Origin of the sequence: Luteimonas abyssi (assembly GCF_001482195.1) — a bacterium.
Classification (GTDB): Bacteria; Pseudomonadota; Gammaproteobacteria; order Xanthomonadales; family Xanthomonadaceae; genus Luteimonas; species Luteimonas abyssi.
In genome coordinates, this window is record NZ_KQ759763.1 from 304308 (window position 1) to 419650 (window position 115343).

General features: G+C 69.5%; 92 protein-coding genes, 1 pseudogene and 2 riboswitches (2 of these 95 cut by a window edge). Of the genes and pseudogenes, 44 read left to right on the forward strand and 49 right to left on the reverse strand.

What is annotated here, in order from left to right; translation table 11 throughout:
• The 3 genes from RG19_RS01145 to RG19_RS01155 all read left to right on the forward strand — a co-directional run.
• Window positions 1–413, forward strand: partial view of a class I SAM-dependent methyltransferase gene (locus tag RG19_RS01145; protein WP_058836342.1) — the 3' end only. 595 nt of this gene lie to the left of the window's left edge; only the last 413 of its 1008 coding nucleotides appear in the window; the start codon falls outside the window, past its left edge; the stop codon is at window positions 411–413.
• The gene (locus RG19_RS01150; RefSeq protein ID WP_058833653.1) at window positions 410–1117 is read left to right on the forward strand and encodes a pseudouridine synthase; all 708 of its coding nucleotides are present in this window, start codon (window positions 410–412) and stop codon (window positions 1115–1117) included. Before RG19_RS01145 ends, RG19_RS01150 begins: the two co-directional genes overlap by 4 nt.
• Window positions 1118–1224: 107 nt before the next feature.
• A complete protein-coding gene (locus RG19_RS01155; protein WP_274377955.1) occupies window positions 1225–1887 on the forward strand; it encodes an HAD family hydrolase in 663 nt (220 codons plus the stop codon).
• A gap of 112 nt (window positions 1888–1999) precedes the next feature.
• Here RG19_RS01155 and RG19_RS01160 read toward each other — a convergent pair whose 3' ends face one another.
• From RG19_RS01160 to RG19_RS01175, 4 genes are all read right to left on the reverse strand, one after another.
• A complete protein-coding gene (locus tag RG19_RS01160; protein WP_058833654.1) occupies window positions 2000–2806 on the reverse strand; it encodes an SDR family oxidoreductase in 807 nt (268 codons plus the stop codon).
• Window positions 2807–2985: 179 nt separating this feature from the next.
• Window positions 2986–3276, reverse strand: a complete 291-nt coding sequence (locus RG19_RS17980) for an ArsR/SmtB family transcription factor (protein WP_058833655.1) — start codon at window positions 3274–3276, stop codon at window positions 2986–2988.
• Window positions 3273–4292, reverse strand: a complete 1020-nt coding sequence (locus tag RG19_RS01170) for a cation diffusion facilitator family transporter (protein ID WP_082672404.1) — start codon at window positions 4290–4292, stop codon at window positions 3273–3275. Before RG19_RS01170 ends, RG19_RS17980 begins: the two co-directional genes overlap by 4 nt.
• Before the next feature lie 121 nt (window positions 4293–4413).
• Complete coding sequence (locus RG19_RS01175) at window positions 4414–4992, reverse strand: DUF1415 domain-containing protein (protein ID WP_058833656.1); 579 nt, start codon at window positions 4990–4992, stop codon at window positions 4414–4416.
• A gap of 111 nt (window positions 4993–5103) precedes the next feature.
• On the opposite strand from RG19_RS01175, the gene RG19_RS01180 reads away from it, so the two are divergent.
• The gene (locus RG19_RS01180) at window positions 5104–6045 is read left to right on the forward strand and encodes a DMT family transporter (protein WP_425599680.1); all 942 of its coding nucleotides are present in this window, start codon (window positions 5104–5106) and stop codon (window positions 6043–6045) included.
• 24 nt (window positions 6046–6069) lie between these two features.
• On the forward strand, window positions 6070–6618 hold the full coding sequence (locus tag RG19_RS01185) for a CcdC protein domain-containing protein (protein WP_058833657.1): 549 nt from the start codon (window positions 6070–6072) through the stop codon (window positions 6616–6618).
• 133 nt (window positions 6619–6751) lie between these two features.
• Here RG19_RS01185 and RG19_RS01190 read toward each other — a convergent pair whose 3' ends face one another.
• Window positions 6752–7378: an OmpW/AlkL family protein gene (locus RG19_RS01190; protein WP_058833658.1), complete on the reverse strand. Its 627-nt coding sequence runs from the start codon at window positions 7376–7378 to the stop codon at window positions 6752–6754.
• Window positions 7379–7826: 448 nt separating this feature from the next.
• Between RG19_RS01190 and aceF the strand changes: the two genes are divergently transcribed.
• Genes aceF through lpdA form a run of 3 tightly spaced genes read left to right on the forward strand, consistent with a single transcriptional unit; the run spans window position 7827 to window position 13095 of the window.
• Window positions 7827–9590 carry a dihydrolipoyllysine-residue acetyltransferase gene (gene aceF, locus RG19_RS01195; RefSeq protein ID WP_058833659.1) on the forward strand — a complete coding sequence of 588 codons (1764 nt, stop codon included), beginning with the start codon at window positions 7827–7829 and terminating at the stop codon, window positions 9588–9590.
• Between the two features lie 8 nt (window positions 9591–9598).
• A complete protein-coding gene (locus tag RG19_RS01200) occupies window positions 9599–11239 on the forward strand; it encodes a GNAT family N-acetyltransferase (protein WP_058836345.1) in 1641 nt (546 codons plus the stop codon).
• Window positions 11239–13095 (forward strand): dihydrolipoyl dehydrogenase, encoded by a 1857-nt coding sequence (lpdA, locus tag RG19_RS01205; RefSeq protein WP_058833660.1) that lies wholly within the window; start codon window positions 11239–11241, stop codon window positions 13093–13095. Before RG19_RS01200 ends, lpdA begins: the two co-directional genes overlap by 1 nt.
• A 385-nt stretch (window positions 13096–13480) precedes the next feature.
• Here lpdA and RG19_RS01210 read toward each other — a convergent pair whose 3' ends face one another.
• Window positions 13481–14440: a hypothetical protein gene (locus RG19_RS01210; RefSeq protein WP_058833661.1), complete on the reverse strand. Its 960-nt coding sequence runs from the start codon at window positions 14438–14440 to the stop codon at window positions 13481–13483.
• 645 nt (window positions 14441–15085) lie between these two features.
• Here RG19_RS01210 and RG19_RS01215 point away from each other — a divergent pair.
• From RG19_RS01215 to RG19_RS01230, 4 genes are read left to right on the forward strand one after another with little or no spacing between them, the layout of a single operon-like run.
• Window positions 15086–18232 carry a TonB-dependent receptor gene (locus RG19_RS01215; protein WP_058833662.1) on the forward strand — a complete coding sequence of 1049 codons (3147 nt, stop codon included), beginning with the start codon at window positions 15086–15088 and terminating at the stop codon, window positions 18230–18232.
• Window positions 18233–18284: 52 nt separating this feature from the next.
• On the forward strand, window positions 18285–19040 hold the full coding sequence (locus tag RG19_RS01220) for a SapC family protein (protein WP_058833663.1): 756 nt from the start codon (window positions 18285–18287) through the stop codon (window positions 19038–19040).
• A gap of 3 nt (window positions 19041–19043) precedes the next feature.
• Window positions 19044–20057 carry a cupin-like domain-containing protein gene (locus RG19_RS01225; protein WP_058833664.1) on the forward strand — a complete coding sequence of 338 codons (1014 nt, stop codon included), beginning with the start codon at window positions 19044–19046 and terminating at the stop codon, window positions 20055–20057.
• 18 nt (window positions 20058–20075) lie between these two features.
• Complete coding sequence (locus tag RG19_RS01230) at window positions 20076–21605, forward strand: tryptophan halogenase family protein (protein WP_058833665.1); 1530 nt, start codon at window positions 20076–20078, stop codon at window positions 21603–21605.
• 244 nt (window positions 21606–21849) lie between these two features.
• Here RG19_RS01230 and RG19_RS01235 read toward each other — a convergent pair whose 3' ends face one another.
• On the reverse strand, window positions 21850–22785 hold the full coding sequence (locus tag RG19_RS01235; protein ID WP_058833666.1) for a TonB-dependent receptor: 936 nt from the start codon (window positions 22783–22785) through the stop codon (window positions 21850–21852).
• Window positions 22786–23464: 679 nt separating this feature from the next.
• Here RG19_RS01235 and RG19_RS01240 point away from each other — a divergent pair.
• From RG19_RS01240 to RG19_RS01280, 9 genes are all read left to right on the forward strand, one after another.
• Window positions 23465–23830 (forward strand): hypothetical protein, encoded by a 366-nt coding sequence (locus RG19_RS01240; RefSeq protein ID WP_058833667.1) that lies wholly within the window; start codon window positions 23465–23467, stop codon window positions 23828–23830.
• A gap of 27 nt (window positions 23831–23857) precedes the next feature.
• Window positions 23858–24676 (forward strand): F0F1 ATP synthase subunit A, encoded by an 819-nt coding sequence (atpB, locus tag RG19_RS01245; protein ID WP_058833668.1) that lies wholly within the window; start codon window positions 23858–23860, stop codon window positions 24674–24676.
• A 76-nt stretch (window positions 24677–24752) separates the two neighbouring features.
• Entirely contained in the window at window positions 24753–25043 is a 291-nt protein-coding gene (gene atpE / locus RG19_RS01250; RefSeq protein ID WP_058833669.1) for a F0F1 ATP synthase subunit C, read from the forward strand.
• Window positions 25044–25149: 106 nt separating this feature from the next.
• Complete coding sequence (locus RG19_RS01255; RefSeq protein ID WP_058833670.1) at window positions 25150–25620, forward strand: F0F1 ATP synthase subunit B; 471 nt, start codon at window positions 25150–25152, stop codon at window positions 25618–25620.
• A gap of 2 nt (window positions 25621–25622) precedes the next feature.
• Window positions 25623–26150 (forward strand): F0F1 ATP synthase subunit delta, encoded by a 528-nt coding sequence (locus RG19_RS01260; protein WP_058833671.1) that lies wholly within the window; start codon window positions 25623–25625, stop codon window positions 26148–26150.
• A 96-nt stretch (window positions 26151–26246) separates the two neighbouring features.
• Window positions 26247–27797 (forward strand): F0F1 ATP synthase subunit alpha, encoded by a 1551-nt coding sequence (gene atpA, locus RG19_RS01265; protein ID WP_058833672.1) that lies wholly within the window; start codon window positions 26247–26249, stop codon window positions 27795–27797.
• Window positions 27798–27921: 124 nt separating this feature from the next.
• Window positions 27922–28785 (forward strand): F0F1 ATP synthase subunit gamma, encoded by an 864-nt coding sequence (gene atpG, locus RG19_RS01270; RefSeq protein ID WP_058833673.1) that lies wholly within the window; start codon window positions 27922–27924, stop codon window positions 28783–28785.
• Window positions 28786–28895: 110 nt separating this feature from the next.
• A complete protein-coding gene (gene atpD, locus RG19_RS01275; protein ID WP_058833674.1) occupies window positions 28896–30323 on the forward strand; it encodes a F0F1 ATP synthase subunit beta in 1428 nt (475 codons plus the stop codon).
• A 58-nt stretch (window positions 30324–30381) separates the two neighbouring features.
• On the forward strand, window positions 30382–30807 hold the full coding sequence (locus RG19_RS01280) for a F0F1 ATP synthase subunit epsilon (protein ID WP_058833675.1): 426 nt from the start codon (window positions 30382–30384) through the stop codon (window positions 30805–30807).
• A gap of 345 nt (window positions 30808–31152) precedes the next feature.
• Here RG19_RS01280 and RG19_RS01285 read toward each other — a convergent pair whose 3' ends face one another.
• Window positions 31153–31536 carry a GtrA family protein gene (locus RG19_RS01285; RefSeq protein ID WP_058833676.1) on the reverse strand — a complete coding sequence of 128 codons (384 nt, stop codon included), beginning with the start codon at window positions 31534–31536 and terminating at the stop codon, window positions 31153–31155.
• A 128-nt stretch (window positions 31537–31664) separates the two neighbouring features.
• On the opposite strand from RG19_RS01285, the gene glmU reads away from it, so the two are divergent.
• Window positions 31665–33035, forward strand: coding sequence for a bifunctional UDP-N-acetylglucosamine diphosphorylase/glucosamine-1-phosphate N-acetyltransferase GlmU (glmU, locus tag RG19_RS01290; protein ID WP_058833677.1), 1371 nt, complete (start codon window positions 31665–31667; stop codon window positions 33033–33035).
• Between the two features lie 117 nt (window positions 33036–33152).
• Here the strand turns inward: glmU and RG19_RS01295 are convergent, their stop codons facing one another.
• The 9 genes from RG19_RS01295 to RG19_RS01335 form a co-directional block, all read right to left on the reverse strand.
• Window positions 33153–34466, reverse strand: coding sequence for a sensor histidine kinase (locus tag RG19_RS01295; RefSeq protein WP_058833678.1), 1314 nt, complete (start codon window positions 34464–34466; stop codon window positions 33153–33155).
• On the reverse strand, window positions 34466–35827 hold the full coding sequence (locus RG19_RS01300) for a sigma 54-interacting transcriptional regulator (RefSeq protein ID WP_058833679.1): 1362 nt from the start codon (window positions 35825–35827) through the stop codon (window positions 34466–34468). Before RG19_RS01300 ends, RG19_RS01295 begins: the two co-directional genes overlap by 1 nt.
• Before the next feature lie 85 nt (window positions 35828–35912).
• Window positions 35913–37745, reverse strand: coding sequence for a DUF885 domain-containing protein (locus RG19_RS01305; protein ID WP_058833680.1), 1833 nt, complete (start codon window positions 37743–37745; stop codon window positions 35913–35915).
• A gap of 32 nt (window positions 37746–37777) precedes the next feature.
• Window positions 37778–39022: an FtsX-like permease family protein gene (locus tag RG19_RS01310; RefSeq protein ID WP_238376567.1), complete on the reverse strand. Its 1245-nt coding sequence runs from the start codon at window positions 39020–39022 to the stop codon at window positions 37778–37780.
• A 3-nt stretch (window positions 39023–39025) separates the two neighbouring features.
• Entirely contained in the window at window positions 39026–40354 is a 1329-nt protein-coding gene (locus tag RG19_RS01315; protein ID WP_238376568.1) for an ABC transporter permease, read from the reverse strand.
• On the reverse strand, window positions 40354–41583 hold the full coding sequence (locus tag RG19_RS01320; RefSeq protein WP_058833681.1) for an ABC transporter permease: 1230 nt from the start codon (window positions 41581–41583) through the stop codon (window positions 40354–40356). Before RG19_RS01320 ends, RG19_RS01315 begins: the two co-directional genes overlap by 1 nt.
• A gap of 48 nt (window positions 41584–41631) precedes the next feature.
• Window positions 41632–42948, reverse strand: coding sequence for an ABC transporter permease (locus tag RG19_RS01325; RefSeq protein WP_058833682.1), 1317 nt, complete (start codon window positions 42946–42948; stop codon window positions 41632–41634).
• A 10-nt stretch (window positions 42949–42958) separates the two neighbouring features.
• Window positions 42959–43678, reverse strand: a complete 720-nt coding sequence (locus tag RG19_RS01330; RefSeq protein ID WP_058833683.1) for an ABC transporter ATP-binding protein — start codon at window positions 43676–43678, stop codon at window positions 42959–42961.
• A gap of 236 nt (window positions 43679–43914) precedes the next feature.
• Window positions 43915–45210 (reverse strand): efflux RND transporter periplasmic adaptor subunit, encoded by a 1296-nt coding sequence (locus RG19_RS01335; protein ID WP_058833684.1) that lies wholly within the window; start codon window positions 45208–45210, stop codon window positions 43915–43917.
• A 182-nt stretch (window positions 45211–45392) separates the two neighbouring features.
• Between RG19_RS01335 and glmS the strand changes: the two genes are divergently transcribed.
• The 4 genes from glmS to RG19_RS01355 all read left to right on the forward strand — a co-directional run bounded on the left by glmS (window position 45393) and on the right by RG19_RS01355 (window position 52949).
• Window positions 45393–47222 (forward strand): glutamine--fructose-6-phosphate transaminase (isomerizing), encoded by a 1830-nt coding sequence (gene glmS, locus RG19_RS01340; protein ID WP_058833685.1) that lies wholly within the window; start codon window positions 45393–45395, stop codon window positions 47220–47222.
• Between the two features lie 112 nt (window positions 47223–47334).
• Complete coding sequence (locus tag RG19_RS01345; protein ID WP_058833686.1) at window positions 47335–49425, forward strand: S9 family peptidase; 2091 nt, start codon at window positions 47335–47337, stop codon at window positions 49423–49425.
• 156 nt (window positions 49426–49581) lie between these two features.
• Complete coding sequence (locus RG19_RS01350) at window positions 49582–50145, forward strand: nuclear transport factor 2 family protein (RefSeq protein ID WP_202905305.1); 564 nt, start codon at window positions 49582–49584, stop codon at window positions 50143–50145.
• A 92-nt stretch (window positions 50146–50237) separates the two neighbouring features.
• Complete coding sequence (locus RG19_RS01355; RefSeq protein ID WP_058833688.1) at window positions 50238–52949, forward strand: bifunctional acetate--CoA ligase family protein/GNAT family N-acetyltransferase; 2712 nt, start codon at window positions 50238–50240, stop codon at window positions 52947–52949.
• Between the two features lie 148 nt (window positions 52950–53097).
• On the opposite strand, the gene RG19_RS01360 is transcribed toward RG19_RS01355, so the two are convergent.
• Both RG19_RS01360 and RG19_RS01365 read right to left on the reverse strand, forming a co-directional pair.
• Window positions 53098–53277 (reverse strand): hypothetical protein, encoded by a 180-nt coding sequence (locus RG19_RS01360; RefSeq protein WP_058833689.1) that lies wholly within the window; start codon window positions 53275–53277, stop codon window positions 53098–53100.
• A complete protein-coding gene (locus RG19_RS01365; RefSeq protein ID WP_058833690.1) occupies window positions 53274–53453 on the reverse strand; it encodes a hypothetical protein in 180 nt (59 codons plus the stop codon). The genes RG19_RS01360 and RG19_RS01365 overlap by 4 nt, the downstream gene beginning before the upstream one ends.
• Window positions 53454–53621: 168 nt before the next feature.
• On the opposite strand from RG19_RS01365, the gene dinB reads away from it, so the two are divergent.
• A complete protein-coding gene (gene dinB / locus RG19_RS01370; RefSeq protein ID WP_058833691.1) occupies window positions 53622–54689 on the forward strand; it encodes a DNA polymerase IV in 1068 nt (355 codons plus the stop codon).
• A 166-nt stretch (window positions 54690–54855) separates the two neighbouring features.
• Here dinB and RG19_RS01375 read toward each other — a convergent pair whose 3' ends face one another.
• Complete coding sequence (locus tag RG19_RS01375) at window positions 54856–55155, reverse strand: DUF2218 domain-containing protein (RefSeq protein ID WP_162267039.1); 300 nt, start codon at window positions 55153–55155, stop codon at window positions 54856–54858.
• Between the two features lie 274 nt (window positions 55156–55429).
• Here RG19_RS01375 and RG19_RS01380 point away from each other — a divergent pair, with 274 nt between their 5' ends.
• Window positions 55430–56107: a phosphoglycolate phosphatase gene (locus tag RG19_RS01380; protein WP_058833693.1), complete on the forward strand. Its 678-nt coding sequence runs from the start codon at window positions 55430–55432 to the stop codon at window positions 56105–56107.
• Between the two features lie 120 nt (window positions 56108–56227).
• Here the strand turns inward: RG19_RS01380 and btuB are convergent, their stop codons facing one another.
• Both btuB and lpxL read right to left on the reverse strand, forming a co-directional pair.
• Window positions 56228–58093: a TonB-dependent vitamin B12 receptor gene (btuB, locus tag RG19_RS01385; protein WP_058833694.1), complete on the reverse strand. Its 1866-nt coding sequence runs from the start codon at window positions 58091–58093 to the stop codon at window positions 56228–56230.
• Window positions 58094–58270: 177 nt separating this feature from the next.
• A riboswitch (cobalamin riboswitch) is annotated at window positions 58271–58510 on the reverse strand.
• A gap of 91 nt (window positions 58511–58601) precedes the next feature.
• Window positions 58602–59537 carry an LpxL/LpxP family Kdo(2)-lipid IV(A) lauroyl/palmitoleoyl acyltransferase gene (gene lpxL, locus RG19_RS01390; RefSeq protein ID WP_058833695.1) on the reverse strand — a complete coding sequence of 312 codons (936 nt, stop codon included), beginning with the start codon at window positions 59535–59537 and terminating at the stop codon, window positions 58602–58604.
• Between the two features lie 180 nt (window positions 59538–59717).
• Between lpxL and waaA the strand changes: the two genes are divergently transcribed.
• Both waaA and RG19_RS17480 read left to right on the forward strand, forming a co-directional pair.
• The gene (waaA, locus tag RG19_RS01395; RefSeq protein WP_058833696.1) at window positions 59718–61040 is read left to right on the forward strand and encodes a lipid IV(A) 3-deoxy-D-manno-octulosonic acid transferase; all 1323 of its coding nucleotides are present in this window, start codon (window positions 59718–59720) and stop codon (window positions 61038–61040) included.
• 194 nt (window positions 61041–61234) lie between these two features.
• Window positions 61235–61504: a hypothetical protein gene (locus tag RG19_RS17480; protein ID WP_157515123.1), complete on the forward strand. Its 270-nt coding sequence runs from the start codon at window positions 61235–61237 to the stop codon at window positions 61502–61504.
• A 429-nt stretch (window positions 61505–61933) separates the two neighbouring features.
• On the opposite strand, the gene RG19_RS01400 is transcribed toward RG19_RS17480, so the two are convergent.
• The 14 genes from RG19_RS01400 to RG19_RS17485 form a co-directional block, all read right to left on the reverse strand.
• The gene (locus RG19_RS01400) at window positions 61934–63346 is read right to left on the reverse strand and encodes a TolC family outer membrane protein (RefSeq protein ID WP_058833697.1); all 1413 of its coding nucleotides are present in this window, start codon (window positions 63344–63346) and stop codon (window positions 61934–61936) included.
• An 85-nt stretch (window positions 63347–63431) separates the two neighbouring features.
• The gene (locus RG19_RS01405; protein ID WP_058833698.1) at window positions 63432–64094 is read right to left on the reverse strand and encodes a protein-L-isoaspartate O-methyltransferase family protein; all 663 of its coding nucleotides are present in this window, start codon (window positions 64092–64094) and stop codon (window positions 63432–63434) included.
• A gap of 112 nt (window positions 64095–64206) precedes the next feature.
• Window positions 64207–64863 (reverse strand): TetR/AcrR family transcriptional regulator, encoded by a 657-nt coding sequence (locus RG19_RS01410; protein WP_058833699.1) that lies wholly within the window; start codon window positions 64861–64863, stop codon window positions 64207–64209.
• 180 nt (window positions 64864–65043) lie between these two features.
• The gene (gene leuB / locus RG19_RS01415; protein ID WP_058833700.1) at window positions 65044–66162 is read right to left on the reverse strand and encodes a 3-isopropylmalate dehydrogenase; all 1119 of its coding nucleotides are present in this window, start codon (window positions 66160–66162) and stop codon (window positions 65044–65046) included.
• Window positions 66152–66733: a 3-isopropylmalate dehydratase small subunit gene (gene leuD, locus RG19_RS01420; RefSeq protein ID WP_058833701.1), complete on the reverse strand. Its 582-nt coding sequence runs from the start codon at window positions 66731–66733 to the stop codon at window positions 66152–66154. Before leuD ends, leuB begins: the two co-directional genes overlap by 11 nt.
• A gap of 59 nt (window positions 66734–66792) precedes the next feature.
• Complete coding sequence (gene leuC / locus RG19_RS01425) at window positions 66793–68247, reverse strand: 3-isopropylmalate dehydratase large subunit (protein ID WP_058833702.1); 1455 nt, start codon at window positions 68245–68247, stop codon at window positions 66793–66795.
• 132 nt (window positions 68248–68379) lie between these two features.
• Window positions 68380–69954 carry a 2-isopropylmalate synthase gene (locus RG19_RS01430; RefSeq protein WP_058833703.1) on the reverse strand — a complete coding sequence of 525 codons (1575 nt, stop codon included), beginning with the start codon at window positions 69952–69954 and terminating at the stop codon, window positions 68380–68382.
• Window positions 69951–71261, reverse strand: coding sequence for a threonine dehydratase (locus RG19_RS01435; protein ID WP_082672407.1), 1311 nt, complete (start codon window positions 71259–71261; stop codon window positions 69951–69953). The genes RG19_RS01430 and RG19_RS01435 overlap by 4 nt, the downstream gene beginning before the upstream one ends.
• Window positions 71261–72226, reverse strand: coding sequence for an aminotransferase class IV (locus RG19_RS01440; protein WP_082672408.1), 966 nt, complete (start codon window positions 72224–72226; stop codon window positions 71261–71263). The genes RG19_RS01435 and RG19_RS01440 overlap by 1 nt, the downstream gene beginning before the upstream one ends.
• Window positions 72217–72453, reverse strand: a complete 237-nt coding sequence (locus RG19_RS01445) for an ACT domain-containing protein (RefSeq protein WP_058833704.1) — start codon at window positions 72451–72453, stop codon at window positions 72217–72219. The genes RG19_RS01440 and RG19_RS01445 overlap by 10 nt, the downstream gene beginning before the upstream one ends.
• A complete protein-coding gene (ilvG, locus tag RG19_RS01450; protein WP_425599715.1) occupies window positions 72437–74209 on the reverse strand; it encodes an acetolactate synthase 2 catalytic subunit in 1773 nt (590 codons plus the stop codon). Before ilvG ends, RG19_RS01445 begins: the two co-directional genes overlap by 17 nt.
• Window positions 74210–74262: 53 nt before the next feature.
• Entirely contained in the window at window positions 74263–75303 is a 1041-nt protein-coding gene (gene ilvC, locus RG19_RS01455) for a ketol-acid reductoisomerase (protein ID WP_058833705.1), read from the reverse strand.
• A gap of 69 nt (window positions 75304–75372) precedes the next feature.
• Window positions 75373–77163 (reverse strand): dihydroxy-acid dehydratase, encoded by a 1791-nt coding sequence (ilvD, locus tag RG19_RS01460; protein WP_082672410.1) that lies wholly within the window; start codon window positions 77161–77163, stop codon window positions 75373–75375.
• Window positions 77164–77268: 105 nt separating this feature from the next.
• Window positions 77269–77547 (reverse strand): hypothetical protein, encoded by a 279-nt coding sequence (locus RG19_RS17485; protein WP_157515124.1) that lies wholly within the window; start codon window positions 77545–77547, stop codon window positions 77269–77271.
• 363 nt (window positions 77548–77910) lie between these two features.
• Between RG19_RS17485 and RG19_RS01465 the strand changes: the two genes are divergently transcribed.
• Both RG19_RS01465 and RG19_RS01470 read left to right on the forward strand, forming a co-directional pair.
• The gene (locus RG19_RS01465) at window positions 77911–78990 is read left to right on the forward strand and encodes a 3-deoxy-7-phosphoheptulonate synthase (RefSeq protein ID WP_058833706.1); all 1080 of its coding nucleotides are present in this window, start codon (window positions 77911–77913) and stop codon (window positions 78988–78990) included.
• Between the two features lie 231 nt (window positions 78991–79221).
• Window positions 79222–80148 (forward strand): hypothetical protein, encoded by a 927-nt coding sequence (locus tag RG19_RS01470; RefSeq protein ID WP_058833707.1) that lies wholly within the window; start codon window positions 79222–79224, stop codon window positions 80146–80148.
• A 10-nt stretch (window positions 80149–80158) separates the two neighbouring features.
• On the opposite strand, the gene thrC is transcribed toward RG19_RS01470, so the two are convergent.
• The 4 genes from thrC to RG19_RS01490 form a co-directional block, all read right to left on the reverse strand.
• Window positions 80159–81463, reverse strand: coding sequence for a threonine synthase (gene thrC / locus RG19_RS01475; RefSeq protein WP_058833708.1), 1305 nt, complete (start codon window positions 81461–81463; stop codon window positions 80159–80161).
• Entirely contained in the window at window positions 81460–82461 is a 1002-nt protein-coding gene (locus RG19_RS01480; RefSeq protein WP_058833709.1) for a homoserine kinase, read from the reverse strand. Before RG19_RS01480 ends, thrC begins: the two co-directional genes overlap by 4 nt.
• A complete protein-coding gene (gene thrA / locus RG19_RS01485) occupies window positions 82458–85010 on the reverse strand; it encodes a bifunctional aspartate kinase/homoserine dehydrogenase I (RefSeq protein ID WP_058833710.1) in 2553 nt (850 codons plus the stop codon). The genes RG19_RS01480 and thrA overlap by 4 nt, the downstream gene beginning before the upstream one ends.
• 383 nt (window positions 85011–85393) lie before the next feature.
• On the reverse strand, window positions 85394–86005 hold the full coding sequence (locus tag RG19_RS01490) for a hypothetical protein (protein WP_058833711.1): 612 nt from the start codon (window positions 86003–86005) through the stop codon (window positions 85394–85396).
• Window positions 86006–86144: 139 nt separating this feature from the next.
• A riboswitch (TPP riboswitch) is annotated at window positions 86145–86249 on the forward strand.
• Between the two features lie 79 nt (window positions 86250–86328).
• Here RG19_RS01490 and thiC point away from each other — a divergent pair.
• The 5 genes from thiC (at window position 86329) to RG19_RS01515 (ending at window position 95588) form a co-directional block, all read left to right on the forward strand.
• Window positions 86329–88218 carry a phosphomethylpyrimidine synthase ThiC gene (gene thiC, locus RG19_RS01495; protein ID WP_058833712.1) on the forward strand — a complete coding sequence of 630 codons (1890 nt, stop codon included), beginning with the start codon at window positions 86329–86331 and terminating at the stop codon, window positions 88216–88218.
• Window positions 88219–88370: 152 nt separating this feature from the next.
• The gene (locus RG19_RS01500) at window positions 88371–88967 is read left to right on the forward strand and encodes a DUF4136 domain-containing protein (protein ID WP_238376569.1); all 597 of its coding nucleotides are present in this window, start codon (window positions 88371–88373) and stop codon (window positions 88965–88967) included.
• A gap of 252 nt (window positions 88968–89219) precedes the next feature.
• Window positions 89220–91586 carry a winged helix-turn-helix domain-containing protein gene (locus tag RG19_RS01505; protein WP_058833714.1) on the forward strand — a complete coding sequence of 789 codons (2367 nt, stop codon included), beginning with the start codon at window positions 89220–89222 and terminating at the stop codon, window positions 91584–91586.
• A gap of 111 nt (window positions 91587–91697) precedes the next feature.
• Window positions 91698–92588 carry a helix-turn-helix transcriptional regulator gene (locus RG19_RS01510; protein ID WP_058833715.1) on the forward strand — a complete coding sequence of 297 codons (891 nt, stop codon included), beginning with the start codon at window positions 91698–91700 and terminating at the stop codon, window positions 92586–92588.
• A gap of 117 nt (window positions 92589–92705) precedes the next feature.
• Window positions 92706–95588, forward strand: a complete 2883-nt coding sequence (locus RG19_RS01515) for a TonB-dependent receptor (protein ID WP_058833716.1) — start codon at window positions 92706–92708, stop codon at window positions 95586–95588.
• A 345-nt stretch (window positions 95589–95933) separates the two neighbouring features.
• Here the strand turns inward: RG19_RS01515 and RG19_RS01520 are convergent, their stop codons facing one another.
• Complete coding sequence (locus RG19_RS01520; protein ID WP_058836350.1) at window positions 95934–97052, reverse strand: HDOD domain-containing protein; 1119 nt, start codon at window positions 97050–97052, stop codon at window positions 95934–95936.
• 121 nt (window positions 97053–97173) lie between these two features.
• Window positions 97174–97707, reverse strand: coding sequence for an inorganic diphosphatase (gene ppa / locus RG19_RS01525; protein ID WP_058833717.1), 534 nt, complete (start codon window positions 97705–97707; stop codon window positions 97174–97176).
• A gap of 192 nt (window positions 97708–97899) precedes the next feature.
• Between ppa and RG19_RS01530 the strand changes: the two genes are divergently transcribed.
• Window positions 97900–99435 carry a M91 family zinc metallopeptidase gene (locus tag RG19_RS01530; RefSeq protein ID WP_058833718.1) on the forward strand — a complete coding sequence of 512 codons (1536 nt, stop codon included), beginning with the start codon at window positions 97900–97902 and terminating at the stop codon, window positions 99433–99435.
• 204 nt (window positions 99436–99639) lie between these two features.
• Window positions 99640–100218 (forward strand): hypothetical protein, encoded by a 579-nt coding sequence (locus RG19_RS01535; protein WP_058833719.1) that lies wholly within the window; start codon window positions 99640–99642, stop codon window positions 100216–100218.
• A gap of 27 nt (window positions 100219–100245) precedes the next feature.
• Here RG19_RS01535 and RG19_RS01540 read toward each other — a convergent pair whose 3' ends face one another.
• The 3 genes and pseudogenes from RG19_RS01540 to RG19_RS01550 all read right to left on the reverse strand — a co-directional run bounded on the left by RG19_RS01540 (window position 100246) and on the right by RG19_RS01550 (window position 104466).
• Window positions 100246–101028 carry a murein L,D-transpeptidase catalytic domain family protein gene (locus tag RG19_RS01540; RefSeq protein ID WP_082672413.1) on the reverse strand — a complete coding sequence of 261 codons (783 nt, stop codon included), beginning with the start codon at window positions 101026–101028 and terminating at the stop codon, window positions 100246–100248.
• A gap of 83 nt (window positions 101029–101111) precedes the next feature.
• Window positions 101112–102157, reverse strand: a pseudogene (locus tag RG19_RS18100) (L,D-transpeptidase).
• Between the two features lie 281 nt (window positions 102158–102438).
• On the reverse strand, window positions 102439–104466 hold the full coding sequence (locus RG19_RS01550; protein WP_058833720.1) for a sodium-translocating pyrophosphatase: 2028 nt from the start codon (window positions 104464–104466) through the stop codon (window positions 102439–102441).
• A gap of 273 nt (window positions 104467–104739) precedes the next feature.
• On the opposite strand from RG19_RS01550, the gene RG19_RS01555 reads away from it, so the two are divergent.
• The 4 genes from RG19_RS01555 (at window position 104740) to RG19_RS01570 (ending at window position 110516) form a co-directional block, all read left to right on the forward strand.
• Window positions 104740–107199 carry a winged helix-turn-helix domain-containing protein gene (locus RG19_RS01555; protein WP_058833721.1) on the forward strand — a complete coding sequence of 820 codons (2460 nt, stop codon included), beginning with the start codon at window positions 104740–104742 and terminating at the stop codon, window positions 107197–107199.
• 56 nt (window positions 107200–107255) lie between these two features.
• The gene (gene rimK / locus RG19_RS01560) at window positions 107256–108188 is read left to right on the forward strand and encodes a 30S ribosomal protein S6--L-glutamate ligase (protein WP_058833722.1); all 933 of its coding nucleotides are present in this window, start codon (window positions 107256–107258) and stop codon (window positions 108186–108188) included.
• 293 nt (window positions 108189–108481) lie between these two features.
• Window positions 108482–109165 carry a response regulator transcription factor gene (locus tag RG19_RS01565; RefSeq protein WP_058833723.1) on the forward strand — a complete coding sequence of 228 codons (684 nt, stop codon included), beginning with the start codon at window positions 108482–108484 and terminating at the stop codon, window positions 109163–109165.
• Entirely contained in the window at window positions 109152–110516 is a 1365-nt protein-coding gene (locus RG19_RS01570) for a sensor histidine kinase (RefSeq protein WP_058833724.1), read from the forward strand. The genes RG19_RS01565 and RG19_RS01570 overlap by 14 nt, the downstream gene beginning before the upstream one ends.
• A gap of 111 nt (window positions 110517–110627) precedes the next feature.
• Here RG19_RS01570 and RG19_RS01575 read toward each other — a convergent pair whose 3' ends face one another.
• Genes RG19_RS01575 through RG19_RS01590 form a run of 4 tightly spaced genes read right to left on the reverse strand, consistent with a single transcriptional unit; the run spans window position 110628 to window position 114200 of the window.
• On the reverse strand, window positions 110628–111329 hold the full coding sequence (locus tag RG19_RS01575; protein WP_058833725.1) for an ABC-type transport auxiliary lipoprotein family protein: 702 nt from the start codon (window positions 111327–111329) through the stop codon (window positions 110628–110630).
• On the reverse strand, window positions 111326–112252 hold the full coding sequence (locus RG19_RS01580) for an MlaD family protein (protein ID WP_058833726.1): 927 nt from the start codon (window positions 112250–112252) through the stop codon (window positions 111326–111328). Before RG19_RS01580 ends, RG19_RS01575 begins: the two co-directional genes overlap by 4 nt.
• Before the next feature lie 2 nt (window positions 112253–112254).
• Complete coding sequence (locus RG19_RS01585; protein ID WP_058833727.1) at window positions 112255–113097, reverse strand: ABC transporter ATP-binding protein; 843 nt, start codon at window positions 113095–113097, stop codon at window positions 112255–112257.
• A complete protein-coding gene (locus RG19_RS01590) occupies window positions 113094–114200 on the reverse strand; it encodes an ABC transporter permease (protein WP_058833728.1) in 1107 nt (368 codons plus the stop codon). The genes RG19_RS01585 and RG19_RS01590 overlap by 4 nt, the downstream gene beginning before the upstream one ends.
• A gap of 103 nt (window positions 114201–114303) precedes the next feature.
• On the opposite strand from RG19_RS01590, the gene RG19_RS01595 reads away from it, so the two are divergent.
• Window positions 114304–115343, forward strand: partial view of a threonine/serine exporter family protein gene (locus tag RG19_RS01595; protein ID WP_058833729.1) — the 5' portion only. Its footprint extends 211 nt past the window's final position; only the first 1040 of its 1251 coding nucleotides appear in the window; the start codon lies at window positions 114304–114306; the stop codon falls past the right edge of the window.

Here is a 115343-nt window from a genome sequence, read left to right on the forward strand (position 1 = left end):
GGACCGGCGTGCTGGCGGCTGCGGTCCTACGGCGCTGCCCCCAGGTCCGTACCCTCGACCTGTACGAGGCCGACGCGCGTGCGCTGGCACTGGCCGGGCGCAACCTCGCGGCCCTGGGGACGAAGGCGTCCGTAGGGCTGCGCTGGCACGACGTCGGCGGTGGCCTGCCGCGGCGCTACGACTTCATCGTCACCAATCCGCCGTTCCACGCGCAGGGGCGTGCCTCCCGGCCCGAGCTGGGGCAGGCGTTCCTGCGCACGGCCGCCGCGGCGTTGCGTCCCGGCGGCGCGCTGTGGCTGGTGGCCAATCGGCAGTTGCCCTACGAACAGACGCTGGGTGAGGGCTTCGCGGAGGTGCGCACGGTGGCGCAACGCGACGGATTCAAGATCATCGCCGCGAGGCGTGCCGCATGAAGCTCGTGCGCCTGTTGGCGAATCTCGGCTACGGCAGCCGCAAGCAGGCAACGTCGCTGTGCCGGCAGGGCCGGGTGACCGATGCCAGCGGCGAGGTGCTGTACGCCGACGACGTGGTCGATCCGGCCGAGGTGCGCGTGGATGGCGTACCGCTGGACCCGCCGCACGGCCTCGTGCTGATGTTGCACAAGCCGGTCGGCTACACCTGTTCCACCAAGGATCCAGGGCGCGTGGTGTACGACCTGCTGCCGCCGCGCTTCCGGCTGCGCAATCCGGCGCTGTCGCCGGTCGGCCGCCTGGACCGCGACACCACCGGCCTGCTGCTGATGACCGACGACGGCACGCTGCTGCACCGGATCGTGTCGCCGAAGTCGGCATTGCCCAAGGTCTACGTGGCCACGCTGGCTCGCGATCTGCGCGGCGACGAGGCGGCGGTGTTCGCGAGTGGCGCACTGCTGCTGGAGTCCGACGACAAGCCCCTGATGCCGGCGGGGATGGAGGTGCTCGGCCCACGATGCGCGCGGCTGACCCTGCACGAAGGCCGCTACCACCAGGTGCGGCGGATGTTCGCTGCCGTCGGCAACCACGTCGAGGCCCTGCATCGCGAGCGCATCGGCGGGCTGACGCTCGCCCCCCTGGCCGAGGGCGCCTGGCGCGCACTGACGGGCGAAGATGTGGCGCGCCTGTTCGGAACCGCGACGTGACCGGGTCCGCTGGCCTTCCCGTGTCTGCGGAGCACATGCCCGAGGTGAACCGTTCACCGGCGGACGGATCGGACACGGCCGGGCCTGGTCCCGAGCCGCTCGCCGGCCTGCCCGACGCGGTGATCTTCGACATGGACGGCCTGCTGCTCGAGAGCGAGCGGGCCATCGTGGAGACCCAGCGCCAGGCGGCCGCGGCGCTGCAGGTGGCGATCGAGCCGGCCTGGTGGCTGGGCATGGTCGGCTACACCGACGCCATGTGCCGGGAGCGACTGGTCGCACTGGTCGGGAAGGTCACGGCGGACGCGCTGCTCGCGCGGAGCCAGGCCGCGTATCTGGCGATCGCCGAGGCGGGCCTGCCGCACCGGCCGGGCGTCGTCGCGTTGCTGGACTGGCTGCGCGCGGCCCAGGTGCCATGCGCGGTGGCGACGTCCACGGGGCACCCGCTGGCGGAACGCAAGCTGGCCGCCGCGGGGCTGCTCGACTACTTCGACACGGTCTGCACCAGCAGCGACGTGGCGCAGCCCAAGCCGGCGCCCGACATCTATCGCCTCGCGGCGCGTCGCCTCGGCGTGCCGCCCGCGCGTTGCCTGGCGTTGGAGGACTCGCCCACCGGTGTGCGCGCGGCACTCGCCGCGGGCATGACGGCGATCCAGGTGCCGGATCTGGTGGACCCCGATGCCGGCGTGCGCGCGCTCGGGCACCGGATCGTCGCGTCGCTCGCCGATGTGCAGGCCCTGCTGGAAGCCGCAGCCAGCGGCGCCCATCGCTGATTCCGGAACCGAGCTGTCGCGGATGCGGGTTTCGACATGACGGTCCTCGACGACCGTCTCGTCGCGTCGTGCTGCAGGAGGCGACGCGGCACGGCCTGCACGTTCCGCCGGCTCACACGTACTGCATCTTCCGGCTCATGCCGCCGTCGGCGACGAACTCCTGACCGGTCACGAAGCCCGACAGCCGGGGCGACAGCAAATGCACCGCGAGGGCGCCGATATCGTCGGGTGTCCCGACCCGCCCCGCCGGATGTTGTGCATGATCGGCGCGAGAGAGGTTGGGGCGTCGTCGTCTTGCCGGCGCGCGCCAGGCCTCGGTGGCGATCCAGCCGGGACTGATCGCGTTGACGCGGACCCGCGGACCCGCGCTCAGTGCGAGCGCGTGGGTGAAGGCCAGCAGGCCGCCCTTGGCCGCCGCGTAGGCTTCGCTGTGCGGCTCCGATTGGTGCGCGCGGGTGGAGGCGATGTTGACGATGGCGCCCCCGCCGTCGCTTTCGGACAATGCCGCCAGTGCATGCTTGCTGCAGAGAAAGGCGCCGTGCAGGCTCGACAGGCGCCGGTTCCACTCGGACCAGTCCAGGGCCGACAGCGCCGGCACGTGCGGGTCGGCGACGCCGGCGTTGTTGACCAAGCCGTCGATACGGCCGAAACGCCGTAGCGCGGCGTCGACGAAATCCGAGACGCTGCGTTCGCGTGCCACATCCAGGGTGCGGAACAGGGCATCGTCCGGACGGTCCCACTCGGACAGGCAGGCCCGCCCCGCACCAGTGTCGAGATCGCCTATCGCCACCTTGCCGCCCGCGCCCAGGATCGTCTGCGCGATGCCACGTCCCACGCCTTGCGCACCGCCGGTGACCAGGACGACGCGCCCGTCCAGCGGGCGTTGGGGCCAGGCGGCGATGTCGGGGACGAGACTCATGACGTGCACCGGAACGGACGGAGCGCCAGTCTCGCGCTCCACCGGCTAAGTGCGCGTGGAGGCGGCGTAAGCGAACTATTGCGCCGCGTGCGGGGACCCGGCGGACTTCGAGCGGCGCATCCGGTCGCGGGCCTCGGCATCGATCGCCGTGAAGGGTCGCGACGTTTCCGGGTGGTCTGTCAGTCGGTCTCGCCGGCGTGTTCGAGCATGTCGATCAACATGTCGCGGATGTGGGCGTCGGCGGTGGCGTAGAACACCTGGCGCTGACGTCGTTCCCCGCGGACCAGGCGCGCGCCGCGCAGCAGGCGCAGGTGGTGGCTCACCAGCGGTTGCGAGGCGTCGATCCGCTGTGCGATGTCGCCCACGGCGATCGGGCCGTCCAGACATGCCAGCAGCACGCGCAGGCGGGTGGGGTCGCCGAGCAGGCGATAGGTGGCGGCGATGGTGTCGAGGCGCGCGTCGTCGATCAATGCGGGTGCTCCGGCGCGTCGGGCGCACGGTCCAGCGCGCAACGAACTCCGGTGTCGTGCAGCACCTCGACCGTGGCATGGCCGATGCCGAAGCGCTCGGCAAGGGCGTGCTTCACCGCCGTCACGGTGACGCCCGGCGCAGCGTCGTCGGCCACGCCCAGTTCGAGGGTGGCGAGCACCCGGCCCGAGGTGATCGACCACACGTGTACGTGCTGCACCTCGGCCACGCCCGGAATCTCGTCGAGCAGGTATCGGCGCAGCGCGTCCACATCCAGATCGGGCGGAGCCCCCTCCATCAGGATGTGGAACGCGCCGCGCAGCAGCGCCCAGGCGCTGCGCAGGATCAGCAGGCAGACCAGTGCCGACAGGATCGGATCGATCGCCATCCATCCGGTGAAATGGATCACGACCGCCGCGACGATCGCGGCCACCGAGCCGAGCAGGTCGCCCAGCACATGCACCATCGCACCGCGGATGTTGACGTGATCGCGGTCGCCGCGATGCAGGATCCAGAACACCACGATGTTGACGAGCAGGCCGACCGTGGCGACGGCCAGCATCGGCCCGGCGAGGACTTCGCCGGGGCTGCGCAGGCGATGGAACGCCTCCCAGAAGATCCATGCCACCAGTGCGAACAGGGTCAACGCATTGATCAGGCCGGCCAGCACTTCCAGGCGCATGTAGCCGAACGTGCGGCGTGCGTCGGAGGCGCGACGGCCAATGCGGAACCCGAGCCAGGCCAGGGCGAGCGCGGCCGCATCGGTGAGCATGTGTCCGGCGTCGGCGATCAGTGCCAGCGAGCCGGAGATCAGGCCCCCGATCACCTCCACGACCATGAAGCTCGCGGTGAGGATCAGGGCGGCCAGGACGACCCGTTCGTTGCGCGCCGAGACCGAGGGCGCGTGGTCGTGGTCGTGATGCCCGTGTGCGTGATCGTGTGCATGACCGGCATGACCGGCATGACCGGCATGCGTGGCGGCGGTGCTGTCGTCGGGGGGCGGGGCGGATGCGGACATGACGATGCGGAGGCGGGACCGGGCGATTGCCCGCCATTATATATACATATGTTTATATGTTTTCCAGTGGCCCTGCGGCGGCGTCGGAGCGAAGCCGCTGGGCCGCGCCGCATGCGGTCGCCTACGACGTGACCGGTGGCTCCGGGCGGTCGTCGAACAGGCGCATCCAGCCGTCGTGGCCCAGTGTTTCCAGCGTGCGTACGTTGCGTTCGATGATGACGTCGGGGTCGGGATACGCGGCCACCGCCCGCGTCACGCTGTCCTCGCGAAGCAGGTGCAGGGTGGGGTGGGGGGACCGGTTGGTGTGGTTGGCGATGTCGTCGTCCGCGGTGCCGGCGAACCGGTAATCGGGATGGAAGCTCGCCACCTGCAGCACGCCTTCCAGGTCCAGCTCGGCCACCAGAGCTTCGGCGAGCTCGAGGAAATCGTTGTAATCGAGAAAGTCGCCCAGCACCTGCGGATGGATCAGCAGCGTGGTGTCCACGACGTCCGGCGGGGTGTCGCGCAAGCGCGCGAGTTCCTCGGCCAGGGTCTGCAGCAGCGCCTCGGGGGTGGTCGCATCGCTGAGCACGAAGCGCACCTGGTCCTTGGCCGTCACGGCCTTGGCGAACGGGCACAGGTTGAGGCCGATCACCGCGCGCTCCAGCCAGCGGCGGGTGTCGGCGACGGGGTCCCGGGGCGCGGGGGGCGTGGACGACATGGCGGGGCTCCAGAAGGCGGGGCACGATAGCGTACGCCTGCAGTGCGGAGCGGGCTCCCCACGATGCGGGGCGCAGGCCCTAAGCTATGCCGCCCGCGCCGGCCTTTCCGCATGTCCGCCGTTCCCGATCCGTCGCCGAAGCCGCAGCCTGCTGCGCCGCTGTACGACCCCCGTCGCGCGGCGATCTGGATGTTGCTGGCGGTCGCCCTGTTCGCGGTGATGGACGGCGGCATGAAGTGGCTGTCCGGCGACTACCCGCCCCTGCAGGTGGCGGCGCTGCGTGGAGCGGCCGCGCTGCCGCTGGTGTTCGCGTGGATCGCCTGGAGCGGCGCCCTGCGCGGGCTGCTGGCGGTGCGCTGGCGGTTGCACCTGCTGCGCGGCGCGCTGGGGCTGCTGATGATGTGGGGTTTCATCTACGGTCTGGCGCGGATGCCGATGACCACGGCATACGCGATCGTCTTCGTCGCGCCGCTGATGGTGACCGCACTGGCGGTGCCGCTGCTGGGAGAACGGGTCGGGCCGCGGCGCTGGGTGGCGATCGTGGTCGGCCTGCTCGGCGTGCTGGTGGTGTTGCGACCGACCGCGGACGGTGTCGCCACCTGGCCCGGTCTCGTGCTGGTGCTGGCCGCGGCGTGCTATTCCGGCGCGGCCATCACCGTGCGCCTGCTGGCCCAGCGCGACAGCGTGCAGTCGATGGTGTTCTGGTTCCTGGCGATGATCGCGGTCGGCGCCGGCTTGCTCGCACTGCCCGACTGGCAGCCCATCGCCCTGCGCGACGTCCTGCCGATCCTCGTCGTCGGCGCGTCCGGTGCGCTGGGCCAGGTGGCGCTGACCCACGCGTTCCGGCTCGGCGAGGCGTCGCAATTGGCGCCGCTGGAGTACACCGGGCTGGTGTGGGTGGTGCTGCTAGATCTCAGCGTGTGGGGCGTGCTGCCCGACGGCATGACCTGGCTGGGGGCGGCGATCATCGTCGCCAGCGGGCTGTACATGATGCGGCGGGAGCGGATCCGCGCGCACGAGCACCTCGTCGAGTCCGCCGACACGCCGCCCTGATCGCGGCGGGCGCACAGTGGCGCCATGCCGCTGCTGCTCCTGCCCCTCGCCGTGCTGCTCCTGCTGGTCGTGGCCGCGGCCTCGCCGCTGGTCCTGTGGCGTCGCCATCGCACGGGACGTGCCTGGCGCACGGCGCGCGGCTGGCACCTGTCGCTGATGGCGTGGACGTTGTTACCGGCGATTCCGATGGTGCTCGTGGGCGCGTGGCTGGCGCAGCGCTGGGTGCCCCACGCCGGGACCTGGGCCCTGTGCGGCATCGTGATCGGCAGCGTGCTCGCGTGGGTGCGCGTGGCGACGATGAAGGTTGAGCGGGGTATGGACGGCATCCGCTATGCGCCCGATCCCTGGGTGCCGCTCGGCCTGGCGCTGCTGGTGGCGGGGAAGCTGGTCTGGGTCGTGTGGGCCGCCTGGCAAGGCTGGCGCGGCGCACCTCCCGTCGACGCGTGGTGGGCCTCGCGCGTCGTGTTCTTCGGCCTGGGCGGCCTGCTGTCGGGACATGCCGTGGCGCATGCCTGGGGCGTGCGCTGGCGGTTGTCCGGGGTGCGCCGACGGCGTGTGCGTGTGGTGGGTTGAATGCCGCCGTCGCCAGAAGCATCCCGCCGAGACGGCATCCGTCTGCGAGCCACGCACATCGGCCGAGCACAGAAAAGCGGCCCCGAAGGGCCGCCTTGGTCACACTGGGATGTCGCTGCGCAGGGCGTTGCGATCAGAAGCGCGCGCCGACGCCGACGCCCACGGTCCACGGATCAAGCTTGAGATCACGCGCCACGGTCTCGCCGGTGCTGCCCAGGCGGGCATCCGAACGGGCACGCATGTAGCGCGCGTCGGCACGGGCGAACCAGGTGGGGGTGATGTTGAAGTCGATACCCACGGTGCCGATCGCGCCGCGCGGCGTGGTCAGGCCGATGTGGTCGCCGCCCGGGTTCAGGTCTTCATTGCTGATGTTGGACTCGTAGAGGCCCAGGCCCACGAACGGACGGAAGACGTTGTCGGCTTCGCCGAAGTGGTACTGACCGCTCAGTGCGATCGGCTGCTGCTCGATCGTACCGACCTTGCCTTCAGGACCGCGCACGCGGTGGTTGAAGCGATCGGCGGCACCCCAGAGCTCGACGCCCCAGTTGTCGGTGATGTGATACGAGGCGCTCAGCGTGGGCGCGGGGCCGCCGTCGATGTCGTAACCGGTCGCGGGATCGTGATGCGGCTGCAGCAGGGTGACGCCGCCGACGACGGAGAAGCGCTTGCCGGATGCGGTGTCGCCGCCGCTCTGGGCGAATGCGGGGGCCGCGGCCAGAGCGAGGGCGGATGCGAGGGTGAGAGTGCGGAGTACGGTCATGGGGGATCTCCTCGATTGCGTTTCTTGTTGTGTGTCGCGTGATGCCCCGGGGAGAGGGCGCGCACACCGTATCGAGGCGCGGGTGAACAGCAGTCTGCCCATTCGTTAAACCCGGCCGCCCGTTTTCATCTTCGCTTCAGTGGGCACCGGTATACCGCGCAACCACGCGGGTTGCGTCCCACGTGCGGCAGGCTGCGAAGGCACGGCTGCAACGCACCGATGCGCACACCGGGCGAGCGACGCCGGATGAATCCCGGCGGGATGATCCTGTGGCGGGCGCCGAACGCGCCCGGCCAGTGCCCCGGATCAAGCGCGCCTATGCCCCCGCTGCGTCCATTCGCATGCGTATGTATCAGCTGAAACGAATTTGCACAGCCGCCGCGGTTGGCGAGGGGTCCGCATGCAGACACAATAGGCGGTCTCCCCTTCACGATTTGCGGAGCGCCGCATGGCCGACCTGAAAGAAGCACGAGTCCCCGATATCGGCGGCTATGACGACGTGCCGGTGATCGAAGTGCTGGTTTCGGTCGGTGACCGTGTCGAGCAGGACCAGGGTCTGGTCACGCTGGAGTCCGACAAGGCCACGATGGAGGTTCCCGCCCCGTTCGCCGGCACGGTGAAGGAACTCAAGGTCAAGGAGGGCGACAAGGTCTCGCAGGACACCGTGGTCGCGATGATCGAAGCCGATGGCGAGGGCGGTGCCGACGCCGCATCCGCCGATGCAGATGCAGGCGACGAAGCAGCCAAGGCCACGGCCGATGCCGGCGCTGACGCCAAGGCCGACGCATCGACGCCGGCCGCATCTGCGCAGCCCGCCGAGGCGGCGTCCGATGCGAACGCGTCCTCCGGCGGTGTCCAGGACGCGCCGGTTCCGGATATCGGCGGCTACGACGACGTGCCGGTGATCGAGGTGCTGGTTTCGGTCGGTGACCGGGTCGAGAAAGACCAGGGTCTGGTCACGCTGGAATCCGACAAGGCCACGATGGAAGTCCCCGCGCCGTTCGCCGGCACGGTGAAGGAACTCAAGGTCAAGGTCGGCGACACGGTCTCGGAGGGCAGTGTGGTGGCCCGGATCGAGACCGAAGGCGGCGAGGCCGCACCGGTCGAGCGCAAGGCGCCGGCCCAGCCGGAGGCGCAGGCGCCGGCGAAATCCGACGATCCGGCCGCGGAGCCGGCGTCGCCGGGCGCGAAGCCCGACGCCATCGCCCAGGCATCGATGGAGCATCGTCCGGCGGGCCGCGGCGAACCGCCCGTGCGTTTCGAGGCCGATGCGGTGCTCCCTGACAAGGTGCCCTACGCCAGTCCCGCCGTGCGCCTGTTCGCCCGCGAGCTGGGCGTCGATCTGTTCAAGGTCAGTGGCACCGCGCGCGGCGGCCGGATCAGCCGTGAGGACGTGCAGCAGTACGTCAAGGGCGCGTTGTCGGGGGCCGCATCGAAGCCGGCCGCGGCGACGGGCGGTGGCGGCGGACTCGACCTGCTGCCTTGGCCGAAGGTGGATTTCACCAAGTTCGGCGAGATCGAGGAAAAGCCGCTCTCGCGGATCAAGAAGATCTCCGGTGCCAACCTCGCCCGCAACTGGGCGATGATCCCGCACGTCACCCAGCACGACGACGCCGACATCACCGACCTCGAAGCGCTGCGCGTGCAGCTCAACAAGGAAGAGGAAAAGAGCAAATCCGGCATCAAGCTGACCATGCTCGCCTTCCTGATCAAGGCCAGCGCCAACGCGCTGAAGAAATTCCCTGATTTCAACGCCTCGCTCGACGCCGCGGGCGAGACGCTCACGCTGAAGAAGTACTTCCACGTCGGCTTCGCCGCGGACACGCCGAACGGTCTGGTCGTGCCGGTGGTGCGCGACGTCGACAGGAAGGGCGTGCTGCAGATCGCGCAGGAGATGGGCGAACTGGCGAAGAAGGCCCGCGACGGCAAGCTCGGCCCGGCCGACATGCAGGGCGGTTGCTTCTCGATCAGCTCGCTGGGCGGGATCGGCGGGACCAGCTTCACCCCGATCGTCAACGCGCCCGAAGTCGCCATCCTGGGCGTGTCCAAATCGTCGATGAAGCCGGTCTGGGACGGCAAGCAGTTCGTGCCGCGCCTGGTCCTGCCGCTGTCGCTGTCCTACGACCATCGCGTCATCGACGGCGCCGCCGCGGCCCGCTTCACCGCTTATCTCGCCCAGGTGCTGGGCGACATGCGTCGCGTCCTGCTGTGACGTCGCGCGTGGCCGGCGACAGGCCCGGAGCGGAGGCCGAGACCGGCAATCCCCGCGAGCGCGCGCGGTTGGCCGTGCGCAACGCCACGGTCGCCGACATTCCGGCGATCGCGGCGCTGTCCGAACGCGTCTACGGCGAGGATGGCGGCTACACGCCGGAAATGCTCACCGGCCAGGTCGCGCAGTTCCCGCAGGGCGTGTTCGTGGCGGTCTACGAGGACGAGGTGGTCGGCTACTGCGCCACCTTCCGCATCGACGAGGCCAGCGCGATGCGGCCGCATCGCTGGATGGAGATCGCCGGTGGCGGCTATGCGTCGCGACATCTGGTCAACGGCGACTGGCTGTACGGGATGGAAGTCTGCGTCGACCCGCGCCACCGCGGCCTGCGTATCGGCCGCCGGCTGTACGAGGAGCGCAAGCGCCTGTGCCAGCGGCTCGGCCTGAAGGGCATCGTGTTCGGCGGGCGCCTGCCCGGATTCGGCCGGCGCGAGCGCAAGTTCGGCGGCGACGTGGCGGCCTACGTCGAGGAAGTGCGCGCAGGGCGCTTGCGCGATCGCGCGCTGAGCTTCCAGCTGCGCAACGGGTTCGAACTGCTGGGCGTGCTGCCCGGCTACCTGCCGACGGACCTCGAATCGCGCGGACACGCCGCGCACCTGGCCTGGCGCAACCCCAAGATCGACCCGCGCGCCAGTACCGCCGGCACCGCGCGCCCGCTGCCGGAATCGGTGCGCGTGGCCACGGTGCAGTACCAGCAGCGCCGGGTGACCTCGTTCGACGAGTTCGCGACCCAGGTCGAGTACTTCGTCGATATCGCCGCCGACTACCGCGCCGACTTCGTGGTGTTCCCGGAGCTGTTCACCCTGCAGCTGCTGTCGGTGGAGAACAAGCCGCTGTCGCCGGTCGATTCGCTGCTGGCGCTGACCGGCTACACCGAGCGTTTCGCGGCGATGCTCACCGAGCTGGCGGTGCGCCACAACATCAACATCATCGGCGGCTCGCATCCCACCCGCACCGGCGACGACGCGGACCCGCGCGTGCGCAACATCTGCTACGTGGCGCTGCGCGACGGCTCGCTGCACACCCGCGACAAACTGCATCCCACGCCAAACGAACGTACCTGGTGGGGCATCGGCGGCGGCGACAGCGCGCAGGCGATCATGACCGACTGCGGGCCGATCGGGATCATGATCTGCTACGACAGCGAGTTCCCCGAACTCGGCCGGCACCTGATCGACCAGGGCGCGATGATCCTGTTCGTGCCGTTCTGCACCGACACCCGCGAAGGCTACCTGCGCGTGCGCTACTGCTCGCAGGCGCGCGCGGTGGAGAACCAGTGCTACGTGGTGCTGTCGGGCAACGTCGGCAACCTGCCGGGCGTGAACAACTTCGACATCCAGTACGCGCAGAGCTGCATCCTGACGCCGTGCGACTTCCCGTTCGCGCGCGACGGCGTCGCCGCCGACACCACCCCGAACGTGGAGCAGGTGGCCTTCGCCGACCTGCGCCTCAACGACCTCACCGTGGCCCGCAACGACGGCACGGTGCAGAACCTCAACGACCGCCGTCACGACCTGTACGCGCTGCGCTGGGCGCGCCGCCCGGTCGTGCCGGCGCTCCCCCGACGCATGCAATCCCCGGAGAACACCTGATGGCCAAGACGCTCGAAGTCACCGTCCCCGATATCGGCGGGTTTTCCGATGTGCCGGTGATCGAGGTGCTGGTCGCGGTCGGCGACAGCGTCGACAAGGACCAGGGCCTGGTCACGCTGGAGTCCGACAAGGCGACGATGGAAGTGCCGGCGCCCGCCGCAGGCAAGGTCGTCGCGCTCAAGATCAAGGTAGACGACAAGGTGTCCGAGGGCGCCGTGGTCGCGGTGATCGAAGCCGAAGGCGAGGGCGAGGGCGACAATGCGGCACCTGCCGCCGAGGCGAAGCGGCAGGACGACAAGGGTGGCGACAAGGGCGCCGCCACGGCCTCCGGCGCAGCCGCGCCGAAAGACGCCGGTCCGGCGAAGCCGCCGGTGGCCGCTTCGCATCGCGCCCCGGCCGAGCCCGAAGCCGTCAAGGCCGCGCCGTCGTCGGGCCGCAAGGCCGACGTGGAATGCCGCATCGTCGTGCTCGGCTCCGGCCCCGGCGGCTACACCGCGGCTTTCCGCGCCGCCGACCTCGGCCTGGACACGGTGCTGATCGAACGCTACGACAGCCTGGGCGGCGTCTGTCTCAACGTGGGCTGCATTCCGTCCAAGGCGCTGTTGCACGCCGCCGACGTGATCGACCAGGCGCAGCACGCCAGCGACTACGGCGTGGATTTCGGCAAGCCGAAGATCGCGCTCGACAAGCTGCGCACCTACAAGGAAAAGGTGGTCGGCCAGCTCACCAAGGGTCTGGCCGGCATGGCCAAGCAGCGCAAGGTCCGCGTGGTCGCCGGCACCGGCACCTTCGTGTCGCCGCACGAGATCGAGGTGGCCGGGGCCGACGGCAAGACGCAGCTGATCAAGTTCGAGCAGTGCATCATCGCCGCAGGCTCGCAGGCGCTGAAGCTGCCGGGCTTCCCGTGGGACGATCCGCGGGTGATGGATTCCACCGACGCGCTGGAACTGGCCAACGTGCCGAAGCAGCTGCTGGTGGTGGGCGGCGGCATCATCGGCCTGGAAATGGCCACGGTCTACCGCGCGCTGGGCGCGCAGGTCACCGTGGTGGAGCTGGCCGATCAGCTGATGCCGGGTGCCGACAAGGACCTGGTGAAGCCGCTTGCGGACCGCCTCAAGAAGCAGGGCGTGTCGGTGCACCTGAAGACCAAGGTGGTCGAGGCCAAGGCCGCGAAGAAGGGGATCGACGTCTCCTTCGAGGGCGACAGCGTGCCCGGCACTACGCAGTTCGACCGTGTGCTGGTGGCCGTGGGCCGCAGCCCGAACGGCAAGAAGATCGGCGCGGACAAGGCCGGCGTGCGCGTGGGCGAGCGCGGCTTCATCGATGTCGACCGGCAGATGCGCACGAATGTCGACCACATCTTCGCCATCGGCGACATCGTCGGTCAGCCGATGCTGGCCCACAAGGCCACGCACGAAGGCAAGCTCGCGGCCGAGGTCGCCGCCGGCGAGAAGAAGGAATGGGTGGCGCGGGTCATCCCGTCGGTCGCGTACACCGATCCCGAGATCGCCTGGGTCGGCATCACCGAGACCGAGGCCAAGGCCAAGGGTCTCAAGGTCGGCGTGGGCAAGTTCCCCTGGGCCGCCAGCGGTCGTGCGATCGGGCTGGGGCGTACCGAGGGCTCGACGAAGTTGATCTTCGACGAGGCGACCCATCGCATCGTCGGCGCGGGCATCGTCGGCGTGCACGCCGGCGACCTGATCGCCGAGGCGGCGCTGGCGATCGAGATGGGCGCGGAAGTGGCGGACATCGGCCACACCATCCATCCGCACCCGACCCTCAGCGAATCGGTCGCGATGGCGGCGGAAGTGTTCGACGGCACGATCACCGATCTCTACCTGCCCAAGCGGAAGTAACCGCGCGGCTTCGCGTCGGCGTGTATGCGTTCGACGGCATGGCACACGTACGTATGCCGTGTCGTCGCGTCGTGTCCGAGGAGACGATTCCCCACGAATGATCGCCGGTGAGGTGAGCCTGCGCGACAGCCACGTGGCTGTCGCGGCGTTCGTCAGCGGCTGCACCGCGGCGATGCTCGGGTGCCGACGACGGCAGGATGAGGGGACGGACGGCTGTCGGACGGCAGACAGAAGCACGGCCCCCGAAGGGGCCGTGCGCGCGAGTCCGAGAACCGTGCCGTCAGAACAACAGCGCGATCAGGATCAGTACGGGAATCGGCAGGCCCAGCAGCCAGAGCAACAGATATTTCATGGAAGATCTCCGCGATGAGACAGGGGGTGGCGATCAGAGATCGCGCCGACGTCCGCCGAAGGTGGCGAGCAGGCTGGCGGAAAACGCGCCGATCAGCAGGGTGATGAACAGCCAGAGCGATGCGTAGGCCGCGGCCTCGCGGGCCTCGTCCGCAGCCTCGCGCGCGGCGGTCTCCGCCTCGTCGATACTGGCGCGCATGTTGGCTTCCAGTTCGGCGACACGCGCTTCGGCTTCGGTCTGGGTCATGCCCGTCCGCTCGGCGATACGCTGCGCGACGTAGCGGGCATCCTCGGCGTCCAGGGAATCGCTGCGCAGCCCGTTGACCAGGATGCGACCGATCTCGGCTCCAAGGTTCGTGTCGGCCGCCTGCGACGTCCGGCTGGAAGCGCCCGCCTGCGACGGGCCGGGCGCGGTCTCTTCCGTCGTCGGATCGGTGGCCGGTGCCTGTTGCGATGCCGCCATCGCCGGCGGGCGGAGAAGCGAATCCACCCAGTACTGCATGTCGCCTTCCGAATCCTCGGAGGCGGCAGCGCCGGCACCCGCGGCTGCGACGCCGCCCGCGGCCGTCGCCGAAGCACCCGCGACCGAGCCGGCGACGCTGGCGCCAGTGCCCAGGATCGCGCCGATCGCCGAGGTCAGGACCGCAGCAGTCAACAGTGTCGCCACGGCCCAGGCCAGGAAGCCGTGTGCGGTATCGCGGAAGTAGGTTTCGTCACCGTGGACGGAGACCCAGCGCGTGCGCAGTCGTCCTGCGAGATAACCGCCGAGCCCGGAGGCGGCGATGGAGGTGAGGGTGATCCAGGCAATGGTCGACCAGCCGAACGTTTCCCGACTGACGCCCTCGTACGACCAGGGCGATACCGACGACATGCCCAGACCCGTGCCGAGAATCAGCAGAATCAGCGACAGCGCTGCGGCAGCGGCGGCGCCCGCCAGCACGGCACCCCAGGACACGGCGCTCTGTTCGGTGACGGCGGCGCGGGATGCGTCCACGGCCGGTGTTGCGGGTGGATGTGCGGGTGTCGGGTTCATGCCGATCCTCGTTGGCTGGAATGCAGTGCGGTCGATGCTGCGCGCGCCGCCGTGAAACCGATGCGATCACATGCAGTTCGAGCACGCCGTCCGGGGCGCGGCGAGCGGCACACGCATGTTGCCGCGCGCACGGGGACGCCGGGATGACCGCAGGATCGCCCGGGTGCGCATCGGCTCCGCGCTGCGTGCGCGAGCGCCGCACCGTGCTGGATGTCGGCGGTCGGTCGGTACGCTTTGTTGCGGTGCATGGTGACAAAGCGAGCCCGGCGAGATACATCTGCGCTCGAAATGGTAGCGGTATCAGGCCGCTGGATTTTCGGGAGATACGGGTGAGCTCGAATGCAGTGCGCCGGGCAGGGGGCCGCCGGGCGTGGTGCGGGGTGACGAAGAACTTCTCGCCAGGGCCGTTTGCAGTACACGGGAAACGGACGACGCCGTCTTGAAGCGTCGTTGTTGGGGGCGACCACGATTCGTGAGTCCAGAGCACACGCGACGCTACAGAGTTCGGTGTTGCCGCTTCGCGCCACCCGCGGAGACGGGTCGTGACGTACGTGTCGGGAGCGGCGTGCTCGCGGCCGTTCCCATTCCGATGCTGAGGACGCTTCAATGAGCATGAAGTTCAGGCGTTTCAAATCGACGGCGATGTTCACCTTCGTGGGTGGCGCGCTGGTCATCAACCCGGCGTTCGCGCAGCAACCGCCGCCGCTATCGCCGGCCCCGAGCGCGGACACCCGTGCCGCGTCCCCGCCGCAGGACGCCACGACGCTGGATGCCGTCGTCGTCACCGGCATCCGCAACAGCCTCAGCCACGCGATGGACACCAAGCGCGAGGCGGCGGGCGTGGTCGATGCGATCAGTGCCGAGGACATCGGCAAGTTTCCCGACACCAATCTCGCGGAGTCGTTGCAGCGCATCACCGGCATCTCGATCGAGCGCCGGGACGGCGAAGGCGCGCAGGTCACGGCCCGCGGCTTCGGGCCGCAGTTCAACATGGTCACGCTCAACGGCCGGCAGCTGCCGGGCGCGGACGCCTTCGGCGCCGCCGGACAGGTGGCCATCGGCGGCGTGGACGGCGGCACGCGCGCCTTCAACTTCGCGCAGCTGGCTGCGGAATCCATCAGCGGGATCGAGGTCTACAAGACCAGTCAGGCGCACGTCCCGAGTGGCGGTATCGGCGCCACCATCAACATCCTCACCGACAGGCCCTTCAACCACTCGGGCATCGTCGCCAGCGCCGGCGCCAAGGTGGTGTCGGATCGCAGCCAGCTCTTCGACGACGACCTGACGCCCGAGCTGTCCGGGATCTTCAGCTACACCAACCCCGACCGGACCTTCGGCGTGGGGCTGAGCAGCAGCTACCAGAGGCGCAAGGGCGGCTCGGTACAGGCCACCGAGAACTACTGGAACGTCCAGCCGTGGACGGGCACGATGCCGGGCGATCCCGAGGTGACCAATGCGCCCGGCATCGGCGATCTCTACGCACGCCCCAACGACCTGCGCTATGCGTTCTCCGAGTTCGACCGCGAGCGCATCAACGGCCAGGCGGTGCTGCAGTTCGCGCCCACCGACAGCCTGACCCTGACGCTGGACTACACCTACTCCACCAACGAGATCACCGAGAACCGCGGCGAGCAGGGCATGTGGCTGCAGAACAGCGACTACACCCACGTCGAGTTCGACACGTCCGGCGCGGTGGCCACGCCCATCTACCTCCGCGAGATCGCCGGCACCAAGGACTTCGGCCTCGAGCAGCAGCGCAGCATGCAGAAGTACCGGCTGGGCTCGCTGGGCTTCAACGCGGTCTGGGACGTCAGCAGCGATTTCCGCCTGAGCCTGGACGCCCACAGCTCCAAGACCGAGAGCTTGCCGAACGATCCGCTCACCGGCGGCGGCTCGATCTTCATGAGCGTGGCGGGGACCAACAACTGCACGGCCGGGCCCCACTGCGGCGGCTCGTGGGTGCAGGAGCTGTTCTTCAACAACGGCCTGCCGATCGGCACCCAGACCTGGTACCCCTCCACCGCGGATGCGATCGCCGGGACCAACGGGGTCGTCAATCCAGGTTTCACGACCGGGGAGATCGGTTCCCAGGTGCTGCGCGTCAACGCGCAGACCCAGATCAGCGAGATCGACCAGGCCCGGCTGGACGGCGAATGGTTCTTCGACCAGGGGCGCTTCCAGTTCGGCGTGGATAGCAGCACCTCGAAGACCCACCGCCTGCAGGCCGCGGAGGCGTATTCGACGCTGGGCGACTGGAGCGTGGCCAATGTCGACGCCGACGTGGCGGGCGGCCTGATGGACCTGTTGCAGCCGCTCGATCTGGTCGGCCTGTTCGACGGCTACGGCATCAGCAGCTGGCCGGCCTGGCGGGGCGATGCCGGCGCGCTCGCCCTGTGGGCGCAGGGGCAGTACGGCGTCGGGCTGGGGGTGAGTCCGCAGAACGCGGCCGACAACCGGGTGGAGGAGAAGACGCGCTCCGCCTACATGCAGGTTTCGCTGGACGGCGAGCTGGGCGGTTTCACGACCAATACCCGTATCGGCGTGCGCTACGAGACCACCGATGTCGTCTCGACCTCGGTCATCGCGGTTCCCGAAGCGATCGAGTGGCAATCGAACGACGATTTCCGGATCGTGCTGTCCGACGAACTCGAGCCGTTCAGCGAGTCGAGCAGCTACAGCTACATCCTGCCCAACCTGGATTTCAGCATCGATCTCACCGACCGGATCAAGGGCCGCGCCTCGTTCGGCAAGAGCATCGCGCGCGCACCCTACGGCAATCTCTATGCAGGCCCCGGCGCGCAGCAGCCGTCGGGCTCGGTCCTCCTGGACCCGTCCAGCCGGGCCAGTGGCAACGCGCAGAATCCAGGCCTCAGGCCGCTGGAATCGGACAATCTCGACCTCGCGCTGGAATGGTACTTCGCCGAATCCAGCTATGTGTCGCTGACCTACTGGCACAAGTCGGTCAGCAATTTCGTCGGCAACACCGTGACCCAGGAATCGCTCTACGGCCTGACCGACCCGACCTCCGGTCCCGATGCCCAGGCGGCGCTGGCGTTTCTCCAGAGCGCCCAGTGCCGGGAACAGGTGGGGCCGGCCAACGCCTCGGCGTGCTCGGGCAACGACACCTCGCTGTTCACCGCACTGGCCCTGCTGCGCAACGATCCAGCCGGCCTCGGCGCGTTCGACGGCACCGGCGCCCAGGCGTTGGCGACCGAGGTCGCCTACGACCTGTACGGGCGGCCGGACGATCCGTTGTACCTGTTCAACGTCAACCGGCCGATCAACCAGAACCAGTCCAAGCTGCACGGGTGGGAACTCGGCGGGCAGTACTTCTTCGGCGACACCGGATTCGGGATCCTGGCCAACTACACGATCGTCCAGGGCGACGTCGGCTACGACGACGGTGGCGATCCCGGCATCGACCAGTTCTCCCTGACCGGGCTGAGCGATACCGCCAATGTCATGTTCATGTACGAGAAGCTCGGCTGGTCGGTGCGCCTTGCCTGGAACTGGCGCGACGAGTACCTGATCCTCGCCAACCAAGGCGCCAGCCGGAATCCCTACTACGTGGAAGCCTACGAACAATGGGATCTGAGCGTGAACTACGCGCTCGACGAGCACTGGTCGTTCGGCCTGGAGGCGATCAACCTGACCGGCGAGGACGTGCGCTGGCATGCACGCACCGATCAGCAGATCATGCGGTTGGCCAACCAGAGTCCCCGCTACATGCTGGGGGTGCGCTACAGGTTCTGAAGGGCGCATCGGTGCGGTGGACAGGTCGGGAGAGCGACAGCATGGAGAGGTGATGGCGCGTTACGAACTGCTCAACAACGTCGCGCACAAGGACCTGCGCGTCGCCACCGGCTTCGGTGCCCGGTTCGGCGACGACGTGGGCATGGTGCCGGCCTTTCCCAGCGAGTACGCCGACCTGCAGCGCGAGTACCCGATCTTCTTCCGCAAGGATCCGGACGGCCGATGGGGCTCGGTGGCGTTGCTGGGGTTCGAGCAGCGGGAGAACCTGTACCTGCGCGACGGGCGATGGAACGCCGCCTACCTGCCCGGCGCCGCGGCGAAGGGACCGTTCCTCATCGGCTTCCAGGAGCAGCGCATCGACGGCGAGTTCCGCCGCGAGCCGGTGATCCACGTCGATCTCGATCACCCGCGGGTGAGCACGCACGACGGTGAGCCGGTGTTCCTGCCGCAGGGCGGCCACAGCCCGTATCTCGACCATGTCGCCGGCGTGCTGCGCGGCATCCGCGACGGCATCGAATTCGGCGCGGCCATGTTCAGCGCCTTCGATGCGCTGGGCCTGATCCAGCCGGTGACCCTGGCCGTGGACCTGGACGATCGCCATCGGGTGGACGTCGGCGGCCTGTACGGGATCGACCGCGACGTGCTGACCGCGCTGGACGGAGCGGCGCTGGCGGAATTGAACCGGGCGGGGTACCTGGAAGGGGCGTACCTGGTCCTGGCCTCGTTGCACAACGTGCGTCGGTTGATGGCCGAGAAGCAGCGCCGCCTGCGCGAGCAGGACGCGGCGACATCGGGTGCGGACGCCTGAGCCATGCCCTCGGTCATGCGCTCGATCGATGTCCCCGACGCGGCCGCGCTGCCGCTCGATGCGCTCGTGTCCGAAGGGCAGCCGGTGTTGCTGAAGGGGGTGGCGCGCGACTGGGGACTGGTGCGCGCCGGGCAGGTCTCCACCGCCTCGGCCATGGCCTATCTGCGCGGCTTCGACACCGGCCGGCCGATCCCGTACTCGTACGGCGACGCCTCGATCCAGGGGCGACCGTTCTACACCGAGGACTTCACCGGTCTGAACGTCGAGGTCCGGCGCGGCGGGCTCGGCGAGGTCCTGGATGCGATCGCCGCCCATCTCGACGATCCGCATCCGCCGACCTACTACGTCGCGTCGTTGCCGGTGGCCGGCGCCTTGCCGGGGTTCGGCCGGGACAACGACCTGCGCCTGGCCGACCACGGTGTCCCTGCGGCGCCCGGCCTCTGGATCGGCAACCGGGTCGTGGCCTCCTGCCATTACGACGTGCCGGACAATCTGGCCGTCTGCGCGGTGGGCCGGCGGGCGTTCACCGTGTTCCCGCCCGAGCAGATCGAGAACCTCTACCCGGGACCCCTCGATCCCACACCGGGCGGTCAGGTGGTGAGCCTGGTCGACTTCGCCCGGCCCGACCATGCGCGGTATCCACGCTTCGGCGAGGCGCTGGCCCATGCGCAGACCGCGCTGCTGGCGCCGGGCGACGCGATCTTCATCCCCGGCATGTGGTGGCACCACGTGCGCAGCCTGGAACCGTTCAACGTGTTGGTCAATTACTGGTGGCGCGGTGCGCCGGCGTTCCTGCCGTCGCCGGTGTCGGCGCTCCACCACGCGCTGTGGGCAATACGCGACCTGCCCGAGCGGGAGAAGGCCGCCTGGTGCCATGTCTTCGACTACTACGTGTTCGGGCCACGCGCACAGGCGGGCGACCACATCCCCGAACAGGCGCGCGATGTGCTGGGGTCGATCGACGAGACACGGGCGCGACGGATCCGTGCCCAGTTGCTCGACCGGTTGAACCGCTGAGCGGACGAGGGAGACGCGATGGACGAGCATCAGGCACCGCCGGGCCGGATACGCAGGGTGGTGATCGCCGGGGGGGGCACCGCGGGCTGGCTGGCCGCGTGCGCGCTCGCGCACCAGTTCCGCGACCGGCTGGAGATCACGCTGGTGGAGTCGGAACAGATCGGCACGGTGGGCGTGGGCGAGTCCACCGTGCCGCCGATCCGCACCTTCCACCGCTTCCTGCAGATCGACGAGCAGGACTTCCTGCGCGCAGTGGCCGGCACGTTCAAGCTCTCGATCTCGTTCGAGCACTGGCGCCGCCCCGGCGACCGTTACATCCACCCGTTCGGCATCACCGGGCAGGGGACGCTGGCCGCCGCCTTCCATCATTTCTGGCTCGACAGCCGACGCAGGGGGATGCCGTCAGAACTGGGTGACTTCTGCCTGGAGACGGTCGCCTCGCGTGTCGACCGGTTCTCGCTGGGCACCGACCCGCAGGTCAACTACGCCTACCATCTCGACGCCGGCCTCTACGCGAAGTTTCTGCGGCGTCTGGCCGAGCGCCATGGGCTGGTGCGCATCGAGGGCCGGATCGGCGAGGTCGTGCGCCATGCGACCAGCGGGCACGTCGAGGCCCTGGTGCTGGACGGGGACCGGCGGATCGACGGCGATCTGTTCATCGACTGCACGGGCTTTCGCGGCCTGCTGATCGAGCAGGCCCTGCAGACGGGGTACGAGGACTGGAACGAGTGGCTGCCCTGCGATCGGGCGGTGGCGGTGCAGACCGAGTCGGCGGGTCCGCCGGTGCCGTACACGCGCGCGATCGCGCATGAAGCGGGCTGGCGCTGGCACATCCCGTTGCAGCATCGGGTCGGCTGCGGCCTGGTGTTCTCCAGCCGGTACATGACCGACGATCAGGCGCAGGCGAAATTGCTGGGCGATGTCGGCGCGCGGCCGCTCCGGGACCCCTGGGTGGTGCCGTTCCGCACCGGCCGCCGGCGCAAGGCGTGGAACGGCAACGTGGTCTCGCTGGGTCTGGCGAGCGGCTTCATCGAACCCCTGGAATCGACCAGCCTCCATCTGACCATCAGTGCCGTCGTGCGGCTGATCCAGTTGTTCCCGTTCGACGGCATCTCGCCGGCGCTGGTGGATCTGTTCAACGACGTCGGTCGCGCGGAGATGGAACACGTGCGCGATTTCATCGTCCTGCACTACCACGCCACCCAACGCGACGAGCCGATGTGGGCGGCGTGCCGGGACATGTCGCTGCCGCCGTCGCTGGAGATCCGCCTGCAGGCCTGGCGCGAGCGCGCGCACGCGTGGCAGGGCGCCGACGAACTCTTCCGCGTCGATTCGTGGACGCACGTGCTGCTGGGGCAGGGCATCGTGCCCCGCCAGCATCACCCCCTGGCGCGCGCGCTACGCGACGAGGACCTGCGCCAGCTGCTGCGGTCGATTCGCGAGCCGGTCGAACGCGCGGTCGACCGGATGTCCTCCCAGCAGGCGTTCATCGATCGCTACTGCAAGGCGGACGCCGCGGTGTGGGGCGCGCGCTCGCCCGCGCGGTAGTCGGCGTTTCGATCTCCGGAGATCCGGCCAGCAGGGCGCGCGGCTCAAGCGTATCGATCAGGAACGTCGTGGGCAGACATCGCGGTAGGGCGACCTCGCGTCGCGTTCGGCCCATGCCGCTATCTGTCCCGCAAGCAGGGAGATCGTTCAAATCGAGCGCGCGGTGCAGGCCGATATGTGCCGCAAATAAAAAAGGCCGCGGCTTGTGCCGCGGCCTCGTCGTGCTTCGTGCCGGAACGGTCGATCAGAAACGGAACGTCACGCCCGCCATCGGGCCGTGGACCTTGAGCTGGCCCTGCAGTTCGCCCTGGACGCGGATCGGGTCCACACCCACTTCGGGGACCGCATCGAAGGACGCGGTGTAGTTGTCCTTGAGCTTCAGGCGGAACCAGTCGTAGCCGACGTGGATGCCGAAGCGCTCGGTCAGCAGGTATTCCACGATCAGGCCGGCGCGTTCGAAATGGCCGCGCTCGTCGAGAAAGTTGCCCCAGCGGGTGTCCATATACTGGCCTTCCAGGCCCACGCGCCAGCTGTCGCTCGGGCGCCAAGTCAGGCGGGTGTGCAGGCCCGGCGACAGACCGCTGCGCTTCCAGCGGTAGGACTCCTCGCCGGCATCGATCTCATCGGTGCCCGACCAGTTCACATTGGCGCGCCCTTCGAGCTCGGCGTAGGTGACGCCCAGGCCGAGACCCCACTGGAAGGCCTCGTTGCTGATGAAGGAGTACTCGTAGTTGAGGCTGGCCAGGCTGAAGTTCACGCGACCGTTGAGGTCCACGGCCGGCGTGTCGACGGGGAAGTCGGGAAGATCGACTTCGTCGAAGAAATTGCCGGGATTCAGCGAGTCGGCATCCAGGCCCCAGCTGTTGGTGCGGGCGTAATCGTAATAGTTGCCCACCAGCGCCTGACGGTCGCTGATGCGGAAGCCGAGCGCACCGCGCGGGCGCCAGCGACTGCCGACGTCGAGCGTCTCTGCGCCACCGAACGTGGCGCTTTCGGTGCCGTCGGTGGCGGTGCCGTCGCCTGAAAAACGCAGTTGAGCTTCGGGGTAGAACGCGCTCAGGCGCAGGGTGAAGCGGTCGTCGCGCGCATTGTCCTGCGCGTGCGCCGCCGGCAGGGCGACAAGCCCGGCGATGGCGGCAAGCAGCGAAAGAGACAGGGCGCGGGTGGCGGGTGCGGGCATGGAAACCTCGGGGTCTTGTTGTGTTGTAGGCATCGGGGGAGCGGCGGAGCAGAGGTCGGCGCCGTGCGACAAGTGTCGAGGCTGGGGAGGTCGTCTTCCCGTGAAGACGGTGGCGTATGGAGGAATGGGCAGGACAGGTCTTCCTGCGCTCTGTGCGGGACGCATCGCGGTTGCTCGGGTATCGCGCGTTGCTCCCGGGCCCGGCATGTCGGGCGGACTCGCACCGGCGAAGCCTGGTGCGGACAGGCGGCGGGGGGCGATGCCTCAGGGTGGCGTCGGTCGCGCAGGTGAGGCATGTCCGACCGGCCGAGCGGAACGTCGACGGGCAGGCTTCGCGCAAGAAGAAGCCCCGGTGGGGCCGGGGCTTCGGGTGGGGCCTGGCACTGGATCGACGAGGAAGGGTGCAGGCCGCGATGACATGGACCGCCGCGGCGACCACAAGTTCCGCCCAACTCGCAGATATCGTGCTGAATGCGGCAACCCGGCCCGGGACTGTGACCGGCGTCCTGTCGCGGTGGATGTCTTCAGGCCAGGCGCGGTGGACATCCGTTCGGCGCGACTTCCGCCGGTTGTCCGCAAATCGAAGCGACTGCTATACTTTTGCGGCTTCGCGGGACGGTTTCGACGACATCCCGGATTGCCCGACCGCTGTACGCCCATCGTTGCAGGACTCTTGCTTGTGTTGACTTCCGTCGCTGCGGGTCGGCGACTGGCGCAGCGCGCAATCGTCTGGCAGGCGATCGCGGTGGCGCTGGTGGCCTCGGCCTTCCTCTTGAAGGGGGTGCCCTGGGCGCTGGCGGCGCTGGCAGGAGGCGGGGCGGTTGCGATCGGCGGCTGGCTGTCCAGCGTGATCGCGTTGGGGGGAGGCGTCAATCCGGCCGCGGGCGCGATCGCGCGGATCGTGGTCGGGGTGTTGGCGAAGTGGGCGGTGGTGGTGGTCGTGTTGGGTCTGGTCGTGGGTGTGGGCGGTTTGCCCCCCGTGGCCGCCATGACGGGCGTCATCGTGGCCCTGGTGACACAGATGCTGGCCATGGCCAGCCGTTGATCGGTACATAAAGAGGCGGACAGGCACATGGCCGGCGAGGCGGAACAGACCCCCACCAGCTACATCCAGCACCATCTCCAGAACCTCGTCTACGCCGAGGATGGGGTGCGTGGCGCGCAGGCCACCGACGGCTTCTGGTCGCTGAATCTGGACACCTTCCTGACCTCGCTCACGCTGGGTCTGATCATCACCGTGCTGTTCTGGCTCGGCACCCGCAAGGCGACCGCGGGCGTGCCCGGCAAGTGGCAGGCCTTCGTCGAGATCATGCTGGAGTTCGTCGACCGCCAGGCGCGCGACACCTATCACGGCTCCAGCCGGCTGGTGACGCCGATCGCGATCACCCTGTTCTTCTGGATCCTGCTGATGAACATGCTCAAGTTCATCCCGGCGGACTTCTTCGCGGTGCCGCTGTCGATGGTCGGCGTGAACTACTGGAAGCCGGTGCCGACCGCCGACGTCAACGCGACGCTGGGCATCTCGATCAGCGTGTTCTTCCTGATGCTGTTCTTCGCGCTGCGCGCGAAGGGCCTGGGCGGGTTCTCCAAGGAGTTCCTCACCGCGCCGTTCGGCAAGTGGATGATGCCGTTCAACCTGATCCTCAACATCGTCGAGTGGGTGAGCAAGCCCATTTCGCTGGCGATGCGACTGTTCGGCAACATGTTCGGCGGCGAGATCGTGTTCCTGCTGATCTGGGTGCTCGGCGGCGCAGGCCTGATCGGCATGCTCGGCGGCGCCGTGTTCGGCTTCGGCTGGATGATCTTCCACCTGCTGGTCATTCCGCTCCAGGCCTTCATTTTCATGATGCTGTCGATCGTCTACCTGAGCCTGTCGGAAGACGCGCACTGACGGCCGACGCTGCAGTCCTCTCGTTTCGTAACACCCTCACCATTCAACCCTCGCACCATCCGTTCCGGAGAAAACCATGGAAATCGCTCTGACCTCTTTCGCCCAGATCCAGGCTTCGACCGTTCTGGCCGTCGGCATCATGATCGGCCTGGCCGCGCTGGGCGCCGGTCTGGGCCTGGCCATCATGGCCGGCAAGTTCCTGGAGTCGGCCGCCCGCCAGCCGGAACTGATCCCGGTGCTGCAGGTCCGCATGTTCATCACCGCCGGCCTGATCGACGCCGCGTTCATCATCTCGGTCGCGGTCGGCCTGCTGTTCGCGTTCGCCTCGCCGTTCATCGGCCCGGTCGCTGCGCAGATCGGCGGCTGATCCAGCCGGTGCGAGGAAGCGGGCGGCGTGAGCGCCGCTCGCCTTCCAGGATGACAGCTGGCATGCCGCGCATGCCCGGACCATCACCACAGGCAGTGGCACACCCATGAACATCAATCTGACCCTTCTGGCGCAGGCATTGTCCTTCGCGGCCCTGATCTGGTTGATCGCAACCAAGGTCTGGCCGCCGTTGCTCAAGGCCATCGAAGAGCGCCAGCAGAAGATCGCCGAAGGCCTCGCCGCCGCCGACAACAGCCAGCGTGCGCTGGCCCAGGCGCAGGAACAGGTCAACGACGAGCTCAAGACCGCGCGCACCAAGGCGAACGAGATCATCGACCAGGCCCACCAGCGCGCCAACCAGATCGTCGAGCAGGCACGTGCCGAGGCGCAGGCCGAGGGCGCGCGCCAGAAGGCGCTCGTCGATGCGGAGATCGAGGCGTCGGCCAACCGTGCCCGCGAAGACCTGCGTCGCCAGGTGTCCGTACTGGCGGTGACCGGCGCCGAGAAGCTGCTCAAGCGCGAGATCGACGCCAACGCCCACAAGGCGCTGCTCGACGAGCTGGCGGCGGAGATCTGAGCGTGAGCCTCGAGATCACCCTCGCCCGTCCGTACGCCCGTGCCGCGTTCGGCATCGCCCGCGACGCCGATGCTTTCGCGGCATGGTCGGACGCGCTGGCGTTCGCCGCACGCGTGGCGGCCGATCCTCAGGTCCGTCCGCTGCTCGGTAATCCCGGACTGACCGACGATGCCGCCGTGGCGCTGGTCGCGCCGGACGATGCGCAGGCTGACGTCCGCGACTTTCTCGGCCTGTTGGCCGAGAACGGCCGCCTGGTGCTGCTGCCCGAGGTGGCCGGTCTCTACGAAGACCTGCGCGCCGAGGCCGAGCACGTCGTGCGGGCCACGGTGACCTCGGCATCGGCGCTGCCCGATGGCGAGCTGCAGGCCATCCGCGATGCCCTCAAGCGCCGCTTCGGCCGCGAGGTGCAGGTGGAAACCGCGGTCGACGAGGCCCTGATCGGTGGCGCGGTGATCAGTGCCGGCGACGTGGTCATCGACGGTTCGCTGCGCGGCAAGCTCGCGCGCCTGCAGTCGGCCCTGAGCCAGTAATCGGGACGCGGACGCCGTTCACGAAGCGGCACCCCGCGCCCACCACAGTTTCATCTACCGCGCGCCATCGAAGCTGGTGCGCTCGAGGATCCGGAAATGGCAAGCACCCAGCTCAACCCCTCTGAAATCAGCGAACTGATCAAGAGCCGCATCGAGAAGGTCAAGCTGTCCGCCGAAGCGCGCAACGAGGGCACGGTGACGTCCGTGTCCGACGGCATCGTGCGCATCTACGGTCTGGCCGACGTGATGCAGGGCGAGATGATCGAACTGCCCAACGAGACCTTCGCACTCGCGCTGAACCTGGAGCGCGACTCCGTCGGCGCCGTGGTGCTGGGCGACTACGAGCACCTGCGCGAGGGCGACGTGGCCAAGACCACCGGCCGCATCCTCGAAGTGCCGGTGGGTCCGGAACTGCTCGGCCGCGTGGTGAACGCGCTGGGCGAGCCGATCGACGGCAAGGGCCCGATCGGCGCCTCGCTGACCGCGCCGGTGGAGCGCGTCGCTCCGGGCGTGATCTGGCGCCAGTCGGTCGACCAGCCGGTGCAGACCGGCTACAAGTCGGTCGACGCGATGATCCCGATCGGCCGCGGCCAGCGCGAGCTGATCATCGGCGACCGCCAGACCGGCAAGACCGCGATGGCGATCGATGCGGTGATCAACCAGAAGGGTACCGGCATCAAGTGCGTGTACGTGGCGATCGGCCAGAAGGCCTCGACCGTCGCCAACATCGTGCGCAAGCTCGAAGAGAACGGCGCGCTGGCCCACACCGTCGTGGTCGCCGCGACCGCGTCCGAGTCGGCCGCAATGCAGTACATCTCGCCGTACGCTGGCTGCACCATGGGCGAGTACTTCATGGACCGCGGCGAAGACGCGCTGATCGTCTACGACGACCTGTCCAAGCAGGCCGTGGCCTATCGCCAGATCTCGCTGCTGCTCAAGCGCCCGCCGGGCCGTGAAGCCTACCCGGGCGACGTGTTCTACCTGCACAGCCGTCTGCTCGAGCGCGCCGCGCGCGTGTCGGCCGACTACGTCGAGAAGTTCACCGAAGGCAAGGTCACCGGCCAGACCGGCTCGCTGACCGCGCTGCCGATCATCGAGACCCAGGCCGGCGACGTGTCCGCGTTCGTGCCGACCAACGTGATCTCGATCACCGACGGCCAGATCTTTCTCGAGACCGACCTGTTCAACGCGGGCATCCGCCCGGCGGTGAACGCCGGTATCTCGGTGTCGCGCGTGGGTGGTTCGGCGCAGACCAAGATCATCAAGAAGCTGTCGGGCGGCATCCGCATCTCGCTGGCGCAGTACCGCGAGCTGGCGGCGTTCGCGCAGTTCGCCTCCGACCTCGACGAAGCGACCCGCAAGCAGCTCGAGCGCGGCCAGCGCGTGACCGAACTGATGAAGCAGAAGCAGTACCGGCCGATGTCGATCGCCCACCAGGCGCTGACGATCTACGCCGTCAACGAGGGCTTCCTCGACGACGTGCCGGTCGCCAAGCTGCTGGCCTTCGAGGAAGGCCTGCATGCGCACTTCGACAACACCGACGGCGCGCTGGTCGAGAAGATCAACGGCTCGGGCGCCTGGAACGACGAGATCGAAGCGGCCTTCAAGAAGGGCATCGCGGACTTCAAGCAGACCGGTTCCTACTGAGGTCGCGGTCCGCGTTGGCGCAGTCGTAACAACAGGTCGTAACAACTAGGGTGTGGTGGTGCGACGGGACTGGCCCAGCGGCCGGCCCCGACCCCCAGCAGACCCGGCGAGCGGAGCGAGCGAGATGGCAGGCGGCAGAGAAATCAAAACCAAGATCAAGAGTGTGCAGAACACCCGCAAGGTGACGCGCGCGCTCGAAATGGTCTCGGCCTCCAAGATCCGCAAGGCGCAGGACCGGATGAAGCAGTCGCGTCCGTACGCGCGCGCGATGAAGCAGCTGATCGGCCACCTCGCCCAGGCGAATGCGGAGTTCCAGCATCCGTACCTGGTCGAGCGCCCGGAACCCAAGCGGGTGGGCTACGTGATCGTGTCGTCCGACCGCGGCCTGGCCGGCGGCCTCAACAACAACCTGTTCCGCAAGCTGCTCGGCGAGATCCGCGGCTGGCAGGAAAAGGGCGTCGAGGTCGACGTGGTCACCATCGGCCAGAAGGCGACCGTGTTCTTCCGCCGGCTGAAGGTGCAGATGCTGGCCAGCGTGACCCACCTGGGCGACACCCCGGAAGTCGAGCAGCTCATCGGCGTGATCAAGGTCATGCTCGACGGCTACAACGAAGGCAAGCTGGATCGCGTGTTTCTGGCCTACAACGACTTCGTCAACACCATGACGCAGCGGGCCGCGTTCGATCAGTTGCTGCCGTTGCCGCCGGCCGAGGAGTCCATCGTCAAGCACGACTGGGATTACCTGTACGAGCCCGATGCCGAGACCGTGCTCGAGCACGTGCTCACGCGCTACATCGAATCGCTGGTCTACCAGGCGGTGATGGAGAACGTGGCCTCCGAGCATGCTGCGCGGATGGTGGCGATGAAGTCGGCCAGCGACAACGCGACCAAGATGATCGACACGCTGAATCTGGTCTACAACAAGGCCCGCCAGGCGGCGATCACCCAGGAAATCTCCGAGATCGTGAGCGGCGCCGCGGCGGTCTGACGGCTTCTGTAGGAGCGGCGCACGCCCCCTGATCGGGGCCTGGTCCGCGACCTGCGAATCGCGCGCACGGCGCGCTCCTACAACAGATATTGAGTTCAGAGGAAACCAACATGAGTCAGGGCAAGATCGTTCAGATCATCGGCGCGGTCGTCGACGTGGAGTTCCCGCGCAACGAAGTGCCGAAGGTGTACGACGCACTGAAGGTCGACGGCACCGCGATCACGCTGGAAGTCCAGCAGCAGCTCGGCGACGGCATCGTGCGCGCGATCGCCCTCGGCTCGACCGACGGCCTCAAGCGCAACCTGGTCGCCAACAACACCGGCCGCGGCATCGCGGTGCCGGTCGGTGTAGGCACGCTGGGTCGCATCATGGACGTGCTGGGCGCGCCCATCGACGAGGCGGGCGATGTCGACGCCGACACCACGTGGGAAATCCACCGTGACGCGCCGAGCTTCGACGAGCAGGCGTCGGGCACCGAGCTGCTCGAGACCGGCATCAAGGTCATCGACCTGATGTGCCCGTTCGCCAAGGGCGGCAAGGTCGGCCTGTTCGGCGGCGCCGGCGTGGGCAAGACCGTCAACATGATGGAGCTCATCAACAACATCGCCAAGGCGCACTCGGGTCTGTCCGTGTTCGCCGGCGTCGGTGAGCGCACCCGCGAAGGCAACGACTTCTATCACGAGATGATCGAGTCGGGCGTCGTCAACAAGGACAACCCGAAGGAGTCCAAGGTGGCGATGGTCTACGGCCAGATGAACGAGCCGCCGGGCAACCGCCTGCGCGTCGCGCTGACCGGTCTGACCATGGCCGAGTACTTCCGCGACGAGAAGGACGCCTCCGGCAAGGGTCGCGACGTGCTGTTCTTCGTCGACAACATCTACCGCTACACCCTAGCCGGCACCGAAGTCTCGGCGCTGCTGGGCCGCATGCCGTCGGCGGTGGGCTACCAGCCCACGCTCGCCGAGGAAATGGGCGTGCTGCAGGAGCGCATCACGTCGACCCGCACCGGTTCGATCACGTCGATCCAGGCCGTGTACGTGCCCGCGGACGACCTGACCGACCCGTCGCCGGCGACGACCTTCGCCCACCTGGACTCGACCGTGACCCTGTCGCGCTCGATCGCCTCGCTGGGTATCTATCCGGCGGTGGATCCGCTGGATTCGACCAGCCGCCAGATGGATCCGCTGGTCATCGGCGACGAGCACTACAGCACCGCGCAGCGCGTCCAGCAGACCCTGCAGAAGTACAAGGAGCTGAAGGACATCATCGCGATCCTGGGCATGGATGAGCTGTCGGAAGAAGACAAGCAGGCCGTGTCGCGCGCGCGCAAGATCGAGCGCTTCTTCAGCCAGCCGTTCCACGTGGCGGAAGTTTTCACCGGCGCCCCGGGCAAGTACGTGTCGCTGAAGGACACGATCCGCGGCTTCAAGGGCATCGTCGACGGCGAGTACGACCACCTGCCCGAGCAGGCGTTCTACATGGTCGGCACCATCGACGAAGCCGTCGAGAAGGCCAAGAAGATCGCCGAGAAGGCCTGATCCGCGTGCGCCCTCTCCCGCGACCGGGAGAGGGGGCCAGGCAGAAGAGCATTTACTTATGACCAGCACCATCCGTTGCGACATCGTCAGCGCCGAAGCCGAGATCTTCCACGGCGAAGCCACCCTGATCGTGGCCACCGGCGAGCTCGGCGAGCTCGGCATCGCGCCGCGCCACGCACCGCTGATCACCCGGCTCAAGCCCGGCAAGGTCGTGGTGACCCAGGCCAACGGCGAGAAGCTCGACTTCGCGATCTCGGGCGGCATCCTCGAGGTGCAGCCGCAGGTGGTGACGATCCTGGCCGATACCGCGATCCGCGCCGACGACATCGACGAGGCTGCGGTGAAGAAGGCGAAGGAAGACGCCGAGCGCGTCATCGCCGGTCGCGGCGAGGCGATGGACATCGCCGAAGCGCAGCAGAAGCTGGCCGAGGTCTCGGCGCAGCTGCAGGCGCTGGAACGGCTGCGCAAGAACCTCAAGCACTGAGGGCGCAGCAGCGCTTCCGAGAAGAACGCCGGCCATGCGCCGGCGTTTTTCGTTGCATCGTCGACGCTTCGTCTGTTCGGCCGTGTACTCCGTCGAACGCCGAATCGCCCTTCTCGCAGACCTTTGCCGGTACCGCAGTAGCCATCCGGACGCGATGTGGTCTGCGAGCCGGTGTGACGCTGACCGCACTGCGCCTCGATTCAGTGGTTTCCACGAAGCCGCTCAGGGGAGTCGCGACGGGTCGTGGGCGGACACCCGAGCAGGTGCCGACGCACCGGGCCCGATCCGGTGACGCTTCGCGCGCAGTGATCAAGCAGATGCGGGTGCGGGCGCAGCGCCCCGTGCTCAGCGCCTGTAGATCCACTGGCGCGAGATGACGAACCCGATCAGCCCCAATGCGATTTCCACCAGCGGCTTCGCCAGCCAGGCCCATTTCAGGCCGAGATAGTCGTCGATCTGGCCGATGGCCCAGGTGCTGACCAGCGTGGTCGTGACCCACATGACCAGGAAGCGTTGCAATTGCACGCGGCCGACTGCGGTCCCTTCGCCCGCGAACGTGAAGCGACCGTTCATCCAGAAACCGAGCAGGGCGCCGCAGATCCGGCCCACGATATTGGCGTGCCGGACCGGCAAGCCGAGATGGCTCAGCCCGACCATGACCGCCCAGTCGAGCAGCCACTGCACGCCGCCGATGATCAGGTAGCTGCGCGATTGTCGGGCGAGGCTCAAGGGCGGCTCGTGGGCGTGTGAGACGAGGAAAGGGCGCGATGGACGCCCTGGCACGGGGCAGGCGCGATGCTAACAGCGCGGCCCGTTAGAATTCCGCGATTACTGTCGAACAGCAGAAGGTTGCCCCCATGACCGCTCCTCTCCACGTGATCGTCCTCGCTGCCGGCGAAGGCAAGCGGATGCGGTCCTCGCGACCCAAGGTCCTGCAGGCGATCGCGGGCCGACCGATGCTGGCGCATGTCGTCGCGACCGCGCGCACGCTCGATCCCGAGGCGATCCATATCGTCTACGGCCACGGGGGCGACCAGGTCCGGGCGGCGTTCGCCGACCAGATGGACCTGGTGTGGGCGGAGCAACGCGAGCGGCTCGGCACCGGCCATGCGGTGGCGCAGGCGATGGGGGAGGTTCCGGACGGCGCACGGGTGCTGGTGCTGTACGGCGACGTGCCGCTGATCACCGCCGATACGCTGCGCAATCTGCTGGCGGGCGAGCGCGAAGCGCGGCTGACGGTGCTGGTGGCCGATCTCGAAGATCCGAGCGGTTACGGCCGTGTGGTCCGCGACTCCGAAGGCCACGTGGCCGCGATCGTCGAGCACAAGGACGCCGACGACGAGCAGCGTCGGATCCGGATCGTCAACACCGGCATCGTGGCGGCCGAAGCAACCGCGCTCAAGCGCTGGCTCGGCACGATCTCCAACGACAATGCGCAGGGCGAGTACTACCTGACCGACATCTTCGCACTCGCCGCGGGCGAGTTCACCGCGGCCGAGATCGTCGCCGTGGCGGACCCGCTGGAAGCCGAGGGTGCGAACGACGCCTGGCAGCTCGCCCAGCTCGAGCGCGCGTTCCAGCGGCGAGCGGTGCGGGCGCTGTGCGCGCAGGGCGCACGCTTCGCCGACCCGGCGCGGGTGGATATCCGCGGCGAGGTGGTGGTGGGGCCGGACGTCGAGTTCGATGTCGACGTGATCCTCGAAGGCCGGGTGGAACTGGGCGAGGGCGTGCGCGTCGGGCCGTTCTGCCGGCTCAAGGACGTCGGCCTGGGCGAAGGCACGGAAGTCCACGCGCATTGCGATCTCGAAGGCGTGCGGGCGGAAGGTTCGGTGACCATCGGGCCGTTCGCGCGCTTGCGCTCCGGGACGGTGCTGGCCGATGGCGCCCGCATCGGCAACTTCGTCGAAACCAAGAACGTCACCGTCGGCGTGGCCAGCAAGGCCAATCATCTGACCTACCTGGGCGATGCCGAGATCGGCGCTTCGGTGAACATCGGCGCCGGTACGATCACCTGCAACTACGACGGCGTGAACAAGTGGAAGACGGTGATCGGCGACGGGGTCTTCATCGGCTCCAACGCGTCGTTGGTGGCGCCGGTGACGATCGGCGAGGGTGCCACCACGGCCGCGGGCTCCACGATCACCGCGAACGTGGCCCCGGGTACGTTGGCCGTCGCCCGTGTGCGGCAGAGCACGATCGAAGGCTGGACGCGCCCCAAGAAGCGCTGAGGACGCACCCTCGCGGCGTCGCGCGGGCGGGATGTGGCGCCGTTCGCCGATCCCGGTGCGCGCTGATCGGATGGCGGGCGCGGATCGTCCTGCTGCCCTGCGACGCAGGACGCGATGCTAGGACGGTGTGACGGGAAAGAGCAGGCGGACCGAAAGGCCGCCGCCGGTCCTGTTCTGCAGGGCGATGCGGCCGCCGTGGGCCTCGCAGATCTCGCGCGCGAGGGCGAGCCCCAGACCGGTGCCGTTGCGTTTGGTCGAGTAGAACGGCAGCAAGGCGTTCGCCAGCACCGCGTCGTTCATGCCGCTGCCGCGGTCGAGGACCTCGATCCGCCAGGCGTCGGGCAGGCGCGACAGCGACAGGCCGACGTCGGTGGCCGGCGATCCGGATTCGTGCGCGTTGCGCAGCAGGTTGATCAGGCATTGCTCCATCTGCGCCGCATCCAGGCGCAGTTCGGCGTCGCGCTCGCCTTCCAGCGCGAATGCCACCTGGTCGCGCAGGCGCTCGACGAAACGCCGCCACGGTATCGTCTCCAGGCGCGGTGCCGGCAGTTTGGCGAAGCGCGCATAGTCGCGGATGAAGCCCTCCAGGTGACGCGCGCGTTCCTCGATCGTCGCCAGCGCCCCGGGCAGCCGTTCCATCTGGCCACGGCGCAGCAGTTCGGCGCCGGAGTGAGCGAGCGAGGCGATCGGCGCCAGCGAATTGTTGAGCTCGTGGCTGATCACCCGGATCACCTTCTTCCATGTCTGGACCTCCTGCCGCCGTAACTCGGCGGTGAGCAGGCGCAGCAGGATCAGATCGTGGCGGCGTCCGTTGAGGCGGAACTGCCGCCGGGACAGGTGGTAGATGTCCTCGTCGTCGGCGTCACCGACGCCGAACATGCCATCGCCGCCCCGCGTCAGGGCCTCGCACAACGCCTCCGGCTGCGCCGCCGTCAACGCATCGAAGTCGCGCCCTTCCAGGCGTTTGCCGTCGCCCAGCAATTTGCGTGCGGCGAGATTGCCCAGCACCACGCGTTGCTGCGCATCGAGCAGGATCATCGCCACCGGCGTGTTCTGCACCATGGTGTCGAGCAGGAGCTCGCGCTGCACGAGCGTATTGCGCTGCTGGCGCAAGACGTCGCCGAGGCGGTTGTGGGCATCGACCAGTTCGGCCAGTTCGCCCCGGCCGTCCCAGCGGATGCCGAAGCTGTAGTCGCCGTCGCGGTACGCGGTGACAGCCCCGGAAAGCGCACGGAACAGGGCACGCACAGGGCCGAGCTGGCGCTGCACCTGCCAGGCCAGGACCGGCAGCAGGGCTGCGGTCGCGACGAGGACCGCAGCCCAGGGCAGCAGCCAGTAGGTCAGCCAGGCGGCGAGCAGCGCGGTGCCGATCGCGAAGCCGGCCGCGAGGCCGGTCAGCCGGACGCCCAGCGGCAGTCGCGGCCGTCGCATCAGTCGCGCCGCAGGCCGAGCTTGTCCATGCGCCGGTACAGGGCCTGCCGGGACAGGCCGAGTTCGGAGGCCGCCTGGGCGAGCACGCCGTCCGCCCGCTCGAGCGCCGCCTCGATGTCGGCGCGATCGGGCTCGGCGATGGATTCGGTGGTCTCGCGCTGGCCGCGCCCCGGCGGTGCCGTACGCGTGCTCGGCAGGCCGAGGGCGTCGGCGTCGATGCCCGGGTCCGGCGACAGCAGCGCGGCACGCTGCACCACGTTGCGCAGCTCGCGGACGTTGCCCGGCCAGCGGTGGCGCAGCAGCGCCTGCTCGGTGGTGCGGAGCAGGTGCCTGTCGGCGGGCAGGAAGTGCCGCGCCAGGGGGAGGATGTCGTCCGGCCGTTCGGCCAGCGGCGGCAGCTTCAGTTCGATCGCGTTGAGACGGTAGTACAGGTCTTCGCGGAACCGCCCGTCGTCGATCAGGGTCGGCAGGTCGGCGTTCGTCGCACTGACCACGCGCACGTGGACCTGGCGCTCGCGGTTGGAGCCCAGGCGCTGGAACCGGCCGGTTTCCAGGACGCGCAACAGTTTCATCTGCCCGGCCAGGGGCAGGTTGCCGATCTCGTCGAGGAACAGGGTGCCGCCGTCGGCGGCTTCGAACTTGCCCTCGCGGGCCTTGTTCGCACCGGTGTAGGCGCCGGCCTCGGCACCGAAGAGCTCCGCCTCGATCAGGTCGGCGGGCAGCGCGCCACAGTTCAGTGCGACCAGCGGACCGTCGCGGACGGCGGAGTTGGCGTGGATGATCTCGGCGATCTTCTCCTTGCCCGCACCGTTGGGCCCGGTCACCAGGACCGGCAGCTCCGAGCGCGACACCTGGATCGCCAGGGACAGCACGCGCTCGCTCGCCGCATCCGCCCAGACCATGCCGCGCAGATCGTGGTCGCGTTCGAGCGCGTGGCGCTCGCGCCGGGCACGCGCCCGGTGCCGGCCCAGCTCCTGGCGGCTGGCGGAGAGTTCGAGCAGGTTGGACACCGTGGTCACCAACTTGTGATCGTCCCAGGGCTTGGCGATGTAGTCGGCCGCCCCTGCACGGATCAGGTCCACTGCGGATTCGAGATGGGTCCAGGCCGTCAGCAGCACCACCGGCAGGTCCGGGTGGCGGGCATGGATCTCGCCGAACAGGGCGGTGCCCTCGTCGCCCGAGGTGGTGTCGGTGCGGAAGTTCATGTCCTGGACCACCAGGTCGACCGGTTCGCGCGCCAGGACGGCGAGGCCGGCCTCGGGCGAGTCCGCGTGCACGGTGTGGATGTCGTGCAGCGAGAACAGCACCTCCAGCGCGGTGGCGACGGCGGGGTTGTCGTCGATGACGAGGATCGTGGGCATGGGCATCAGGGTGTGCTGCGGGCAGGCCGGGCAACGCGTGTCCGGCAGGAAGAGTGTAGTGGCGGAAGGGCCGGCATCGTCGTCGTCAGCCGGGGCGTTCCTCTGCCATCTGCTGCTGCGCGATCCAGCGGTCGATGCGGACTTCGAGCAGCGACAGCGGCATCGAGCCGCTACCGAGCACGGTGTCGTGGAAGCCGCGCAGGTCGAAGCCGGCGCCCAGCGCCTGCTGTGCGCGCTGCCGGAGCTCGATGAGCTTCAGCTCGCCGATCTTGTAGGCCAGCCCCTGTCCCGGCCAGACGATGTAACGGTCCACCTCGGCCTGCAAGTCCGGCTCGTCGGCATCGGAGTGGGTGCGCAACCAGGCGACCATTCGCGCGCGGTCCCAGCGCAGGTGATGAACGCCGGTGTCGAGGACGAGGCGATTGGCCCGGGTCAATGCCTGCGCCAGGCGGCCGTAGTCGCTGTCGGGATCCTCGTAAAAACCGAGCTCCTTGGCCAGGTGCTCCGAGTACAGCGCCCAGCCTTCGACGAAGGCCAGATGCACCGCCCGGGTCCTGAACGCGGGCAGGTCGGGCAGGGCCCGGGCGATCGACATCTGCATGTGATGGCCAGGAATGCCCTCGTGGTAGGCGGTGGCCTCGACCGTGGACAGGGAGCGGCTGGCGAAGTCGCCGGTGTTGACCAGGACCGTGCCCGGCCGGTGGCCGTCGGGGGTGCCGGGAACATAGGCCGCGGCCGAGAAGGTCGTTTCGGAATGCGCGGGCACGGCGGCGACATCCACGCGGGCTTCGGGCAGCAAACCGAAGAGTTCGTGCAGCCGGGGCGCCATGCGGGTGACGTGGTGCCGGTACAGGTCGAGCAGTTGTTCGCGCGAGGTCGCGTAACGCGTACGATCGTCGCGCATTGCGGCGCGCATCGAAGCCAGGTCCGGATGGCCCTGGTCGTGGGCGATCCGCGTCATCTCCGCCTCGATGCGTGCCACCTCGCGCAGGCCCAACGCATGGATGTCGGCGGGCGCCATGTCGGTGGATGCCAGCCGGCGGACCTGGTCGAGATAGAGCGCCTCGCCGTTGGGCAGCGACCAGATGCCGGGTTCGAGCCGGCCGGCCGCCGCGTATTCGGTCTCGATGAAGCGGGCGAGATCGCGGTAGGCCGGGCGCACGTGCGCGTCGATCGCCGCCAGCACCGCGTCGCGCAGCCGCGCGTGTTCTGCCTGGGGAACGCTGTCGGGAAATGTCCGCACGGCGCCCGCGAATGCGTTATCCAGGCCGGCGGGTGCGGCGATCGCCTCGGTCTGCGCCACCAGCGCGTCCATCAGGTGGCGCGGTGGGACCAGTCCGGCGCGCATGCCCAGGCGCGCGCGCTCGGTGATGGCGGCGAGCACGGCAGGCAGGCCCTCCAGGCGTGCGGCGTAGTCCTCGTAGTGGCGGGTACTGGCGAACGGAAACGTACCCGCCATCGCCGGCAGCGCCAGATGCATGCCCCTGAACTGGTCCAGGGGCATCATCCACAGGCCCAGCCGATACGCAGCAACCTCGCCCTCCAGGCGATCGATGAGCATCCATCTGTTGGTGCGCGCGGTGTCGGAGAAGCCGTCGTCGTCGAGGGCCTGCAGCTGGGCGAGCAAGGCGCGCGCCTCGGCGTCCTGACGGGCGAGGGCGTCCGGCGAGGCGTCGCCCCAACGGGCGTTGCCGCGATCGTCGCCACCGAACGAGGCATGTTCCGGCCAGTCGCGCAGATAGCTTGCCCAGTGCGCATCGATCAGTGTGGCCAGCATCGCCATACGCACGTCGGCATCCTCCCGGTCGCGACCCGCCACGTGGTGCGGATGGCCGTCGTTGCCGGAGCAGGCAGCGGAGCCGACGAGGGCGAATGCCAACGCGAGTGCGGGACCGAGGGTGGGCATCGGGAAGCGCATGGGGATCTACTCGTATGAAGGGAGCGGCCGGCTCAGGCGGCGCGTGTCGCTCGAGCGGGCGGCGTCCGCGCCGCCCGCCGAGCAGGCCCGGCCGCGGCGTACAGGCCCAGCGACCACAGCAGCAACGCAGCGAGCGGGAGATAGGTCAGCGGCAGGCGTGCCATCGCGTAGGTCTGCATCAACCAGTGGTTGATGGCGTAAGCGGCGACCAGGCCGGGCAGCAGGCCCATGCCGACGACGATCAGGTTCTCGGCGAGGACGTGACGCAGGATGTCGCCGCGGCCGGCACCGAGGGCGCGCCGGATGCCGATGCTGCGGGTGCGGATCTCCACCCAGTAGCCGGACAGGCCGGCAATGCCGACGCCGGTGACCAGCAGGACCACGGCGACCACGGTGGACAACAGCCAGACCGCTGCACGACGTGCGCGGAACGCGCTGTCACGCAAGGATTCGTACGTGTCCACGCGCACGGCGACGCCCGGCAGCATCGCGGCGCCGAATTCCCGTTCCAGCAACGGGCCGATCGCGTCGCGCGCCGCGTCGCGTTGCCCGGGGGTGACGCGAACGGCGTAGTTGAGCACGGGCACCGAGACGACATCGGCCGGCAACAGGATCGAGAACTGCGCACGGCCCTCGTCGAGGGCGTCGAGCTGGTAACGCAGCAGGCGTCGGACGATACCCACCACGACGAGATCGCGACCGCCGCTGGTCTGTTCGAGCCGGCCACCGAGCGCGTCCCCGTTCGGGAAGTAGTGGCGCGCCAGCGCCTCGGTGAGAAGCACCGGCGTTCCCGAGGGAATGTCCAGGCCTTCGCCGGCGAGATCCACGCGGATGCCCTCGCCCGGTTCGAAGTCACGGCCCCTCGCCAGCTCCAGGCCGAGCGTCTGCAGCAGGCCGTCGCCGGCGAAGCCGGTGGCGGTGGCCGTGGTGCCGGACGGGCCGCGCAGATCGAGCGTGAACGTCATCGACTGTTTCATCGGCAGGCCCAGGGCCGGCGCGACGCCCTCCACGCCGGGGATGCCCCGCAGCAGGTCCGCGCCGGTGCGGATCTGCGCGGCGCTCCAGTGCCCGCTCCGGGCGACGAGCTGGTCCACCAGCAGCAGCCGGTCGCGTGCGATGCCGTCGTCGACCAGCAGCGGCGCAGCCTGTCGTTGCAGCAGGAACACCGCATTGCAGAGGATGGCCGCGGCCACTGCGACCTGCACGGCGATGAGCCAGGGCATCAGCGGACGCTGGCGCAGGCCGGAGAGAATCTGGCGGAGAGGCGGTATGTGCATCGATCAGAGGGTCTTGACCTGCAGCACCGGCTCGATCCTGGCTGCGCGAAGGGCCGGCACCACGCCGACCAGGAGGCCGGTGGCGACCGACAGCGCGAGCAGGAGCAGGAACAGGCGGGGTTCGAAACGGGCGAGATCGGTGTAGCCGTGGTCCTGCAGCCGGATCAGCCACAACCCGAACGCCGTCAGCGGCAGCGCGAGCAGTCCGCCCAGCGCGCCGGCCGCGCCCGCCTCGACCAAGCACTGCACCATCACCGAGCCGCGCGGCGCGCCGAGCACCCGACGCACTCCGAGTTCGCCGCCGCGGCGCAGGAAACGTGCGGCCAGCAGGCCGGCCACATTGACCATGCACAGCGCGAGCAGGCCCACGGCGAGCAGCAGGTTCAGGCGGACCGCATCCGGCACGACATGGTTGGCCGCCAGCCAGGCGTCGACGCTGTACAGACGGCTGTCCGTGTCGCGCTCGAAGACGCCGGCGGCCTGGCGGGCGCGGGCATAGCCATCGAGGGCGGCGGCGTAGGCGGTCCGCGTGGCGGCGTCGGGCAGTTCCGCCCACACGGCCAGCCAGCGGCAGTCCTGCAGGTCGATGGTGTCGAAGCCGAAGCCGCCCATGCCGCGGCTGTCGCAGTCGCGTGTCGCCACCGGGGCGATGTCGGCGTCCAGCGCCGCGCGCAGCGGCAGAAACACGGTCTCGCGGGCGTCGCCCCAGGCAGGGGTGCCCGTCTGGAAAAAATGAAAACGCGGCTGCGGCGCCCATTCACCGGCGATGCCGATCACCCGGAACTGCCCGGCGCCGATCCGCACGTCGCGCCCGAGCGGGTCCGTGTCACCGAACAGCGCATGGGCGGTGTCCTCGGAAATCACCACGACGCGCGCATGCGCCTCGGCGTCTGACCAATGGCGCCCGCGCAGCAACGGCACACCGAACATCGCCGGCATGGGGCCGCTGGCGAGGACGGCCAGGCCGCTGCGCGCGGCGTCGCCATCGGGCGCGTGGACGGTCAGCAGGGTGGAAACGAGCGCGGTCTGACGGACCTGCGGCTGCAGCGCGGCCATGGCCTCCGCATCCTCGAGCTTCCAGAGGAAGGGGGGCGTCTCCTCGACCGCGGAACGGTCGCTCTGCGGCGCACGCCTGGAGTCGACCCAGGCCAGATGCAGGCGCTCGCCGACTCCCGGCAGGGGCGTGGCGGACAGCATCGACAGCAGGGTCAGCATGCTCATCACCGCGGCCAGGCCCAATGCGAGCAGCAGCACCGAGAGGACCATGGTCCGCGGCTGGCGCAGCAGGCCGCGCAGGCCCAGCGCGAAGCTGTAGCGCAGCGTCCGCGACATCAAGCGCTGCGCGTCGCGACGGCCGGGGGGACCAGCGCGGCACGCCGCGCCGGCCCGTACACCGCGACCTGTCCGAGCGCCCACAGCACCAGGGCGCCGATGGGCAGGTAGAACAGCGGCAGGCGCGGCAGCTCGTAGCGCTGCATGAGCAACTGGTTCAACGCATACGCCAGCAGCATGCCGAGCACGATGCCGATGGTGGCGAGCAGGAAGTTCTCGGTCATGAAGTAGCGCAGGATCTGCCCACGGGTGGCGCCGAGCGCACGACGGATGCCGATCTGCCGGTGGCGCTGCTGCACCCAGAAGCTGGCGAGGCCGACGATGCCCAGTGCGGTCACAACCAGCAACGCGATGGAGACGGCGACCAGCAGCCAGGCCATCGCCCGGTCCTGGCGGTAGAAGCGCGCCCGCATGCTCTCGAGGGTGCGTGCCTGTTCCGCGTCGACGATGCGTGTCGGGCCTTGCGACGCCAGCGTCCGCATCGCCTGGTCCAGGACGGCCGCCCGTTGCCCCGGATCGGCGACCCGGAGCAGGTACAGGCCGCTGGCATAGGACATCGCGCCCGGCAGGATCACCGTTTCCTCGTAGCTGCTCGTACTGCCGGAGTTGCCGGGCCGGGCCAGGCGCTCGACCACGCCGATCACGACGGTGGGTTCGTCGCCCCAGATGAGGACCGTGCGTCCGAGCGCGTCGCCGTCGGGAAACAGGCGGTGGGCGGTGGCCGCCCCCAGGATGGCCGAGGGAAACGCCACGTTGCCCTCCAGGTTCATCTGGGCGAAGTCGCGGATCTCGTCGGAGGTGAAGTTGCGCCCCGCCACCAGTCGCAGGCCGAGGGTGTCGAGGAGGCGGTGATCGCCCAGGTAGTTCGACACCGACATGGTCGGGTCGCGCTGTTCGGCGGTCAGCCGCACGCTGCTGGTCCAGTTCGAGTTGCCGAACGGGATCTGGTTGCTGATCGAGGCGTCGACCACGCCCGGAATCGCGCGCAGCGCGGCGAGGTCGCTCTGGGTGACCGCGGCCGCATTCTCGTCACGGGCGATGCCGCGCGCCTGCACGGTGACGATGTGAGACTCGTCGAGCCCGGTCGGCCGGTTCATGCGCTCCAGCCGCCCCGTGATCAGGAACAGCGCGTTGCAGATGATCGCGCACGACAGGGCGATCTCGAAGACGATCAGGGCGGCGGCGGTCTTGTGCCGCGACAGGGTCGACAGGATCGGTCGGATGTCCATGGGGTCTCTTGGCAAGGGATGTTGGAGCTGCGGACGGGCCGGGGTGGGCTACTGCGCCTTGAGCTGGATGGCCGGGGTCACCTGCATGGCGCGCCAGGCGGGGAGCAGGCCGGCCAGAAGACTCGCGGCGAGCGCCACGGCGAAGGTGATGAGCAGCATCTGCGGGTCCATGCGCGCCAGTTCGGCGTAATCCGCGGGTTGGCGGCGTACGGCCCACAGGCCCAGCAACGCCAGCAGCAGGCCGAGGGCGCCGCCGGCCACGCCGACCGCACCGGCTTCGATCAGGCATTGCGCGAAGATCGAGCGACGGCTCGCGCCCAATGCCCGCCGCACGCCGATCTCCCCGCCACGGCGGAGGAACTTCGCGAGCAGCAGGCCGACGGTGTTGAGCAGGCACACCGCCAGGAATCCGAACGCCAACCACACCTGGAGGCGCACGTCGGCCGGCACCACCTCGTTCTCGTCGAGCCAGGCCATGACCGGCGTCAGCGCGGTGTTGGTCGGCCGTTCGAAGCGTCCGGTCGTGCGTTGCTGGTCGGAGTAGTTGTCGAGATAGGCCTTGTAGTCGGCCACACCGGCGGGCGTGTCGAGCTGCACCCAGTACTGCACCCAGGCGCAGGGCGCATTGGGGCCCGTGCTGCCCTCCAGGTCGGTGCTCTCGCCCCAGCAGTCCATGTTGCCCTGGACGCCCAGGCGCAGGTCCCGCGACGTGGAGAACGGCAGGAAGACGTCCTCGACGTCGGTGAATTCGCCGGTGGTGAGGTCGTAGAACCGGGGTGCGGGCCGCCAGGTGTCGAGGACGCCCACGACGGTGAAGTCCGTCCGGCTCAGGCGCAGCGTCCGGCCGGTGGGGTCGACGTCCCCGAACAGGCGTTGCGCCGCGGCGCGCGACAGGACCGCGACCCGTGCGCGCGCCGCATCGTCGCTGGCCTGCCAGCCGCGACCGTGCAGGAACGGCGTATCGAACATCGGGAAGAAGTCGGCCGAGGTGTAGCGCGCCTGCAGCATGAACGGGTTGAGCCCCTCGGCGTCGGGCTCCACCGCCACGCCCCCTCCGGCCATCACCGCCTGGCGGTCGCCGCGCGCTTCGCGCAACAGGGTCTCCGCGTCGAAGCGGGTCATCTGTTCGGAGGGATCCTCCCCGGGCGTGTGGCCGCTCAGACTCCTGGGCTCCAGGCGTACGTAGTGCAACTGGTCGCTGCGGTGCGGGATGGGGTCGCCGGACAGCAACCGGAACACGGTGAGCGTGGTCATGCTCGCGCCGATGCCCAGTGCGATGGCCAGCACCATCAAGGCGGTCAGCGCGCGGTTGCGGCGAAAGCTGCGCAGCGCGAGTTTGACGTAATAGGGGAAGAGGCCGGACATGGTCGGGATCTCAGGTGGAGGCGTCGGCCGGCGCCCGCGGTGCGAGTGCGATCGGCGATTCGGTGGTGAGGTCCGTCGCCATGCCGTCGACGATGTGCACGTTGCGCTGCGCGCGTGCCGCCAGTTCGGGATCGTGGGTGACCATCACGATGGTGGTGCCCTGCTGGTGGATGTCCTCCAGCAGCTCCATGACGCTGCGCGCCATCTGCGAGTCGAGATTGCCGGTGGGTTCGTCGGCCAGCAGCAGGCGCGGGCTGCCGGCCAGCGCACGCGCGATCGCCACGCGCTGCTGCTGGCCGCCCGACAGTTCGGCCGGATAGTGCTTGATGCGCGACCCCAGCCCGACCATGCCCAGCGCATCCTCGATGCGCATCCTGCGCTCCGCCGACGGCATGCCGCGGTAGCGCAAGGGCACGTCGACGTTGTCGAACAGGTTGAGGTCCGGAATCAGGTTGAAGCCCTGGAAGATGAAACCGATCTTCTCGTTGCGCAGCCGCGAGCGGGCGTTGTCGTCGAGTCCCTTCACGTCGACGCCGTCAAGCAGATAGTTCCCGCCGGTGAACGTCTCCAGCAGGCCGGCGATGTTGAGGAAGGTGGTCTTGCCGGAGCCCGAGGGCCCGGTCACGGCCACGAACTCGCCCTCGCGCACGTGCAGGTCGAGTTCGCGCAGGGCGTGGGTCTCGACGAGTTCGGTGCGATAGACCTTGGAAACGGCTTGCATGTGCAGCATGGGATGGCTCCGGAAGCGTGGGCGGCGGGATCAGCCGTGAATGCGGAAGGTGAGGGGCGGTGCGGCTGCGAGGGCATCGCGACCCCGGTCGTGCCGGCTCCCGATTCGGGACGGCGCGTCCGGGAACGCTGCGGCGCGGTCGAGCGCGTGAGGCTTCGGCGGGACGGTCGAGGCGATCCGCTTCGGGCTGCAGTGGACGGCGAGCGGGGACGGTGGTGCGTGGGCGATGCCGCCGGTCATGGCCGGTCTCCCGAAATGCGGACGCGCTCCGCGTTGTCGAACAGGTCGCTGCCGGCCACCACCACGCGTTCGCCCGGCTGCAGGCCCTGGGTGATCTCGACCGCGCCCAGGCTGCTGGCACCGGCCTCGATCGGACGGCGCACCGCGGCACCGTCCTTGACGACGTAGACGTGGCGGCCGCCGAGCTGATCCAGGAACGGGCCGCGCTCGACCGTGACCACGTCGCGTCGGGTGTCGAGCAGGATCCGGGCGGTCAGGCGCTGGCTCTGGCGCAGCCCCGGCGGCTGGTGTTCGCTGAAGCGCACGCGCGCGGCGACCTCGCCGTTGACGACTTCCGGCGACACCGCCGAGACCTCGGCCGGAAACACCTCGGCACCGCTGCGGATCTCGGCCGGGACGCCGATGGCGAGATCGCGCGCGAAGCTCTCCGGGACCCGGATCTCGACCTCGAACACCGACAGGTCGACGACACCGAGCACGGGCGCGTTCGCGGCGACGTTGGTGGCCTGCGCCACCTGCACCTGGCCGACGAGGCCGTCGAACGGCGCGCGCAGGGTGAGCGCGTCCACCTGGCGCTGCGCCTCGGCGACGATCGCGCGTTGGCGTTCGGCCAGCAATTGCTTGTTGCGCGCATCGAGCCCGGCGCCCTGGCCCTGCAACTGCGCGTCCTCGTTGGCGGATGCCAGGCCGATGTCGGTCTTCTGCAGCGTGTCCTCGGCCTTGGCCAGATCGACCTGCGCGAGCACGCCGGCCTCATAGGCGCGCTGGTAGCGCTGCAGGTCGCGCTCGGCCGCGGTGCGGTCGATCTGCGCCTGGTCGACCAGCTTGCGCGCCTCCGCCCGTGCGATGCGGGCATCGAGCGCGGTGCGGTCGGCCTCCGCCTGCAGGCTGGCGAGCGTGGACTCTTCCTGCACCAGCTTGCTGCGCAGCTCGGGGCTGTCGATCTCGGCCAAGACCTGGCCGGCCTCGACGCGGTCGCCAGCGACCACCTTCAACGTCACCGTGCCCGGGGCGATGGCGTAGAGGGTGGGGCTGTTGGCGGCGATGACGCGGCCTTCCGCGCTGATGTCGCGGATCAGATCGCCGCGCGTCACCTCGACGATACGCAGGCGGCTCGCGTCGTAGGAGCGCGCGCCGTCGGCCCAGCCGGCGATCACCCAGACGAGGCCGACGAGGGTCACCGCGCCGATGGCGATCAGAGGCAAGCCGCGGCGCAGACGCCGTGTGGCGGACACCGGGGGGCGGGCGGCGTCCTGGGCGGAGGTGTCGCGGATCGGCGTGCTGCGGGACATGGGCGGAGAACAGTGCGGGGCCTGCTCTCGTTGAAGCAGGTTGCGTGCCAATTTCAAGTATTTGATTTAACGGATGTTTTCCTGTATCCGGCGCCGTCCGGTCGTGGTTGCGGACGTCCGGCCCGGTGCGTCCGCGGGCTGCCCCCGTACAATGCGCGATCCCTCGGCTGGAGTCGTCGTGCATGTGTGGAATCGTCGGTGCCATCGCCGGTCGTGATGTCGTCCCGGTCCTGATCGAGGGGCTGAAGCGGCTCGAGTATCGGGGCTACGACTCCGCCGGGATTGCGGTGGTCGAGGGCGACACGGTGCGGCGTGTCCGCCGCACTGGCCGCGTGTCGGAGATGGAAGTCGCCGCGCAGGCCGAGGGCCTCGCCGCCTCGCTGGGCATCGGCCATACCCGCTGGGCCACCCATGGTGGCGTGACCGAATCCAACGCCCATCCGCACGTCAGCCAGGGCGTGGCCCTGGTGCACAACGGCATCATCGAGAACCACGAAGCGCAACGCGAGCGGCTGACCGCGCTCGGCTACGCGTTCGAGTCGCAGACCGACACCGAGGTCATCGCCCACCTGATCCACCACCACCTCGATGGCGGGCTCGACCTGCTGCAGGCGGTGCAGGCGGCCACGCGCGAACTGGAAGGCGCCTATGCGCTGGCCGTGGTCAGCCGTGACGCGCCCGACCGCATGGTGTGCGCGCGGATGGGATGCCCGCTGTTGATCGGCCTGGGGGACGGCGAGAACTTCATCGCTTCCGATGTCTCGGCGATCATCCAGGCCACGCGCCGGGTGATCTTCCTGGAAGAGGGCGACACCGCCGAGCTCACCCATGCGGGCGTCGCGGTCTACGACGAGACCGGCGCACCGGTCGCGCGCGGCGAACACCTGTCCGATGTCTCGCTCGCGTCGCTGGAGCTCGGGCCGTACCGGCATTTCATGCAGAAGGAAATCCACGAGCAGCCGCGTGCGATCGGCGACACGCTCGAGGCCATCATCGATGCGGCGGGCTTCGAGCCCGGCCTGTTCGGCGCCGACGCCGCCGAGGTGTTCGACGGGGTCCGGGGCGTGCAGATCCTCGCCTGCGGCACCAGCTACTACGCGGGCCTCGTCGCCCAGTACTGGATCGAAGCGATCGCCGGTGTGCCTTGCCGGGTGGAGATCGCCAGTGAGTACCGCTATCGCAAGGTCGTGCCCGATCCGGGCCATCTGATCGTCACGATTTCCCAGTCGGGCGAAACGCTCGACACCATGGAGGCGCTCAAGTACGCCAAGTCGCTCGGCCACACGCGGACGCTGTCGATCTGCAACGTGCCCGAGAGCGCGATCCCGCGTGCGAGCCGCCTGGTCTTCTACACCCGTGCCGGCGCCGAGATCGGCGTCGCGTCGACCAAGGCGTTCACGACGCAGCTGGTCGGCCTGTTCGCGCTCGCGGCCACCCTGGCCAAGCTCGGCGGGCACCTGCCGGCCGAACGCGAGGCGGAGTACATCGACTCGTTGCGGCATCTGCCCGGCAGCATCCAGCATGCGCTGAACCTCGAGCCGCAGATCGCCAGTTGGGCCGAGCGCTTCTCGCCTCGCCATCACGCGCTGTTCCTCGGCCGAGGCGTGCACTACCCCATCGCCCTGGAAGGCGCGCTCAAGCTCAAGGAGATTTCCTACATCCACGCCGAGGCGTATCCGGCCGGCGAGCTCAAGCACGGCCCGCTGGCCCTGGTGGATGCGGACATGCCGGTGGTGGTGATCGCGCCGAAAGACGAATTGCTGGAGAAGGTGAAGTCGAACATGCAGGAGGTCCGCGCGCGTGGCGGCGAACTGTTCGTGTTCACCGACGCCGACAGCAACTTCGGCGCCAGCGAGGGCGTGCACGTGATCCGCGCGCCACGCCACGTCGGCGTGCTGAGCCCGATCGTGCACACGATTCCGGTGCAACTGCTGGCCTATCACACGGCACTGGCGCGCGGCACCGATGTCGACAAGCCGCGCAATCTCGCCAAGTCGGTGACGGTGGAGTAGCGCGGCGGGCGCCGCCCCTGCCATCGGTCACCCCGGGCGGTTAACGCGCGCCCAACACCGCCCGCTCGCGATTCGGGTAGCGTCGCCCCCATTCATGCCAATGGGGGTTTTCATGCGCCACGTCCTGCTCGCGTCCTGCATCGCCCTGTCCCTCGCCGCCTGCGGCCCGCGCGGCGGGGAGGCCACGTCGCCGCAGGCCGGCGCCCCTGCCGCCGGCCCGGCCGCCCCTGCGTCGCTCGACGATGTGGAGCTGCTGTCGCGCGAGGATCTGTTCGGCAATCCGGAACGCGCCAACGTGCGGATCAGCCCGGACGGGCGGTACCTGAGCTGGATCGCGCCCGTGGCCGGCGTGCTCAACGTCTGGATCGCGCCGGCCGACGACCTCAACGGCGCGCGGCCGGTGACCCGCGACGACGCCCGCGGCATCCGCGGCTACTTCTGGTCGCATCGTCCGGGCGTGCTGCTGTACCTGCGCGACACCGGTGGCGACGAGAACTTCCATCTCCACAGCGTCGACCTCGGCAGCGGGGAAAGTCGCGACCTCACCCCGTACGACAACACCACCGCCCGCGTGGCGGCGGTCAGCCATCGCCATCCCGATACGATCCTGGTGGCGATGAACGATCGCGACCCGCAGTGGCACGACCTGTACCGCGTCGACCTCGCCAGCGGCGAGCGCACCCTGGTGGAGGAGAACACCCAGCAGATCGCCGGTTACATGGCCGATGCCGACTACACCCTGCGCTACGCCTCGCGCGCGCGGCCCGACGGCGGCTCGGACATCCTCCGGCGCGAAGGCGATGCCTGGGCGGTGCACGACAGCATTCCGTTCGAGGATGCGATGTCCACGGCGCCGGGCGGACTGACCGAGGACGGCGGCACGCTGTACATGGTCGATTCTCGCGAGCGCGATACCGCCGCGTTGTATGCCATCGACACCGCCAGCGGCACGCGCACGTTGCTGCACGAGGATGCGCGCGCCGACGTCGGTGGCAGCCTGAGCGATCCGCGCACCGGTGAGGTGCAGGCGGTCTCGGTGAACTATCTGCGCGAGGAATGGACCGCGCTCGACGAAGGTCTGGCAGCCGATCTCGAACGTCTGGACGCGATCGGGCCGGGCGAAGTCGGGGTGACGTCGCGCACGCTCGATGACCGGACCTGGGTGGTCGTCTACTCCGCGGCGGAAGCGCCGGCGCGCTACTACCGCTACGACCGCGACGGCGGCGCATTGACCGAATTGTTTTCCGAGCGGCCCGCGCTGGACGGCAAGCCGCTGGTGCCGATGTGGCCGGTGGAGATTCAGTCCCGCGATGGGCTGACCCTGGTCAGCTACCTGACCCTGCCTGCGCACGCCGATACCGACGGCGATGGCCGTGCGGACACACCGGTGCCGATGGTGCTGCTCGTCCATGGCGGCCCCTGGGCGCGCGACGCCTACGGCTACAGCAGCTACGACCAGTGGCTGGCCAATCGCGGCTATGCGGTGCTGTCGGTCAACTTCCGCGGTTCGACCGGCTTCGGCAAGGACTTCACCAACGCCGGCGACGGCGAGTGGGCCGGCAAGATGCACGACGACCTGATCGACGCGGTGAACTGGGCGGTCGAGCAGGACGTGACCACGCCGGACAAGGTCGCGATCATGGGCGGCAGTTACGGCGGCTACGCCACGCTGGTGGGCCTGACCTTCACCCCGGACACCTTCGCCTGCGGCGTGGACATCGTGGGTCCGTCCAATCTCAATACGCTGCTGGAGACGGTGCCGCCGTACTGGGCGAGTTTCTTCGAACAGTTGACCCGCCGCATGGGCGATCCGCGAACCGAAGAAGGACGTGCCTGGCTGACCGAGCGTTCGCCGCTCACCCATGCCGACGCCATCACCCGCCCGCTGCTGATCGGGCAGGGCGCCAACGACCCGCGGGTCAGGCAGGCGGAGAGCGACCAGATCGTCGAGGCGATGCAGGAAAAGAACATTCCGGTCACCTACGTGCTGTTCCCCGACGAGGGACACGGGTTCGCCCGTCCGGAGAACAACAAGGCCTTCAACGCGGTGGCCGAGGGCTTTCTCGCCACCTGCCTGGGCGGCCGCGCGCAGCCGATCGGCGCCGACTTCACCGGCTCCAGCATCGAGGTGCCGGCGGGCGCCGGGATCGTCGAGGGGCTGTCCGAGGCGCTGGACGCGCATACGCCGGAGGCGCGTCACTAGCGCGTTCCCGGAGGCGACCTCCCGCAGCCGTGATGCGGGCGATGCCCGGTCGGCGGGCACCGCGGAGAGCTTTGGGCGAGAACCGGCGACGAATGTGGCTTCGCCTGTCCGGAGCGGCTGCCTAGCATGAGGCCGCATCCGTCCCCAGGAGGTTCCATGTCAACTCGTGTCCGCTTCGCTTCGCTGTCGTCCCCTCCCCATCTCGATCGTCTCCGGCCCGCTGCGCGCTCCCCGCGGCGGGCCGGGCGCGGCTGGGCCGCTTCTCTGATCGCCGCGATGTGTGTGGCCGCACCGGGGATGGCGGACGACGCGGCAGGCGTCGCCTCCGCGTCGGTCGACGCCGCCGGGCCGGGCGCGCTGGTCGCGCAGGCGTTCGAGCGCGGCGGTCCCGGCGGCGTGTTCGAACTGCTCGCCGACGATGCCGTCTGGACCGTGGCCGGCGACAGCCCGGTGTCGGGGACGTACCGGGGACGACAGGCGTTCATGGACGAGGCGGTGGCGCCGATCGTCGGCCACCTCAGCACGCCGCTCCAGCCCGATCGTCACCAGGTCGTCGCCAGCGGCCGCGACGTCGTGCTGCTGTGGGATGGCCATGCCACGGCCAACGACGGTTCCACCTATCGCAACAGTTACGCCTGGCATCTGGTGGTCGAGAACGGCCGGATCGTGCAGGCGAAAGCGTTCCTCGATACCTGGGCACTGGATGCGCTGATGCGCTGATGCGCATCGCATCGCATCGCCGCCGTCGCGCGCTGCGCACGGCGGTGTCGCGGTGTATGGTCCGGGGTCGAAGCAGCCTCGGAGTCAGCCGGATGAGCACCTATGCGCTCGGTGCGATCTTTCATCCCCGGTCGGTCGCGGTGGTCGGCGCCAGCCCGCGCGAGCGGTCGGTCGGTCGCATCGTGTTGCGCAATCTGCGCGAAGCCGGTTTCGAGGGGCGGCTGGGCCTGGTGAATCCGCGCTACGACGCGATCGACGGCATGCGCACGTCCGCGTCGTTGAAGGCGCTGGGCTGGGCCCCCGACCTGGTCGTGGTGACCGCGCCTCCGGCGATGGTGCCCCAGGTGGCCGCCGAAGCGGTCGCGGTCGGCGCCAAGGCGCTCGTCGTGGTCACCGCCGGGCTCGGGCACGGCGACGGTTCGATCGCGCAGCGGCTGGCAGCGGTGGCGCGCCCGGCCGGCCTGCGCATCGTCGGCCCCAACTGCCTGGGCGTGATGTCGCCGCATGCTGGCCTCAATGCCAGCTTCGCCGCGCACGCGGCGGCACCGGGCGATCTCGCGCTGGTGTCGCAGTCGGGCGCGATCGCGGTGGGCATGGTGGAGTGGGGGCTGGCGCGTTCGGTCGGTTTCTCCGCGGTGGTGTCGATGGGCGACGCGCTAGACGTCGACTTCGGCGACCTGCTCGATTACTTCGCGCTCGACCACCGGACCCGCGCGATCCTGCTCTACGTGGAATCCATCCGCGACGCGCGCAAGTTCATGTCGGCCGCGCGTGCGGCCGCGCGCGCCAAGCCCGTGGTGGTGGTGAAGTCGGGTCGGCATGCCGCCGGTGCCCGCGCCGCCGCGACCCACACCGGCGCCCTGGCGGGGACCGATGCGGTGTACGACGCGGCGTTCCGCCGCGCCGGCCTGTTGCGGGTGACCTCGCTCGACGAATTGTTCGCCGCCGCGGAGACCCTGCGCCATGTGCGCACCACGCCGGGTCGCCGCCTCGGTGTGCTGACCAACGGTGGCGGTGTCGGTGTCCTCGCGGTCGACACGCTGGCCGATCTGGGCGGCACGGTGGCGTCGCTGGCCCCGGCCACGGTCGCGCGGCTGGACGGCGTGCTGCCGGGCACCTGGTCGCGGGCGAATCCGGTGGACATCGTCGGCGATGCCGACGGCGCGCGTTACGCGCAGGCGCTGGAGGCCCTGCTGGCCGACCCCGGTACCGACGCGGTGCTCACGATGAACGTGCCCACCGCATTGTCGTCGGCGTCCGAGGCCGCGCAGGCGGTGGTCGACGTGGTCGGCCGCCGTCCGCGCCCGGGGGGCGACAAGCCGGTGTTCGCGGTCTGGTTGGGCAAGGAGCAATCGGCTGTCGCGGCGCTCGATCGTGCGGACATTCCCACCTATGCGACCGAGTCGGATGCGGTACGTGGCTTCATGTATCTGGTGCGCCATCGCGAGGCACAGGACGCGCTGATGGAAACGCCGCCCAGTCTGCCCGACGAGTTCCGGCCCGATGTCGAGGCCGCGCAGGCGGTGATCGCCGAGGCGGTGGCGACCGGGCAGGAGTGGCTGGATCCGCTGCAGGTGGCGCGCCTGTTCGCGGCCTATGCGCTCCCGATCACGCCGGTGGTGCGCGCGGCCGATCCCGAGGCCGCCGCGGCGGCCGCGCGCGATCTGCTCGCCGACGGCCGGGCGGTCGTGGTCAAGATCCTGTCCCCGGACATCCAGCACAAATCCGACATCGACGGCGTGCGCCTGAACCTGGTCAGCGCGGAGGCCGTCCGCGAGGCGGCGGCCGGCATTCTGGCGCGCGCCAGGACGCGCTGCCCGCAGGCGCGGATCGACGGCGTCACCGTGCAGCCGATGATCGTGCGGCAAAAGGCGCGCGAGCTGATCTGCGGTATCGCGGACGATCCCACCTTCGGCCCGGTGGTGGTGTTCGGCCGCGGCGGGACCGCGGTGGAAGTGATCGACGACAAGGCGCTGGCCCTGCCGCCGCTCGACCTGCGGCTGGCGCACGAACTGATCGGGCGCACCCGCGTGTCGCGCATCCTGCGTGCCTATCGCGACGTGCCGGCCGCCGACCTCGACGCGGTCGCGCTGATCCTGGTCAAGCTCGCGCAACTGTCCGCCGATCTGCCCCGGTTGCGCGAACTCGACATCAACCCGCTGCTGGCCGACCGCGACGGCGTGATCGCCGTCGATGCCCGGGTGCGGATCGCGCCGACGGTACCGCTGCACAAGGGGCCGGGGCATCCGCGGTTCGCGATCCGCCCGTATCCGAAAGAGTGGGAGCGGACCGTGCTCCTGGCCGACGGGCGCGAGGCCTTCGTGCGACCGGTGCGGCCGGAGGACGAGGCCCTGTTCCGCGCGTTCTTCGAACATGTCAGTGCGGAGGACCTGCGGCTGCGGTTCTTCAGCGCGGTACGGCACTTCAGCCACGAGTTCATCGCGCGGCTCACCCAGCTCGACTACGCCCGGGCGATCGCGCTGGTGATGATCGAACCGGACACCGGGGAGATGCTGGGTGCGGTCCGTCTGCTGGCCGACGCGGACTACGATCGTGGCGAGTATGGAATCCTCGTGCGCTCGGATCTCAAGGGGAAAGGCATCGGCTGGCGGCTGATGCGGATCATGATCGAGTACGCGCACTGGCTGGAGTTGCGCCTGGTGGAAGGTCAGGTCCTGCGCGAGAACCGCACGATGATCCAGATGTGCCGGCAACTGGGATTCCGCGTGGAGCCCGATCCCGACGATGCCACCCTGGTGCGGGTGGTGCTGCCGATCCTCGGCGAGGACGGTGCCGCCGGATGATCGAGGACCGCGACGGGCCGTGCGCGGGATGCGTGGCCCGTGCGGTGTCCGGGCGCTTGGCGCGCGCCAGGCGGATCGGCGGATGAACGCGGTGCCGGCACATGATGGGTGGGCCGGTGTGTCGCGCTCCTGCCGCCGCAGGCTTGCGTCAACGGCCGGTGCTCGGTTTCACGTAGGGCGAGACGGGATCGCTGGCGGGGAAGGTTTCCTCCAGTGCTTCGTCCTGGTTGTCGCTCTCGTGGGACCGCTCCCGGCGCGTCTGCTCGTGCCGTGCGGCCTCGTCGCTGCGTTCGTGCCGGCGCGCGCCGTCGGGGGTGCCGTGGCTCATGACGACGCCCGCCCGCTGCCCGAACGCTTGCCGCCGCCATCCTGCTTGTTGACGGTCGCCCAGGCGATGCGTTCGGCGTCGGTCTTGGAACGACCGCGTTCGCGCTCCGTGGCCTCGATGTGCTCGGCCTGTCGCTTCTGCTTGTCTGTGTAGCTGGATTTGTCGCCGCGGGACATGGCTGCGCTCCGGAACGAGTGAAGCCCGAGCCTCGCCCCCGGCCTGTCGGCATCCGGTCAAATTGCCACGATGAATGGCCGCCGAGCCCCACGCCGGGCTGAACGGCCTGCGCCGCGTCGGGGGAGAGGCGTCCCGCCGGCTGCGACACCGGCGCGGATAATGGGTGGGTGCGCAAGATCCTCCACATCGACATGGACGCGTTCTACGCGTCGGTCGAGCAGCGCGACGATCCGTCGCTGCGCGGGCGGCCGGTGGTCGTGGCCTGGCGCGGGCAGCGTTCGGTGGTGTGCGCGGCTTCCTACGAGGCGCGCCGCTTCGGCGTGCGTTCGGCGATGCCTGCATTGCGGGCCGAACGGCTGTGCCCGGATGCGGTGTTCGTGCCGCCGGATTTCGTCCGCTACAAGGCGGTCTCGCGACAGGTGCGCGAGATCTTCCTGGCGCATACGGATCTGGTCGAGCCGCTGTCGCTGGACGAGGCCTATCTCGATGTCACGGTGCCGAAGATCGCCTCGCCCAGCGCCACCGCGACCGCCGAGGCGATCCGCGCGCAGATCCGCGAGACGACCGCCCTGACGGCATCCGCCGGCGTGGCGCCGAACAAGTTCCTGGCCAAGATCGCATCGGACTGGAACAAGCCCGACGGCGTGTTCGTGGTCAAACCGGCCCATGTGGAGCGCTTCCTGAGCACGCTGCCGGTGGCGCGGATCCCGGGGGTCGGGCAGGTGATGCAGAAGAAGCTCGCGGAGCTGGGCGTGGTGACCGTGGCCGACCTGCGTGCGCTGCCGGCGGACGAACTCGTCGGCCGCTTCGGGACGTTCGGCCAGCGACTGCATCTGCGCGCGCGCGGGATCGACGAGCGGCCGGTCCAGCCCGATCAGCCGGTGCAATCGATTTCGTCCGAGGACACCTTCGCCGAGGATCTGCCGCTCGACGCGCTGGAACCTGCGATCCGGCGCCTGGCCGAGAAGACCTGGGCGGCCACCGCGCGCACCGAGCGGGTCGGCCGGACGGTGGTGCTCAAGCTCAAGACCGCGCAGTTCCGGATCCTGACCCGCAGCTTCACGCCGGAGACGCCGCCGCGCGGCGCACAGGTGCTCGCCGACATCGCCTGCGCGCTGCGCGCACGCGTGGATCTGCCGGCGGCGACCCGCTACCGGCTGGTCGGGGTCGGGCTGTCGGGATTCCGCGACCCCGACACGGTGGCGCAGGAGGATCTGTTCGCCCTCGCCGACTGAGCGGCGTACACGAGTCGCGCCGTGTCCGCGCCCGCCTGTCGGCGATCGGCCGGCGGGCGCTTCGCAAACGGTGCCTGGCCCGGCTCGGCCAGCCCGTCGCCGTGTTCCGGGGACTGCCGGTGCCCGGACGGTCGACGCGATGTGGCCGTCCGGGGTTACGTGCCAGTCACGGCGCCGGCACGGTCCGCCAGTCGAACGCCAGCGTTTCGTCGCGGGCGAACCGCCGCAGATGCGACGCGATGATGCCCTGCAGGCGTTCGAGCTGTGCGGCATCCGCGTGTCCGACTTCGATCCGCAGGCGGTCGCCGTCGGCGTGGAAATCGGCGATGGCCTCGGGCGCGAACGGAATCCGGGCGTGGGTGTCGGTCCGTTCGATCTCGAACTTGTGGCGCCAGTGGTTGCCGAGCGTGCGCAACAGGCGTTGCGCATCGGCGACGACGATCTCGGTGCGACTGTGGATGCTCACGGCGTGCTGTCCCTCGTACATCGGTCGGGCATGCTAGCCCGGCGGTACGTGAACGGCACGCCCGTCGGCGAAAAGCTGCATCCCGCGACGCATCCGCACACCGGCGCCGCCACCGGGCCGGGCCCTATCGTGCGTGGCCCCATCGCGCCTGGCCCGATGCGCCTGGCGCGATCGCGCGGCGCAGCGACGCATCGCATTCCGGTCCTCATTATCGTGACCTCGCGGGCACGGCCGGCCGATGCGATCATGTGGATTCGATCTTCCTGGAGCCCGCATGGCGACGACCTTCCCCTGGCCCGCGGTCCTCTTCGATCTCGACGGCACCCTCGTCGACAGCGCCGCGGACATCGCCGAGGCGGTCAACCGCCTGCTCGAGGAGCTGGGGCTGGCGCGCGTGCCCGAGGCCACGATCCGCGGCTGGATCGGCGAAGGCGCGCGCAAGCTGCTGGCGACGGCGCTCGCGCACGCCGGCAGTGACCTGGAGGCGGACGCGCTCTTCGAGCGTTTCATGGTGCATTACGCGGATACATTGCTGCTGGCGCCCGCGCTTTATCCGGATGTCGTCGAGACGCTGGATGCGCTGCGCGCGGACGGCGTGCGGCTGGCGGTCTGCACCAACAAGCCGGTGCGTTTCGTGCCGCCGTTGCTCGACGCGCTCGGCATCGCCGATCGCTTTGAAGCCGTCGTCGGCGGCGACAGCCTCGCATGGCGCAAGCCGGATGCCCGTCCACTGCTGCATCTGGCGGACATCTTCGGGCGGACACCCGCGGAGTGCCTGATGGTCGGCGACTCCGAGACCGACTTCGCGGCCGCGCAGGCCGCCGGCATGCCGGTGGTGCTGGTCTCGTACGGCTACCCGCGGGATTTCGACCTTCGCACGGCGAACGCGGTGGCGGTGATCGACCGGTTCGATGCCTTGCTGGATCCGCGCATCGTCCGCGCCGGCACCTGACGGTTCCCTGCACGGCGTGCGCCGCATCGACGCCGTCCCTGGCGTCGCGGTGCGCATCCTGCGCGGCGCTCCCATCCCGTGGCGCCTGCCCGGCCGGAGCCGGGCGTCCCTGTGGTGTCGTCAGCGCTGCGGCGCGTAGCGCAGCATCACCGCGAACTCGCGACCGGGCTGGTTGTACCAGCGCACGGTTTCGTAGTCGTTGTCGAACACGTTGGTGACCCGGGCCTGCACCGTCCACGCGGGTGCGAATCCGTATTCCGCGCGAAGATCGGTGGTGGCGAAGCCGGAAACCCGATCGAGGTTGGCCGCGTCGTCGTAGCGGTGGCCCGCTGCGTTGAGGGTCGCACCGAGGCGGAACGCACCGAAGGCACGGTCGACGTCGAATCGGCCGGTGTTGCGGGCGCGGCGCGCCAGCACGTTACCGTGATTGGCGTCGTCGCTGCGGTTGCGGGGATCGACGTGGCTGAGCTGGGTGGCGAGATCCCAGCCGGCCAACGTCGTGCCCACGGTGAGCTCGGCGCCGCGCAGGCGGGCCTCGTCGACGTTGGACGGCATCCAGGTCATCGCGTCGAAACTGATCAGGTCGTCGACCCGGTTCTCGTAGAGGTCGAGTGCCCAGTGCCATCGCTCGCGTGCCTGGGCGATGCCGAGGTTGAGGTTCTTCGAGCGCTCCGGATCGAGCAGCGGGTTGCCGGAGCCCGGGAAGTACAGATCGTTGAAGCTGGGCGCGCGGAAGCCGGTGGCGAAGCTCGCGCTCAGGCGCAGATCGTCCGCCAGCAGCAGCCCCCAGCCGAGGCTGCCGGTGGCATGGCCGCCGAACTGCTCGTTGTCGTCGTGGCGCGCGCTGGCCTCGAGGCGATGCGCACCGAAGGCGCCGGTCCACACCGCGAACACGCCGAGGTTGTCGCGCGAGGCGAGGTCGTAGGGCGTGCTGCCGTCGATCCGGTCCTGCAGCCAGTCGATGCCCACGGCCGCGTGCTGCGTGGGCGTCAGGGCCAGGTCCGCCTGCACGGTGGCCTGGTCGCGGCGGGTGCGCAGTTCCGAGACGTAGGTGCCGTCGAGGTAATCCTCCGCCTGGTCGGTGCTGCGACCGACACTGGTCTTCAGGCCGAAGCCGGACGCCGGCGCATACGCGAGGGTGCCGCCGATCACCTGCTGCACGGTCTCGGCGTAATTTGCGAAGCTGCCGTCGTATTCGTTCTCGCCCTCGGCGCGCAGCAGGTGCGCATCCAGGGTCCAGTGCTCGGCCAGCTCGACGCCGCCGCGCAGGCTCGCCGAGCGGTTGCGGTAGCCGTCGCGGTCCGGCTCGTCGGTGAAGCAGCCGGCGCCGAAGTCGAAGGGGTCGGACGGATCCGGCCCGCGCCCGCGGCAGGCATCGATGCCGTCGGTGCGGCTGTACGCCACGTCGGCACCGAACCACGCGCGCGCGCTGCCGCCGCCGAGGCCGGCGCCCGCCTGGCGCAGCGCATGGCTGCCCACGCCTGCATGGAAGCGGGGCAAGACCGTGCCGCGGTCGCGGCGGGTGAAGATCTGGATGACGCCACCGATCGCATCGGCGCCGTACAGGCTCGAATGCGGTCCGCGCACGATTTCGATCCGGTCGATCTGCTCGACGGGAATGTCCTGCAGGGCCGGCAGGCCGGCGGTGGCCGAACCGATGCGGATGCCGTCGATCAGCACCAGGATCTGGTTGGAGCCCGCGCCTCGCATGAACAGCGAGGTCTGCGCGCCGGGGCCGCCCGCGTTGGTCAGATTGATGCCCGCACGGCCACGCAGCAGTTCCGGCAGGTTCGGCGCCTGGGTGCGCTCGATCTCGGCACGGTCGATCACCTGCGCGGGCGAGACGCTGTCGGCCAGGGCGACCGGCACACGGGTGCCGGTGACGATGATCTCGTCGAGATCCACGGCGGCGCCGGCGGCGAGTGCGGTCGGTGCGTAGAGGGACAGGGTGGCGGCCAGCGCCAGGGGCAGAGATCGGACGTGCATGAAAACTCCAGCGCGTGCACCCTCGCACGCGGTGTCGGTGAGACGCCCGTGTACGGCACGGACGTAGCGAGCGGCTCGCCACGGCGGGGCGATGGAGGGGGGAGACAAGGCTGGTGCGAAACGCGCACGGGCGCGATCCCGCAGCCTCGATGCCCACCGCATCGGCAACCGCCCGGGACGAACCCCGTTGTTTCAGGCCGGTCTCCGGGCTGGCGGGTGGGCCGGTCCATGGACCGGCCCCGGCGTCGCGCCTTCCCATGAACCGCGGAGGCGGCATCACAGTGGCGGAGGCGACGCCTCGACTCGCTTACCGTTGCGGGGGCAGCGCCGGAATGGCGGTGGGCCGAGGCCCGTCCGCGTCACCGGCTTCCCGTTTCAACCCGGGCATGCCGGGTCACCTGAAGCGCGGCGATTGTACGCGATGGCGGGCACGGGATCGTGTGTTGTCGGAAGACGGCACGGCCGGGATCCGGGCGGGCGCGAACCCGCCGAGGTTCCAGCCGGAGGCTCAATCGCCGTCGGGTGTGGCGTACACGTCGACGCCGTCGGGTTGGCGCTTGAACCGGCGATGGATCCACAGGTACTGCGCCGGGGCCGCGCGTGCCATCGCCTCGATGCCGGCGATGATCCGCGCGGTGTCGGCAGCGGCGTCCGCGGACGGGAAGTCCTCCAGTGGCGGCGACAGGCGCAGCGTATAGCCGCCATCGTCGCGCCGTTCGTGCTGGAACAGCACCACCGCCGCCCCCGACATGCGGGCGAGTTGGTGGGTGGAATTCAGACTGTGCGCGGGCACGCCGAAAAACGGCACGTAGACCGCATCGCCGCGGCTCGGGTCCTGGTCGGGGGCGTACCACAACAGGCCGCCGCGTTTGAGATGGCGCACGGTGCCGCGCACGTCCTGCTTCGGGAACATGGTCTCGGCATAGCGCGCCCGCCCGCGGCGCACCGCCCACTCCATCGCGCCTCCGGCGTGCGGCCGGTACATGCCGGCCAGCGGGACGTGGTCGCACATCAGGCGGCCGCAGACCTCGAGCGTGGTGAAGTGGCCGGACACCACGATCACCCCGCGCCCGCCGGCACGGGCGGTCTCGAGGTGGTCGAGGCCTTCGATCACGACGTCGCGGCGCAGCGGCCCGATGCCCCCCCACCAGGCGCGCGAGAATTCGAAGAAGCCGGTCCCGAGTGCGTGGAAATGCGCCCGCAACAGGGTATGACGGGCCGACGGGTCCAGCGCGGGGAAGCACAGCGCGAGGTTGCGTGCGGCGATCTCCCGGCGATCCCGCAGCGCCAGCCGCAGAAGGTTGCCCAGACCGCGGCCGAGCGTGCGTTGCACGGCCCACGGCAGGCGGGCGGCGGCAGCGGCCAGGCCGATCCCGAGCCAGGCGGGCCAGTGGCGCGGGCCCAGCGGGGGCCGGCCGATGTCGCGGGAGGCGGTGGATGACATCCGCGTAGTCTAGCCGGCTCGCCGCGCCGGTCCGGGCACCCAGGTCGTGCGCGTGTGTCGATGTCCCGCAGGCATGGGCCATGCCGTGGTCGTCCCGGGCAGGCGTCGTGGCCGATCCGACGCAGGGCGGCCGGCGCGACGTGGCGCGGTCCGTGGCCGTGCCGGGTATCCTTCCGCCCCATGTCTTTCCTCCGCACCGAGCGCGTGCTGCGCGCCTTCTACTCGACGCTGCTCGTGGTGCTGGTGCCGGTGACGGTGTACCACCTGATCTGGCGCGGATTCCGCCAGCCGGAGTATCTGCATCGCTGGAGCGAGCGCTACGCGGTCTACGCCACGCCGCCGCTGGCCGGTACGGTGTGGGTGCATGCGGTGTCGGTGGGCGAGGTGAATGCCGCCGCGCCGCTGGTGGACGCGCTGCTGCGCGAACATCCGCACCAGCGTCTGCTGGTCACCACCATCACGCCGACCGGCTCGGAACGGGTGCGGACGCTGTGGGGCGACCGGGTCGAGCACGTCTATCTGCCCTACGACCTGCGCGGCATGGTGCGCCGCTTTCTCGACCACTACCGGCCGCGCCTGGGGCTGATCGTGGAGACCGAGCTGTGGCCGAACCTGCTGTTCGCCTGCCGCGACCAGCAAGTCCCGGTCTATGTGGTCAACGCGCGGCTGTCGGCACGCTCGCTGCGCGGCTACCGGGTGCTGCGGCCGCTGGTCGGGCGCGCGCTGCGCACGCTGCGCGGCGTGGCGGCGCAGTCGCCCGACGACGGACGCAGATTCGTGCGTCTGGGGGCGCGGCAGGCGCAGGTGAGCGTCACCGGCAATCTCAAGTTCGACATGCACGTGGACCCCGCGTGGGCCGCATTCGCCGAGGACTTCCGGCAACGGGTCGGGGCGCGACCGGTCTGGATCGCGGCCAGCACGCACCCCGAGGAGGAGGCCGCGATGGTCGTGCTGCATCGCCGTCTGCGTCGGCGCTGGCCCGATCTGTTGCTGTTGTGGGCGCCGCGACATCCCGAGCGCTTCCGCCCCGTGGTGCAGGCGGCGCTGGACGCAGGCTTCGCGACCGCCACGCGCACGTTGACGCGATGGCCGGACGCCGACGATGCGGTGTTCGTGATCGATACCCTCGGCGAACTGATGCGCTATTACGGATGCGCGCAGGTGGCGTTCGTCGGCGGCAGCCTGCAGGACATCGGCGGCCACAACCTGCTCGAGCCCGCGGCCACGGGCACCGCCATCGTCACCGGGCCGCACCTGCACAACTTCGCCGACATCGCGCGCCAGCTGCAGCGCGCGGAAGCGATGCGGGTGGCGGGCGACGCCCATGCTGTGGGCGACATCGTCGAGGCATTGCTGGCCGATCCGCCCGCGCGCGACGCGATGGCCGGTGCGGCGCGCACCCTGGTGGAAGAGGGACGCGGCGCCCTGCGCCGGACGCTGGCTTTAGTAGAGAGCGAATTGACTGCGCTCGATCTCCCACCGGTCTCAAGTATAAGGCAGTAACTATTCAGCTATGGTCTTGGTCCAGGGGGACTGCAGGAATTATCGTCGGATAGTGGCTGAGCTCGGGTGTCAAACAAGATATCGATCACGGTTCATGAAAGTTTTATCAAAAAATGGCGTGATCGAAACACGATGCTTGCTTAAACCGAGAAGCGGCATCCGGGCCGCAGAAAATTGATAAGGAGATCTCTATCATGAATTTTAAGAGGAAATTGGCCGTTCTGGCGGCGTCCGCAATTGCGGTAATTTCGTTCTCGGCATCTGCCGCTTATGTCACCGTTCAGGGCAGCGGCGCTGGTCCTACTTATGAGGCCGCCCGATCATCAGCCATCAATCTTGGAACTCTTTATTGCACTGCAGCAGGCGGGTACATTGCCGGAGTCTGGCTGGATAGCTTCGTCAATCAGACGGATTTCGGCTGGTCGGTAACCGTATACAACAGCGGATGCTTTGTCCCAGATTAGGCTTCCAGCTGATTGATTATTTGTGAGTTCTGGTCAAGTTCCGGCATCTGTGACCGTTTATATTTCCGCGGGAGATTCAGGCTTGGATCTCTCGTGTCTTCTAGCAGCGGAGTTTGAGGGGGGGGGCGTTTTGGAGAATGAGGTCGGCTGGCCAGCCGTCCCTGCCAAAGTGCGATTATCGCACTGCATGTTTTCAATAGTGACTCGGTTCGCGGCTTTCTCTCAAGTGAGAGCCGGTTTTACAAAGTCGTGCGGTGGGCGGTTACAGGTGTCTCTGTGACAGTACTAGGATTCTGATTCACCCGCACATCGCCAGCTGTACGAGGCCACGCCATTGCTGACAATTTGCTGCGCCAGGAGAAGAAACAAGAAAGCCTCCCGTGAGGGAGGCTTTTCGGTACAGATTCCCGCCGGCGAGCCGGCTAGGGCTCATTGGGGCGGTGGTGAGGGCTGTTGTTGCGAGCCTACCGGGGCGGTGGGTGAGGTCGTGGGCGCATTCGCGTCCACGGTGAGCAGGCGGTTGACGTCCTGCAGGTCCGAGATGCCGAGGGTGCCGACGGCCTGCGACAGCAGCAGCCGGTTCTGCAGGAAGTTGTAACGCGCCAGGGCGAACTGCTCCTCGGCCTGGAACAGCGTCTGCTGGTTGATCAACACGTCCACCACGGTGCGGGTACCGACCTCGAGCCCGACCTGCGAGGCGTCGTAGGCGCTGCGGGCGGAGATCACCGCCAGTCGACGCGCTTCGACCTCGCTCACGCCGGCCACCACCGTCTGGTAGGCGTTGCGCGCATTGCGCTCCAGTGCGCGGCGGGTCTGGGTCAGCTGATCCGCGGCGATGTCGCGGCGGGCGATGGCCTCGCGCACCCGGGACTGGGTGGCGCCGCCGCTGAAGATCGGCACGGTCAGGGTCAGACCGACGCCGTAGGCCTCGCGATCGCTGGTCGTGGTGGGCAGGCCGGGATTGTCCGGGTCGGGCACCTGGCCCACGCCCTGGATCCCGCCCCAGTAGGCGTTGTTGCTGTAGTTGGCGCCGAGCGACAGGCGCGGCAAATGGCCCGAGCGCGCGCTGGTCACAGCGTGTTCGGCGGCGCGGACCGAGTACTCGGCGGCGCGCAGCGAAGGATTCTGCTCGACCGCGGCGGCGACCCAGCTCTCCACGTCGCCGCCCGCGGGCACTTCCGGCTGGAAGTCCTCGGGCAGGGCGCGCAGGCTGCGCACCGGCGTACCGGTGATTTCGGCCAGCGCCTGGTAGGCATCCTCGAGCGCATTGCGGCTGAGGATCACCTGGGCACGGGCGCCGTCGTACCGAGCGCGCGCTTCGTGGACATCGGTGATCGGCGCCAGGCCGACTTCGAGGCGGCGGCTGGCGAAATCGAACTGCGTCTGCAGCGCCTCCTCGGAGGCCTCGGCGGCGGCCAGGGTCTCGATCGCGACCAGGACGTCGAAGTAGGCGGCGGAGGTGCGGGTGATGAGGCTCTGGTTGGCCGCGGTGAGGTCGAAGCTGGCCGCGGTGTCGAGCTGGCGCTGGGCGCGCAGGTTCGAGATCTGGCTGAGGTCGAACACGGTCTGGCTCAGGCCTGCTCCGTAGGTGCGGCTGCGGCTGGAACCGTCCTGGCCGGCCACGTAGCTGCGGTTGAGGCCGACGCTGCCGTCGAGCTGCGGCAGCAGGGCGGCGCGCGCCTGTACGGCCCCCTCGTGCGAGATCTGGCGGTTGGACTCGGCGATCGACAGCTGCGGATCGCCGCTGCGCGCCAGCTCGTAGGTCTGGACCAGGTCCTGGGCGAAGGCCGAGGCCGGCAGCAGCGCGAGGGTCAGGGCGAAAGCGAGTGGGCGGCGGAGCATGGGGGATCCTTGGATGGCGATGGAAACGTCAGGGCCCGAGGCCCTGGCGCTGCGGTCCGCGGCCGTCGTGGCGCAGGCCGCTGGTTCAGAACTGGAACGCTGCCGCGGGCGCGGCGCCTGCGAGATATCCCAGCTCGGTTTCGAACAACGATTCGATGCGCGTCGCGTTGACGTCGCCGGTGCCGCGATGGACCAGAATGGCCTCCATCGCGGGCGCTCGGCCGCGCACGACGAACATCCGTCCACCTGGACGCAGCCACTCGACGAAACGTGACGGCACGCCGTCGACGGCCGCATTGACGCAGATCGCGTCGAACTGGCGATCCGGCGTCCAGGCGAACGCATCCGCATGGATCACGTCGACGTTGATCATCGACACCCCGTGCAAGGTGGCGCGTGCGGCGTCGGCCAGGTCGGCGTGGCGTTCGATGGTGACCACGTCGCGCGCCAGCCGGGACAGGCAGGCGCTGAGATAGCCGCTGCCCGTTCCGATCTCGAGTACCGATTCCTGCGGCGCGGCCAGCAGGCCCTGCAGCGCGCGTCCCGCGACGACCGGCTTGAGCATGCGTTCGCCGTGGGCCAGCGGGATCTCCAGGTCGGCGTAGGCCACCGCCTGGTAGGGCGCGGGCACGAAACGCTCGCGCGGTACCGCACCGAGCACCTCGAGCACGCGCAGATCCAGCACGTCCCAGGGGCGGACCTGCTGTTCCACCATGGCTTCGCGGGCGTGGGCGTAATCGATCGTCATCGGAGCTGTACTCGTGCGCGGGGAGCGCGGATTTTACCGGTTGCGGCCGTGGTCTGGAGGATCGCCGCGGGGGCGCCCGGGCACCGAGTGCCGGAAGTCACCGCGACCTCGGTCACGCGCGGGTGCCGTAGGCGCGCAGGAACATGTCCACCGCCGCGGCGATGTGGGCGCCGTGTGCGGCGTCCGAGCCGGATGTGTCGACGCCCATGACCAGGCGCTGGTGCATCTCGCCCTTGAGCAGGGCGAAGAACTGCCCGGAGGCGCGCTGGACATCGTCGATCTCCAACTGGCCGACGGCGATACGTCGTTCCAGCAGGGCCGCGAACTTGGCCTGGACGCGTTCGGGCCCGCATTCCCAGAACAGTTTCGCCAGGCGCTTTTCCACCATCTGCGGCGAACACAGCAGCCGGTGGCCGGAGATCGCCTGGGGCGACGACACCATCGCGAAGAAGGCGTGTCCCACCGCCAGCAGCCGTTCGCGCAGCGGCACGCTCGGGTCCGGGTCGAACGCCGACGTGGGGAGCTGCTTTTCGCAGTAACCGCGGACGGCTTCGACGAACAGGGCATCCTTGTCGCCGAAATGGCTGTAGACGGTGAGTTTGGAGACGCCCGCCTCGGAGGCGATCTGATCCATGCTCACGCCTTCGTAGCCGCCGTCGAGGAACATGCGTTCGGCCGCGAGCAGGATCGCGGCGCGCTTGTTCATGTCCTTGGGGCGGCCCGGGCTGGGGGCGGGCCGCGTGGCGGCCTTGGAGGCTTGCTGTGGCATGTCGCCAATACTAGACCAGTCGGTTTGCTATTTATACTAGACGGACCGGTTCATTAATTGACCGGCGCCCGGATGCCCCCCGCCAGGTGGCCGAGCGGACGGGCGCCGCCCCGAGCGCCCGCCCCGGTGCGCCGCTCCTGCCGATCGGGTGGGGGCGGCGCGATCGTTCAGCCGCACCGTTCAATCGCGCAGATCGGCCACGTGGCAGGCATCCTCCAGCTGCGCGATGACGGCATCGGCGACCGCGCGGGTGTCCCGCGCCGCCTGCTCGCCAGCGAGATCGGCCGTGAAGGCGCCGGCGTCCAGGGCCGCGGCGACCGCGCGCTCGATGCAGGCCGCCTCGTCTTCCAGTCCCAGCGAATGCCGCAACAGCAGCGCGCCGCTGAGGATGGCGCCGATCGGGTTGGCGATGCCGCGTCCGGCGATGTCCGGCGCGGAGCCGTGGATGGGCTCGTACAGGCCCACCGTCGTCGTCCGGCCCGTGTCGCCGCCGGGAGCGCCGTCGCCGAGCGAGGCCGACGGCAGCAGTCCCATCGAGCCGGCCAGCATCGAGGCTTCGTCGGTGAGGATGTCGCCGAACATGTTTTCGGTGACGATGACATCGTAGGCGCGGGGCTTGGACAGCAGGTGCATCGCCATCGAGTCGACCAACTGGTGCTCGAGGGTCACGTCCGGGAACTCCTCGCGTGCGACCCGGCTGGCGACATCGCGCCACAACCGCGAGGTCTCCAGCACGTTGGCCTTGTCCACGGAGGTGACATGGCGGCGTCGCTCGCGCGCCAGCGTGCAGGCCCGGCGCACCACGCGCTCGATCTCCGCGACGGTATAGCGGCACAGGTCGCTGGCGGCGTCCGCGGTGCGGGTCTTGTCCCCGAAATAGATGCCGCCGGTCAGTTCCCGCACCACCAGCAGGTCCACGCCGGCCAGCAGGTGCGGCTTGATCGGCGCGGCGCCGAGGGTGGCAGGATGCGGCTGCACCGGCCGCAGGTTCGCGTACAGGCCCAGGCCGCGCCGGAGCGCCAGAAGGCCCTGCTCCGGCCGCACGGCGGCATTCGGATCCGACCATTTCGGCCCGCCGACCGCGCCGAGCAGGACCGCGTCGGCACGGCGGCAGGCATCGAGGGTCTCGTCCGGCAATGGCGTGCCGTGGCGGTCGATGGCGATCCCGCCGATGTCGTGTCCGGTGAACGTGAAGCGATGGCCGTGGCGGGCCGCGACGGCGTGCAGGACCGAAACCGCAGCGGTGGTGACCTCGGGCCCGATGCCGTCGCCGGGCAGAACGACGATCTCAGCGTGCATGGAAACGCTCCTCGTACAGGGCGATCTGGGGTTCGCGGCTCAGCAGGTAGCCGAGTTCGTCGACGCCTTCGAGCAGGCAGGTCTGGGCGAAGGCGTCGAGCGGGAAGCGATGGACCTGGTGGTCCGGCGTGCGCAGCTCGCGGGTGGCGATGTCGATCTCCAGAACGTCGTCCGGGCGGGCCATCAGCGTCTGCACCGTGGCCTCGGGCAGGACGACGGGCACCAACCCGTTCTTGAGCGCGTTGTTGCGGAAGATGTCGGCGATCTCGCTGCTGACCACGGCGCGCAGACCGAGGTCGCGCAGCGCCCACGGCGCATGTTCGCGCGAGGAACCGCAGCCGAAGTTGCGCCCCGCCAGCAGGATGGTGCGCCCGGCGTTGTCCTCACGGTTGAACGGGAACGCGGGATCGGGCGTGCCGTCGGCGCCGGTGCGCCAGTCGCTGAAGGCGTGCGCGCCGAGTCCGCTGCGTTCGGTGGTGGAGAGGAAGCGTGCGGGGATGATCTGGTCGGTGTCGATGTTCGTCTGCGCGAGCACGACGCTGCGCGAGACGATGCGGGTCTCGGATGACATGGATTGGGTTCCTCGTTCGGGTTCGCGGGAGTCACGGCCGGCGTCTGTCGCTTCGCGCATCACGCCACCTCCCGTTGCGACGTCTGCGGCGCGGCGAACGCCTCGCGCGGGTCGCCGAGCGTGCCGCGCACCGCCGCCCAGGCCGCGGTGGCGGGCGAGGCCAGGACGGTGCGTGCACCGGGGCCCTGGCGACCTTCGAAATTGCGATTGCTGGTGCTGACCGCCAGTTGACCCGGGGCGACCAGGTCGCCGTTCATCGCGATGCACATCGAGCAGCCCGGCTCGCGCCACTCGGCGCCCGCCGCGCGGACCACCGCGTCGATGCCCTCGGCCTCGGCGGCGCGTTTCACCTCCCCCGAGCCGGGGACGACCAGCATGCGCACGCCGTCGGCCACCCGGCGGCCGGCCAGCACGCGCGCGGCCTCGCGCAGGTCCCCCAGGCGTCCGTTGGTGCACGAGCCGACGAAGACCACATCCACGGACAGGCCGGCAAGGGTGTCGCCGGCGCGTACGCCCATGTAGCGCTGGCCCTTGCGCTCGGCGTCGTCGCGCGGGTCGGGCACCGGACGGTCGATCGCGATGGCGGTGCCGGGGTGGGTGCCCCAGGTCACCGTGGGGCGAATGTCGCGCGCGTCGATCGACACGTCGACGTCGAAGCGCGCCCCGGGATCGGTCGCCAGCGCGCGCCAGCGCGCCTTGGCGGCCTCGAACGCCTCGCCCTTCGGCGCGCGCGGCGTGTCCGCCAGCCAGGCGAACGTGGTGTCGTCGGGCGCCACCATGCCCGCGCGCGCACCCGCCTCGATCGACATGTTGCACAGGGTCATCCGTTGCTCCATGTCCATCGCGCGGATGGTGGAGCCCCGGTACTCGATCACATGGCCGGTCCCGCCGTTGACGCCGATCACGCCGATCACATGCAGGATCACGTCCTTGGCGCCGACCCCGGGCCCGAGATCGCCTTCGACGGTCACCGACATCGTGTTCGGCCGGCGTTGCAGCAGGCACTGCGTCGCCAGCACGTGGCCGACCTCGCTGGTGCCGATGCCGAAGGCGAGCGCGCCGAATGCGCCGTGGGTGGAGGTGTGGCTGTCGCCGCAGACGATGGTCATGCCGGGCTGGGTGAAGCCCATCTCCGGCGCGAACACATGGACGATGCCACGTTGCGCCGACTCGAAGCCGAAGAGCTCGATGCCGGTGGCGGCGCAGTTGTCGATCAGCGTCTGCACCTGCGCCCGGGCGGCCGGCGTGGCGAACGGGCGCTCTCCATCGGCGCCGACCGGCAGGGTCGGCGTGGAGTGGTCGAGGGTGCCCTTGGTGCGCGCAGGGGCGCGCGGCGCGAGACCCCGCGTGCGCAGTTCCGTGAAGGCCTGCGGCGAGGTGACCTCGTGGATGAGGTGCAGGTCGATGTAGAGCACCGCGGGGGCCGTGTCGGTCTCGGGGACGACGACGTGGGCGTTCCACAGTTTGTCGAACAGGGTGGACGGGCCGGGTGCGTTCGGAGTGGTCTCGGTCATGCGGAAGTCTTCGCTCGGTAGGGCGGGTGCGCGGTTGTGGGCTGGGCCGCAGCGCGGACGGGGGGAGGCATCGTGCAGGATGCGCGACGCGTGGCGCCGGCTTGCGCGCATCGGGTGCGGGCGCGCGTCATCTCAGGAGGTCGCCCGCAGGGCCCGCGCGGGCGCCTGCGTCTGCGCCCGGCGCACGCGGTTGGCCACGTCGAGCCAGGCCAGCGCGCTGGCTTCGATCACGTCGCGGCTGGTGCCGCTGCCCTGCAACGCGGTCTCGCCGTCGCGCACGCTGAGGTTGGCCTCGCCGCGCGCATCGGCGCCGAGCCCGACGCTGTGCACCTGGTAGCTCTCGAGCGCGAAATCGAGTCCGGTGGCGGCCGAGAGGGCGCCGAACAAGGCATCCACCGGGCCGTCGCCCAGGGCGCTTTCGGTGACCTTGCGGCCGTCCGGATCGGACAGTTCGACCTGGGCGCTGGCACGACCGCCGCGGTCGCTGACGGTCATCGCGGCGAGCCGGTAGCCGTCGCCGGCCACGTCGCCGTGCATCAGCGCCTCCAGATCGCCGTCCTCGATCACGCGCTGGCGTTCGCACAGATCCTTGAAGGCGGCGAACACGCGGTCCAGGTCGGCGTCCTCCAGCGTGTAGCCCAGCGCGCGCAGGCGATGCGAAACCGCGGCGCGGCCGCTGTGGCGGCCCAGCACCATCCTGGAATCGCTCCAGCCGACGTCCTCGGGCCGCATGATTTCGTAGGTGCCACGGTGTCGCAGCATGCCGTGCTGATGGATGCCCGATTCGTGCGCGAAGGCGTTCGCACCGACCACGGCCTTGTTGCGTTGCACCTGCATGCCGGTCAGGCGGGTGAGCAGTTGCGAGGTGGCGACCAGGCGGCGGGTATCGATGGCGGTGTCGGCGCCGTACCACGCACCGCGGACCTTCAGGGCCATCACCAGTTCCTCCATGGCGCAATTGCCCGCGCGCTCGCCGATGCCGTTGATGGTGCATTCCACCTGGCGTGCGCCGCCCTCGATGGCGGCCAGCGAGTTGGCGACGGCCAGGCCGAGGTCGTCGTGACAGTGCGCACTGAAGACGACGTCGCGCGCGCCGGGGACGGTCTCGATCAGGAATCGGAACAGGCTGCGGATCTCGTCGGGCGTGGCGTAGCCCAGCGTATCCGGCACATTGATCGTGGTGGCGCCGGCGGCGATCGTCGCGCCGACCACCTCGGCCAGGAAGTCGTGCTCGGTGCGGGTGCCATCCTCGGTGGAGAACTCGATATCGTCGACGTACTTGCGTGCGTGCTCGACCGAGGTCACCGCCAGATCCAGCACCTGCTGCTTCGACATCCGCAGCTTGTGCTCGCGATGCAGCGGGCTGGTGGAAACGAACACGTGCAGACGCGGACGGGCGATGCCGTCCAGCGCGCGCAGCGAGGTCTCGATGTCGCCCGGCAGGCAGCGCGACAGTACGGCCAGGGTCGGCCGCCTGAGCTCCCGCGCCATCAGGCGGGTGGCCTCGCGATCGGCCTCGGAGCTCGCGGGAAATCCGGTTTCGATCACGTCCACGCCGAGCGTGTCGAGCGCGCGTGCCATCACCAGCTTCTGCGCCGCGTTCATGCTGCAGCCGGGCGACTGCTCGCCGTCGCGCAAGGTGGTGTCGAAGATGCGGATCGGCGTCGCGATCGCGACGTCGGGCTCGGTGGATTCGGATGCGCTCATGCGGGGACTTCCTCTTCGGATCGGGGTGCGGCGGCCGGTGCGGTGTTGCTCCCGCAGCCGGCGGAAAGGGGGGAGGCGAGGGAGGGCGCCGTCGCCGCGATGCCCGCGGCGTGGACGTGCCGTGCGACGTGCGGGCGCTGTTCGGGCACGGCGGCAGGGACGTTCGCGGTCGCTCCGTGGCCGGCGGATGCGGGATCGCCGGATGCGGGTGCGCGATCGCCCGCCGGGGCCGGCGCGGTGGCGGTGCCGGCGGATACCGCGCGGCGACGCGGCTTGCGCGGTGCGCGCGGACGGACGTCGGTGAGCAGGCGGGCGAGCACGCCTGCGTCCACGTTGCCGCCCGAGACCACCGCGCACTTGCGGCGCGCGGCGACGCGCCGTCCCGCGGCCAGGGCCAGCGCGCCGGCACCCTCGGCGATGATGTGTTCCTCGAGTGCAAGTCGTACCAGCGTCTCGCGCAGCTCGGCCTCGCGGACGACGACGAGATCGTCGAGCAGGTCGGCCAGCAGCGCACTGGTCAGGTCGCCAGGCGTGGCGACGCGAACGCCGTCGGCCAGGGTCGTCACCGGGGCGATCGGGGTTTCGCCGCGCAGGCGTCGCGCCATCGCATCCACGCCCTCGACCTGGGCGCCGACGATCCGCGGCCGCCGCCGGCCACGCGGTGCCGACGCGCAGGCCGCGTGCAACGCCAGGCAGACGCCGGCGGCCAGACCGCCGCCGCCGATGGGCACCAGCAACACGTCGGGCAGCAGGGTCTCGACGATCTCCAGCCCGACCGTGCCCTGGCCGGCGATCACGTCGGGGTCGTCGAAGGCCGACAGCAGCCGCCAGCCATTGCGCGCGGCCAGGTCGACCGCGAATGCCTTGGCGGCATCGTAGGTATCGCCGTGCTGGCGGACGGTCGCGCCCCAGTGCGCGACGCCGGCGACCTTGGTCTGCGGTGCGTTGCACGGCATGACGGTGATCACCGGCACGCCCAGCCGCCAGGCCGCCCAGGCCAGCCCCTGCGCGTGATTGCCGGCGGATGCGGCCACGACCGGACGCTCGTCGCCGCGTTCGCGCGCGGCCAGCAATGCGTTGAGCGCGCCGCGCACCTTGTATGACCCGGTGCGCTGGAGGTTCTCCAGTTTCAGCCAGCAGCCGAAGCGCTCGGCATGGTGCAGCGGCGTGGCCGACAGATAGGGACGCAGTCGCGCCTGTGCGGCGAAGACGTCCGCCGCCTGCACCTTCGGGCCGGACAGTGCATCGCCGGCGGGGCCGTGATCGGATGGGCCGGGGACGGACAGGCGGGCGACGTCGCTCTCCATCAGACGCGGGTCAGCCAGTGGACGTGGTCGGCCGACTCGCCGCGGATGATGCCGGCATAGGCCTCGGCCAGGGCGCGGGTCACGGGGTTGTCGCCATAGGTGCGGGATTCGATCTGCGCGACCGGCGCGACTTCCGCGGCGGTGCCGCAGGCGAAGACCTCGTCGGCATCCTGCAGTTCGTCGATGTGGACCGCCCGGCTGTTCGCGCCGCTGAGCCGGATCAACGTGTCGCGGGTGATGCCGGGCAGCGCGTCGCGGTGTTCGACCGCGGTCACGGTGCCGTCGCGTACGACGAACACATTGGCGCCGGTGCATTCGACGACGAAGCCGTCGTGGTCGACGAACAGCGCTTCTTCGAAGCCGCGCGCCTTGGCCTCGCGTTTGGCCAGGATGGAGTTCACGTAACCGCCGCACAGCTTCAACGGCGGCAGTGCATCGGCCGGGTTGCGCCGCCATGGCGAGATGCCGATGCGCGCGCGCTGGCCGTTGAGGTGCACCCGCGTGGCGGTGGTCGACACCATCAGGTGCTGCGCGTGTCCCTCGACGTCCAGGCCGAAGCCGCCGGCGCCGAACCAGGCGAGCGGGCGGATGTAGGCATCGCGATGGCCGTTGGCGCGCAACGTCGCCAACACGGCGGCGGTGGCCTGCCGGACGTCGAACGACATGCCCAGCAGTTCGGCGCCGCGGCGCATGCGCTCCAGGTGCTCGGGCAGCCGGAAGACGGCTGCGCCGCCGTCGACGGTGGCGTAGGCGCGGATGCCCTCGAATACGCCGCTGCCGTAATGCATGGCGTGGGTGGTCAGATCGGCGCGGGGGGCACCGGCCTCGACAAGCTCGCCATCGAACCAGACCTGTTCGCGTACCGCCGCGGCGCGCAGCGGGGTATTCGCGGCATCCGTCGACGCGGGCGTGTGCAGGCCCGTCGGTCCTGCGGGAGCGGCCACGGCGCCGGCGGTCACGGACATGCCAAGACCTCCACGTCCAGACAGTCGTACAGCTTCGCCAGTTGTTCGCGCAGCGAATCTTCCGAGCGGTCGCCTTCGACCGTCATCCGCAGATGCCAGCGGTCGCCGTCCGGCTGGGTCTCGCCGTCGACCGCCAGCGGTCGGAAACCACGGCGCTCGGCGGCGCCGAGCACGCGGGTCAGTGCGCCTTCGGCGCGTCGCAGGGTCAGCTCAAGCCGGTACTGCATGGGACGGTTCCTCGGGAGTGGGAGACGGAGGCGCGGCGACGGCCTGGAGGTCTTCGCCATCGAGCATCTGCGCGTTGTTGTGGTTGGGCGGGACCAGTGGCCAGACATTGGCGGCCGGGTCGATCATCACGTGCAGCAGGGCCGGGCCATCCGCGGCCAGCAGTTGCGCCAGTGCGGCGTCGACGCCGTCGGCTTCGCGGACCGACAGCGCCTGGACGCCGAACGCGCGCGCGACTTCGGCGAAGTCCGGGTTGTCGGACAGGTCGATCTCCGAATAGCGGCGCTCGAAGAACAGTTCCTGCCACTGCCGCACCATGCCCAGGGCCTGGTTGTCGAGCAGTACGATCTTCACCGGCAGCCGGTAGCGGCGCAGGGTGGCCAGCTCCTGCACGTTCATCAGGAACGAGCCGTCGCCGCTCACGCACACCACCTGCGCATCCGGATCCTGGAACTGCGCACCGATCGCCGCGGGCAGGCCGAAGCCCATCGCGCCGAGTGCGCCGCTGGTCAGGTGCCGGCGCGGATCGGCGAAGCGGCAATGCTGGGCGACCCACATCTGATGCTGCCCGACGTCGCAGCTGATCACGGCACCGGGCGACAGCTCGGTCAGCCGCTTCAGCAGCGCGGGTGCGTAGACGCCTTGCCCCGGTGCGTCGTAACGCGGGGCGAAACGCTGGCGCCGGGCCTGGCAGTCCTGCAGCCATGTGCGCCGCGCGGCCGCATGGCGGCCACGGTAGGCCTGCATCCCGAGGGCGGGAGTCAGGCGTTCCAGTGCGTAGACGATGTCGCCGTGTACCGACACGTCGGCGGCGCGGAGCTTGCCGATCTCGCAGATGTCGGCGTCCAGGTGCACCACGCGCGCGTCCGGCGCGAACTCGGCCAGCTTGCCGGTGGCGCGGTCGTCGAAGCGCGCGCCGACCACGATCAGCACGTCGCAGGCCTGCACGGCATGGTTGGCCGCGCGGCTGCCGTGCATGCCCAGCATGCCCATGTGGCAGGGGTCGGTGGCCGGCAGGGCGCCCAGGCCCTTCAAGGTGAGTACGGTCGGGATGCGCGCCTGCGCGACGAAATCGCGAAACGCGTCGACGGCGCCGGCCAGGGCGATGCCGCCCCCGCCGTAGATCACCGGGTTCTGCGCTTGCGAGATCAGGGCGGCGGCAGCGTGCAGGGCGGCATCGGGCGGCGGCGGCACCGGCGCGGATGCACGCGGGACGTGTGCCGGCAGGTGGGCGGCGTCGCCGATCTGCACGTCCTTCGGCAGGTCGATCAGCACCGGGCCGGGGCGACCGGAGCGGGCGATGCGGAACGCTTCGGCGACCATCTCCGGGAGTTCGTCGACGTGTCGCGCCAGGAAGCTGTGCTTGACGATCGGCATGGTCATGCCGAACACGTCCAGTTCCTGGAACGCGTCGGTGCCCAGCAGCGGCGTGGCGACCTGGCCGGTGATCACCACCATCGGCACCGAATCCAGCATCGCATCGGCGATGCCGGTGACCAGGTTCGACGCGCCCGGCCCGGAGGTGGCCACGCACACGCCGACGCGTCCGCTGGCGCGTGCGTACCCGTTGGCGGCGAACGCCGCGCCCTGCTCGTGGCGGACCAGCACATGCTTCAGCGGGGCGCCGTGCAGGGCGTCGTAGAACGGCATGATCGCGCCGCCCGGGTAGCCGAACAGGACATCGACGCCCTCGGCCTGCAGCGCGTCGACCACCCAGCGCGCGCCGTTGCGCGGCGCAGGCATCGCCGCAGCCGCCACGTCCGCGCCGGCGGGCAGGTGCTCGGGTTCGGGGGCCGCCGCCTGCGTGCCCATCACGCAGCCTCGGTCTGCGGTTGCGGTGTACCGGTGCGCGCGTCGGGGGCGGCGTCGGGGGTGCCCTGGGCGTCCTGCAGCCATTGCATCTGCGCGCGCAGGCGGCGGCCCGTCGCTTCGATCGGGTGATCCAGATCGGCCTGGCGATAGCGGTTGTAGTTGGGCAGGCCGGCCTCGTATTCGGCGATCCAGTTCCTGGCGAACGTGCCGTCCTGGATATCGGTGAGCACCGCCTTCATGCGCGCCTTGGTGTCGGCGTCGATGACCCGGGGTCCGCTGACGAAATCGCCGTACTGCGCGGTCTCGGAGATGAACTCCAGCATCCGGCCGATGCCGCCCTCGTAGAACAGGTCGACGATCAGCTTCAGTTCGTGCAGGACTTCGTAGTAGGCGATCTCGGGCTGATAGCCGGCCTCCACCAGGGTCTCGTAGCCCGCCTGCACCAGCGCGCTGGCGCCGCCGCACAGCACCGCCTGCTCGCCGAACAGGTCGGTCTCGGTCTCTTCCTTGAAGCTGGTGCGGATGACGTTGGCGCGCGCACCGCCGATCCCCGCGGCGTAGGTGCGCGCGAACGCTTCCGCCTGGCCGCTGCGATCCTGTTCGACCGCGAAGATGCACGGTACGCCACGCCCGATCTCGTACTCGCGGCGCACCAGCGCACCCGGTCCCTTGGGCGCGACCAGGATCACGTCGAGATCCGCGCGCGGCGCGATGCGACCGTAATGCACGTTGAAGCCGTGCGCGAACAGCAGACAGGCGCCTTCGCGCATGTGCGGCGCCAGCACCTCGTCGTACAGCTTGGCCTGCACCATGTCCGGGGTCAGGACGGCGACGATGTCGGCGCTCGCGGCGGCGTCGGCCGGTGTGACCACGGCGAAGCCGTCGGCGGTGGCGCGCTGTTCGGTGGGGCCGCCGGGGCGCAGGCCGACGATGACGTCGAAGCCGGAGTCGCGCAGGTTGAGGGCATGTGCGCGTCCCTGGCTGCCGTAGCCGATGACGGCGACGGTGGGTGTGTGGGCGGAGGCGGTGGACTCGGTCATGACAGGATTCCGTGAGGTCGGGGGTGAGGAAGAAACGGGTGGAGTGAGGGGGGCGGCGGAGCGGCGGCGTCAGTCGTCGACGAGGGCGCTGTCGATGGGCCGGCGGATGGGGTGGCGGAGCTCACGCCGTCCCGCTCCTGCGGTTCGGTCGTCGGCGGAAACCCTGTCGGCTGCCGGCGCCGCGGTGGTGGCGACGCGGGTGTCGGGGCCGGCGGACGTGGTGGCGCCCCGCGAGGCGGATCCGACCAGACGCGCGAACTTGGCCAGGACGCCGCCGGTCACCCGCTGCGGGATCGTGGCCGGCGTGCGCTCGCTCAGCGGGGCGTCGGTGGACAGCGTGCGGGTGGCGGTATCGACGGTGACGATGTCGCCGTCGCGCAGGTAGGCCAACGGACCGCCGACGGCCGCTTCGGGGGCGACATGGCCGACCATGAAACCGCGGGTGGCGCCGGAGAAACGGCCATCGGTGATCAGTGCGACGTCATCGCCCAGGCCCTGGCCGACCAGCGCGGCCGTCACCGCGAGCATTTCGCGCATGCCCGGGCCACCGACCGGACCCTCGAAGCGGATCACCACCACGTCGCCGGGCCGGATCGCGCGCGCCTGCACGGCGGCGAAGCAGGCTTCCTCGGAATCGAACACCCGCGCCGGACCGCTGTGGCGGGTGCGCCCGTGGCCGGCCAGCTTGAGGATGCATCCCTCGGGGGCGAGATCGCCGTACAGGATCGCGTAGCCACCCTGCGGCTTGATCGGCGCGTGCACCGGACGCACCGCGTCCTGCGCGGCATCGGGCGCACGCGCGGCGATGGCGGCGTCGATGTCCGCGAACAGGGTGTGGCCGGTGACCGTCGGGATGTCGTCGATCAGGCCGGCCGCGCGCAGTTCGCGCGCGACCAGCGCGGTGCCCCCCTGCGCATACAGTTCGGCTGCGGTGTAGCGACCGCCGGGCTTGAGATCGGCGATGACCGGGGTGGCCGCCGCGGCGTGGAAGTCTTCCAGGTCGAACGGCACGCCGGCCTCGTGGGCGATCGCCAGCAGGTGCAGTGCTGCATTGGTGGAACCGGCGGTGGCCGACACCGCGCGCGCCGCATTGCGCAGCGCGACCGGAGAGAGGATCGCGCGCGGTGTCGGGCCGCCGGAAAGCAGGGTGCGCACCGCCAGTTCGCCGCAGCGACGTGCTGCGGCGCCCTTGTCGGGATCGGTGGCGGGGATGTCGTTGAGGCCCATCGGCGACAGGCCCAGGAAGCCCAGCACCATGGCCATGGTGTTGGCGGTGAACTGGCCGCCGCAGGCGCCGGCGCCCGGACAGGCGGCGGCCTCGACCTCGCGCAGGCCGTCGTCGTCGAGGGTGCCGGCGGCGTGCTGGCCAACGGCTTCGAAGACGTCCTGGATGGTGATTGAGCGGCCCTTGCAATGGCCGTGGGCGATGGTGCCGCCGTAGAGGATCACGGTGGGGATGTCGAGGCGGGCGGCAGCCATGGCGGCCGCGGGGATGGTCTTGTCGCAGCCGCACAGCAGCACCATGGCATCGAGGCAGTGGCCGTCCACGGCCAGTTCGATGGAATCGGCGATCAGTTCGCGCGACGGCAGCGAGGCGCGCATGCCGCGCGAACCCATGGCGATGCCGTCGGTCACGGCGATGGTGTTGAACTCGATCGGCGTGCCGCCGGCGTCGCGGATGCCGGCCGCAGCGTGCTGGGCCAGGTCGCGCAGGCCCAGGTTGCAGGGGGATACGTTGGACCAGGTGTGCACCACCGCGATCAGCGGCCGGGCGATGGCGTCGTCGTCCAGGCCGGTGGCGCGCAGCATCGCGCGCGCCGGAGCGTGGTCGGGGCCTTTCTTGATGGCGTCGCTGCGCACTGCGGTGTTTCCTCATGTAGGAAACCCGGGCCGTAGAAAACGAAAAACCCCGCGCCGTTTCGGGCGCGGGGTCTAGGTTCTTTCGACCTGGGTTTGTTGTTTCAGTTACACAAACCCGATTCCCGCGCCGGTGGAGCTGGTAATAAGGACGACGACGACGAGAAGGAGCGCGACCGGAAGTCGCACGTCGGCACGGACCGCGAGGGCGGTCTGGGCGATGGGCGAGGTGGCGGTGCGCTGCGTCATGGGAACCGAGATAACCACGGGTGTTTTCGTCGTGTCAACAGTTTCATCGAAAACTTTCGACCGGGTCCTCGTCGCGGGGAGGCTGCCGTTTCCGGCGGGGCCGATCAGGTCGCTGCATCGCGAAGCGAAGCGGGGCATTGTCGGTTCCCCTCGCGACCGACAGCTCTCCGGTTCGGGAGAGGACCGGAACGTCCGCCTCCCCGGCACGTAACTCGTAGGACCCAACGACACGCAGACTCGAACCGTGAGCGTGAGGGCCGAAGCCTGCGCACCGCACTGGTTACGAATGCAACGTTTGCGCCACCTGCGTGCGACGTGATACCAAGTCGCCCATGCAACGTCCTGTCCTCCGCGCCTATGTCTGGTTTTACGGCTTTCCGATGCCGGCGGCGGACGGGGTGCGCACGATCTAGACGATCACCACACGAATCCCGAACAGCCGCCGGCACTCCCCGGCGGCTTTTTCATGCCGCCGGATGCCAACACCCGGAGCATGACCCTGTGAACACCCGTACCGACGATCTGCGCATCCGCGACATCCAGCCTCTCGCAACGCCGGGGCAGGTCATCCACGGTTGCCCTGTTCCCGAGCCCGTCGCCCGTCATGTCGCGTCCTCGAGGCGCGCCGTACAGAACATCCTCCACGGTCGCGATGACCGCCTGCTGGTGGTCGTAGGCCCCTGCTCGATCCACGACGTCGATGCCGCGCGCGAGTACGCGCAACGCCTGAGCGTCGAGCGGGCGCGCCTGGGCGGCACGCTCGAGATCGTGATGCGCGTGTACTTCGAGAAGCCGCGCACCACCGTCGGCTGGAAGGGCCTGATCAACGACCCGCGCCTGGACGGCAGCTACCGCATCGACGAAGGCCTGCGCCTGGCACGACAGCTGTTGCTCGACGTCAATGCGCTCGGCTTGCCGGCCGGTTGCGAGTTCCTCGACATGATCACCCCGCAGTACCTCGCCGACCTGGTGAGCTGGGGCGCGATCGGCGCGCGCACCACCGAAAGCCAGGTGCATCGCGAACTCGCGTCGGGGCTGTCGTGCCCGGTGGGTTTCAAGAACGGCACCGACGGCAACGTGCGCATCGCGGTGGATGCGGTGCAGGCCGCCTCGCATCCGCACCGGTTCCTGTCGGTGACCAAGCAGGGCGTCAGTGCGATCGTCACCACCGCCGGCAACGAGGACGGTCACGTGATCCTGCGAGGAGGCCGCACGCCGAACTACGACGCGGCCAGTGTCGCGGCGGCCGCGGAGTCGCTGCTCGCGGCCGGGTTGCCTCCGCGGTTGCTGGTCGACGCCAGCCACGCCAACAGCGGCAAGCGCCCGGAGCGGCAGCCGCTGGTGATCGACGACATCGCCGCGCGCGTGGACGCCGGCGACACCTCCGTGTTCGGCGTGATGATCGAAAGCCATCTGGAAGCCGGCCGCCAGGACCTCATCGACGGTCGCGCGCGCGTCTACGGGCAGAGCATCACCGATGGCTGTATCGGCTGGAATGACTCGCTCCGGGTGCTGGAGCGGCTCGCCCGTGCGGTCGAAGCGCGGCGGGCGCGGGGAGCGGCGCACCACGCCGCTGCCTGAGCGTCTCGAAGGGTTCGGGAGCGGCTCGTATCGTGGAGCCGGCGAACGTGCATCGGATGAATCAGCAGCAGGCACGGCGGTCGAGCGGCGCGACGGACGTGTGACTCGATTCGGCATCCGGCGTATGACGGCAGTGCTAAGGTCGTCGGCGTCGATGCCTGCCGCCGGCATCGATGTTCGGCTTCTGCAGGCCTCGTGCCTGGTTCGACGTGCGGCGATGGAGAATCGCGAATGGCAAGGATCGCATCGCTCTGCTGGATCGCAGCGCTCATCGCCGCAGGCGTGTGGAGCTCGGCGACGATGTCGGCGACGGAAACGGTCGTCGACAGTGGTGCAGCGGCCGGCTACCAGGCGCTGCTCGAAATCGACGAGCGGGAGGGATTGACCGCCGACGAGCGAGATCGGGCCATGGCCGCGCTGTACGATGCCCGCCTTCGCCCGTCACTCGACGACCCGGCTTCGATCGAGGCCGTCGACTGGACCTGGTATGCCCAGGCGGCCCACCTGATGGCGTTCTACCGGCAGGCGCCGGCGTATCTGCGTGATGCCCGTCTGGCGATGGCCGCGCTGGAGACGGCAGGCATCGCCACCCGCGAGCAGCGCGAGACGTTCTTCGGCGTTCTTGTGGCGTACCGCGAGTTCGCTGCGGCGCGTGGTCATCTCGCTGCGCATCCCGACCTGGAGGTGGAGCCGGTGCCTGCCGTCGCGGCGCTGTCTGCTCGCAGGGACGGCGAAGCCCTGACCTACCGGGTCGATCCCGACGCGTTCCGGCTCGTGCCCGAGCCGATTCGTTTCAGCGATGGCGCGCGCCTCGTTGTGGTCTCGCATCCGCTGTGCGGGTTCTCGAGGCGGGCGATGGCATTCATCTCCGACGAGCCCGAACTCGCGGCCGCCATCGACGGGAACGTGTTGTGGCTGGCGCCAGTGGGCACGCAGCTGCACGTCGAGGTGATGCAGGCGTGGAATCGTGAGCACCCTTCGACACCCGTGGTGATCCCGCATACAAGGGCCGACTGGCCGATGCTCCACGATTGGTCCACCCCCAGTTTCTATCTTCTGCAGGACGGCGAGCTGGTGGATCACTTCTCGGGGTGGCCTCTCGACGACAGTCACCGCGCCCGTTTCGTCGGGATGCTGGAGCGGGCGGCGTTGCTCTGACCTCGGCGGATCAGTCGACGGGCTCCTCTTGCGCCAGCAATACATCGCGCAGCGCGTCGGCATCCGCCGACATCGGTGTCCCGCGCGCGGGGCGTTTCAGGCATTCCGCCAGTGCGGGCGGCGGCGGAACGGGGTAGCCGACCAAGGGTTCGACGACGGTGTCGAACTTCGCAGGGTGCGCGGTGGCGACGACGGCCCAGGGTCGGGTGTCGCCGCTCGCGCGCAGGGTTTCGAGCGCGTGCAGGGCGGTGGCGGTGTGCGGGCAGGGGACGATGCCGTGCCGTCCGGGTGCCGCGCGCACGGTGTCGCGGATGGTCGCATCGTCGACGGCAACGGCCGTCAGTGCGGCACGCAGTGCGGTGTCGTCGGCATGCCAGTGGCGCAGACGTTCGAAATTGCTCGGCGTGCCGACATCCATCGCGTTGGCGAGCGTGGCGCGCGTGGTCTGCGGCGCGTAGTCGGCGCCGTCGAAGTAGCGCGGCAAGGTGTCGTTGGCGTTGCAGGCCAGCACGATGTCGCCGACCGGCAGGCCCATCCGCCGCGCGAGCACGGCGGCGCAGGCGTTGCCGAGATTGCCGGTCGGGATGATGAAGCCGAGGGTACGGCCGTGTTCGGCATGAAATGCGATCGCGGTATGCGCGTAGTAGGCCATCTGCGGCAGCAGGCGGCCGAGGCTGATGCTGTTGGCCGAAGCGAGGCGACGGCGTTCGCGCAGGTCGTGATCGCCCAGCGCTGCCTTGATCATGCGCTGGCAATCGTCGAAATGGCCGGCGACGCGGAAGGTCCGGACGTTGTCGCCCCAGCACTCCAGGCCATGCGCCTGCCGGGGCGAGACGCGCCCCTCCGGATACAGGATGGTGACGCCGAAGCCGGGGCGGCGATGGAAGGCGCCGGCGACCGCAGCCCCGGTGTCGCCCGAGGTCGCGACGACGATTTCGGTGTCGGTGTCGCCGTCCTGGCGAAGCGCCGAGAGCGCCCCCGCGAGGAAGCGGGCGGCGTAATCCTTGAACGCCGCGGTCGGGCCGTGGAACAGCTCCAGAACGTGGTCGCCATCGCCCGACAGTGGCCGCAGCGGCGCTTCGAAGGTGTAGGCGTCGGCGCACAATGCCCCGAGGTGGTGGCGCAGGCGGGAGCCGCCGAACCACGGCATGAGCACGCGCTGTGCGGTGGCGGCCAGCGACGGCTGCGGCGCGAGCGCCGGCATCGGCGGGATCGATGCCGGCACGTAGAGCCCGCCATCGGGTGCGAGGCCGGCCACGAGGGCATCGTCGAGGGAGGTGGCGGGCGCCCCGCTGCGTGTGCTGATGAAGTTCATGGCGCGGCCATCTTGTGGGGTGCGGTGTCGTGATGCCGCACGGGAGAGGTCGGGAGCAGCTGTGCGGCCGGGGCCGAGACGGCGCTGACGTAGGCACGCGCACCGAAGCCGGCATCGACGAAGGCCTGCCGCATCGCCGGGGCCGCCGCATCCGCGGCCGCGCGCGACGCGAACCAGGCGAACACGCTGGGGCCGCCTCCGGAAATGCTGGCGCCGATGGCATCGTGGTCGTACGCGGCCTGGCGGACGCGATCGAACCCCGGGATCAGCTCGGCGCGCCGCGGCTCGACCAGCACGTCGCGCAGGCCCGCCCGCAGCAACGCGGCATCGCCGCGCTCGAGTCCGAGCACGAACTGCGCGAGATGGGCGCCGTGCGCGACCACCGTCGCCAGCGGATAGGGATCGGCCAGCACCGCACGCGAGCGGCGCGTTTCCAGGGTCTGATCCGGATGCACGACCACCGCATGCAGCCAGTTCGGCGCCGGCAGCCGCAGCAGGCGCTCGGCGGTGGCGAGCACGATGCCGCCGAGCAGCATCGGGGCGACGTTGTCGCCATGGCGGCTGCCGCTCGCGACGGCCTCGCCGTCGAGCGCGAACGGGTACAGCGCCTCCCGCGACAGGGGCGCATCGAGCAGGGCGTTGGCGGCGACCAGGGCCGCCACGCACGATGCGGCGGAACCGCCGAGCCCGGACCCCAGCGGAATGCCTTTCTCGATCCGCAGCGCGAAGCCGTACGGCAGGGCCTGCGCGTCGCGCAGCGCGATCAGGGCCTGGCCGGCGGTATTGCGTGCAGCATCGAGCGGGATGGCGCCGGCGCCGGCCACGTCGCCGGCGATGGCCTCGATCGTCACCTCCGGCGCATCGATGCGTCGCACCCGCGCCACGTCGCGCGGGCCGTCGATCACGTGGCCGAGCAGATCGAACCCCACGCCGATATTGCCGACGCTGGCGGGCGCCCAGGCGCTGGCGCCCGGGTCGATCGCGAGGGGATCGCTCATGCCGCACCTCCGGCAGGCTGCGCGAACGGCAGACCGGCCTGGGCGCCGAGTGCATGCGCGACCGCGAGGACGTCGCCGAACACCCCGGCGGCAGTGACTTCGGGCCCTGCGCCGGGGCCCTGTACGACCAGCGGATTGTCGGCGTAGCGTGCGCTGCGGAACTGCACCAGGTTGTCGGTCAGACGCGTGTGGCAGCAGGCGTGCTCCGTCGGCAGCGCGACCACGCCGACGCGGGCGCGGCCGGCGATGTCGAGCTGGCCGAGATGGCGCAGGGCGCGTCCTTCGGTGCGCGCGGCGTCCAAGCGCACACGCATGGGCGCGTCGAGTTCGGCCACGCGGGCGAGAAAGTCGTCCAGCGGCAGGTCGCGCAGGGATTCGGGCACCAAGTTCTCCACGTCCACATCGTCGATCGACAGCGCGTGCCCCGCCTCGCGCGCCAGGATCACCAGCTTGCGGGCCACGTCGAGTCCGGATAGATCATCGCGCGGATCGGGCTCGGTGTAACCGAGGGCGCGCGCTTCGAGCACCAGCTCGGAGAAGGGGCGGCTGCCGTCGAAGCTGTTGAACAGCCATGCCAGGGTACCGGAGAGCATGCCGTCGATCCCGTGCAGCACATCGCCGGTATCGAGCAGGCCGCGCAGGGTCTGGATCACCGGCAGGCCGGCGCCGACGGTGGCTTCGTACAGGAAGCGGCCACCACGATCGTGCTGCGCAGCCCGGACCGCGGCATACCGCGACCATGCGCCGCTGCCGGCGTGCTTGTTCGGGGTCACGACATGGATGCCGGCAGCGAGCCATTCGGCATACTTCGCCGCCACCTCGTCGCTGGCGCTGCAATCGACGATCAGCGCGTGGGGCAGGTGCCCGGCGCGGACATGGGCGGCGAAGGCGTCGAGATCGGCGGCCTGCGCGTGCGCGTCGTCCAGGCGGGCACGCGCGTCGGCCGGGGTCATCGCCACGCCGTCGAACACCATGCGGCGACTGTCGGCCAACGCCCGCAGCCGCAGGTCCACGCCCGAGCGTGCCCGCAATGCGGGCGCCACGTCGGCCAGCTGCCGCAGCAGGGCCTGTCCGACGTGGCCGGGCCCGATGACACCCACCGACAGCGTCTGCGGCGACAGCCAGAACGCCGCGTGCGCGGCGCGAAGTGCACGCGCGGCGTCGGTCTGCGCGACGACCACGGAGAGGTTGCGCTCGCTCGCGCCCTGCGCGATCGCGCGCACGTTGACCCGTGCCTGCGCCAGTCCACCCAGCAGCCGCGCGGCGACCCCCGGCGTGCCGACCATGCCGTCGCCGACCGCCGCCAGTACGCACAGGCCGTCCTCGACGCGCACGCCTTCGACCTGGCCGGCCGCCGCCGCCTCCGCGAACGCCGTCTCGATCGCGGCACGGCCCCGGTCGGCCTGCGCCTGTTTCACCACGCAGCAGATGGAGTGTTCCGAGGAGCCCTGCGAGATCATCGTCACCGACACCCCCGCGCCGTGCAGCGCGGCGAACAGCTTCTCCGCCACCCCGGGCACGCCGGCCATGCCGCTGCCGGTCAGTTCCAGCACCGCCATGGCCTCGACCAGGCTCAGGCCCTTGACCGGCGAGCGCGCGGGCTCGCTTCGCGCGGCGATGCGGGTGCCGGGCGCGGACGGGGCCAGCGTGTTGCGGATCGACAGCGGGATGCCGCGCGCCTGCAGCGGGGCCAGGGTGCGCGGGTGCAGCACCTCGGCCCCGAAGTAGGCCAGCTCGCAGGCTTCGGCATAGGACATCGATGCCAGGCGCACCGCGTCGGGCACCCGTCGCGGGTCGGCGGAGAGCACGCCGTCGACATCGGTCCAGATGGTGACGTCCGCGGCGTCGAACAGATCGGCGAGCAGGGTGGCGGAATGGTCGCTGCCGTTGCGGCCGAGGGTGGTCGCGGCGCCGTCGGGCGTGCGGGCGACGAAGCCGGTGGCGACCACGTGCGGCTGCGGATGGCGTGCGCGCCAGGCCTGCAGATGCGCGAGGCTGGCCTCGCGATCGAGCGCCATGCCGATCTCGCCGGCACGCACCACCAGCACGTCGCGCGCGTCCAGCCGCGTCCAGCCGGCCGCGTGGCCGCCGAGCGCCGCGTGCATCAGCCAGGCGCTGCACAACTCGCCGTGCCCCCACGCGCGCTCGGCCAGGTGATTGCCCTGGCCGTCACCGGCGGCGAGGGTCTCGAGGTCGGCGCTCAGCGCGTCGCTCTCGGCGTCGAGCGCGGCCAGCAGCGGGTCGTGGCCGGTCGGCAACAGGGCCAGGGCGGCGCCGCGATGGCGCTGGCGCAGGGCATGCCAGCCTTCGCGCCAGTCATGGCCGTCGCGGGCGCTCGCGGTCAATGCGACCAGGGCGTCGGTGACGCCGCGCATCGCCGACACCACGACCACCCGTGGTCCCTCGTCCCCGGCCACCAGGGCGGCAGCGGCACGGATGCGCCCGGCGTCGGCAAGACTGCTGCCGCCGAACTTGTGCAGGCGGCAGCCGGCGGGCGCGGAAGAGGCGACGGGGGCGTCGGGCGGATCGGACAGGACGGTGGACGACATCGGGAAGCTCCGGTGGGGGCTCCGCGTGCTCGTTCGGGAGAGGGACCTGGTACGTCCGCGTTCCCGGGGCGGGACGCGGAGCGGCGAGGTCAGGTCAACTGCGCGCGCGCATCCACATCCCGGGACCAGTGGTACCGGTGCCGGTGGTGGTAATGGTGGTGACGCCCGCCGTGGACACGGCCGCCGCCCGGCCCGCTGCATGGGCGATACGGGCGTCGGCGGTGGCGGGCTGATGCGGCATGGCGACAGCAATACCCGAGTCTGCTGCGTCGCGTCAAGCCGGACCTGCGGCGGGGCTTCCGATGCGGGAGGCACGAGGCAAGGACGCGGCGCGTCGGGTGTGCCGACGATGGCAATGCGGCTGCGGGCGCCGTCGGGCGGCGTCAGCGCCGGGGCGAACGGCCGTCCCAGAGCAGGCTGCAGACGGCGTCCACATCGAGTGCCTCGTCGCCCAGCACGTCGTCGACGAAGAGGTCGCGCATCTGCGCCGGGGCCATGCCCGCGCGGAAGTCGCGTGCGACGCGCGCGTCGGCCGGAAGCACGACGAGATTGGAGACCGGTGCGAGTACGTCGACCTCCGCGCGGCCGGAGAACACGAACGTGTGGCCGTCCTCGATCAAGGTGCCCACGCGTGCGTGGCCGTGGCAGCCGAACATCCGGTCGCCGTACGACAGACCCACCAGGGTCTGGCATTCGAGGTCGCCGAACACGTAGATGCCGCCGTTGCCGATGATCGCGCGGGCGCACAGACGGCCGGTGACGATCAGGCTGGCGATGTCGTCGACGAAGAGGAGGTCGCAGTCCAGATCGCCCAGAACCACCAGGACACCAGGTCCGGGCTCGAACTCGCCATCGACCGCAAGCGGCCCGTCGCAGGCTTCGAAACCGTCGGCGCCGCCGTGGAAGCGCACATGGTCCCACGCCGCCGGTCGCCTTGCCTGCAGGGCCTCGGCTTCGGCCACGGTCAGCGCGCGACGTGTCGGATCGGATGCCATTCGCGCGAACCTCTCGAGGATTCGGGCGGCGAAGTGTGAATAGCCGCTGGGCCGTTGTCGAGACGAACCGACCGGGCGACACGCGCGGAGCGCACCGTCCGCCGGGTGTTCGGGGTGGGCGGGTTTCGTGCTCTAATTCCTGCCGAAGCGGGGGTACCTGCGGCCATCGGGCCGGTGGGTTGAGACAGTCCCTTCGAACCTGACGCGGTTGATACCGCCGTAGGGAAGCTTCGCGACGGCAGGCGCGCAGACGCCGCCGGTGCGTCTTCGCTTCGTCCAGATGCCCGGGACTTCTCCCGGGCGCCAACGACAGGACGATGCCGATGAACGCGATGCCGAACGACGCCTCCGCCCGCCTGCTGCAACGCACCGGCGAGCTCTCCGAATCGGTGACCCGGCCGATCCCCGGCTCGCGCAAGATCTTCGTCGAGGGATCGCGCGCGGACCTGCAGGTGCCGATGCGCGAGATCGCGCTCAGCCGCACGCCGACCCTGTTCGGCGGCGAGGACAACCCGGCGGTGACGGTCTACGACACCTCAGGTCCCTACACCGATCCGGACGCCGCGATCGACCTCGCGCGCGGCCTAGCGCCGCTGCGCGCGCGCTGGATCGCGGAGCGCGACGACACCGAAGCGCTCGGCGGGCTGAGTTCCGACTTCGGTCGCGCGCGCGAGGCCGACCGCCGGCTCGACGACGTGCGCTTTCCCGCGCGCACGCTGCCGCGACGGGCGCGGGCGGGCGCCAACGTCACCCAGATGCACTACGCGCGGCGCGGCATCGTCACCCCGGAGATGGAGTTCGTGGCGATCCGCGAGAACCAGCGCCTCGACGCGGTACGCGATGCCGGCCTGCTGATGCAGCATCCGGGCGAGGCCTTCGGCGCGAACATCCAGAAGATCATCACGCCCGAGTTCGTGCGCGACGAGATCGCGCGCGGCCGGGCGATCCTGCCCAACAACATCAACCATCCCGAGAGCGAGCCGATGATCATCGGCCGCAACTTCCTGACCAAGATCAACGCCAACATCGGCAACAGTGCGGTGTCGTCCGGCATCGCCGAGGAAGTCGAGAAGCTGGTCTGGGCGATCCGCTGGGGCGGCGACACGGTGATGGACCTGTCCACCGGCAAGCACATCCACGAGACCCGCGAATGGATCGTGCGCAACTCGCCGGTGCCGATCGGTACGGTGCCGATCTACCAGGCGCTGGAGAAGGTCGACGGCCGTGCCGAGGAGCTGACCTGGGAGATCTTCCGCGACACCCTGATCGAGCAGGCCGAGCAGGGCGTGGACTACTTCACCATCCACGCAGGCGTCCTGCTGCGCTATGTGCCGCTGACCGCGAAACGTGTCACCGGCATCGTCTCCCGTGGCGGCTCGATCATGGCCAAGTGGTGCCTGGCGCACCACCGCGAGAGTTTCCTCTACGAACACTTCGAGGACATCTGCGAGATCATGAAGGCCTACGACGTGGCGTTCTCGCTCGGTGACGGCCTGCGCCCGGGCTGCATCGCCGACGCCAACGACGCCGCGCAGTTCGGCGAGCTCGAAACCCTGGGCGAGTTGACCAAAATCGCCTGGAAGCACGACGTGCAGACCATGATCGAAGGCCCCGGCCATGTGCCGATGCAGCTGATCAAGGAGAACATGGACAAGCAGCTGCGCGAGTGCGGCGAGGCGCCCTTCTACACCCTGGGGCCGCTGACCACCGACATCGCGCCCGGCTACGACCACATCACCAGCGCGATCGGTGCGGCGATGATCGGCTGGTACGGCACCGCGATGCTCTGCTACGTGACGCCCAAGGAGCACCTGGGCCTGCCCAACCGGCAGGACGTGCGCGACGGGATCATGACCTACAAGATCGCCGCCCACGCCGCGGACCTGGCCAAGGGCCACCCCGGCGCGCAGGTGCGCGACAACGCGCTGAGCAAGGCGCGCTTCGAGTTCCGCTGGGAGGACCAGTTCCACCTCGGCCTGGATCCGGAGAAGGCCAAGGAGTTCCACGACGAGACCCTGCCCAAGGATGCGCACAAGGTCGCCCACTTCTGCTCGATGTGCGGTCCGCACTTCTGCTCGATGAAGATCACCCAGGACGTCCGGGACTACGCGGCCGAGAAGGGCGTCGCGACCGACGACGCGCTGACCGCGGGGATGGCGGAGAAATCGGCGGAGTTCCGCGCCCAGGGGGCCGAGGTCTACCGGCCGGAGTGAGGCGGGCGCGGCCGTCAGCGTCGCGCGGCGGCGCGGGCGGCCAACTGCGGCTGAACGGACGGGCGACGCTCGCATCCGCGTGACGGCGGCCGTCGTAGGGTTGGACATGGGGTGGCAACAGGCTGCCGGGCCCCGCCACAGGGAGAATGATCATGAACATCGCACGTCGCGCCACCCACTGGATGCTCGCCGCCTGTGCCCTGGCTCTGCTGGCGGGTTGCGCCACCGGGCCTCGGGTCACCACCGAGGCCGATCCGCGCGCCGACTTCTCGCAGTACCGGACGGGGGGGTTCTACGAGCCGCTGGCGATGGAACGCAATGGCTACGCGACCGCGGGCAGCCAGACCGCCCGGGCGGCCGTGCAGGCGCAGATGGAGAATCGTGGGTACCGTTACGTGGCGGAGAATCCGGATCTCTGGGTGAACATCAATGCATACCTGGAGCGCCGGACCGATGTCACCAGCATGCCCACGGTCGATTACGGGTACTACTACAGCTATCGCGCGCGCGGCTACGTCGCCGTGCCCTACTGGAACGAGCGCACCCAGGTGTACCGCTACACCGAGGGCACGATGAACGTGGACATCATCGACCGGGCCCAGAACCGCCTGGTCTGGGAAGGCATCGCCGTCGGGCGGGTGGGCAGCAGCAATACGCCGGCCGAACGCGATGCCCGCGTCAATGGGTCGATCGCCGAGATCTTCGCCCGTTACCCGCATCAGGCCGGCGCGGCCGGGGCGCCGATGTAATCGACTGCGCCGCGTCGGCCGCTCTTTTCGGTTCCGCCTCGCGGCGAGGCGGAACCTCGGTGGCGTGTGTGTGTTGACGCCGGGATCGGATCTCGTTTCGCGATGGAAATGTGATCGCCGCGTGACGGCCGCGTTATGGCAAGTGCTGATTTTGCGGGATGTGGCGGTTGCCTTGCCCTGCGTTCAGTGAAGGGCAGACATCATCGCGGCCTTCATCACCAGATCTGAGCGGAATTGCCACACGCGGATATCATGGACGGAGAGCGATGGCGGGTCGGCGACGCATCCGTCGATGCGACGATCCGTGAGATCGCCATGCCCGGCGCGCGTAGTCCCGTACGGGTGACGCCGAAGGCCTTGGGCGTGTTGAAAGCGCTGGCCAGACAGTCCGGGCAGGTGGTGACGCGGCAGGCGCTCCTGGCTGAAGTGTGGCCGGAGACGCTGCCGACCGATGATGTGCTCACGCAAGCGATCACCCAGCTGCGCAAGGCGTTCGGCAGCGGGTCGGCCGGGCCCAAGGTCGGACGCAGCTATATCGAGACGATCGCCAAGAGCGGCTATCGCCTGAAGCAGCCGGTGTCCGCGGACGTCGGCGATGCGCAGGTCCCGCTGGCTCCTGCTGCGCCGGAGACCGCCTCCGTTTCCGGAAGCGACGATATCCTGCCCGCGTCGAATGTCGACATCGCGGCGACGGCGCTCCCGGCCGACGTCACCGAGGCGCGGCCGCTGGCTGCATCCCGCGCGGACGCCTCGCCGCCCGCGCGACGCTACGTCCCCGTGTTCGCTGCCCTGGCCTTGCTGGCATTGGGTCTGTGCGCGCTGTTGGTCTGGGGTGCATTGCCCCTGTGGCCGGCCGAAGCGAGAAGCGCAGTGCCGTCCTACAGGCTCATCACCTCGGACCAGGGCACGAAGTGGACACCTGCCCTGTCGCCTGATGGCGCGCGCGTCGCCTACGCCGCCGCGCAGGCGGACGGTGACGGTTCGCAGATCCTCGTCCAGCCTGCCCGCAATGCGCCCGCGCGGCCACTACTACCCGGCAGCACGCCCGGAACCCGCGACAGTGATCCCAGTTGGTCGCCCGACGGGCGGGATATCGCGTTCGTGCGCCGTGCCGGTGCCGACGAATGCGCTGTACTCGTCGCGGCTGTCGATGTGCCTACGGCGGTCCGAGAGGCACTGGCCTGCGACGGTACGGAGAAGATCGGTTTCGATTGGTTGCCGGACGGCACCGGACTGGTGATGGGGGCGTCGGGTGTATCGCAGGAGAGCACCGGGTTGCAGGTGCTGGATCTGGCGAGTGGTGCGCTGCGCCCGCTGGAGTACTCGCCCGCAGCGGGCGGGGTCGATCAGGCGCCGCGCGTTTCGCCGGATGGACGCTGGATCCTGTTCGCCCGCAATCCGCAGCTGGGCGATCTCTGGCGGGTCCCTGTCGAGGGCGGAGCGGCCGAGCGATTGACCCGGTTGAATGCCGATCTGCGGGGTTGGAGCTGGGCGGGCTCGAGTGCGGTGGTCTTCGGGCGCAGGGTCGATGCCGAGGTGCGGTTGTACCGGTTGGATCTGGCGAGCGGAACACTCGCCGACCTGGGGCTCGACGACGCGCAGGCGCCCAGCACCTCGGCCGAGCGCGGCACGTTGGCCTTCATCAGGAGGCAGCCGCAGTTCGGGCTGTTCAAGGTCGACACCGATGCCGAAGGCGCGGTCGTCCAGACGCGGGTCTTCGCTTCGGCAGGGCGAGACAACATGCCGGTGATCTCCCCCGACGGTCGGCAACTGGCATTCGCGTCCGATCGTGCCGGTCCTTACGAGCTCTGGTTGGCCGAGCTCGATACGCCCGACGCAGTGCCCGTACCGGTCGAAGGCCTGGTGCTGGAAGGAAGCCATGCGCCGGTGTGGTCGCCGAGCGGTCGCGAGGTGCTCGTCGCGGGTGTCGTGGCGGGCGCCGCGGAGGCGACGTCCACGGCATTGTTCGAAGTCGACGTCGCCCGACGACGCGCGGTGGCGCTCGATCTTCCGGTCGGGCGCATCGTGCAGGGCGGTTATGCGGATGACGGCAGTCTGATCGCGATCGCGCACGACGGCCGTGACGGCATGGATCTCATCCGGTTCGAGCACACGGAGTCGTCCGGTTGGCGGCGGAGTGCGCAATTGCCGGACGTCTCCCAGTTCCACTACGTTCCCGGCGAGGACCGCGTGTTGTTCACGCGCATGTCGGGCGATGGCCTCTGGCAGATCGACGGTTCGCTGAAGGAGGCATCGCTGCAGCGGCTTCACGACACGCGCCCGACGCGGCGCGGTTATCGTGCATGGGCCGTGGCACCGGACGGCGCGACGGTGTCGGCGTTGGCGGAAGGGCCGCACTGCCTGAGCGGGCTGACACGCTGGCCAATCGCCAAGGGCGCATCGATGCCATCGTCCGAGATCTGTTTGAGCGCCGACCGGCAGGCGTCCAGCAGCGGATTCAGCATCGACCCCAGGAGCGGCGCCCTCTACGTGTCGATGGTGGTCGAAGACGGAATGGACATCGGGCTCACCACCGTTCCCTCACGCGCGAAGAACAATGCGGACAGCGTTCTCCATGTCGTCAGGCGGTTGATTTCACTAGGAAAATCGACGTCGTAAATCCTTCGGAAGAACATCCGGCAGATTTCGCAAAGGCTTCGCCACAAATTCCGGATAACCGGCGCCGGTTTCGGCAAAAAGGCTGTCCCTGAAATCTTGTGGACAGCGGACATGCATGCCAATGACTGGGCCGATCGCGGCCAGACCCTGAGCGTGGAGATCGACGAGGCCCAGGCGGCAGCGGCCCGGTACGTGGGCGCATCGCGATTGGGTGGGATGCGCGCCCGGGGGGCCGCCAGCTTCGTGTGGATCGTGTTGCGGGGGCATGCCTGGCTCGAGAGCAAGGAAGGTCGGTTTCCGCTGGCGCAGGGGGAATGGATGATCCTGGACCGTGATTCCGGGCCGGTGATGCAGGTGGACGAGCATGGCCTCGCGATCGGTCTGTTGTTGCGCGCCGGTGATCTGCAGAGTCTCGAGCAGGTGGCCGACGACGTGCTCTACCCCGGGCGCGGTCGGCTGCCGCCAGGGGAACTGCGCGCGGCGCTTCGCCTGTGGCGCGCGGCACGCGCCAGCGGCCAGCCGGAGGGGTTGCGTCCGATCCTGCTGCACATGGCGCGTGCGCAGCGCGCCATCGCCGCGCGTGTGGGCCGGTGTCCAGGCCGATCCCGCAGCCGCAAGCGGCAGGTCTTCGGCCGCATGCAGCGGGCCCGCTTGTATCTCGAGGGCCACAGCGATCGGGTCGTGCGGATCGGCGAACTCGCCGATCTCACCAGCTTTTCCAGCTGGTACTTCTCCAAGGCCTTCCAGGCGCTGTACGACGAAAGTCCGCAGGCGCTGTCGGTCAGGCTGCGGCTCGAACGCGCGTCGCGTCTGCTGCGCGAAAGCAGCATGACGGTCGGCGAAGTGGCCGCGGCGAGCGGGTTCGAGAACTGCTGCAGCTTCGCCCGGGCCTTTCGCGCGCACTTCGGCGCCAGCGCCACGCGCTACCGTGCGGTCGCCACGCGTTTTCCCGTGAATCACCAGGCGGCGGCAGGTGAACAGCGGCTGACTTCGGCGGCATAGCGACACATTCGGCAAACCGTCCGCGTCGTGTCGGCAAAGCGCCGAAGGTGTCCGGAGGCTTAACGTGCATGGACGCTTTAACGCGTCCGTAACGAAGACCTCTGGAGAGAGAAACAAATGAAACTTCGCACTCCCGCTTTGCGGAAGGGCCTGCTTCCTGCCGCCATCGTCGCCGCCATGGTGCCGGCGATCTCGGCCGCGCAGGACACCACTGCCAACCAAGGCGCCACCACGCTCGACCGTATCGAGGTGACCGGCTCGCGCATCCGTCAGGCCAGCGTCGAGACCTCCCAGCCGGTGGTCATGCTGCAGCGCCAGGACATCGAGCGTCAGGGCTTCACCAGCGTCGCCGACATCATCCAGAACATCAGCAACACCGGCTCGCCGGCGATCAGCCGCGCCGACGCGCTCGCCTCCGGCGAGAACGTGGGCGGCCAGTACGTCGATCTGCGCGGCCTCGGCCCGCAGCGCACGCTGGTGCTGCTCAACGGCCGCCGCATGGGCATCACGTCGGACGGCTACTCCGACCTCGCCTCGATCCCGACCTCGGTCGTGGAGCGCGTCGAAGTGCTGACCGACGGCGCGTCCGCGATCTACGGTTCGGACGCCGTCGCCGGCGTGATCAACATCATCACCCGTCGCGACTTCGACGGCCTCGAGGCCAGCGCCTACTACGGCCAGTTCGGCCAGGGCGATGGTGCGAAGGAAAGCTTCAACATCGTCGCCGGCACCGTCGGCGAGCGCAGCTCCTTCATGCTCGGCGCCGAGTACAGCAAGGAAGATCCGGTGTTCGCGGCCGACCGCGATTTCAGCCGCTTCCCGAACGGCCCGCGTCATCCGGTGCCGGATATCGACCCGGCCACCGGCGAACCGCGCGCCAACGGCTGGAGCGCCGCCACCAACCAGGGCCGTCTGATTGTCGGTAATGACAGCTTCACGCTGCGTCCGGGTGGCGATCCGACCAACTTCGACGACTATCGTCCGACCGATCCGCTGACCGACTACGCCAACCCGAGCCAGGAGATGTACCTGCAGACCGGGATCGAGCGTCGTTCGGTGTTCGCCAACGGCTCGTTCGATTTCAACGACAACCTGCGCCTGCGCGGTGATTTCCTCTACACCAACCGCGAGACCGACCAGCAGATCGCGGGCTATCCGTTCCAGACCGGCGCGTTCGGCCTGGTGATGTCGGGCGACAGCTACTACAACCCGCTCGACGAGGACGTCTCGGTCATCCGTCGTACCTCGGAAGTGCCGCGCCGCACCAACCGCGAGCTGACCACCTACCGCTTCAGCGGTGCGCTGGAAGGCACCTTCGAGACCGGCGAGCGGTTCTGGGACTGGGACGTGGGTTACGTCTACAACCAGAACAAGGGCACCGTGTCGGGCTACGGCGATCTGTTCCTGCCCAACACCCAGAATGCGCTCGGCGCGTCGTTCATGGACACCGACGGCATCGTCAAGTGCGGCACCCCGGGCAACGTGATCGCCGGCTGCACGCCGTGGAACCCGCTGACCCGCTTCGGCGATCCGACCGACTACGCCAACACGCTCAACGACCCGGCGCTGCAGCAGTACCTGATGCTGCCGTCGCACGACACCTCCGAGACCACCACCCACATCTTCAGCGCCAACATCGGCGGCGTGCTGGCGACCCTGCCGGCAGGCGACCTGGGCGTGGCGTTCGGCATCGAGCACCGCAAGGAAGAAGCCCGCTACACGCCCGACGCGCTGCTGCAGTCCGGCCTGAGCACCAGCCTGGCCGGTGGCCCGACCCAGGGCGACTACTCGCTCAACGAGGCCTACCTGGAGTTCCAGATCCCGCTGCTGGCCGACGTGCCGTTCGCGCAGGAACTGTCGCTCGACCTCGCCGGCCGCTACTCGGACTACGACACCTTCGGCAGCACCAGCAACGGCAAGGCCGGCCTGAAGTGGCGTCCGTTCGAGGACCTGCTGGTCCGCGGCACCTACGCGACCGGCTTCCGCGCGCCGACCGTGGGCGATCTGTTCGGCGGCACCAGCCAGACCTTCGACTTCTACACCGACCCCTGCGACACCCTGTTCGGTGCGGCGACCCGCAATCCGTCCGTCGCGGCGGCGTGTGCGGCGGCCGGCGTGGCGGCGGACTTCCGCCAGGTCGCCTCGGGCGGCGTGGACGCGACCGGCCCCGGCTCGCAGTCGGCGGTGCCCTACGAGTCCGGTTCGAACCCCGAGCTGCAGCCGGAAGAGTCGAAGAGCTGGGGTCTGGGTCTGGTCTACAGCCCGGCCTTCATCGACGGCTTCGACGTCAGCCTCGACTGGTGGAAGATCCGCATCGACAACGTGATCGCCGCCGAGACGGTGACCTCGATCCTCAACCAGTGCTACCTGCTGTCGATCGACGCCGCCTGCGACCGCTTCGTGCGTTCCGATGCTGGCCAGGTGGTCGACGTGACCCGCACGCTGATCAACGGTGGCTACCAGGAGACCGCGGGTTACGACGTGGGCGTGCGCTATCGCATGCCGGAAACCGCGTTCGGCCGCATCTCGTTCGACTGGAAGACGACGTACGTCGACTACAGCGAGTACCGCCGCGACAACGAGGAAGGCACCCCGGTCGAGCAGTACACCGGCTGGGCCGGCGACTTCCGCATCAAGTCGAACCTCAACATCGACTGGGCGATCAACGAGACGGTCGGCGTGAACTGGGGCGTGCGCTACTACTCCGGCATGAAGGAAGCGTGCAGCTACGACCTCGACGGCGGTCCCGAGTGCAACCTGCCGAACTTCACCTCGGAGTACACGCTCGAGCAGCCGTCGAACCAGGTGGGTTCGAACACGTTCCACGACGTGCAGTTCCGTTACAACACCCCGTGGGATGCAACGGTTTCGCTCGGCGTGAACAACGTCTTCGATCGCGAAGGCCCGATCATGTACAGCCAGCCGAACAGCAACTTCCCGTATTACGGTGGGTTCGACATCGGTCGTTTCATGTACATGCGCTACACCCAGCGGTTCTGATCCGAATCGCACATGCGGCATGAAAGAGGCGGGCAGCGATGCCCGCCTCTTTCTTTTGGCTTTTCGCCGATTTTCGTGCCTCCCATTGATGTCGTGCCCGGGCGGCCGGTCACCGCCATCCGGTGAAACGAGGCATCACACCGCCTCGGTCCACCGGGCGCCGCCGCAGTCGGACGAGGCATCTTTTTCGCGCGATGCGTCGACGCTTCGTCGGTGCCGCGAACCGCCCGTCGTCACCGCCGCCCCGTGTCGCGGGGCTGCAGGCGCCTCGCGCGATGGGTGTGGCGGCAACGACATCTGCCGCCGACGCCGAGATCCCGCGCGGATCGCGAGGGACGCGCAACGTCAGGCGACGGCAGTCGGCCGTGCAGACGTCATCATGGCGGCCGCCTGTTCGCGCCAACCGTCGATGCGTCCGCTCATGCCGGTGCGGCGCAGGTACTCCTCGTCGAGCGTGTCGCCGCTGACCAGGGCGGTGGCGACATGGACCGCACCGGCCACCCAGAAGCTGCGGGTGCCGGAACGCGCGGGATCGCGCTGGAAGGCGACCCCCTCGATGATCGGCATCGGCAGGCCCCACAGGCCGAGCAGATAGGCGCCGGCCTCGCTGTGGCCCGGGATGTCGCCGCTCGTCGCGGCCTGCGGGTCGCGCTCGTCGCGTACGCCGGGCAGCAGCAGTCCGATGTCCGCCAACAGCGCTGCGGTGGCGCCGAGCTCCGCGCTGGCGTCGGGCAGCATCCGTCGTGCCAGTTGCGAGGCGATCAGGGCGCGTTGCTGCAGCGCGTACCGCCCCGGGCCGTCGTCGCCGGCATGGGAGAACACTTCGCTGGCGAGGACCAGGTCGCGCAAGGTCGCCTGGCCCAGCCGGGTGACCGCCGAACGCAGGTCGGTCAGCGTGCGTCCGGCGGAAAAATACGCCGAGTTGCACAGCTGCAGGACCTTGGCCGCGATCGCGGGGTCTCCGGAAATCAGGCGCGCGATGTCCATCGCGCTGGTGTCTTCGTCGGCTTCGAGCGCCTGCATCAGCGCCAGATAGGTCTGCGGCGGGGACGGCAGGCGGTCGATACGGCCGATGCACTCGCGCAGCGCCGGGTTGTCGAGCAGTTCGCGGAGTTCTTCGAGGCTGCCGATCGCTTCGAGCAGGGCTTCTTCGCTCAACGGCAGCGGCAGGAAGCGGTGCGCGAGCGAGAGCACACGCACCGGCGGCGCCTGTTGGCTGGCGATCAGCGCGATACGCGAGGTTTCAGGCCGCAGCGCCCGAACCTGTCCGAGCAAGGTCGCGGCCGGCATGTCCGGAAGCGTCGGGGCGACCACGACCACATCGAGCGGTGCGTCGGCGACGATGGCCATGGCGGTGCCGCCGTCGGCGACATGCTGGATCTGCCAGGCGTCGTCGACGCCGGCCACGAGATCGATGAGATCGGTCGGCAGGCTGTCTTCGCCGCCGACGAACAGAATATGCACGCGGTACTCCCCCCGGTCGACCGTGCGCGCTCGCGCCGCGGCCGAGCCGATCATAACAACCGACCGCGCCGGAGGCCCGGCGCGGATCGGGAAAATGCGACCGGCGCCGCGGTCCGCCGGATCAGCGGTCCTTGTCGAAGGCGACGATCGCGTCTTCGAGGATCTTGCGCGCCTCGGCGGCGTCGCCCCAACCGTCGATCTTGACCCACTTGCCCTTCTCGAGATCCTTGTAGTGCTCGAAGAAGTGGCCGATGCGTTCCAGCCAGTGGCCGGACACCTTGTCCAGATCATCCACGTGCGCGTAGCCGGCGAAGACCTTGTCGACCGGTACCGCCAGCAGTTTCTCGTCGCTGCCGGCCTCGTCGGACATCTTCAGCACGCCGACCGGACGGCAGCGGATGACCGAGCCCGGGACCAGCGGCAGCGGCAGGATCACCATGACATCGGCCGGGTCGCCGTCGCCGCAGACGGTGTTGGGCACGTAGCCGTAGTTGCAGGGGTAGCGCATGGGCGTCGACAGCACGCGATCGACGAAGATCGCGCCGCTTTCCTTGTCGACTTCGTACTTGACCGGCTCCGAGTCCTTGGGGATCTCGATGACGACGTTGATTTCGTGCGGGGGATTCTTGCCGGTGCTGACGAGGTCCAGGCCCATGGCGATGGCGGCTCCACTGAAGATCGGCGCGACGCGCCGGGGGTGAAAGGGGGCGTCATTCTACGTCGCCGGGCTGTTGCGCCGCAGCACATGACGGATCTCGGGTGATCCCGAGGGTGGGGTACGCCCTAGCTGGCGACCCCCCGTACCCGGGCGTATCTATACCCCACCGTATCCAGTCACAGGCCCGTCATGAACGATTTGTCGACCGTCTCGCCGTCCCAGTTGCCCTCCCAGTCGCAGGGGTACTGGAGCGAACAGGAAGCCCAGGCATCGGAGCGCGACAACTTCCTCGATGCGCCGCTGGCGCCGGGCGAGTCGGCCGACGTGCGGATGGGCGCCCAGCTCAATGCCGCCGAAACCGGCATCGCGATCAACGGCAACGATCGCGGCAGCCAGTTGCCCTCGAAGCAGACCCCGGACGGGAAGCCGATCGTCGTGGGCGGTCTCCACGAGGGCACCGAAGCCACCGTGACGCGCGAGCGCACCAGCGCCGACGGCCGCGTCAGCAGCGACATGATCGTCCTCGAGACCAAGGGCGGCAAGGACGACCAAGTCCAGATCAGCCAGCGCGACGACGGCACCCTGGACGTCGACGTCAACGGCGAGCAGTACGCGCTGCGCCTCAACACCCAGCAGGAACTGAGCCTCCGCACCGGCGACGGCAACGACACGATCATCGCCGCGCCGAACGTCACCGTGAACCTGGTCATCGATGCCGGCGCCGGCGACGACTTCATCCGCACCGGCATGGGCGACGACCGGATCTTCGGCGGCGAAGGCAACGACACCATCGAGGTGATCGGCGGCCGCAACGACATCGACGGCGGCCGCGGCGACGACGAGATCACCGCGCTCGACGGCGACAACATCATCTTCGGCGGACAGGGCGACAACGTGATCCGCGGCGGCGCGGGCTTCAATTTCATCGACGGCGGCAACGGCACGTCCGAGATCCACGGCGGCAGTGGGCACAACATCCTGTCCGGTGGCAGCGGCGACACCGAATTCCATCTGGATGCCAACGGGCGCAACCACGTCTACACCGGCCTGGGCGACGACACGGTGCACGGCGCGGGCGACAACGACGTGGTCTATGCCGAGGTCGGCGACGTGATCAATGCATCGACCGGCGCACGTCCGACCGTCGTCAATGTCGAGATCGATCCGCGGGCCGGGCGGACCGTGGAAGTGACGGGTTCGCAGCAGTTCGTCGATCGCATCGGTGCCGAGATGGACTTCCTGCGCAGCTCGCCCGCCGGTGCCCAGATGCTGGGCGAGTTCGACGCGGCCGCCGCGAACAAGGGCAACCGCGTGACCATCCAGGAGCTGGCCAACGAGCAGAACGGGTATGCCCAGACCTTCGGCCGCGCCGAGATCACGAACGGACAGGCCGGGCCCGGCGGCAACGTGACCATCAGCTACAACCCGTCCTTCCACATGGACGCTTTCCCGTCGCCGACCGTGGTGCTGTACCACGAGATGTCGCACGCCTATAACGGCGTGACCGGCACCTTCCAGCCCGGGACCTATGTCGACAGCGGTCCCGACAGCGGTCGAGTGCCCAACGCCGAACGACAGGCCGTGGGTCTCGAGACCTCGGCGCCCCCGTTCGATTTCGACGGCGATCCCAGCACGCCTCCCACCAGCAGCAACCCGATCCACCTGACCGAGAACGGCCTGCGCCGGGAGCTCGGGTTGCCGGATCGCCCCAGCTACGCCCTGTAATCCACCTTCGGTTGGCATTGCAGACCTTTCGGGAAGGGATCGGGGCGGCCCGCGTTCACGCGGGTCGCCCCATCGCTGATTAGGCTATCGACCATGCTCTCCGTTGCCTCCCGCGTCCGCCTGTGTGCCGCGTCCTGCCTGATCGGGGCCGGGCTGGTCGGCGCCTGTGCCCACGCCACCGCGCCCGATTCTCCAGGAGCCCCCATGAGCCCGCCCCCGGCGACCGACGATCCCGCGACCACCGAGGTCGCATCCGATACCCTGCGCCTCACGGCGACGTTCGCGTTCGCCGAGCAGACCGGTGCGGTCTCGGTCCGGTACCGGCTGGAGAACGGCGGCGCGGACCCGGTCGCCGTGTTCGATCGCGGCGACCGTCATGCGGTGCTGACCGGCCGCCAGACCGAAGGCGTGGTGGGCGAGCCGATCTTCGTCGAGGACGCTCCCGGCGAGGTGAGCCTGTATCACGCCGCCAGGGCGCTGTCGCAGCCGACGCCGACGGTGCCGCCGACGCCGCTGGCGGCGAAGCTGGCCGGCGGCGATGCACTGGAAGGCACGTTCGTCCTCGCGCCTCCGACCGAGCAGCCGCTGCGCCGCGTGCGCTGGTGCCTGGGCGTGGCGCCGTTCGATCCTGCGGCGTTCTCCGCACCCGAGACCCGCGACGGGGTCGAGGTCTGGCGGGCCGGCTTCGAACAGGCGGAGCAGCAGACGTTGCTGTGCACGGACTGGTTCGACGTGGAGGCCGGTCGCTTCGATGCGGCCGAGCCGGTGCGCGCGGCGCACTGAAGGTGGGCGACGCCCGGCGTCGCGTGCTCAGTCCGCGTGCGCGGTCGCGCCGGCGAGCATCGGTGTGCCGCAGTCCGACAGCAGCAATTCCGAACGCTGGAGCCAGTCCGGGTCCGGGTAATAGGCCACCACCAGAGAACCGTCGCGGATGGTGTCGATCAGCTCCCGCGCGACCGCGGAGCGGACCGCGGGACAGCCGAGGCTGCGCCCCAGCCGGCCCTGTGCGATCGCCGCGTCCGGGTTCACGTAAGGGGCGCCATGGATGACGATCGCCCGTTCGCGTGCGAGATCGTTGAAACCGGGCTCGAGGCCCTTCAGGCGCAGCGAGTACCCGTTGCTGCCCACGTAGCTTTCCTGGGTGAGGAACGTGCCCAGGCTGGACTGGTAGCTGCCGTAGATGTTGGAGAACGCGGTGGCCAGGTTTCCGCCGGTGTTGCGCCCATGGGCGACCCATTCTTCGAACAGCAGGTCGCCGTCGGCCAGGTCGAACACCCAAAGCCGCTGCTGGGTGGACGGGAGCGAATAGTCGATGACGCTGAGCGTGCGTGGCGCGTCGACGCCGGGCTGGCGCAACGCGCACCCTAGTGCACGGGTGGCGAGTCGCAGGACATCCCGGTCGAGCGCGGGCGCGACCCTGGCGAGGTGGTCGAACAGGGTGTCCGGTGCCGGAGGCCCCACAGGGATCGCGGGCAGCGTGGACAGTGCCGGGGCAGGCGTCTGCGCCGGCGTGACCGTCGCGACGGGAGCGGCGGACGTGGCGGCCAGGGGCAGGAGCGCGACGAGCGTGCAGGTCGAGAGACAGCGGCGCATGGGGCGCGAGGATACCGGGCCGGCGTGAGGGATCACGGCGGTGTGAAGGTCGCGTTCAGCGGAAGGTCGGGGTGCTGAACCGGTCAGCCTTGCCCCTCATCCGACTCCAGCACCGGCGCGATCCCGCCATCCGCCGGGTCGTCGCGCACCGCGGGCAGGTCGGTCAGCAGCACGGTGGTGCCGGGTTGAAGCGCCGCGTAGAGCCGATGCGCGAAGGCGGGGTCGACGTGGAGCGCGCCCTGTTCGAGCTGCATCTGCAGCACTTCCAGCCCATGCGCATCCACGCCCAGCAGGGGGTAGGCGCTCCAGCGATGACGGGGCCGGCTGGGATCGATCAGGCTGGGGACGGCTTCGGTTTCGCTGCCCACCACCATCAGGACCGAACCGCCCACCCGGAAGCCGGGGCGGACCTCAAGGGCTGCGTCGCCGACGACCACGCCGTTGCGCATGGCGTAGACGCGCCGTTGCTGCAGGCTGACCAGGACGCTCAGCGGTCCCTGCGCGTCGGCGGTGTCATCGCGCCATGCCGCATCGGTCCCGTCGGATGCCTGCGGAAGCGCGGCAGCCTGCCCCTGGCGGTCCACAGGTGCGAGCAGGGCAGGGTGGACCAGGCTCGCCGGCGAGGCCTTGGCGTCGGCCACCACCACCGTATCGCCGTTGCGGGTGATGCCGAACAGCTTCTCGGCGAAGGCTTGCGGCAGGCGCACGCAGCCGTGGGACGCGGGATACCCGGGGATCGCCCCGCCCCATGCAGGGCGATGCCGTCCCAGGTGAGTCGTTGCATGAAGGGCATCGACGCGTTGTTGTAGAGGTTGGAGTGGTGATCGCGGTTCTTCTGCAGGATCGTGAACACTCCGGTCGGCGTCTCCTTGCCTTCTCGGCCGGAGCTGATCGTCGACACGCCGATGGCGATGCCGTTGCGATAGGCGTAGGCCCGCTGTTCGTCGAGGCTGACCACCAGCACCACCGGGCCGTCGGGGGCGATCTCCGGATGCCAGACGAACTGGCCGGGCTGGAGGTTGGCGGGGTCGACGGGGGGCGACTCCGCGGCGGCAAGCGCCCGACGCAGCGGCGCCAGGCAGCACAGGGCGAGACCGGTGGACAGCAGCGTGCGGCGCGTCAGCGGCATGGTGGCGTTCCCTTGGGTGGGTGCGGGACCAGTATGCCCGCGATGGTCCCGCGCGTGCCTGGGTAAGAAGCCGTCCGGATGCCAGGGGTGGCATCCCTTCTCCCGCTTGCGGGAGAAGGTGCCCCGCAGGGGCGGATGAGGGCGCTTTTCCGAGGCATGCCGCCCGATGGCCCTCACCCCAACCCCTCTCCCGCAAGCGGGAGAGGGGCGGTGGTGCCGTACGGGAGTCGCTTCGATGGGGGCGTGGCGGCGAGGGCGGTGCGGGCGCCCTGCTTTCGGGTCTACAGGAGCGGGACCATCAGCAGGGCCACGATGTTGATGATCTTGATCAACGGATTGATCGCCGGGCCCGCGGTGTCCTTGTAGGGGTCGCCCACGGTGTCGCCGGTGACCGCCGCCTTGTGCGCCTCGCTGCCCTTGCCGCCGTGGTGGCCGTCCTCGATGTACTTCTTGGCGTTGTCCCAGGCGCCGCCGCCGGTGGTCATCGAGATCGCCACGAACAGGCCGGTGACGATGGTGCCGATCAGCAGGCCGCCCAGCGCGCGCGGTCCCAGCAGCAGGCCGACCACGATCGGCACCGCCACCGGCAGCAGCGACGGCACGATCATTTCGCGGATCGCCGAGCGGGTGAGCATGTCGACGGCGCGGTCGTACTGCGGTTTCGCGGTACCGGCCATGATCCCCGGGATCTCGCGGAACTGGCGCCGCACCTCCTCGACCACGGCGCCGGCGGCGCGACCCACGGCCTCCATCGCGAGCGCGCCGAACAGGTACGGGATCAGGCCGCCGATCAGCAGGCCGATGATCACGTAGTGGTCCGACAGGTCGAACGCGAAACTCTGCCCCGGATTGTTGGCCTGCAGGTTGTGGGTGTAGTCGGCGAACAGCACCAGCGCGGCCAGCGCTGCCGAACCGATCGCATAACCCTTGGTGACCGCCTTGGTGGTGTTGCCGACCGCATCGAGCGGATCGGTGATGTCGCGCACCTCCGGCGGAAGTTCCGCCATCTCGGCGATGCCGCCGGCGTTGTCGGTGATCGGGCCGTAGGCGTCGAGCGCCACGATCATGCCGGCCATCGACAGCATCGACGTCGCCGCGATGGCGATGCCGTACAGCCCGCCCAGCGCGTGGCAGGCCCAGATCGCGACGCACACCGCCACCACCGGCAACGCGGTGGATTTCATCGACACGCCGAGCCCGGCGATGATGTTGGTGCCGTGTCCGGTGGTGCTGGCTGCCGCCACATGCTGCACGGGCTTGTACTGGGTGCCGGTGTAGTACTCGGTGATCCAGACGATGGCACCGGTCAGCACCAGACCGATCAGGGCGCACACGTAGAGATTCATCGGGCCGTAGAGGTTCTCGGCCATCAGTTCCTGGGTGATCGGGTAGTACAGCACCGCGGCGATGACGCCGGAGACCACCACGCCGCGGTACAGCGCCCCCATGATCGAGCCGCCCGGTTTCACCTTGACGCACATCGCGCCGACGATCGACGCCAGGATCGACGCGCCGCCGAGGACCAGCGGGTACAACGGTCCGTTGCCGCCGACCTCGGTCGCCATCAGATAGCCCAGCAGCATCGTCGCGATCACGGTGACCGCGTAGGTTTCGAACAGATCGGCCGCCATGCCGGCGCAGTCGCCGACGTTGTCGCCGACGTTGTCGGCGATCACCGCAGGGTTGCGTGGATCGTCTTCCGGAATCCCGGCCTCCACCTTGCCGACCAGGTCCGCGCCCACGTCGGCGCCCTTGGTGAAAATGCCGCCGCCCAGCCGCGCGAAGATCGAGATCAGCGACGAGCCGAACGCCAGCCCGACGAGGGCATGCAGCGCCCTGTCGCCGGCCAGACCCATGGCATTGAGCACGTACCAGTAGCCGGCCACGCCGAGCAGGCCCAGGCCCACCACCAGCATGCCGGTGATCGCGCCGCCGCGGAACGCGACGTCCATGGCCTTGCTCATGCCCTGGCGGGCGGCCTCCGCGGTGCGAACGTTGGCACGTACCGACACGACCATGCCGATGTAGCCCGCCGCGCCCGAGAGGACGGCGCCGATCAGGAAGCCGATCGCGGTCGCCCAGTCCAGGGCGAAACCGACGCCCAGCAGCAGGACGACGCCGACGATGGAGATCGTCAGGTACTGCCGGTTCAAATAGGCGCGGGCGCCTTCCTGGATCGCCCCGGCGATTTCCTGCATGCGGGCATTGCCTGCCGGCTGCCGGGCGATCCAGCGTGCCGACACGACCCCATAGAGAATTGCGACGGCGGCGCACGCGAGCGCCAGCCACAGACCGTGTTGCTCGAGCATATGACCCCTCCCAGAGTGGAATGCCGGAGCCACCTGCCAAGACGAGGGTGGCCCTCTTCTGCACAGCGGTGATGCGCCCGGACTATGGCACACCGCCTCGGGATGGGGCTGCCGCAGTGCGGCATGAGAGTGATGGCCGTGCCTGCGGCGGGCAGTAGGCCATCACGGACGGCTCCGCCGACCGGGCGAATTGGGACATACTGGGCGGGCACATTCGCCGTGGAGTACCGGCGTGTCCGGAAGGGGGCCGGGCGCGTACGTATCGTTCGATCGATGTCGAGCGCCATCTATCGTTTTGACAGCTATGTTCTGGATTGCGGCGCGCGCGAGCTGCGCCGGGACGGCGTGCCCGTCGTACTGCCCGCGCGGACGCTGGAGTGCCTGCAGACCCTGATCGAAGCCCGCGACCGTGCAGTCGGTCGCGACGAGCTCGCACGCGCGGTGTTTTCGCGCGACAACGTATCCGATGCCCAACTCGGGCAGATCGTGTTGCGTGCGCGTCGGGCGGTGGGCGACGACGGTCAGGAGCAGCGCTGCATCCGCACCGTGCCGCGATTCGGCTTCCGCTGGGTCGGCGAAATCGCACACGAGGCTGCGGCCACGCCGCAGCTGACGGCCGAGCCGACACCCGCCGTGGCTGCGCCGGCGTCCGAGCCCAAGCCCAAGCTCGAGCCCGAGCCCGCGTCTGTGCGCGTTCCAGCGCGTGTGGGTGTGGGCACCGCCGCCCGCGCGCGAGCGCGCATCGGACGCGATGGTGCCGGGGGGCTGCTGGCGGCTGCGATCGCGGTGGCCCTGTTGACCACGCTGGGGGCATGGTGGGCGCTCACGCATCGACCCTGGACATCGTCCGAGGGTCTGCTGCCGGTCAGCGTCGAGCGTGTGGATGCTGCGGTCATCGTGTTGCCGACCATCGTGACCGGATCGGACGCGGCGAGCTGGGCCCGTTTCGGGCTGATGGACTACATCGGTGATCGTCTTCGCCGCAGTGGCATGGCGGTGCCGCCCACCGACAGCGTGCTCGCCCTGTTGCACGGTGCGGCCTCGTCGGAGGCGCGCAGCGAACGGGCTCGGCAGGCGGCCGGCCACGGGTGGACCGTCACCAGCGCCGCGTACGAGCGCGACGGCGTGTGGCATGTCGAGGTCGGTGCCGAAGATGCGGAGGGCGGGCGGCGTCGCGGGGCCGGTGCCGATGTGCAGTTGCTGCAGGCTGCCGACGTGGCGACGAGTCGGCTGCTGGCGGCGCTCGGGAGCCCCGATCCCGGAGATGATGCCGCGCTCGCGCTGACCGAACGTCTGCAGCGGGCCCAGGCGGCGATACTCGGCAACGAACTGGACACCGCCCGCAGCATTCTCGAAGCGGCTCCCGAACAGCAGCGTGCGGAACCGCAATTGCTGTTGCGTCTGGTCCAGGTGGACTTTCGCGAGGGCAAGTACCGCGAGAGCCTCGCCCAGGTGGACCGGCTGCTGGACACGGACACGGCGCGCGACGATTCCGCGTTCCGCGCCCGTGCGCACATGACCCGCGGCGCCATCAATGTCCGGCTGGATCGCTATCACGACGGCGAGCGCGACTACGACGACGCCATCGGGCTGCTGGATTCGGAGTCACAGGCGGCCTTGCTCGGGTCGGCGCTGATGGGACGTGGCATCACCCGCTCGGCGCTCGGCGATTTCGATCGCGCGCTGGAGGACCTGGGGCAGGCGCGCATCCTGCTGACCCGCACCGGCGATCCGCTTTCGGTCGCGCGGGTCGATGCCAATCTGGGGCATCTGGAAGTCCAGCGGGCCCGGCCGGCGCAGGCGGTGGAGTTCTTCGCGCGCGCCGCCACGGAGTTCGAGCGCTACGACGCCGTGCACGAAGTGGTGTCGGTGCAGGCCACCCTGGCGATGGTGCATCTGCAACTGCTTCAGCCTGAGCGCGCTCGGGCCAGCGTCGAGCGCGCCTGGTCGTGGCGCGACCGCATCGCGGACAGAACGCAGTCCACCCATCTGGCGCTCGTGCGTGCCGAAGTCCTGATGCGTCAGGGCGAGTTCGACGCGGCGGAGGCCTTGCTCGACCTTCACGGCGATGGGCCGGTGCTGCCGGGCGATCTGCACCGTGTCGACGCGCTGCGCGTGGCGCTGGCGCGTGGGCAGGGCGAAGCGGAGGCGGCGCTGGCGATCGCCGATGCGGCGCTCGACCGGTGGTCCGAGGATGCCTGGCGCTCGCGCCATCTCGAAGTCCGGCTCGCGCGCGAAGAAATCGCGCTGCAACTGGGGCGGGCGCCGAGGCAGGAAGTGGAGAGAGAGACCGACGGGGTGGCGGGTGATGCGGGGGGCGCGGCGCCGTCCCTGTCGGCCCTGCTCGACGCCGCCCTGGCCCGGACCGGTGACCAGGCGCCGCAGACGGTGCGGACCTACCGGAGGGCGCTCACGCGGGCCGAGGATCGTGGCGTACCGCGCGAGATCGCCGACGTCGTGCTGGCCTACGTGCCCTGGTTGCTGGAGCAAGGCGCCTTGCAGGATGCGATCGCGCTGTCGGGCCGGATCGCGCCGTGGGCGCGGCATGATTTCGATCTGGCCCTGCTGCAGGTCCGGCTGTTCCACACGCTGGGGCAGCGGAGCTCGTGGGAAGCCGCTCTGCAGGACGCGCGCCGCCTGGCCGGCGAGCGCGACATCCCGGATACATTGGTGATCGCGCCGCTGGCCGCAGCGCCGGATGCGGGTGCGATCGGCGTGGCCGGCGCGTGGTGAGGCGCCCGTTGCCGGTCACTGCGGTATAAGGGCGGACCTCAGGCTGCTTCCGCCCCATGAAACTCGCCATCCTTTCGCGCAACACACGCCTGTATTCGACCCGCAGGCTGGTCGAGGCCGCACGCGGCAGGGGACATACGGTCCGGGTCCTGGATCCGTTGCGCTGCTATCTGAGGATCGCGTCGGACGGTTTCACCATGCACTACAAGGGACGCCCGATCGCCGATTTCGACGCGGTGATTCCGCGCATCGGCGCGTCGGTGACCCGGTACGGCAATGCGGTGCTGCACCAGTTCGAGCTGATGGGCGCCTACACGCCGAACCCGTCGGCGGCGATCACCGCCGCGCGCGACAAGTTGCGTGCGCACCAGGTCCTGGCCGCGCAGGGGATCGGTCTGCCGGTCACCGTCTTCGGCGACAACCCGGACGATACCCACGATCTGCTGTCGATGCTCGGTCCGCCGCCGCACGTCATCAAGCTCAACGAGGGCGCGCAGGGTGCGGGGGTGATGCTGACCGAGAAGCCGTCCGCCTCGCGCAGCGTGATCGAGGCGCTGCGCGGCCTGTATGCGACGTTCCTGGTGCAGGAGTTCATCGGCGAGGCGGACGGTTGCGACCTGCGGTGCTTCGTCGTCGGCGATCGCGTGGTCGGGGCGATGCGGCGGCAGGCGCCGGTGGGCGACTTCCGCTCCAACCTGCATCGGGGCGGGACCGGCACCGCCGAGACCGCCAGTCCGGAAGAGGCCGAGCTGGCCGTGCGTGCCGCCGGCGTGCTCGGGTTGCGGGTGGCCGGCGTGGACCTGATCCGCTCGCAGCGTGGACCGTTGGTGCTGGAGGTCAATGCCTCGCCCGGGCTGGAGGGAATCGAGGGGGCGACCGGCGAGGACGTGGCAGGCCTGATCGTCGATCACGTGGCCGGCCAAGCGGCGCAGCGGCCCGCGCGCAGCACCGGCAGGCGGCGCCGTAACGTCGGCGTATCGACCGGTTAACACCGGTCTAACCGGTCGCGCGCTAACGTATCGTCCCGTGGCTCGCGGGTGCCGGCAACGGCTCCATCGGGCGACGGTCATCGGGGCGATACCGACTTTGAACCCAGGCGATGTTCCCTCGCCTGGGTTTTTTTGTCCCCACGTCGGCTGGCACGGGACGAGGCGTGTGTGATGCGCTTCGGACTTCGGCGAGCTCCCTGCAGGTCTGTGGGATACTGCGATCCCGCATTCACGCCGGAGATGCCTGGGATGTGGAAACTCGCTCTGTTCACCCGTCTCCCAAGGGTCTGCCCATGCGAATTCTCGTAATCGAAGACAATCAGGACATCGCCGCGAATCTCGGCGATTACCTGGAAGACCGCGGCCATACCGTCGACTTCGCCGCGGACGGCGTGACGGGCCTGCATCTGGCCGTGGTGCACGACTTCGATGCGATCGTGCTCGACCTCAATTTGCCCGGCATGGATGGGCTCGAGGTCTGTCGCAAGTTGCGCAACGATGCGCGCAAGCAGACGCCGGTGCTGATGCTCACCGCCCGCGACTCGCTCGACAACAAGCTTGCCGGTTTCGATTCCGGGGCCGACGACTACCTGATCAAGCCGTTCGCGCTGCAGGAAGTCGAGGTCCGGCTCAATGCGTTGTCGCGCCGCGGTCGCGGGGTGCAGACGCGGGTGCTCGACGTGGGCGAACTGGAATACAACCTAGACACCCTCGAGGTGCGCCGCCAGGGCAAATTGCTGCAGCTCAACCCGACCGCGCTGAAGATCCTGCAGGCGCTGATGGAAGCATCCCCGGCAGTGGTGACCCGCCAGGACCTGGAGACCCGGGTGTGGGGCGAGGAATTGCCGGATTCGGATTCGCTACGCGTGCACATCCACGGTCTGCGCGCGGTGGTCGACAAGCCGTTCGAGGTGCCCTACATCCAGACCCGCCACGGTATCGGCTACCGGATCGCCGCGCCCGATGGCGGAAGCTGAAGCCGCGGCTCCCGCATTGCGGGGCGCGCGCCGGTACCGGCGGCGCCTGCGCAGCCGCATCATCCTCTCGTTCCTGCTGCTCGGCCTCGGCCTGACCCTGCTGTTCGCCTTCGCCACCCAGTACGCGCGCAACCGGGTGGAGAACACGCTGGTCGAGGATGTGATGAATCGCAACATCGACGAGTACGCACACCTCTATTACAGCGATCCGTCGCGTAGCCCGGACCTGCCCGTGCAGCAGATGCGCGGCTACATCTTCACGCCCGACCGGATCGCGCGCCTGCGCCGCGATTTCCCGGAATGGGTGAACCTGGGCAACGGCATCCACAACCTCAGCGGCATCGACGACGACGGCAACGCGTTCGCTTACAAGCTCGCGGTGCGGAAGACGTCGGAGGAATGGTTTTTCCTCGCCTACGACATGACCCAGGCGATCCGTGGCGAGGCGCAGTTCCAGCGCGCGATCTACGGGGCCGTGGTGGTGTTCTCGCTGCTCTCGCTGCTGGTGGGCTGGTGGGCGGCATCGCGGGTGATGCGTCCGGTGTCGGAGCTCGCGCTGCGCCTGCGCCGTTACGGTGCGGCGGGCCAGCACGCGCCGCTGGCGCCGCAGTTCGCAGACGACGAAGTCGGCCAGCTCGCCAGCGCGCTGGACGACTACTCGGTGCGGCTGACCGAGGTCGTGCAGCGCGACCGCGAGTTCAATGCCGACGTCAGCCACGAACTGCGCACGCCGCTGGCGGTGATCAAGGGCGCCGTGGAGCTGCTGCTCGCCCGCCCCGGCATCGACGAGAAAACCCAGGCCCGTCTGCTGCGGATCCAGCGTTCCGAGCAGCAATGCACGGATCTGATCAGCGCGCTGCTGCTGCTGTCGCGCAACGAGCGCGGTCCGGGACGGACGGATGTGGCGCGTGCAGCCGATCATCTGCTCGACGCGCATCGTGCCCAGGTCGGCGGCAAATCGCTCGAGCTTCGGCTGGAGGGGCTGGGCGAGGGCGAGTTCGTGATCGACGCCCCGGAGGCGGCGATCGCGGTGGCGCTGGGCAACCTGATCGGCAACGCGGTCAAGTACACGGCGTCCGGCGACGTCGTGGTCCGGGTGCGCGATGGTGCGGTGGACGTGATCGACAGCGGGCCCGGCCTCAGCGCGGAAGATGCGGCACGCCTGTTCGAGCGTGGGTACCGCGGCTCGCATGCCGAGCATTCCCAGGGCGGCGGCATCGGCCTGTCGATCGTGCGCCGGCTGTGCGATCTCTACGGATGGCACGTCCGCGTGGTCCCGGGCGAGGTGCGGGGCGTGATCGCGACCCTGGTGTTCAGTCCCGACCGCATGAGCGACCCGCACGCGGGCTGAGCGGGCCGCGCTGCAGTCGAGCCGGCACCGCTGCCGGTCCGTCCGGGTACAAGGCCGAAGCCGGGCGCGGCGCAGCCTCGATGCCGCGCCCGGCGAGCGCCGGCGTGGCGCTCAGTCGCCCGGGGTGAGGGACATCGGGGCGTTGGGATCCACGGCGGGCGTGCGACGGGCGTCGGCCGCCCCGTGCGTGAGCGTCCAGCCGACGATGTCGTGGGACAGCCGGGTCAGGGCGTCGCCGAACGCATCGACGACGAGGCCGACATCGGTGCCGGCCGCCGGTACCGCCTCGAGAAAGGTGTGCGAGGCGACCACGCGTTGTTCGCGGTTGTGCAGGAGCTTCGCCGACAGTTCGATCGTGGCGCTGGGGAATTGTTGCCCGGCATAGTCGGACTCGAAGCGTCGCAGTTCCATCACCAGCCGATAGTCCGCACGGATCCCGGCGCCCGCCGCGGCGACGGCCGCGATGCGGCCGGAATCCTCGAAGGTGCGCAGGATCGAGCCCTCGACCAGCTCCGTGGCCGGCTGGGCCCAGGAGGCGCCCGCATAGACCTGGAGCTCGGCCGGCGTCGGACGCACGGTGATGCGTGGGCTGTCGACCATGCGCGGTGCGGTCGTGCGCATGATGCTCAGCTGCCAGTCCACCTGGGGCCACGCGGGGTCGGCCTGGACCGCGACCTGCGGGGCGTACAGGGTGGCGCGCGCGTTGCGGTCGCCGCCGCCGAGCAGGCTGCCGCAACCGGCCAGCAGCGCGGTGGCGAGGCCCAGGGCCATCCAGGCGAGCGGGCGTGAACCGTGTGGGCGAATAGCGTTCATTCGGGTTCGAACTCCTTGGGTGCGTCGCGGCCGAGCAGGTAACGGGCGGGATTGCTTTCGAGACGGTCGCTGATCCGGCGCAGATCGCGGGTGAGCGCGCGCAGCTCCGACAGCGTCGGGCCCAGCTGGGCGAGGCCGTCGTTGGCGAAACTGTGGATCGCGGCGCGGTTCTCGTTGAGGATGGCGTCGGCGCCGTCCGCGGCGGAGTCGAACTTCGCGAGCGTGGCGTCGAGCCGCGCGACCATGCCCGGCAGCTCCTGCACGAGTTCGCGGTCGATGGTCTGGATCGTCTGGTTGGTCGTGCCCAGGGTCTCCTCCAGCCGTTCGCTGGCCGAACGCGCAGCGGCCAGCAGGCCCTGGATGTCCTCGCGGCTGTCGGCGAGCGAGCCGGTCGCCTGTTCGATGTTGGCCATCGTCTGCGAGATGCGCTCGACGTTCTCCTCGCTCAGGACCTGGTCCATGCGTTCGACCAGCCGGTTGGCGGTGTCGGCGATGTTCTGCAGTGCGGACGGTTCGGTGAGGATGATCGGGGTGTCGCGTTCGGACACGTCGATCAGGCGCGGCAATTCCGGGCTGCCGCCGGTGAGCTGGATGATCGGTGCGCCGGTCAGGCTGGTCATCGACAGCCGGGCGCGCGTGTCGGTGCGCACCGGCGCGCGCGCGTCCAGGCGCAGCTCGGCCACGACCTGGCGCGGATCCTCCGGCGCGAGCTGGAGACCGGTGACGGTCCCGACCGCGATGCCGTTGTACTGCACGCTGCTGCCCTCCGACAGCCCGGTCACCGGCTCGTTGAAGACCACCGCATAGTTCTGCCAGCTGCGGTCGGAGGCGTACTTGGCCGCCCACAGCGCGAACAACAGGCCGAACACCGACACCGCGATGGTGAAGGCGCCGATGAGAACGTAATTGGACTTGGTTTCCATCGTCAGGTTTCCAGTGCTTTCGCGTGCGCGCCGGTGTCGCCGTCGCCACGTGCCGCGCGTGCGCGCGGTCCGTGGAAATACGACTGCACCCAGGGGTGGTCCACCTGCTCGATCTCCGACAGCGGCGCATTGGCCAGGACCTTGCGGTCGGCCAGGACCGCGACGCGGTCGCAGATGGCGTACAGGGTGTCGAGATCGTGGGTGATCAGGAAGACGGTGAGGCCGAGCGCCTGCTGCAAGGTCTTGACCAGATCGTCGAAGGCCGCCGCGCCGATCGGATCCAGGCCCGCGGTGGGTTCGTCCAGGAACAGCAACGGCGGATCCAGCGCCAGCGCGCGCGCGATACCGGCGCGCTTGCGCATGCCGCCCGACAGTTGCGCCGGCAGTTTTCCGATCGCGTCGGCCGGCAGGCCGGCGAGTTTGATCTTCAGAAGCGCGAGCTCGTAGCGCAGCGTGGCGCCGATGTCGGGGTAGTGCTCCTTGAGCGGCACCTCCACGTTCTCGCCGACCGTCAGCGACGAGAACAGGGCGCCGTCCTGGAACAGCACGCCGGTATTGCGATCGATGCGCGCCTGGGCGTCCGCGTCGGCGCTCAGTGCATCGATGCCGAAGACCTCGATGTTGCCGGCGTTGGGCCGGCGCAGACCGAGGATCGAGCGCATCAGCACCGACTTGCCGGTTCCCGAGCCCCCGACCACGCCGAGGATTTCGCCGCGGCGCACATCGAGATCGAGTTCGTCGTGCACGACCTGCTCGCCGAAGCGGTTCACCAGGCCGCGCACGCGTACGATCAGCTCGTCGTCTCCGCCCGGCGCACCGGATGCGGACGTCGTCTGCGCACTCACCAGCCCACCTCCATGAACCAGATCGCGGCGATCGCGTCGAGAATGATGACCAGGGCGATGGACTGCACCACGCTGGAAGTGGTGCGCTCGCCGACCGACTGCGCGGTGCCTTCCACCTGCAGGCCTTCCAGGCAGCCGATCAGGCCGATGAGCAGCGCGAAGATGGGCGCCTTCACCAGGCCGACGATCATGTGACGCAGCTCGAACGTGTCCTGGAACCGGGCCAGATAACCCTGCGGCGGGATGTCGAGGCTGAAGACCCCGACCGTCAGGCCGCCGGCGAGGCCGGCCATCATCGCCAGGAAGGTCAGCAGCGGCAGCATCACCATCAGCGCGATGATCCGCGGCAGCACCAGCAGGTCGATCGGGTCGAGGCCGAGGGTACGGATCGCGTCGACTTCCTCGCGGCTGACCATCGCCCCGATCTGTGCGGTGAACGCGCTGGCGGTGCGGCCGGCCAGGATGATCGCGGTCAGCAGCACGCCGAACTCGCGCAGGAAGGCGATGCTGACCAGCTCCACCACGAAGATCTGCGCGCCGAACTCGGCGAGGATGGTCGAGCCCAGGAACGCGATCACCGCGCCGACCAGGAACGACAGCAGCACCACCAGCGGCACCGCGTCGAGGCCGACCTGCTCCATGTGATGCACGGTCGGGGTCATGCGGAAGCGCGACGGTTCCTTGATCAGGCGCATCAGCTTGACCAGGTTCTCGCCAAGGAAGCTGATGAGGGTGAGGATCTCGCGGCCGTTGTCGACCACGGCATAGCCGAGCCGGGCGAGCGCGGCGGCGAAGCCGTACTCCTTCTTCTTCGAGGGACGGTCGTCGTTGACGTCCTCGATCGCCGCGACCAGCGCGCGATGGTCGTCGCGGAACCGGAACCCGTCGAACGCCAGCTCCCGACGCTGGGCGAAGCGCATCAGCTGCAGTACGCCGACCGAGTCGATCCGTTCGACCCGGGTGACGTCGATGTTCCGTATCTGTTCGGGCGCGCCGCGCAGGAGGGTGCTGATGGCGCCGGCGTGCTCCAGGGTCCAGCGCCCATGCAACACCAGACACCCGTCCTGGGTGTCGGCATCGAGGGTGGGAGCGGCGTCTGTCATGCGTGGGCGGGACGGCGGTGGCAGGTCGCCATAGAGTACGCAATCCGGTGACAAGCCTGTGCATGAAGCTGCGTAGGCGCCGCCCGCATGCCATCCTGTGCGGATGGATTACCCGTCCCCCAGTTCCTATGGCTACGCCGCCCGCATCGCCTTCGTGGTCGAGCTGGCGGAGCACCTGCACGCCTACGGCACCACGGCGCAGCGTCTGGAAGGGGCGGTGATCGAGGTCGCGCAGAAGCTGGGTCTGGATTGCGAGCCCTGGGTGAACCCGACGGGGATGGTGCTGTCGTTCAGCGACCCGCACCGTCCGCCGGGCGACAGCGACACCACCCGGGTCATCCGGATGTCGCCCGGTGAGGTCGACCTGTACAAACTCGGTGAGGTCGACCGTATCACCGAGGAAGTGGTGGCGGGGCGGCTGGGGCTGTCGGAAGGGCACTCCGCGCTGCTGGCACTGGAGCTGCGCCGCCCCGGCTGGCGCGGCAATCTCGTTCACGTACTCGCCTACGGCATGGTCGCCGCGGGTGTGGCCGGCCTGTGGCGGTTGCCCTGGCTGGATCTGGGCACCGCGGCCCTGATCGGATTGCTGATCGGGCAGCTCGATGTGGTCACCCGGCGCAGCAAGCGTCTGCGCGAAGCCTCCGATGCGGTGGCCGGCATGCTCGCCGGCCTGGTCGCGATCGCCGTCGCGGCGCTGCTCGCGCCCTTGAACCTCAACACGGTGATCATCGCCTCGCTGATCGTGATGCTGCCCGGCATGGCGCTCACCAATGCGGTCAACGAGTTGACCAGCCAGCACCTGGTGTCGGGGACCGCGAGGTTCGCCGGTGCGGTCACGACGGTGATGAAGCTCACGGTGGGCACCATGATCGCGTTGACCGTCGCCCAGTTGATCGGTCTCGAACCGCAGGTGCGCGCCTGGCGCCCGCAGCCCGACTGGGTGGAATGGGTCGCGCTGCTGGTGGCCGCGTTCGCGTTCGCCGTACTGTTCCGCGCAGGTCGCCGCGATTATCTGCTGGTGATGTCCGCGGCGATTTGCGGATATCTCATTTCGCGCTATGTGGGCCTGGCACTGGGGGCTTCGATCGGCCTGTTCGCCTCGGCACTCACGATCACCGCGCTTGGCAACGGCTATGCGCGCTG

Excerpts from the sequence above, each read along its gene's own strand:
- RG19_RS01150 (WP_058833653.1), top strand. The coding sequence starts at position 410 with ATGAAGCTCGTGCGCCTGTTGGCGAATCTCGGCTACGGCAGCCGCAAG.
- RG19_RS01160 (WP_058833654.1), bottom strand. The coding sequence starts at position 2,806 with ATGAGTCTCGTCCCCGACATCGCCGCCTGGCCCCAACGCCCGCTGGAC.
- RG19_RS01170 (WP_082672404.1), bottom strand. The coding sequence starts at position 4,292 with ATGTCCGCATCCGCCCCGCCCCCCGACGACAGCACCGCCGCCACGCAT.
- RG19_RS01175 (WP_058833656.1), bottom strand. The coding sequence starts at position 4,992 with ATGTCGTCCACGCCCCCCGCGCCCCGGGACCCCGTCGCCGACACCCGC.
- RG19_RS01180 (WP_425599680.1), top strand. The coding sequence starts at position 5,104 with ATGTCCGCCGTTCCCGATCCGTCGCCGAAGCCGCAGCCTGCTGCGCCG.
- RG19_RS01185 (WP_058833657.1), top strand. The coding sequence starts at position 6,070 with ATGCCGCTGCTGCTCCTGCCCCTCGCCGTGCTGCTCCTGCTGGTCGTG.
- RG19_RS01190 (WP_058833658.1), bottom strand. The coding sequence starts at position 7,378 with ATGACCGTACTCCGCACTCTCACCCTCGCATCCGCCCTCGCTCTGGCC.
- aceF (WP_058833659.1), top strand. The coding sequence starts at position 7,827 with ATGGCCGACCTGAAAGAAGCACGAGTCCCCGATATCGGCGGCTATGAC.
- lpdA (WP_058833660.1), top strand. The coding sequence starts at position 11,239 with ATGGCCAAGACGCTCGAAGTCACCGTCCCCGATATCGGCGGGTTTTCC.
- RG19_RS01215 (WP_058833662.1), top strand. The coding sequence starts at position 15,086 with ATGAGCATGAAGTTCAGGCGTTTCAAATCGACGGCGATGTTCACCTTC.
- RG19_RS01220 (WP_058833663.1), top strand. The coding sequence starts at position 18,285 with ATGGCGCGTTACGAACTGCTCAACAACGTCGCGCACAAGGACCTGCGC.
- RG19_RS01225 (WP_058833664.1), top strand. The coding sequence starts at position 19,044 with ATGCCCTCGGTCATGCGCTCGATCGATGTCCCCGACGCGGCCGCGCTG.
- RG19_RS01230 (WP_058833665.1), top strand. The coding sequence starts at position 20,076 with ATGGACGAGCATCAGGCACCGCCGGGCCGGATACGCAGGGTGGTGATC.
- RG19_RS01235 (WP_058833666.1), bottom strand. The coding sequence starts at position 22,785 with ATGCCCGCACCCGCCACCCGCGCCCTGTCTCTTTCGCTGCTTGCCGCC.
- atpB (WP_058833668.1), top strand. The coding sequence starts at position 23,858 with ATGGCCGGCGAGGCGGAACAGACCCCCACCAGCTACATCCAGCACCAT.
- atpE (WP_058833669.1), top strand. The coding sequence starts at position 24,753 with ATGGAAATCGCTCTGACCTCTTTCGCCCAGATCCAGGCTTCGACCGTT.
- RG19_RS01255 (WP_058833670.1), top strand. The coding sequence starts at position 25,150 with ATGAACATCAATCTGACCCTTCTGGCGCAGGCATTGTCCTTCGCGGCC.
- atpA (WP_058833672.1), top strand. The coding sequence starts at position 26,247 with ATGGCAAGCACCCAGCTCAACCCCTCTGAAATCAGCGAACTGATCAAG.
- atpG (WP_058833673.1), top strand. The coding sequence starts at position 27,922 with ATGGCAGGCGGCAGAGAAATCAAAACCAAGATCAAGAGTGTGCAGAAC.
- atpD (WP_058833674.1), top strand. The coding sequence starts at position 28,896 with ATGAGTCAGGGCAAGATCGTTCAGATCATCGGCGCGGTCGTCGACGTG.
- RG19_RS01280 (WP_058833675.1), top strand. The coding sequence starts at position 30,382 with ATGACCAGCACCATCCGTTGCGACATCGTCAGCGCCGAAGCCGAGATC.
- glmU (WP_058833677.1), top strand. The coding sequence starts at position 31,665 with ATGACCGCTCCTCTCCACGTGATCGTCCTCGCTGCCGGCGAAGGCAAG.
- RG19_RS01295 (WP_058833678.1), bottom strand. The coding sequence starts at position 34,466 with ATGCGACGGCCGCGACTGCCGCTGGGCGTCCGGCTGACCGGCCTCGCG.
- RG19_RS01300 (WP_058833679.1), bottom strand. The coding sequence starts at position 35,827 with ATGCCCACGATCCTCGTCATCGACGACAACCCCGCCGTCGCCACCGCG.
- RG19_RS01305 (WP_058833680.1), bottom strand. The coding sequence starts at position 37,745 with ATGCGCTTCCCGATGCCCACCCTCGGTCCCGCACTCGCGTTGGCATTC.
- RG19_RS01310 (WP_238376567.1), bottom strand. The coding sequence starts at position 39,022 with ATGCACATACCGCCTCTCCGCCAGATTCTCTCCGGCCTGCGCCAGCGT.
- RG19_RS01315 (WP_238376568.1), bottom strand. The coding sequence starts at position 40,354 with ATGTCGCGGACGCTGCGCTACAGCTTCGCGCTGGGCCTGCGCGGCCTG.
- RG19_RS01320 (WP_058833681.1), bottom strand. The coding sequence starts at position 41,583 with ATGGACATCCGACCGATCCTGTCGACCCTGTCGCGGCACAAGACCGCC.
- RG19_RS01325 (WP_058833682.1), bottom strand. The coding sequence starts at position 42,948 with ATGTCCGGCCTCTTCCCCTATTACGTCAAACTCGCGCTGCGCAGCTTT.
- RG19_RS01330 (WP_058833683.1), bottom strand. The coding sequence starts at position 43,678 with ATGCTGCACATGCAAGCCGTTTCCAAGGTCTATCGCACCGAACTCGTC.
- RG19_RS01335 (WP_058833684.1), bottom strand. The coding sequence starts at position 45,210 with ATGTCCCGCAGCACGCCGATCCGCGACACCTCCGCCCAGGACGCCGCC.
- glmS (WP_058833685.1), top strand. The coding sequence starts at position 45,393 with ATGTGTGGAATCGTCGGTGCCATCGCCGGTCGTGATGTCGTCCCGGTC.
- RG19_RS01345 (WP_058833686.1), top strand. The coding sequence starts at position 47,335 with ATGCGCCACGTCCTGCTCGCGTCCTGCATCGCCCTGTCCCTCGCCGCC.
- RG19_RS01350 (WP_202905305.1), top strand. The coding sequence starts at position 49,582 with ATGTCAACTCGTGTCCGCTTCGCTTCGCTGTCGTCCCCTCCCCATCTC.
- RG19_RS01355 (WP_058833688.1), top strand. The coding sequence starts at position 50,238 with ATGAGCACCTATGCGCTCGGTGCGATCTTTCATCCCCGGTCGGTCGCG.
- RG19_RS01360 (WP_058833689.1), bottom strand. The coding sequence starts at position 53,277 with ATGAGCCACGGCACCCCCGACGGCGCGCGCCGGCACGAACGCAGCGAC.
- RG19_RS01365 (WP_058833690.1), bottom strand. The coding sequence starts at position 53,453 with ATGTCCCGCGGCGACAAATCCAGCTACACAGACAAGCAGAAGCGACAG.
- RG19_RS01380 (WP_058833693.1), top strand. The coding sequence starts at position 55,430 with ATGGCGACGACCTTCCCCTGGCCCGCGGTCCTCTTCGATCTCGACGGC.
- btuB (WP_058833694.1), bottom strand. The coding sequence starts at position 58,093 with ATGCACGTCCGATCTCTGCCCCTGGCGCTGGCCGCCACCCTGTCCCTC.
- lpxL (WP_058833695.1), bottom strand. The coding sequence starts at position 59,537 with ATGTCATCCACCGCCTCCCGCGACATCGGCCGGCCCCCGCTGGGCCCG.
- waaA (WP_058833696.1), top strand. The coding sequence starts at position 59,718 with ATGTCTTTCCTCCGCACCGAGCGCGTGCTGCGCGCCTTCTACTCGACG.
- RG19_RS17480 (WP_157515123.1), top strand. The coding sequence starts at position 61,235 with ATGAATTTTAAGAGGAAATTGGCCGTTCTGGCGGCGTCCGCAATTGCG.
- RG19_RS01400 (WP_058833697.1), bottom strand. The coding sequence starts at position 63,346 with ATGCTCCGCCGCCCACTCGCTTTCGCCCTGACCCTCGCGCTGCTGCCG.
- RG19_RS01405 (WP_058833698.1), bottom strand. The coding sequence starts at position 64,094 with ATGACGATCGATTACGCCCACGCCCGCGAAGCCATGGTGGAACAGCAG.
- RG19_RS01410 (WP_058833699.1), bottom strand. The coding sequence starts at position 64,863 with ATGCCACAGCAAGCCTCCAAGGCCGCCACGCGGCCCGCCCCCAGCCCG.
- leuB (WP_058833700.1), bottom strand. The coding sequence starts at position 66,162 with ATGCACGCTGAGATCGTCGTTCTGCCCGGCGACGGCATCGGGCCCGAG.
- leuD (WP_058833701.1), bottom strand. The coding sequence starts at position 66,733 with ATGTCATCCGAGACCCGCATCGTCTCGCGCAGCGTCGTGCTCGCGCAG.
- leuC (WP_058833702.1), bottom strand. The coding sequence starts at position 68,247 with ATGACCGAGACCACTCCGAACGCACCCGGCCCGTCCACCCTGTTCGAC.
- RG19_RS01430 (WP_058833703.1), bottom strand. The coding sequence starts at position 69,954 with ATGAGCGCATCCGAATCCACCGAGCCCGACGTCGCGATCGCGACGCCG.
- RG19_RS01435 (WP_082672407.1), bottom strand. The coding sequence starts at position 71,261 with ATGGAGAGCGACGTCGCCCGCCTGTCCGTCCCCGGCCCATCCGATCAC.
- RG19_RS01440 (WP_082672408.1), bottom strand. The coding sequence starts at position 72,226 with ATGTCCGTGACCGCCGGCGCCGTGGCCGCTCCCGCAGGACCGACGGGC.
- RG19_RS01445 (WP_058833704.1), bottom strand. The coding sequence starts at position 72,453 with ATGCAGTACCGGCTTGAGCTGACCCTGCGACGCGCCGAAGGCGCACTG.
- ilvC (WP_058833705.1), bottom strand. The coding sequence starts at position 75,303 with ATGACCGAGTCCACCGCCTCCGCCCACACACCCACCGTCGCCGTCATC.
- RG19_RS17485 (WP_157515124.1), bottom strand. The coding sequence starts at position 77,547 with ATGCCCCGCTTCGCTTCGCGATGCAGCGACCTGATCGGCCCCGCCGGA.
- RG19_RS01470 (WP_058833707.1), top strand. The coding sequence starts at position 79,222 with ATGGCAAGGATCGCATCGCTCTGCTGGATCGCAGCGCTCATCGCCGCA.
- thrC (WP_058833708.1), bottom strand. The coding sequence starts at position 81,463 with ATGAACTTCATCAGCACACGCAGCGGGGCGCCCGCCACCTCCCTCGAC.
- RG19_RS01480 (WP_058833709.1), bottom strand. The coding sequence starts at position 82,461 with ATGAGCGATCCCCTCGCGATCGACCCGGGCGCCAGCGCCTGGGCGCCC.
- thrA (WP_058833710.1), bottom strand. The coding sequence starts at position 85,010 with ATGTCGTCCACCGTCCTGTCCGATCCGCCCGACGCCCCCGTCGCCTCT.
- RG19_RS01490 (WP_058833711.1), bottom strand. The coding sequence starts at position 86,005 with ATGGCATCCGATCCGACACGTCGCGCGCTGACCGTGGCCGAAGCCGAG.
- thiC (WP_058833712.1), top strand. The coding sequence starts at position 86,329 with ATGAACGCGATGCCGAACGACGCCTCCGCCCGCCTGCTGCAACGCACC.
- RG19_RS01500 (WP_238376569.1), top strand. The coding sequence starts at position 88,371 with ATGAACATCGCACGTCGCGCCACCCACTGGATGCTCGCCGCCTGTGCC.
- RG19_RS01505 (WP_058833714.1), top strand. The coding sequence starts at position 89,220 with ATGGACGGAGAGCGATGGCGGGTCGGCGACGCATCCGTCGATGCGACG.
- RG19_RS01510 (WP_058833715.1), top strand. The coding sequence starts at position 91,698 with ATGCATGCCAATGACTGGGCCGATCGCGGCCAGACCCTGAGCGTGGAG.
- RG19_RS01515 (WP_058833716.1), top strand. The coding sequence starts at position 92,706 with ATGAAACTTCGCACTCCCGCTTTGCGGAAGGGCCTGCTTCCTGCCGCC.
- ppa (WP_058833717.1), bottom strand. The coding sequence starts at position 97,707 with ATGGGCCTGGACCTCGTCAGCACCGGCAAGAATCCCCCGCACGAAATC.
- RG19_RS01530 (WP_058833718.1), top strand. The coding sequence starts at position 97,900 with ATGAACGATTTGTCGACCGTCTCGCCGTCCCAGTTGCCCTCCCAGTCG.
- RG19_RS01535 (WP_058833719.1), top strand. The coding sequence starts at position 99,640 with ATGAGCCCGCCCCCGGCGACCGACGATCCCGCGACCACCGAGGTCGCA.
- RG19_RS01540 (WP_082672413.1), bottom strand. The coding sequence starts at position 101,028 with ATGCGCCGCTGTCTCTCGACCTGCACGCTCGTCGCGCTCCTGCCCCTG.
- RG19_RS01550 (WP_058833720.1), bottom strand. The coding sequence starts at position 104,466 with ATGCTCGAGCAACACGGTCTGTGGCTGGCGCTCGCGTGCGCCGCCGTC.
- RG19_RS01555 (WP_058833721.1), top strand. The coding sequence starts at position 104,740 with ATGTCGAGCGCCATCTATCGTTTTGACAGCTATGTTCTGGATTGCGGC.
- rimK (WP_058833722.1), top strand. The coding sequence starts at position 107,256 with ATGAAACTCGCCATCCTTTCGCGCAACACACGCCTGTATTCGACCCGC.
- RG19_RS01565 (WP_058833723.1), top strand. The coding sequence starts at position 108,482 with ATGCGAATTCTCGTAATCGAAGACAATCAGGACATCGCCGCGAATCTC.
- RG19_RS01570 (WP_058833724.1), top strand. The coding sequence starts at position 109,152 with ATGGCGGAAGCTGAAGCCGCGGCTCCCGCATTGCGGGGCGCGCGCCGG.
- RG19_RS01575 (WP_058833725.1), bottom strand. The coding sequence starts at position 111,329 with ATGAACGCTATTCGCCCACACGGTTCACGCCCGCTCGCCTGGATGGCC.
- RG19_RS01580 (WP_058833726.1), bottom strand. The coding sequence starts at position 112,252 with ATGGAAACCAAGTCCAATTACGTTCTCATCGGCGCCTTCACCATCGCG.
- RG19_RS01590 (WP_058833728.1), bottom strand. The coding sequence starts at position 114,200 with ATGACAGACGCCGCTCCCACCCTCGATGCCGACACCCAGGACGGGTGT.